Source organism: Rhizobium sp. NLR22b (assembly GCF_019685295.1).
GTDB lineage: Bacteria > Pseudomonadota > Alphaproteobacteria > Rhizobiales > Rhizobiaceae > Rhizobium.
The window spans coordinates 1-113495 of the sequence record NZ_JABDWM010000016.1; the positions used below are offsets into that span (position 1 = coordinate 1).

Here is a 113495-nt window from a genome sequence, read left to right on the forward strand (position 1 = left end):
TCGGATGGCGCGGGTTGATCGTCCACAGCCGCTCGCGCTCGCCCGCCTCGCGCCATTTCAGCGCGCAGGGGGTACCCATCAGCCGCTTGAAGATCTTGGAGAAATGGCCGGAATGCAGCACGAGAAGGCCCATGCCCTCCCAGACGCGCCTGGCGACACGTTCGACGACGACGTCTGAGACCGCACCGTGATCCTTGTGGCCCCACCAGGTCAAGACATCGGTTTCGGCAAGCCGGGCCTCGCTCAGCCCGTGTTCCGGCTCCTGCAGCGTCGCCGTGCTCGCCGAGATGCCGGCATCGGTATTCAGCGCATTGGCGATCGTCGTATGCATGCCTTCAGGGTAGATGCCCCGGACGATCGCATTGGTATTCTCGTGGATGTTTTCACCCCAGACGACGGTGCGTATGGTCATGATGTGCTCCTCTGGAAGCCGGAAGTATCGACAGGCGGGAAATTCAAAGCGCTTTGGAAAAAGGCGCTTGGGTGCGCCTCGATCTCCTCCACGTCCGAGCAACACATATCGCTTTGTCAGGGGTTTGACAAAGGGGAAAATTTCTTCCGTGAGACTCCAGAGGACTTTCTGAAATATAGCAATGAAATCAATGAGAAACGGATTTAGAGAACAGATTGACGACGATGACGCCCGATATGATCAGCCCGAGGCCGACAATGGCCGGCAGGTCGAGGCGCTGCTTGAAGAAGATCAGGCCAACCGAAGAAATCAGCACGATTCCCAAAGCGCTCCAAATTGCATAGGCGATGCCGACGGGAATGCTCTTCAGCGTCAAAGATAGGCAATAGAAGGCCGCGGCATAACACGCGACGACAAGCGCCGTCGGCCCGATGCGCGTAAGCTGTTGCGACAATTGCAGCGCCGTAGTGCCGATGACTTCGAGCACGATGGCTGCAAAGAGCAGCCCGTAGATGGCGGCCTGGCTCATGACGAATTCCTTTTCGCATTACTTTCCCGTGAGCTCGACAAGACGGCTGATGAGATTCAGCCTCAAAGCACTGCTGATGTCATGGCTCTCCAACGTATCGGCGAACCACAGCCCGTCAGCGGCGAAGCGCACGATCTGTGCATCGAGCGAGGAGTCGGTGCCGACATATTCCTCGGCCCGCGCCTGAACCCATTGGCGCCAGCGAAGGCGCAGCCGGGGTTCGGCGAGAAGCGCGATCGTCACCTGCGTCCAACTCCTGGAATCGTCGGGACGGTCCTTGAGACCGGACACCGCATTGAGATAGGCGCGGGTGAAGCGGCCCTGCGGCACGGGATCGCCGCGCATCAGTTCCTCGATATCGGCATCGAACCTTTCGAGCAGGCTCTCGAACAGCGCGTCGAGCAGCGCATTCTTTGTCGGGAAGTGATGCAGCAAGCCGCCCTTGCTGACGCTGGAGGCAGCGGAAACCGCATCGAGCGTCACGGCCGCCATGCCTTCGCTGGCAGCAAGACGCGCGGCGACCTCCAGCAACTGCTGGCGCACGAGAGCGGGTTGCTTCTTGCGATGATGAGCGTTTGCCATGCGAGATAAAGATACCGTCCGGACGGTTTTGTCAAGAAGAATCGGCGTAAGCCCATGCCCCACAGGCACTATGCGCGAAATGCCGCGGCACCTTGATGACAGTTGCGATCGTTTTCCATCGGGTGCATGAAGAGCCGGGGATGAGATAATACCGGGGATGGTTCCGTGACGGAGAAGGTCACCACTCTATATGAAGCGATCGGCGGCGATTCCACCGTGCGGGCGCTGACGCATCGCTTCTACGCGCTGATGGATACGCTGCCGCAGGCAAGCAACGTGCGCGCCGCGCACCCGCCGAGCCTCGAAGGCAGCGAAGAAAAATTCTACGAATACATGAGCGGCTATCTTGGCGGCCCGCCGCTCTATACCGACAAGCGCGGCCATCCGCGCCTGCGCAGCCGCCATTTCGTTGCCGAGATCGGGCCGGTGGAGCGCGACGAATGGCTGCTCTGCTTCCGCCGCGCGCTCGACGAGACGATATCAAGCCAGGCACTGCGCGATCTCATCTGGGCGCCGGTCGAACGCCTCGCCCATCACATGCAAAACAAGGAAGAGTCATGAGCCTCAACGCGCGCCTGGAGCCGGCGCTCTATCTCTTTGCCGGCCTGTTCGGCGCAGCCGGCGTGGCGCTCGCCGCCCTTGCCGCCCATGGCGGGGGCGAGGCAAACCTTGCGGCTTCTGCATCCGCCATGTGCCTTGCGCACGCCCCGGCCCTGCTGGCGTTGGCGCTCGGCATCGCCAGGCTCAAGACCGCCGGGCTGGCCGGTTTTCTGATGATCGTGGGAACACTGTTCTTTGCCGGCGATCTCGTCTCGCTCCGCTTCTCCGGCGCTGGCCTCTTCCCCTATGCCGCGCCGACCGGTGGATGGGCGATGATGCTCGGCTGGCTGGCCGTGGCGGCGGGTGCTGTGTTTCGGGTCAGAGCGTAGAGTCACCCCTTCTCCCCAGCGGGGAGAAGAGGGAGGAGGCGGCACCGGCATTCCGTAAGGGCCAAGCCTTAAATCCCGTCGACCACATTAAAACCCTCAAAAACCGGCGGCCCCTTGTACATCGTCTTGCGGTCCCCGGCATTGCGGTGCGCCGCGCGAAAGTTCTCAGACTTCGTCCAGTTCTGAAAATCGTCTTCGCTCTTCCAGACCGTGTGCGAGGAATAGAGCGTGTAGCCCTCTTCTTCGTTGGCCTTGCCGCGCAGCAGGCGGAATTCGACGAAACCGGGGACCTCGGCGAGGCTGGAATCCCGATTGCGCCAGACCGTCTCGAAATCGCCCTCGGTCCCGGTTACGACCTTGAAGCGGTTCATTGCGATATACATGAAATCTCCTTACGCCTTCTTGGCCGCCTTCGCAGCAGGCGAGGGAAAGGCGAGAACATTATTGCCGTTTGCCGCAGCCGCGCCAAGCGGTCTCGTGGCCGCCTCCCCAGGCATGCGCGCCTCCCAGGTCGGGAACAGTGTCACATTCTGATGGAGCTGCTGGCGTGCGGTGTGCTGCTGGAACAGTTCGTGGAGTTCGGGCACGAGGCCGTCGCCGCTCTGCGCGGCGAGCTTGTGCAGGCCGATCATGGTGAAGCCGTCGAGGCGCTGGTCGTTCATCGGGAAGTGTCTCGTTCGTTCATCGTCTGCAGCGCACGTTCCAGGCTGGACTTGCTGCCGTTTCGAAGCGGGATGAAGGCCTTGCTGAACTTCTTGCAGCCGGTCTTCACGCGCAGGCAGGCATCGTGGCTGATACAGTCGATAGGGCAGAACACGCAGTCGACGGAGGGAAGCAGCGTGTCGATGCGGGAGACCGCCTCGCGCAGGCCGCCATCGTGATGAATGAGCTCGGCGCCGAAATTGCTGGCGATCTGGCGCAGATGCGCCACCTGGCAGTCACGCCCGCCGACATAAAGAAAACTGCGGCCACCCAGTTTGGATCGTCCGTTGGATGCCTGTCCGGCCTCCTCGCCCGCGGTCTCGCGGACCTCCCGGTTCGATCCCTTCTTGCCCTTGCGAGCCATATGCCACCCGTTCGCTGGTTGATCGTCACACGATTCCTGCGTGTGCGGACGGACCTTATTAAACTTGATTTTTGGAGTAAAGTATAAAGTTGATTGTATTTATCATATTTATCGCGGAGTGACCTCAACCGGAAAGGTGTATGTGCGCTGGGATGCCGTCAGGTCATCGGGCATAGCCGGAAGATTGCAGGAAGCTACCCTGGCAAGTGCGGCACGATCCACATCTGGCAAGCTTGACCCGCGGACGATGCCCGACGCTGTGATATCGCCGCCGCGGCTGACGGTGATGCGAACAGTTAAGCTGGCGCGAGCCCTCCGATACCGCGCCTCCATCCGATCGACGCAACGGAACAATCGTGCAACGAGCTTGCCCTTATAGTTGGCTTCCGACGCGGCGCCGGCTCCATTCCCACCGCCCGATGTCCGTGAATTGTTATCGGAATTGGCGTCTGCCTGCCCATCTGCCACACCTCTGCGCGCTTCTTGTTTGGCATCGCCCTCCGAGCCCTGCGCTTTCTTCGGCGGCTGTTTTCTTTCCACCGGCTTCTTTTCCACTGGCTTTTCAAGCTTGGGTCTCGGCGCTGGCGTAACGATTTCTGCCGGCTGTTCCGGCTCGGGAGAGATGGCGGCCGTCTCGACAGGCTTGATCTCTTCCTGCTCGGGCTGCACCGCGGCCGCCACAGGTGGCTCGACAGACATCACCGGAGTGTCCACCGGTTGTTCAGGCACCACCGTTGACATCGGCTGTACGACTGAAGTTTCCGCAGGGGTTTCCGATACAAGAACTTCCGGCTCCGCAGCCGTCACCGTCTCCGCTGACTGACGTGTAATCTCCTGCGCCGGTTGAACAGCTTCGACAGGCTCCGCATCGGTCGGCTGGACGGCCTCCGGCTGCACCTCTGCTGTCTCTACCGGTTTGATCTCATCGGGTTCGACAGCTTCTGGAACGATTTCTTGCTGGATCGTGACATCGGTCTCGCCGGCTGCGCTTTGATCCGCATCAGAACTGCCGAGCATAATGACGCTGATCGCTTCGCCTGCTTCCACCAGTGTCTCGTCAGAAGGCTTGGGCATAACGACAAGCAGCGCCACGGCCAGCGCGACATGGAAGAAGAACGAACCGACACACGTCAGCGCCACCCGCCGCCGCACCGGCTTCTGATCGTCTTCCTGCTTCTCCACCGCCGCATCCATCGGCGGCGCGGAAACGTGAGCGACCGGTTCGGCTTCCGGATGGCCGGGAAAGGAAGAGATCTGTGCTAAATGCGTATAGTGGATCACCGTTTCGCCGGCCGGCTGCCGCTGCGCGTTTCGCAGTTCGGGAAGCTCGTGGCCGGGGTGCATGCCGGGCGTGTTGTCGTTCAGGCTGGTGTCGGCACTCTCCTCCCCGATGAGCACGTGTTCCGATCCGGATTTCGCTGAAATCGCCATTCTTTACGCCTCGGACAGCCGGAAACATGTCCGCCGGGGTTCATCCCCGGCGTCTTCTCATCCTTCGAAAGGAACGGAGATCTGCGAGCGGGTGACGAGACCCTTCATGCATTCGCCGGCGACCGGCCCGTCGCAGACCGGCGTGTCGTTGATGAGGATGCGGGTCACGCTCTCGCATTTGACATTCGGCATGTCGAACTGGCGCACGCGCTTCTTGCCCTGCGGCAGATCGCGGAAGTCGAGAACGGTGATGCGGTCGACGGCATTCTTGTCATTGAAGAAGGCGAGCTCGAAGGAAACCTTGTTGATGGCGGAGGACAGCTTGTTGAGCGCCACGAAGGTCATCATGCAGCCCTTCTGCGAAGGCGCCAGCGCGTTCAGTTCGACATCGAGAGAGGTTGCGGGCGCCGCCTCCTGCGCCTGGACCACGGTTGCAACCACCAAGCCGGCCATTACGGCCGCAACCCCACCCGTCATAATCTTCTCCGCATTGTCGCGAGCCGTCAGCGGACGGCTTCGTATCAGCAATCTCAAAAACTTGACTGCTTTAGTCTCCTATTGCGTCTTTAAAAAACTATGAGTAAGCAAGTCAAGTTAATTGTAAACACAACCGGAGGCCTTCAGATCCCGGTACCACGGAATTGCCTGCCGAAATGATGGTTGAAAAGCCAGACACCTTTAAGCATGTGCCACTGCCCTTAGAGCCTGCGGCGCAGCACCGGATCGTCGAAAGCGCGGATCTTGCCTGCGGCAGCTTGCCGCCGTTGACGGCGTGCTGCCGCAGGCAAGCACCATTTCCTTTCCCTTCACCCTGCGCGAGATCGTCCGCATGGGCCTCACCTTGGGCCTGAACCTGCGCCCCGACAAATCAGATCAGACGGCCGCCGCCGCTCTCGCTTCCGTCGGCCATGTCGGCTTCGAAGGCCGCTTTTACCAAGAGCTTTCGGGCGGCGAACAGCAGCGCGTGCAGCTTGCCCGCGTGCTCTGCCAGATTTCCGAACCGTCGTCGACGGCAAGCCCTGCTGGCTGCTGCTCGACGAGCCGGTCTCCGGTCTGGATATCAGCCACCAGCTGAGCATCGTGACGCTCGCCGGCAATTTCTGCGAACGCGGCGGCGTCATCGCAGTCATGCACGACCTCAACCTGACAGCACTCGTTGCCGACCGGATCGTGCTGATGAAATCCGGCCGGCTCGCCGCCGCCGGCTGATGGCACGCCTTTCGTGCTTGCCCACAGCGCCAGCTCCTGTCCCTGAGCCTGCGCGGGCGGAACTTTTGCCCTGTCAAAACGTTGTCGGCAATGATCTGGGTCAATGCCGGGCGACATCATTCATGCAACGGACGGTGGTGACCCTCGTGCGAAACAGGCGGGCTCGCGCGCGCCCCAGCCAATGGAGACAGCCATGAGCTATTCTATTTTCCAGTCCGGCCGCAGCCGCCGCAACGGCACCTTCCACCATCTCGAATCCGGTATCGAAGAACAGATCGAGGCATTGCGCGACGAGCTCGCTGAATTGACGCGCCTCGTCGGCAAGAACTCGCGCCACCAGAGCGAGAAGATTCGCAGCCAGGCCAACGCTGGCTATGAGGAACTGCTCAGCCGCAGCGAGGATCTGCTGCGCGAACTGCAGCACGGCTATGAGCGCGGAGCCACCGAAATGCGCGAGACGGTGCGCAAACATCCGCTGGCAACTATCGGCGCCGCTGCCGCTTTCGGCTTGGCCATCGCCTTCCTCGCCCGTCGCTGAGGAAGCACGATGCTCTCGATCCTCAGCCTGCTGATGGGCGCAAGCGTGCATCGGACCGTCGCGCGCGTAAAACGCAACAGCATCTTCATCGCGCTTGCCGCGCTCTTCCTCCTCACGGCCTATGCGCTGGCGGTGGCCGCCGGCGCCATTTGGCTCGCCGGCATCTACGGTCCGCTCGCCGCCGTCTTCTTCCTGGCCGTCGGCGCGATGCTGATCGCAATCATCGTGCTGGTGGTGATGTCTATCATCAACGCCCGCGAGGCTCGCCGCGCCCGCGATCGCCGTGCGGCGCTGGAATCTCTGGCGACGGTGGGACTGGGCCTCGTCCGCGCCCAACCGCTGCTCACTGCCGGCGTCCTGGCCGCCATCGTCGCGGCCAATCTTATGGGTTCGAAGCGGGAGGATTAGGGAAGGGCCACAAAGCTTGGCGTGCGATTATCGATGCGGCACCACGCTAACCTCCTTCATTCCTGTCCTCGGGCTTTGACCCGAAGGCAGGAATGAAGGTGGAGAGTTGGTGCCTCGCACAAGCAACCGTTACGCGGATGCGCCGTTTCCCGGCCCCACCGAGGCAAAAGCCGGTGCCCCGAAGAGCAGATCGGCTCCACATGCAACACCTCTCAGAACGCAAAAGCCTTCGAGGTCAGCGGCGCCGAAGTGGCGTCGGGGCCGAAATCGGCCTCGCCTGAAATCTGCAGCAGTTCCTGCAGGCGCTGCCGCGCGCGGTTGACGCGGCTTTTGATAGTGCCGACGGCGCAGCCGCAGATCTCGGCGGCCTCTTCGTACGAAAATCCCGAGGCGCCGACGAGGATGATCGCCTCGCGCTGGTCCGGCGGCAGCTGATCGAGCGCCTTCTTGAAATCCTGCAGATCGAGTGCGCCATACTGGGAGGGATGCATTGCCATCGATTCCGTGAACAGCCCGTCGCTGTCCTGCACCTCGCGGCCGCTCTTGCGCATCTGGCTGTAGAGTTCGTTGCGCAGGATCGTGAAGAGCCAGGCCTTCATATTGGTGCCCATCTCGAAATGGTCCTGCTTGGCCCAGGCCTTCATGATGGTATCCTGGACGAGATCGTCGGCGCGATCGTGCCGTCCGATCAGCGAAATGGCGAAAGCGCGAAGGCTAGGGAGGGCCGCCAGCAATTCCCGCTTGAAGCTGGGTTGCAGTTTCTCTTCCATGCGACGATCCTATTCGGCCATCTTGGCAGAAGCCATCATTTCAGCATGGTCGAGCTTTTCGAGAAGGTCGAGAAAACGATCGGGGATCGCCTCTTCCTGTGCCGCGGCATAGAGCGACCGCAGCTTGACGCCGATCTGGTTGTTCGGGTCCAGAATATCGCTTGCCCGCAGCTCCAGCTTCCGCTGATCCGCCGCCTCTTTATTGCGTGTAGTCATCAACTCGTCTTCTCACCGTTATCTGTTCCAGAGGCGTGCAATCAAGAAATCAACCACCGACACCGACCGTTCCACTATCGATATCGCTGATATTTGCCGCGGCATGGATCAAATGCTACGCCCTTTCTTCGTCGGGTGGGATAATGCGGCGCGACAAAAAAAGTTCCTGCCGTTCCGGAACTTTTTTACCAAGGAAGCGTTAACCGCCCATTGAACCTACGACCGGCCTGCATACGGGAGCCCTTGATGACACTTTCTACTCGAATTGCGCCGCACCTTCCTTATCTGCGTCGCTATTCCCGCGCCCTTACCGGCACTCAGACTTCAGGTGACGCTTACGTCGCCGCCGTTCTCGAAGCCATTATAGCCGACCTGTCGATCTTTCCGGATACCCCAAATGACCGGGTCGCGCTTTACAAACTGTTCACGCAACTGTTTGGTTCCACTGCGGTCCAGATTCCAGAGCCGACCTCCCCTTATGCATGGGAACAGCGCGCCACGCTCAACCTGTCCAAGGTTTCGCCGGGCGCTCGTCAGGCCTTCCTGCTCGCTTCAGTGGAGAATTTCCGCGTTGCAGAAATCGCGGAAATCCTCGAACTCGATGAACAGGATGTCATGCAGTTGCTCGACAAGGCCTCGCAGGAAATCTCCCGTCAGGTCGCAACCGACATCATGATCATCGAGGATGAACCGCTGATCGCCATGGATATAGAGCAAATGGTCGAAAGCCTCGGCCATCGCGTCACCGGCATTGCCCGCACGCATGCCGAAGCCGTAGCGCTCTACAACAAGACGAAGCCGAGCATGGTGCTCGCCGACATCCAGCTTGCCGACGGCAGTTCCGGCATCGACGCAGTCAACGACATCCTCAAGACGTCGAGCGTGCCGGTAATCTTCATCACCGCGTTCCCGGAACGGCTTCTGACGGGTGAGCGCCCCGAACCCACTTTCCTCGTGACCAAACCGTTCAACCCCGACATGGTCAAGGCCCTGATCAGCCAAGCGCTTTTCTTCAATGAATCGACCAAGGTAGCCGCCTGAGACGCAATTTTCCGGTTCTCGGAACCAAACCGCCGAGACAGGCGTTCCGGTGCTACCGGGGTGCCCCGATGACTTTAACGGTTTTTGCAGCGCTTTATTCTAGAGTTGGCAGGCGGTTTCTGGCGGGGCGTTCCGTTCAGCGACGCTCCGAGATGTCACAAGGAAAGGCGGCCGAGTGAATACGACTGAACCATTGTCGGGCACGCCTTTCACCTTCGAAGGCAAAGCCGCAATGATGGAGCGGGCGCTCGGCAGCGCCGGGATTTCGATCCTCTGCCAGGACGCCCGGCTTTCAATCTTCTACGCCGAAAATCTGCCGCCGCATTTCGCAGCGCTTTTGATGCCCGGCGGCAGTGATGCCGCCCTTTTCGGCGATGTCCATGGGCAATATCTGACGGCGCTGAAACGCAAGGTGCTGGAGACCGGCATTCCCAACAATGCCGAGGTCGAAATCGATGTCGACGGCGAAATGCGTACCTATGAATTGAAGATCCAACGCACTGGCGACCGCAGCACGCTTGGACTTCTGTCCGTGATGACGGAGGTCACTGAGAGCCGGCATCGCGAAAAAGTGCTGAAATCGCTGCTGCGTGAGCTATCGCACCGTTCGAAGAACCTTCTCGCCATCATTCAGGGCATTGCGACCCAAACAGCGCGCAACACGCTCTCGCTAGACAGCTTCCTCCTCAAGTTCCGCGGCAGGCTGCAATCGCTTTCCAATTCCCAGGACCTCGTCACGGATTCAAGCTGGCGGGGCGCCTATCTCTTCGAGCTCGCTGAAAAACAGTTCGCTCCCTACTGGCCGGAGACATCAGGCTCCATGCCGATCTACGGCATCAATGCCCATCTGACGCCGAATGCCGCCGTGCATCTCGGCCTCGCCCTCCACGAGCTCATTGTCAACTCCGCTTCCTACGGGGCAATATCAGGCGGCGCCGCCTCAATCACGTTGAACTGCCGCGAGGCGATGATCAACGACAGGAAGGCAATCGAGATCGCCTGGGCCGAAGTGCTGCAGGATCAGTCGGAGGTCCATGAATTCAGCGACAACAGCTTCGGCCGCACCGTGCTGGAGCGTGTCGTGCCCTCGTCTGTCAACGGCAAAGCGGAATTGAGCCTTGTGCCCGGCCGCATCGAATATCGGTTGACCATTCCGGAAACCGAATTCGAGATCTTCAAGCGTGTGTGATAGCCGGAAACGACAGGCCTGTCAGCAACAGAAAAACAGCCGGTGCGAGGGCGGCGCACCGGCTGTCTTCACTCACCGGGAGGGGACCGTGAGTACGTCCGGATAGTGGGTTGGGGGCGCGCATGTTGGGTCGATGCGATCACCATCCGGATATCGCAATAACGGCGAAGCCAGGATTTGGTTCCCTCGCATTCGAAAAAAATCGTCCTTTTTTAATCTTTTTTCTGATGCTCTTCCCTCGCCGCATCTTCAGATAAATCATCGGTCAAAACTGAAGAAATTAAACGTTAAAAAACAGCGATTTACCGGCACTCTCTCCAGGAGGATCCGTCAAAATTTTACCGTTTGATAAATTTTTAAACCTGAGTTACGCTTTCCCTCACAGGCCGTTTACCAATAATGAGGGAACTTCAATGGAACGACTGGAAACCGGGATTCATGCTGGCCGGCTTTCGCCCGCCGAGTATGACGCTAATTTTTCCGATCTGCATCCGCGCCTCGACAATCATGAGGCGCTGGTCGCCGCCGACCGCTGTTATTTCTGTTATGACGCGCCGTGTATGACAGCCTGTCCCACCTCGATCGACATTCCGCTCTTCATTCGCCAGATTTCGACCGGCAATGCGCTCGGCTCGGCAAAGACGATCTTCGACCAGAACATCCTCGGCGGCATGTGCGCCCGCGTCTGTCCCACCGAAGAGTTGTGCGAGCAGGCCTGCGTGCGCAATACGGCCGAGGAACGGCCCGTCGAAATCGGCCGCCTGCAGCGTTATGCGACCGATGCCGCCATGCAGGCCGGGAAACAGTTTTATATCAGGGCAGAGGCGAGCGACAAAAGGATTGCCGTCGTCGGCGCCGGCCCGGCAGGCCTTGCCGCCGCACATCGCCTGGCCGTGAAGGGTCATTCCGTCACGATTTACGACGGCAGGGAAAAATCCGGCGGCCTCAACGAATACGGCATCGCCACCTATAAAACAGTAGACGATTTCGCCCAGCGGGAAGTCGATTACATCATGTCGATCGGCGGCATCGAGGTTAAGCAAGGCGCCCTCCTCGGCCGCGATTTTTCGCTTTCCGATCTGCAGGCGCAATATGACGCCGTCTTCCTCGGCATCGGCCTTGCCGGCGTCAACGCCCTGCGCATTGAGGGCGAAAACCTAGCCGGCGTCGACGACGCCGTCGATTTCATCGCCGCCCTTCGCCAGGCTGACGACAAGAGCGACATTGCCATCGGCCGCCGGGTCGTCGTGCTCGGCGGCGGGATGACGGCGATCGACGCTGCCGTGCAGGCAAAGCTGCTCGGCGCCGAGGAAGTGACGATCTGTTATCGCCGTGGCAAGGAGCACATGAACGCCTCGGAATACGAGCAGGATCTGGCCAGTTCCAAGGGCGTCATCATCCGCCACTGGCTGGCGCCGAAATCGATCCTGTCGCAGGACGGCAAAGTTGCCGCGATCGAAGTGGAATATACCAAAATCCTCGAAGGCCGCCTCGTCGGCACCGGCGAGACCGGCGTGATTGCCGCCGACCAGATCTTCAAGGCGATCGGCCAGACCTTTGATGCCGCGGGCCTCGGTTCGCTGCGCATGGAGTCCGGCCGCATTGCCGTCGACGCCGAAGGCCGCACCTCGCTCGACGGCGTCTGGGCCGGCGGCGACTGCGTCTTTGGCGGCGAGGATCTCACGGTTTCCGCCGTCGCCCACGGCCGCGACGCGGCTGAATCCATCCATCGCGCCCTCTCCGCAACAGCCGTTCCGGCTGTCGCGGTTGCTTGAAGGGGAGAATGAACAATGGCTGATCTCCGCAACAATTTCGTCGGCATCAAATCCCCGAACCCGTTCTGGCTGGCCTCCGCGCCGCCGACCGACAAGGCCTATAACGTCGAGCGCGCCTTCAAGGCCGGTTGGGGCGGCGTGGTCTGGAAGACGCTCGGCGAGGAAGGCCCGCCCGTCGTCAACGTCAACGGCCCCCGCTATGGCGCGATCTTTGGCGCCGACCGCCGCCTGCTGGGACTCAACAATATCGAGCTCATCACCGACCGCGACCTCTACACCAACCTGCGTGAGATGAAGCAGGTGAAGATGAACTGGCCGGATCGGGCGCTGATCGCCTCGATCATGGTGCCCTGCGAGGAACAGGCCTGGAAGGCGATCCTGCCGCTGGTCGAAGAGACCGGCGCCGACGGTATCGAACTCAATTTCGGCTGTCCGCACGGCATGTCGGAGCGCGGCATGGGCTCGGCCGTCGGCCAGGTGCCGGAATATATCGAGATGGTCGTGCGCTGGTGCAAGCAGTACACCCGCATGCCCGTCATCACCAAACTGACGCCCAATATCACCGATATCCGCCGTCCCGCCCGCGCCGCCAAGGCCGGCGGCACCGACGCCGTTTCGCTGATCAATACGATCAACTCGATTGTGTCAGTCGATCTCGACAACTTCGCCCCCAACCCGACGGTCGGTGGCAAGGGCAGCCATGGCGGCTATTGCGGCCCGGCGGTCAAGCCGATCGCCCTCAACATGGTGGCCGAGATCGCCCGTGATCCGGAAACCTATGGCCTGCCCATCTCCGGCATCGGCGGCATCACTACCTGGCGGGACGCAGCCGAATTCCTCGTTCTCGGCGCCGGCAACGTCCAGGTCTGCACCGCGGCGATGACCTATGGCTTCAAGATCGTGCAGGAGATGATAACGGGTCTCTCCGACTGGATGGACGAAAAGGGCCATCGTAGCCTCGACGACATTACCGGCCGCGCCGTGCCCAACGTCACCGATTGGCAATATCTGAACCTCAACTATGTCGCCAAGGCGAAGATCGACCAGGACGCCTGCATCAAATGCGGCCGCTGCCATATCGCCTGCGAGGACACCTCGCACCAGGCAATTACCAATGTCGTCAACGGTCTGCGTCATTTCGAGGTGATCGAAGAGGAATGCGTCGGGTGCAATCTCTGCGTCAACGTCTGCCCGGTCGAGAACTGCATCACCATGGAACCGCTTGCTGCCGGTACCCTCGACAAGCGCACCGGCCGCGTCGTCGATCCGAACTACGCCAATTGGACGACCCACCCGAATAATCCGATGGCCCGCCAAGCGGCGGAGTGACTGCTTCGCGACGCCGCGGACAAGTTCGGTCCGCGGCGTTGCGCTGTATTGCAAATGCGGATTTTGGGCCTGATGGGCGGCCCCGAAAGGTGGCGGAAAGCAATTCCGGGAACATCATGAGGCTGCCGAAGTTAGCGCAGGCGATCTCCACGAGAGAGCCATGCACGACCACTCAAACAGCGAAAAGTCGAAACCGGTGTCCCCCAGTTCGAGCCGACGCCTCCCGATCGGAGCGGAGGTTGATGCTGGCGGCGTTTCGTTCCGACTATGGGCCCCTGCCAGAGAACGCTGTTTCGCCGTCATCGAGGAAAATTCCGAATACGAGATGCCGGCGGAGGACGACGGCTACTTCTGCCTCTATCTGCCCGGCCTGGCTGCAGGGACGCGATACCGGTTTCACTTTGGGGATGCAGGTGATCTTCTTGCCGATCCTGCCTCGCGTTTTCAGCCGAAGGGTCCATCCGGGCCGTCAGTTGTCGTGGATCCGGCGCAGTATCAGTGGAATGACCACGATTGGCAGGGAATCCGCGCCTCCGGAGCTGCTCTCTATGAGATGCACATCGGCACCTTCACAAGGGACGGCACCTTTGCGGCAGCCCGGGAAAAACTGGCAAGACTTCGGTCGATTGGCATCAACTGCCTGGAAGTAATGCCGATCAACGAGTTTGAAGGCGAGTTCGGCTGGGGTTACGACGGCACGTTGCTCTATGCTCCCACCCGGCTCTATGGACCACCGGATGATGTGCGCGCCTTCGTCGACGAAGCCCACCGGATCGGCATGGGGGTGATCCTCGACGTGGTCTACAATCACTTCGGTAAAGGCGAGCGTTTTTGCGAATTCACACCAGACTATTTCACCGAGCGTTACTCGAACGAATGGGGCAAGTCGATCAACTTCGATGGTGCGAACAGCCGTGGCGTTCGCGAATATGTCGCAAAGAACGCGGCCTATTGGATCGACGAATTTCATTTTGATGGATTGCGCATCGATGCAACGCAGGCCTTGTTCGACTCAAGCCGCGAACACATCGTCACGGTCATCGCCAGGGAAGCTCGCGCATCAGCGAGACAGCGTCAAATCTATCTCGTCAGCGAAAATGAGCCGCAACAAACCAATATGGTGCGGCCGGCTGAGGTGGGAGGGCATGGGCTGGACGCCTTGTGGAATGAGGATTTCCACCGCTCCGCGACAGTGGCGCTGACGGGCCGCAATGAAGCCTATTATCATGATCATCGCGGTACGGCTCAGGAACTCGTTTCTGCCGCCAAGTATGGCTGCCTGTTTCAGGGACAAAGATATGATTGGCAGGATCGGCCGCGGGGAGCCGCCGGGCTCGACCTCAAACCGTGGAATTTCGTACATTTTCTCCAAAATCACGATCAAGTCGCCAACTCCGGCATAGGAGCCAGAATCGGCCACATAACGTCTCCGGCACGACTTCGAGCCCTGACGGCGCTCCAGTTGCTGGGGCCGCAGACGCCCATGCTCTTTCAGGGACAGGAGTTTGGTTCCTCTTCTCCGTTCTATTATTTCGCCGATCACGACGGAGAAATTGCCGACATCGTACGGCAGGGACGGCGTAGTTTTATCAGCCAATTCCCGAACCTGAGGGATGAAGAACTCATTAGACACATGGCTGATCCATGTGCTCGCGCGACGTTCGACAAGGTGAAGCTTGATTGGGCCGAATGGGAGAGGAACGCGGCGATCGTTCAGCTTCATCGCGACCTGCTGAATCTGCGTCAGACAGATAAGGCATTTTCTCGCCAGGCGTGCGCCCGTGACGGCCAGTTGGACGGCAGTCTCTTGTCCAGCACCGCCTTCCTCCTGAGGTTCTTCGCGGAAAAACCGTCTGATGAGAGATTATTGCTGATCAACTTCGGCAATGATCTCGTGGTCGACAGTCTGCCGGATCCGCTTTTTGCTTCACCGCAAGGTCATCAATGGTGTCTCTCGTGGTCGAGTGAAGATCCCTCATATGGTGGCAGCGGACGCCGGCCCTATGATTTCCAGAAGCGTTGGGTCTTGAACGGAGATATCGCTTTGGTCCTCGCACCTGTAAAAGTCGGGAACCGGCGAAACGCCTCAGGAGTACCCGTGAAGCGCTGGCAAGCCGGCATTTCGCGAGCAGAAGACGCCGGCCTCTGATCCAATACCTCGCATAACCGTCCCATGAAGCGGGGCTTATCGGCAGCTGCGCTTCATAGGCCAGTTCAGGTGGCGCCGCCGATCCTCTCAGGCCCCCTGCGCGTTTCCAGGTCGTGGGCGTATGGTCCCGCATGTCCACCGGTTCTCATGAAGTGCTTATCAATTTCGGCGATGCTCGCTTCAGCCCTTTCTCCGGCATTTAATCGGATCAGAGCGTCCAGTTTCGCTTCCGCGCGGTCATCATTTTCCTTCGAAGACGGAGATCCGATGTAGAGAAAGTAGGCAAGACCGACGACCTGCCAGAGCAGTTGCAGGAATTCGGACTGCCAATTTTCAAAGGTGTCTCTGCCCATCTCCATGAGATAGGCATCGATATCAGCGGCTTGACCGTGGCTCTGCTGCTCCCCGACAAAAGCAAACCAGCCAAATAACCAATGGCCGGCGAGCGAAAACAGAAAGAAGCCGACGGTGATCCAGGCGTAGGCGTATTTCTTGAAAATGATACCTCCTTTGGACAGGCAACTGGTGCGCAGAGTGCGAGAGCAGCCGCATTTGAGGTCCTCATCAGCTGATCCTGGCCTGTCCTTCACGTTCCCCCGTATTGCGAGATGCAGCAGCCGTCGCCCCGGACCTGAAAGCGGGCAGCACCTCATGTCCGTAGACTTCGATGATTTCGCGCTGATTGCGCCCGACATTGTGGATGTGGATCACCGCGCCCTCATACCAGCTGCTGATTCGGTTCGGCACCGCGACGGTCTCCCGTTAAATCTCTCTTGCACACCTTCTAACGGTCCCCGAAGGAGGGGGTTCCAGGTCCACCGAGGCCGCGGGAAACCGGATGAAGGTCCGGCCCGGTGGAACCCGCGGGCGTCATCGGTGTTCTCCCAAGATCCCAAACAAGTAGGAAAGCCTCCGATGGATCAGTCCACGACATCGCTGGGAGGTCCCGTGCGATCACCTCTCCAACCGAAATGGTGGCATACGGCAACTGTCTACCAAGTCTATCCGCGCAGCTTCTGCGACTCGAACGGAGATGGCATCGGCGATCTTCCCGGCGTCACCGCAAAGCTCGATTACCTGAAGAAGCTCGGGATCGACATCATCTGGCTGTCGCCGATCTACAAGTCGCCGATGGACGACAATGGTTACGACATATCCGACTATCGGGACATCGCCCCCGAGTTTGGCACGCTCGCAGATTTTGACCAGTTGGTGGCTGAGGCGAAAGACCGGGGGATCGGCATCATGCTCGACCTCGTCGTCAACCACACCTCCGACGAGCATCCGTGGTTTCTTCAATCCCGCCAAGACCTCGACAATCCATTCCGCGACTTCTACATCTGGCGCAAGCCCGCCCCGGACGGAGGACCGCCAAACAGATTAAAATCCTCCTTCGGCGGGCCGGCATGGACGCTCGATCCCGCCACCGGCGAATACTACCTGCACATGTTTTCCCGCCGCCAGCCGGACCTCAATTGGGAGAACGAGAGGGTACGGGCGGAAATCTATGACATGATGAACTGGTGGCTCGAGCGCGGCATTGCCGGCTTCCGCATGGATGTCATCGACTATATCGGCAAGCAGGTGGATCAGGAACTCGTCAAGGACGGACCACATCTGCACGATTATCTGCAGGAGATGAATGCCAGGACCTTCGGCAACAGCGATATCCTGACCGTCGGCGAAGCCTGGAGCGCCACGCCCGGCGCGGCCCTTCTCTATTCCGGGCGTGAACGCCGGGAACTGTCGATGATCTTCCAGTTCGAGCACGTCACCCAGCAATGGGACGCGGTTTATGGCAAACGGCGCCCGAGCCGTTCGACCTCGTGAATCTCAAGACCGTGCTCAGCAAGTGGCAGCTTGCTCTATCCGAAGATGGGTGGAATTCGCTCTTCTGGGGCAATCACGATCTGCCGCGCGCCGTTTCGCGCTACGGCAATGTCAGCGGCTATCACGTCGAGTCGGCGAAGATGCTGGCGACCGTGTTGCATCTCCTGAAAGGCACGCCTTTCGTCTATCAGGGCGAGGAGATCGGCATGACGAACGTCCCCTTCACCTCGATCGAACAGTATCGCGATATCGAAACCATCAACATGCACAGGCTGCACGTGGAGGCCGGCCTTTCACCGGAGGAATTCATCCGCGGAGCAAACGAGAACGGCCGCGATAACGCCCGCACACCGATGCAATGGAGTGCTGCCCCCTATGGCGGCTTTTCCACAGGCGCCCCCTGGATCGAGGTCAATCCCAATTACCCGAAGGTCAACGCCGAAGCCGCCATCAAGGACGAAAAGTCGATCTGGAACCATTATCGCAAGCTGATCGCTCTCCCCACCCTGCCATTGTCTATGGGGAGTACCGGTCCTGGCTCGACCAACACCCCGATGTCTTCGTGTATACCCGCACGCTCGACAGGAGCTGGATCATTGTCGTCGCCAATTTCACGCCGCGCGAAATTGCGGTAAGTCTGCCGACAGAGCTGGCGATCCATGGAGAATGCCTGATCTGCAATTATGAACCGGTGCACACGATCGGCGAAACCGTTGAGCTCAAGCCGTACGAAACCTTCGCGATAGAATGTAAGTGAAGCTCTCGGACCAGCCTGTTAAACAACCGACGGGTTGACGGCCGTCGGCGATATCGAACGCGTTGAAAAGTTGGACCCTATGTCGGCATAACGCGCTCAGCCGCCAAATGACTTCCGATAGGCATTCGGGCTCGTGCCCAGCCGCTTGCGGAAGTGGTGCCGCATCGTCGCCAAGGTGCCGAAGCCGCTGGATATCGCGATGTCGTCGAGCGATACGGCAAGCTCTCTTTCAAGAAGGTCGCGCGCATGGCGCAGCCGCTCCTTCAGCAGCCATTCGCCGACGCTGAGACCTGTCGTCGCTTCGAAGCGGCGCTGGAAAGTGCGAACGCTCATGCCAGCCCTTTTGGCGAGCAGACTGATCGGCTGCTCCACGGCAAGGCTTTGACGCATCCATTCGATCAGCGGGCTGAGGCGTATGCCCTCACGTTCCTGCGGAATCGGCGCGCCGATGAACTGTGCCTGCCCACCTTCGCGGTGCGGCGGCACGATGAGGCGGCGGGCGACGCTGTTTGCCGCCTCCGAGCCGAAATCGCCGCGCACGACATGCAGGCAGAGATCGATGCCGGCCGCGCTGCCGGCCGCTGTCAGCAGGCTGCCCTCATCGATGTAGAGTACATCCGCGTCGAGCGTGATGTCAGGATAACGCGCTGCGATCGTGGCGACATAGCGCCAATGCGTTGTCGCCCTGCGGTTGGCAAGCAACCCGGACGCGGCAAGAACCGCAACTCCGGAACAGAGCGACATGATGCGCGCGCCGCGCTGGTGCGCTGCCTTGAGAGCGGCGGAAAGCGGTTCCGGCACCGGCGCATCGATTGACCGCCAGCCGGGCACGACGATCAGGTCCGCCGCATCGAGCACTTCCAGCCCCTTGTCGACCGCGACCGTCAATCCGCCGGCGGCGCGAAGCGGCCCCGGCTCGATACCGCAGACGGAGAAGCGATACCACCCCTCGCCCATCTCGGGACGCGGCAGGCCGAAGACCTCATAGGCTATCCCGAATTCGAAGGTGCAGAGCCCGTCATAGGCAAGTACGGCGACCAGCGGTCCGTTCCGCCGCGGAGATGTGTTTGGCATGATCTTTACGCTGACAGTCATGTTGGCCAATTTCGCAAATCTCTAGCATCGGCGATACCAGGCGGCAATTCCAACTAGAAGGAAAAACAAATGCCGAGTTCCGTCTCCGAAATCCCCGCTGCCGCACCCGATCTTGCTGTCGCCCACTATGCCGCCAAGCTCGCCTTCGAAACCGACTGCTCGGATGTCCGCGCTGCCTTTACCGCCGGCAAGGTCGATTTCGTTCTCCTCGACGTGCGCTCGCCGGCGCTGTTTGCGCAGTCGCATGTGCCTGGCGCGGTTAACCTGCCGCACGGCAAGATGACCGCCCACCGCATGTCGGGATGGGCCAGCGATACGCTCTTCGTCGTCTATTGCGCCGGTCCTCACTGCAACGGCGCCGACAAGGCCGCTTTCCGCCTCGCCAAGCTCGGCCTCCGGGCCAAGCTGATGATCGGCGGCATGACCGGCTGGGCCGACGAGGGCTTCGCCTTCGAAAGCCAAGCCGCCGCTGCCGAATAGGGTATCGCTCCCCTTCGCGATGCGAGGGGAGCGCATCTCTCAAAACTTAATGACGATCTTGCCGAAGGGACCTCGATAGAGATGATCGAGCGCCTGCGGCAGCTCCTCGAAGCCATAATGCCTGTCGATAACAGGCTTCAGCCTGATCTGGTCGACGGCGCGCACCAGATCCTCCAGCGCCCTGCGGTGACCGACCGTAATTCCCTGCATGACGGGCGCCTTGAGAAGCAGCGGCGCCACCGGCGCCGAGATCTCGAAACCCTCGAAGACGCCGATCACCGAAATGCGTCCGTTAACCGCCACAGCCTTCAGCGCCTGGCCGAGATGCGGTCCGCCGACGATTTCGAGCACGTGGTCGGCGCCGTAATCGCCGGTCAGTTGATGGAACTGCTCCACCCAGTCGCGCTCATGCCGGTTGATCAGGTGATCGGCGCCAAGCGCCAGCGCCCGGTCGAGCTTTTCGCTGCTGCCCGATGTGATGAAGACCTCGGCGCCATGTGCCTTGGCAATCTGCAGGCCGAAGAGCGCCACGCCGCCGGTTCCCTGTACCAGCACTTTGTCGCCGGCCTTGAGCTTGCCGCATTCGATCAGCGCGAACCATGCCGTCAACCCGGCGCAGGGCAGCGTGCTCGCTTCGGCGGCATCGAGCGTTTTCGGCGCAAGTGTGAACCACTCTTCGGAAAACACGGTGTGTTCGCTCAGCACGCCGGGATAGAAGCCGCCGCGCGTCTGGTAAGACGGATTGCGCGCAGTGCCCGGCCCGCGTCCGTCGATCCAATCCGGGGAAAAGGTGGAGATAACTCGATCGCCGGGTTTGAAGCGTGTGACATCCGGGCCGACGGCCTCGACCTCGCCTGCCATGTCCGAGGCCGGTACGAAGGGAAACTGCAGCGGCAGTCCCATGCCGCTCTCGAGCACCAGCCTGTCGCGGAAATTGAGGGAGACCGCCTGCGTCCGCACCCGGATCATCGTGCCGGACACGTCGGGAATTCTCGCTTCACCAATCTTCAGATTGGCCTCCGCCCCAATGGCGTCGGTTTGCCACTGCCTTGTCGTCTGCATCTTTCTGCTCCTTCTCGATTGGAGGAGTAGCAGATATATCGTTGAATATTGATCGCCTGTTGCGATATAAAATCGTCAAACTGGTGCCGCAAAGGAAACAACGATGGAGCAGTTGAAGGGGATTTCGATCTTCGTCCAGACGGTCGAAGCCGGCGGATTCTCCGCCGCCGCCGAACGGCTTCACCTCACCCGCTCGGCAGTCAGCAAGACAATCGCAAGGCTCGAACAGCGACTCGGCGTCCGGCTCTTCAACCGCACGACCCGGACCCAGAGTCTCACCGACGAGGGCCGGTTCTTCTATGAGCGGTGCCTGAGAGCCATCGAGGAAATCCGGATCGGTGAGGCCCAGCTTGAGTCGGGCAGGCGCGAGGTCCGCGGCAGGCTGCGGGTATCGATGCCGGCACTGTTCGGGCGCCATTGCGCCGCGCCGATCCTGACCCGCCTGCTCGATGACCACCCCGATCTCGAACTGGACTTATCCTTCAGCGATCGGGTCGTCGATCTCTCGGAGGACGGCTTCGACCTTGCCGTCCGCAACGGTCCTCTGAAGGACAATCCCGACCTGATGGCGCGCACGATCGCCCGGCAAACAATGACGGTCTGCGCCTCGCCCGCTTATCTCGAAACCTATGGCGTGCCGCAAACGCTCGACGATCTCGCCCGTCATCATGGTATCGTCTATCGCAGGGGTGATAATGACAAGGCCTGGACCTTCCCGGCTCCGGCCGGGCCCCCACGCGAAGTTCTGCCGACATCGCGGTTACGGCTCGACGATCTCGCCTCGATCGCAGACGCCGCGGTTGAAGGCCGCGGGCTTGCCTGGCTGACCTGCTGGCTGGTGCGGGACAGGGTCCTCTCAGGTGAACTCGTGCGGGTTCTGACCGATACGCCATCCACCATATTTGAAGCCTATGCCGTCTGGCCGCGATCGCCGGTGATGCTGCCGAAAGTGCGTCTTGCCATCGATACGCTGGCCGCGGAACTGCCGGCGATCATGAGCTGAATCTCACCAAATCGAGCCGGAGGCGAAGCCCATGTTTTTCTATAGGTTTCTCTGGAAATGCCGAGACGCTGCAATATATCGCTAGTTCGTCGCTCTCGCATTCGCAGCATCCTCTGCCACTTCACTCAGAACACGGTCCGTATGTCACTTCGAAGCGTGCTCCGCGCAGAAACAGCAGATTGCCACGCCAAAGTCGATAAGCTCTTCGGCATTTTCGACCTCTCCAGCAGAGAGCAGTACAGGACATTCCTGCGCGCGCACGCCCGCATCATACCGGCAGCCGAACATGCGCTCGAGGAAGCCGGAGTCGTTCGCCTGCTGCCCGATTGGCCGGAAAGAAGGCGCGCGCAGCTGCTGTTTGCCGACATCGGCGAACTCGGCGACCGGTTGCCCAAGCGCCTTCCGCCACCGCCATTGCAGGGCGACGCGGCGCTCTGGGGCGCCCTCTACGTCCTTGAAGGCTCCAAGCTCGGCGGCGCCATGCTCGCCAGGTCCGTGCCCGATCACCTGCCCAGCAGCTATCTCACGCCGCAGGGGTCCAAGGGCGCTACTAGGGTCTTCATGGATCGTCTCGATGCAAGCAGCGTCGACGTTCCCGCCGCCACCATTTCGGCGGCCCGCATGCTCTTCGAACTTTTCCTCAGAGCCGGCCAACTCGAACTGGAAGCCGTCGCATGAGCAGCGTGCGCCAACCCGTCGATCTCACCAATTGCGATCGTGAGCCCATCCATCAGCTCGGCGCCATCCAGCCGTTCGGTTTCCTCCTGGCGATATCGCTCGATTGGATGGTCACGCGGGCCTCGGCGAATCTTGCGGAATTTCTCGGGGTGGAACACACCGACGCGCTCGGTCGTCCCGTCTCGTCGCTGATCTTGCCCGAGGCGGTCCACACGATCCGCAACAAGCTGACCACCATACGCAGCTCCGATGTCGTCGAGCGCATTTTCGACATTACCCTGCTGCCTGAGGAGTCCCGCTTCGACCTCGCCGTCCACCTGCAAGAAAATCTGGTCATCCTTGAAGGCGAGCGCAGCCAGCAAGACAAGCACAACGCCCCGTCGCTCTCCATGCGCAGCATGATCTCCCGCCTCGATCAAACTGAGACGCTGGAAGCCTTCTTCCGCGAGGGCGCGAGGCAGGCACGCGCGCTTACCGGCTTCGACCGGGTCATGGTCTATCGCTTCGATGAAGGCGGCTCGGGCGAGGTCGTGGCGGAAGCCGCCCGCAGCGGCATTGGCTCGTTTCTTGGGTTGCACTATCCGGCCTCCGACATTCCGGTGCAGGCGCGCGCCCTTTATCTGCGCAATCTGTTTCGCATCATCGCCGATGTGGACGCGGTGCCCGTGCCGGTTCTCCCGCAATTGGACGAAGAGGGCCAGCCGCTCGATCTCTCTATGTCGGTGCTGCGCTCGGTCTCGCCGATCCACATCGAATATCTGAAGAACATGGGGGTCGGTGCGTCGCTCTCCATATCGATCGTCGTGGACGGCAAGCTCTGGGGCCTGTTTGCCTGCCATCACTACGGTCCGCGTCTGCCGTCGGCGCAAAGCCGCTCCACCGCCGAACTCTTCGGCCAAATGTTCGCTTCGCGCCTGGAAAGCCGCGAGCGGCGGCTGGCGCTCGACTACGAGACCAAGGCGCGCCGCATCGCCGACCGGCTTCTCACTTCCGTCGCCGACAATGCCAGCCTGCTCGACGATCCGGCCTGGCTGATCGAGGCGCTCGCCGACGCCGTTCCCGCCGACGGGATCGGCGTCTGGATCAACGGCCGGATGGCGCTTGCCGGGATCGGGCCGGATGAGAGAGGCTTTTCGGCCCTCGTCCGCCACCTCAACCGCAACGCCAGCGGGCGCATCTATGCGGTGGACAGGCTTGGCGAAACCTATCCGGATCTTGAGATCGACGATGCGGTGGCAGGCATGCTCGCCATACCGATCTCGCGTTCGCCGCGCGATTACGTCGTGCTGTTCCGTCAGGAATTGGTGCGCACCGTTCGCTGGGGCGGCGACCCGCACAAGCCAGTGGAATACGGCCCCAACGGTCCGCGGCTGACGCCGCGCAAGAGTTTCGAAGCCTGGTCCGAACTGGTGCGCGGCCGCTCCCTGCCCTTTACCGAGGCCGAGCGCCGGGTCGCTGAAACCATCCGCGTCACGTTAATCGAGGTGGTGCTGCGTCTGACCGACGAGGCCAGCATGGCCCGCCAGGTGGCGAACGAGCGGCAGGAACTGCTGATCGCCGAACTCAACCACCGCGTCCGCAACATATTGAGCCTGATCACCGGCATCATCCGGCAGTCGCAGACGACGTCGGTCGGCCTCGGCGATTATGTCCGTCAGCTCGAGGGCCGCATTCAGTCGCTCGCCCGCGCCCATGACCAGATCACGAGGGATCACTGGGCACCCGCTTCGCTGCGGCAATTGTTGTCGGCTGAAACCGCGGCCTACCTCGGAAAGAACGCGCAACGCTTCCGGATAAGCGGCGAAGACGTCCTCCTAGAGCCCCAGGCTTTTACCATCGTCGCCTTGGTCTTCCATGAGCTGATGACCAACAGCGCCAAATACGGCAGCCTCTCCGGCGCCGGCAGCGGCACCGTCGAGCTCGGCTGGCATCGCGATGATGAAGGCAGTCTACGCATCGGCTGGCGCGAAAAGGACGGCCCGCCCGTCGCCGAGCCGGAGCGTCACGGATTCGGCTCGACGATCATCCGGCGCTCCATTCCCTATGACCTCGGCGGCAAGGCCGAAATCCGCTACATCAAGGAAGGGCTGGAGGCGGATTTTTCGATACCGGCCCGCTACGTGAGCGATGTCGACCAGAGTCTATTGCCCCAGGCGACGGCTGCCGGCGTTGCGGAACGCAAGACTGTTCCCGCTGACCGGGAGCCGCTCTCCGGCTTGAAGATCCTGCTGGTGGAAAACAACCTGATCATCGCCATGGATGGCGAGGATATCCTGCGCCGCCTCGGTGCCGAAGTGACGACGGCGCCCAGCGTCGCCGAGGCGATGGAGATCCTGGCCGGCCGGTCCTTCGATTTCGCGCTTCTCGATGTCAATCTGGGAGACGAGACGAGTTTCGGGATTGCCGACCGATTGGCAGCCGCAGGCGTGCCCTTCGTTTTTGCCACGGGTTATGGCGAAGGCATCGCCCAAGCCAACACCCACTCGGGCGCGCCGGTATTGCAGAAGCCCTATACGACCGAAGGCATCACGGATCTTCTTGCCCGGGTGCAGCTTCCGAAGGGAGGGTGAAACGGTCAAGTTCTTGCAGTATCCGGCCGCAGCCCGCCGATGAAAAGCTGTTCCAAAAACCGCGCCGCATCCTCGAAGCGCCCCTCGCCGGCGTGCTCCTGCCCCAGCACGGCGCGCACCTGGACGTCGAAGTCCGCATAATGCTGCGTCGTCGACCAGATCGAAAAGATCAGGTGGTAGGGATCACACTCGACGATCTTGCCTGATTTCGTCCAGGCGCGGATGACCTCCGCCTTCTCGTCGACCAATTCCTTCAGTGGCCCCTTCAGCTCGTCCTCGATATGGGGGGCACCCTGCAGCACTTCGTTGGCGAAAAGCCTGCTCTCGCGCGGAAAATCGCGCGCCATCTCAAGCTTGCGCCGGATGTAGCTGCGGATTTCTTCCTCCGGATTGCCCTCGGCGTCGAAGGCGCGCAGCGGCTCCAGCCAGGTGTAGAGCACCCGATCGATCAGCGCCCGGTGCATGGCTTCCTTGGTGCGGAAATAATAGAGCAGATTGGGCTTCGACATGCCGGCCACTTCGGCGATCTGATCGATCGTCGAGCCGCGAAAGCCGCGGGCCGAGAAGACATCGAGCGCCGCCTCCAGAATCTGCTCTTCCTTCTCCTCCTGGATTCGCGTCCGCCGCAAGGTCTTCGCTGCTCTCGGAATAGCCATAGGCTATCGTTTCCCCTTGCAATTCAACTTCTTCGCTCAAGTCTTGGCTAGGGTCGGTCCTGCCATTTTCTTGAGCAACTGCCCGCATTTTTATCGGCAATTTTCGTGATTTTCGTCTTGAGCCCGGCGGTGGAAGTTGTAATGTTTACCAATCGGTCAAATATCCGCCAGATGAAAAACAAAGGCAACTGGCGATTTTCCGGCGCTCGATAAAACCAATAAGAGGCGCGGGATCAGACCATGGGAACAGGCGGGCATGCCCCTTGCATGACTGCCGCAAACAGGTGAGGGCTTGAAGAATGGTGGCAGCACCAGGCGAGAACATGCGCGTCAATGGCGACCGTCTCTGGGACAGTCTCATGGACATGGCGAAAATCGGCCCAGGAATCGCCGGCGGCAACAACCGCCAGACGCTAACGGATTCGGATGCCGAGGGCCGAAACCTTTTCAAGACATGGTGCGACGAAGCGGGCCTGACCATGGGTGTTGACCGCATGGGCACGATGTTCGCCACCCGCCCCGGCACCGATCCCGATGCCCTGCCGGTCTATGTCGGCTCGCATCTCGATACCCAGCCGACCGGCGGCAAATATGACGGCGTTCTCGGTGTGCTTTCGGCCCTCGAAATCGTGCGGACGATGAACGACCTGGGCATCAAGACCAAGCATCCAATCGTCGTCACCAATTGGACGAACGAGGAAGGCGCGCGCTTCGCCCCTGCCATGCTGGCGTCCGGCGTCTTCGCCGGTGTGCACAGCCTGGACTTCGCCTATAACCGCAGGGATCCCGAAGGCAATCTCTTCGGCGATGAGCTGAAGCGCATCGGCTGGGTCGGCGACGAAGAGGTCGGCGCCCGCAAGATGCACGCCTATTTCGAATATCACATCGAGCAGGGCCCTATCCTCGAAGCCGAAGACAAGCAGATCGGGGTCGTCACCCACTGTCAGGGCCTGTGGTGGCTGGAATTCACGCTCACCGGCAAGGAAGCCCATACCGGCTCGACACCGATGAACATGCGCGTCAATGCCGGCCTCGCCATGTCGCGCATCCTGGAAATGGTCCAGGCTGTCGCGATGGGCGAACAGCCGGGCGCCGTCGGCGGCGTCGGTCAGGTCTTCTTCTCGCCGAACTCCCGCAACGTGCTGCCGGGCAAAGTGGTCTTCACCGTCGACATCCGTTCGCCCGACAAGGCCAAGCTCGATCGCATGCGGGCAAAGATCGAAGCGGAAGCGCCTGGCATCTGCGATGCACTGGGTGTCGGCTGTTCCATCGAGGCGATCGGCCATTTCGCGCCGGTCACCTTCGACGAAAAGCTCGTCGCCTCGGTTCGCTCTGCCGCTGAACACCTGGGTTACAGCCACATGAACATCATCTCCGGCGCCGGCCACGACGCCTGCTGGGCCGCCAAGGTGGCGCCTGCCACCATGGTCATGTGCCCCTGCGTCGGCGGGCTCAGCCACAACGAGGCGGAAGAGATTTCCAAGGAATGGGCGACGGCGGGTGCCGATGTGCTGTTCCATGCTGTTGTGGAGACGGCGGAGATTGTGGTGTGATGGCGTCGAACTTGCCAACGACGTATCTCGACTATGCCGATGCCTTTAAGTTCGGAATTCAGCGAACTGCCGACGACATCGCATGGGCCACCTCCAATGTGGTGCCAGTGACTGAAGGGCCGTGGGGCGACATCCCTAGCGTGCAGATCTATTATGTTGGCGTCAACACCGCAGGCGAGCGGATTAGGCTTCCGCAAATACCCAGCTTTTGGCGGTATGAACCTTCCGGGGTCCAACTGGCCAATTCGGATGACCCCGACCCAAATGGGCCCCATCGAACCTATTATATCTATGGACCTAGGCCTTGTGTCGTTCGAATCGAACTCGGCCCTTCCATGCCCGGCATTTTGGTCGAACGTCCCAACGGCGGCCATCCCGTACAGTCAACTGGGCTGATCGATGGCAAGGATTTCTACTTTCGCGAAAGCGATGGTTTTTGGTCATTGTCCGTCGGCGGCACTGATGTCGTTGACCAGCCCGACTGGTATTACGAGGAAGAGCATGACACGCCAGATGAGCTGAGTGAGGAAGCCGTCTACAGCCTCATCGCCAAGGGTGCAGCGCTCCTGCGAAGTGGTATGCCCACGATGGCAGTTGAGCAGTAACAACAAGAGACCGCAGGGAGAAGGAACAGCAGCCATGACCACAGTCATCAAGAACGGCACCATCGTCACGGCCGACCTCACCTACAAGGCTGACGTCAAGATCGACGGCGGCAAGATCGTCGAGATCGGTCCGAACCTCTCAGGTGAAGAGAGCCTGGATGCCACGGGCTGTTACGTCATGCCCGGCGGCATCGATCCTCATACCCATCTCGAAATGCCCTTCATGGGCACCTATTCCTCCGACGATTTCGAGAGCGGCACGCGTGCGGCGCTTTCCGGCGGCACGACCATGGTCGTCGATTTCGCCCTTCCCGCCCCTGGCCAGTCGCTGCTCGAAGCGCTGACCATGTGGGACAACAAATCGACGCGGGCCAATTGCGACTATTCCTTCCACATGGCCGTCACCTGGTGGAGCGAGCAGGTCTTCAAGGAGATGGAGACCATCGTCCGCGACAAGGGCATCAATACCTTCAAGCACTTCATGGCCTACAAGGGCGCGCTGATGGTCGACGATGACGAGATGTTCGCCTCCTTCCAGCGCTGCGCCGAACTTGGCGCGCTGCCGCTGGTGCATGCCGAAAACGGCGACGTCGTCGCCTCGATGTCGGCAAAGCTGCTCGCCGAAGGCAATAACGGCCCCGAGGCGCATGCCTATTCCCGTCCCGCCGAAGTCGAGGGCGAAGCCACCAACCGCGCCATCATGATCGCCGACATGGCCGGCTGCCCGGTTTATATCGTCCATACCTCCTGCGAACAGGCGCACGAGGCGATCCGCCGGGCGCGTGCCAAGGGCATGCGCGTCTATGGCGAACCGCTGATCCAGCACCTGACGCTCGACGAGAGCGAATATTCCAACCCCGATTGGGACCATGCCGCCCGCCGCGTCATGTCGCCGCCGTTCCGCAGCAAGCAGCATCAGGACTCGCTCTGGGCCGGACTTGCCTCCGGTTCGTTGCAGGTGGTCGCAACCGACCACTGCGCTTTCACCACGGCGCAAAAACGTTTCGGCGTCGGCGACTTCACCAAGATCCCGAACGGCACCGGCGGCCTTGAAGACCGAATGCCTATGCTCTGGACGCACGGCGTCAACACCGGCCGCCTGACGATGAACGAATTCGTCGCCGTCACCTCGACCAACATCGCCAAGATTCTCAATATCTATCCGAAGAAGGGCGCGATACTCGTCGGCGCCGATGCCGATATCGTCGTCTGGGACCCGAACCGTTCGAAGGTTATCTCGTCCAAGAGCCAGCAGTCGGCGATCGACTACAACGTCTTCGAAGGCAAGGAAGTAACCGGCCTGCCGCGCTATACGCTGACGCGCGGCGTCGTCGCGATCGAGGAAAACACGATCAAGACCCGCGAGGGCCACGGCGAGTTCGTCAGACGCGAACCGGTGACAGCCGTCAGCAAAGCGCTGTCCACCTGGAAGGAGATCACCTCCCCGCGCAAGGTGGAACGCAGCGGCATCCCGGCAACCGGCGTGTGACGATGGAGCATAACGATACGGCCATCATCTGGGGAACGACGCCTCCATGCGGATGACCTCACGCCGGCACCAACGCGTCCAGCTCCGGCAGAAGCACGACGCTTTCCTGCTCGTGCGGATCGGTGCGGGCGATGACCGCCGTGCAGGGCGTGCTGCTGAGGTTCGCAGGCATATGCGGCACGCCGGCCGGGATGTAGAAGAGCTCGCCGGCATGGGTGACGACGTGATGCTCCAGTTGGTCACCGTACCAGGTATGAGCCTCGCCGGAGAGCACGTAGATCGCCGTCTCATGCGCCTCGTGCAGGTGCGCCTTGGCACGCACGCCGGGCGGGATCGTCAGGAGGTGCATGCAGATGCCCGTGGCGCCGACGGTCTCGGCCGCTATCCCTTCGAAATAGCTGAGCCCCTGCTTGCCGTCATAGGCGTGCTTGGGACGAACGATGTGGCAGGTGGGTTTTGATGTCGCATCCATCTTCTTACTCCGTAAATTGTGCCGCCGGCAGAGCCTGCGGTGATGGTAACACGCAAACCGCGGTCCCGCGGGGAAAACAAGATCGGTCGCATTGATGCAAGCACCCTCGGTCGTATCCGCCAAGGATCTCTGTCTCACCTATCAAGCGAATGACGGCCCCGTTCGGGCGCTGAGCGATGTCAATCTCGATGTCCGCAAGGGCGATTTCGTCTCTTTCATCGGCCCGTCCGGCTGCGGAAAGACGACCTTCCTGCGGGTCATCGCCGATCTCGAAAAGAGCACATCAGGCGAGATCTCGATCAACGGCATGACGCCCGAGGAGGCGCGCAGGGCCCGTGCCTACGGCTATGTCTTCCAGGCGCCGGCGCTCTATCCCTGGCGCACGATCGAAAACAACATCGCCCTGCCGCTGGAGATCATGGGTTATGGTGGCGCTGATCGCACGCGGCGCATCGCCGAGGCGCTCGACCTCGTCAGCCTTTCCGGCTTCGAAAAGAAATTCCCCTGGCAGCTTTCCGGCGGCATGCAGCAGCGCGCCTCGATCGCCCGCGCGCTCGCCTTCGACGCCGACCTGCTGTTGATGGACGAACCCTTCGGTGCGCTCGACGAGATCGTCCGCGACCATCTGAACGAAGAGCTATTGAAGCTTTGGGCCCGCACCAACAAGACGATCTGCTTCGTCACCCACTCGATCCCCGAGGCGGTCTACCTCTCGACCAAGATCGTGGTGATGTCGCCGCGCCCCGGCCGCGTGACCGACGTGATCGACTCCACCCTGCCGGCCGAACGCCCGCTCGACATCCGCGACACCCCCGAATTCCTGGAAATCGCCCATCGTGTCCGCGAGGGGCTGAGGACGGGGCATAGCCATGAGGTTTAGAGCGTTGATCTCAAGGGCAGAGGGGGGTGGCTCCGCACTCGACGCCAACAGATGGAGGCAGTCGCTGTGAAACCAGACACCTTCAAAAACAAGATCGTTCCTGTCACCACGATCCTGCTCGGCCTGATCGCCATCTGGTATGTCGCCGCCATTCTCATGAATGCGCCGTTCCAGCGTGACATGGACAGCCGCGCCGGCGTCACGCCGACCACGATGGAATTCATCGGCAAGACGCTGGCGCAGCCAAAGCCGATCCTGCCGGCGCCGCATCAGGTGGCGCAGAATGTCTATGAGAACACTTTCCTGCGCAGCCTTTCGAGCAGCCGCAGCCTCGTCTATCACAGCTGGATAACGCTCTCCTCCACCTTGCTCGGCTTCGGTTTCGGCATGCTGCTCGGCATTCTTCTCGCCGTGCTGATCGTGCACAACCGCGCCATGGACCGCTCGCTGATGCCCTGGCTCGTGGCCAGCCAGACGATACCGATCCTCGCCATCGCGCCGATGATCGTCATCATCTCCTACAACGTGCTCACAGGCGATAATGCGCTGGCGCATCTGCTGAACCTCGATTCCGACGCCTCCCGTCTCGTCTCCAAGGCGCTGATCTCCACCTACCTCTCCTTCTTTCCCGTCGCCGTCGGCATGGTGAAGGGGCTGCGGTCACCCGAAATCCTCTATCTTGACCTGATGCGCACCTATAATGCCAGCCCGATGCAGACCTTTTGGAAACTGCGCGTCCCTGCCTCGATCCCGTTTCTTTTCACCTCGATGAAGGTCGCGATCGCAGCAAGCCTCGTCGGCGCCATCGTCGGTGAGCTGCCGACGGGCGCGGTTGCCGGTATTGGTTCGAAGCTGCTCGCCGGCTCCTATTACAGCCAGACAATTGACATCTGGGCGGCGCTGGTCGCCGGCTCGCTGCTTGCCGGCGTTCTGGTCGCGATTGTCGGCCTGGCGGCGAAGATCGTCGACCGCGCCATGGGCGGGAGGCCGGCATGAGGCGCCTGACCTTCTCCTGGCAAGGCACGGCGGCTCTTCTTCTCTGCGTCACGGCGCTGGCGACCTTGCCGCTTCTGTCCAACGGTGCAGCCCGTCCCCTGACCGACGGCACCGCGAGCCTCATCTTCATCGTCATCGCTTCGGCCGCTCTCCTGTCCTTTGCACCGCAGCCACCGGCCTATCGCGCCACCGTGCTTTTCATCGGCGCGCATGGCGCCGCCTGGCTGCTGCTTGCGGCACTTTCCGGCAACGAGGGCACGGCAACGCGGGCTTACTTCCTGCTGCTCTTCTCTGCCTGGCTGCTCGCCTGGCGATGCGTCACGGAGCTTTCGAAAGTGCCGCCTGCCGCCGCCTTCGGTGCATCGGTGCTCGAACTGCTGATTCCGGCGATTTTCGGCGCCTGGATTCTCATCCTCTGGGAAGCGATCACGCGCGGCGCCGGCATTCCATTCATCCTGTTGCCGCCGCCGAGCGCCATCGGCGCCCGCATCATGGCCTCTCTGCCCATCCTCGGCGACGACGTCAGACAGACGATCTTCAAGGCGGTCCTGATCGGTTATATCGTTGGCTGCCTGAGCGGCTTCGTCGTCGCGGTGCTGGCCGACCGCATCGCCTTCCTGCGCCGCGGCCTGCTGCCGATCGGCAACATGGTGTCGGCCCTGCCGATCATCGGCATCGCTCCGGTCATGGTCATGTGGTTCGGCTTCGACTGGCCGTCGAAAGCCGCCGTCGTCATCATCATGACCTTCTTCCCAATGCTGGTGAACACCGTGGCAGGCCTTTCCGCCTCCGGCAGCATGGAGCGCGACCTGATGCGCACCTACGCATCGAGCGACTGGCAGACGTTGCTCAAGCTCAAGCTTCCGGCGGCGATGCCCTTCATTTTCAACGCACTGAAGATCAACTCGACGCTGGCGCTGATTGGTGCCATCGTTGCGGAATTCTTCGGGACGCCGATCGTCGGCATGGGCTTCCGCATCTCGACCGAGATCGGCCGCATGAATGTCGACATGGTCTGGGCGGAAATCGCCGTCGCGGCGCTGGCCGGCTCGATCTTTTATGGCATCATCGCCCTGACCGAACGGGCGGTGACGTTCTGGCATCCGTCTATCCGTGGTGGCTAGGCGCGCGCGGCCTCGCAAATGGGGTCCGGGCATAACTTCAGAGGGTAAGGACAAGAAAATGAAAAAATTGATGGTTGCAATGATGGCGAGCGCCATGTCCCTTGCAGCGGCCCATGCTATGGCCGCCGACAAGGTGGTTCTGCAGCTGAAATGGGTCACACAGAGCCAGTTCGCCGGTTATTACGTCGCCCAGGAGAAGGGTTTCTACAAGGCGGAAGGCCTCGACGTCGACATCAAGCCGGGTGGTCCCGATATCGCGCCTGAGCAGGTGATCGCCGGTGGCGGCGCCGATGTCATCGTCGACTGGATGGGCGGCGCGTTGGTTGCCCGCGAAAAGGGCGTTCCGCTGGTCAACATCGCCCAGCCCTATCAGAAGTCCGGCCTGGAAATGATCTGCCGTAAGGACGGCCCGGTCAAGACCGAGGCCGACTTCAAGGGCCATACGCTCGGCGTCTGGTTCTTCGGCAACGAATACCCCTTCTTCGCCTGGATGAACAAGCTGGGTCTTTCCACCGAAGGCGGCCCGAACGGCGTCACCGTGCTGAAGCAGAGCTTCGACGTGCAGCCGCTCGTCCAGAAGCAGGCCGATTGCATCTCCGTCATGACTTATAATGAATATTGGCAGGCGATCGATGCCGGCTTTAAGCCGGAGGAATTGACGGTCTTCAACTATACGCAAATGGGCAACGACCTTCTCGAGGACGGCCTCTACGCCATGGAAGACAAGCTGAAGGACCCGGCGTTCAAGGAGAAGATGGTCAAGTTCGTCCGCGCCTCGATGAAGGGCTGGAAATATGCGACCGCGAACCCGGACGAGGCGGCAGAGATCGTCGTGGACAATGGCGGCCAGGACGAAAACCATCAGAAGCGCATGATGGGCGAAGTCGCCAAGCTCGTCGGCGACGGCTCCGGCAAGCTGGACGAGGCGCTCTATGCCCGCACCGCCAAAGCGCTGCTCGACCAGAAGATCATCAGCAAGGAACCGTCGGGCGCCTGGACGCACGAGATCACCGACGCCGCATCCAAGTAAGGACGGCCACATTTGAGGCAAACGCGCGGAGAATATTTCCGCGCGTTTGATATTTTTCCCGCTTGTTGAAAAAACACCGTGCATCTGTCGCATTTATCGGGCGTCAAACGTCATTGGATAGAGGCAGGATCAATCATCGTCATGTTCGCATAACCCTTCGGTGATTGATTCAAGTTCTGATGGTAATTAATATCAGCTCATGGGGAATTGTTTTCTGCCGGGCTTGCATATCGAGCAAATCGATACCAATTAGAAGCCGATTTGCCGGCGAGGGATGAAGACGGCAAAAGACGTGTGGATACCCCTGAGAATGCAGGAAAGGCAGTGGCCTGGTCGCGAGCTCAATGGCAGACGCGCGAATTCGGCTAGCCTTCTGACGAGATTGGACGAAAACGCATGGCACGCAAGCCGACCGGAATTTTAGGCGCATCCACCCTTTTTGCAGCGGCGCTGGCTGCATCCACCGCCTTTTCGCAGGAGGCGCCGGTCTCAAAGCCGCAGCAGAACCTGCCGGCGATCGTTGTCACCACGGCTGTGAACCGCACTCTTGTCGACCGTGTCATCGGCACCGGAACGGTCAAGCCCGTCGAGGAAGTCTATATCCAGCCGCAGGTCGAGGGACTGTCGATCCGCACGCTGAAAGCCGATATCGGCGACAAGGTTCAGGCGGATAGCACGCTGGCGACGCTGAACGACGACGCGCTGGTCCTGGAGAAGAGCCAGATGATGGCGACCAAGGCCAAGGGCGAGGCAAGCCTCGCCCAGCTGCGCGCCCAGCTCATCGAAGCGCAGGCCAATGCAGAACAGGCAAGGCAGCAGCAGGCCCGCGCCCAGGAAATGGGCAAGAAGGGCACCGTTTCTACCGCCCAGGTCGAGCAGGCCGATGCAACCGCCGCTGCCGCCAATGCCCGCGTCGTCTCCGCCGAACAGGCGATCGAGGTCGCCGAAGCCGATCTGAAGGTCTTCGACAGCCAGATCGCCGACGCCGATCTGAAGCTCGCCCGCACCGACGTTAAGACGCCGGTTGCCGGCGTGGTTTCTGCGAAGAACGCCAAGGTCGGCGCGATCGCCGCCGGCAACGGGGATCCGCTGTTCACCATCATCCGCGACGGCGATATCGAGCTCGTTGCCGAAGTCGCCGAAAGCGATATCGTCAGGATCATGGCCGGCCAGAAGGCGACGATATCGCTTTCCGGCAGCCGCGAAAAGCTTTCCGGCGCCGTGCGCCTGGTTTCACCCACCGTCGATTCGGTGACCCGCCTCGGCCTCGTCCATATCTCCATCGACGATGACAGCAAGGCGCGTTCCGGCATGTATGGTAGCGCCGAGATCATCGTCCGCCAAACCGAGGGCGTATCGCTTCCCTTGACGGCGGTGCTCACCGGCAACGAAGGTTCCTCCGCCCGCAAGGTCGAAGACGGCGTGGTGAAATTCGCCAAGATCGAGACCGGCATCCAGGACGGCGCCTATGTCGAGATCGTCAATGGATTGAAGAGCGGCGACGAGGTCGTTGCCAAGGCGGGCGCCTATGTCCGCGACGGCGACCACATCACGCCGGTGCGTGAACAGCCCTCCGCTTCCAACTAAAGAGACCATCCGATGAATTTTTCAGCCTGGTCCATTCGAAATCCCATCGCGCCGCTGCTGGCCTTCTGCCTGCTGATCTTCATCGGCATTCAGTCCTTCAACACGCTGCCGATCACGCGCTTCCCGAACATCGACGTACCGCTCGTCTCGATCAGCGTCACGCAAAGCGGCGCTTCGCCGGCCGAACTGGAAATGCAGGTGACGAAGGAGATCGAAGATGCGATCGCCTCGATCACCGGCATCGACGAAATCCAGTCGACGGTGACCGACGGCAGCTCGCAGACAAACGTCATGTTCCGGATGGAAGTGCCGACGGAACAGGCCGTACAGGACGTCAAGGACGCGATCGACCGCATCCGCAGCGATCTGCCGGCGACGGCCGAAGCACCAATCGTTACCAAGGTCGATGTCGAGGGCCAGGCGATCCAGACCTTCGCCGTGTCATCACCCGACATGTCGCTGGAAGAACTCTCCTGGTTCGTCGACGACACGATCAAGCGCGCCCTGCAGGGCCAGGCCGGCATCGGCCGCGTCGACCGCTACGGCGGCGCGGAGCGCGAAGTGCGCATCGAACTCGCGCCTGGTAAGCTCGATGCTTACGGCATCACCGCCGCAAGCGTGAACGATCAGCTGCGCGGCACCAATGTCGATCTCGGCTCCGGTCGCGGCCAGGTGGCGGGCAGCGAACAGGCGATCCGCGTTCTGGGCGATGCCCGTAACGTCGCCGAACTTGCCGACACGACGATTGCGCTGCCGAGCGGACGCTTCGTCAAGCTGTCCGATCTCGGCGTGATCAAGGACACCTATGAGGAGCCGAAATCCTTTTCGCGCTTCAACGATACGCCTGTTGTTACCTTCGGCGTTTTCCGCTCGAAGGGCGCCAGCGAGGTCAGCGTCGCCGAAACGGTCGCGCAGAGCCTCGATAAGGTCCGAAGCGAAAATCCGAACGTGAAGATCGAAATGATCGACGATTCGGTCTATTTCACCTACGGCAACTACGAAGCCGCCATCCACACGCTGCTGGAAGGCGCCCTGCTTGCCGTCATCGTCGTTTTGCTGTTCCTCCGAAACTGGCGGGCGACGCTGATCTCGGCCATCGCGCTGCCGCTCTCTGCAATCCCGACCTTCTGGGTCATGGACATGATGGGTTTCTCGCTGAACCTCGTCAGCTTCCTCGCCCTGACGCTCGCGACAGGTATCCTGGTCGACGACGCGATCGTGGAAATCGAGAACATCGCCCGCCATATAAAAATGGGCAAGACGCCCTATCGGGCGGCGATCGAGGCGGCGGATGAAATCGGCCTCGCCGTCATCGCCACCACCTTCACCATCATCGCGGTTTTCGTGCCGGTTTCCTTCATGCCGGGCATTCCGGGCCAGTACTTCATCCAGTTCGGCCTGACCGTCGCTTTCTCCGTCTTCTTCTCTTTGCTGGTCGCGCGCTTGATCACCCCGATGATGGCCGCCTATCTGATGCGCGCCGAAGACGGGATGGAAGACCATCACGACAATGACAGTCTGCTGATGAAGGGTTATACGCGCCTGATCCGGGGAACGACCGGGCATAAGTATTCGCGATATCTGACTTTGCTTGCGGCGATTGGCTTTCTCGTTGGCTCGGTTTTCCTGCTGATGAAGGTTCCGGGCAGCTTCCTGCCGCCGGAAGACGCCTCGCGCATCGTTCTCTCCGTCGAGCTACCGCCCAATGCGCGGCTCGACGACACCGAGAAGACGACCAATGCGATCTATGACAGGGTCAAGGACATCAACGGCGTCGAGAGCGTCTTCGTTCTCGGCGGCGCATCCCCGAAGGGCGATCTCGAACTGCGCCGTGCGACCATCACGCTGGCACTCCACAAGCTCGACCAGTCGCTGGTCAAGAAGGTGGTCAACGACGTGCTCGGCCGGATTCCGGTCATTGGGCCGATGCTGCCCAAGGTGGAAGTCCACGGCCGTGAGCGCCCGCAATGGGATATTGAGAAGGAAGTCTTCGCCAAGCTGCGCGATATTCCCGATGTCCATATCCTGAAGCTGAACGACCGCGGCGAACGCGACCTCTCCTTCAACTTTCTCTCCAAAAACGAGAAGGACCTGAACGAGGCCGTCGGCATTCTGGAATCGAAACTCCGCGCCGATCCGTTGCTCGCCAATGTCAGCGCCGACGGTGCCCTGCCCCGTCCGGAACTGCAGGTGTATCCGCGCAAGGATGAAGCCGCCCGCCTTGGCATCACGCCGCAGCAGATCTCCGAGACGATCCGCGTCGCCACCATCGGCGATGTCGATGCGGCACTAGCCAAGATCTCGCTCGACGATCGCCAGATCCCGATCCGGGTGCAGGCAGCGCTCGACATGCGCCGCGACCTTGCCGCCATCCGGGCACTGAAGATCCAGACCGCCAGCGGCGGCACCGTTCCGCTCTCCAGCGTCGCCAATATCGACTATTCGGAAGGCGTAAGCTCGATCAAGCGCAATAACCGCTACCGCGTCGTCTCGATCGGTTCCGACCTGCCGCAGGGCGTGGCGCTCGACACGGCCTCGGCCCGCTTCCGTGAGATCGTCAACGCGGCCAAAATCCCGGCGACGGTGCATCTTGCCGAAAGCGGCGACACCAAGGTGCAGACCGAGATGCAGCAGAGCTTCGTCAACGCCATGTTGATGGGCCTTCTGCTGGTGCTGACGGTGCTGATCCTGCTCTTCAAGGACGTGATCCAGCCCTTCACCATCCTCTTCTCGCTGCCGCTCGCGATCGGCGGCGTCGCGGCGGGCCTGATCGTCACCAACAATCCGCTGTCCATGCCAGTCATGATCGGCATTCTCATGCTGATGGGTATCGTCACCAAGAACGCCATCCTGCTCGTCGATTTCGCGATCGAGATGCGCCACCAGGGCATGACGCGGGTCGAAGCCATGGTCGAAGCCGGCCGCAAACGCGCCCGGCCGATCATCATGACCTCGATTGCCATGTCGGCAGGCATGCTGCCGTCCGCGCTCGGCGTCGGCGAAGGCGGCTCGTTCCGCGCGCCGATGGCAATCGCCGTGATCGGCGGCATCATCGTCTCGACGGTGCTTTCGCTCGTCGTCGTGCCTTCCTTCTTCCTGATCATGGACGATCTGTCCCGCCTGCTCGGCTGGATGTTTGGACGCCTGGTCGGCAGGAAGGACGAGGAAGACCTGCCGCTCTCGCGCGAGGATCTTACCCGCGTGACCCGCGAGAACCGCAGCGATATCGATGCGCTGGACGAGCGCCTGACCGCGATCGAAAAGCCGGAAAGCAAGCGCAAGAGCGCCAAAGATACCAATGTGCTTCGCTTGCCGCCATTCGCGGCTGAATGAGCGAAATCCGAAAAACAGAACGGGCCGGGAGCAATTTCCCGGCCCGTTTCAGTTCGACGTTCCGCAACATCGCCTGTCGCGCAGCTTCAAAGCCCGCCCTGCTCCCTCAGGAAGCTGACGATCGAGCTGACGCCGTCGCCGCGCTTCATGTCGGAGAAGACGAAGGGGCGGCTTGCGCGCATGCGGGTAGCGTCCCGGTCCATCACCTCCAGATCCGCGCCAACATAGGGTGCCAGATCCTTCTTGTTGATGACGAGCAGATCCGAGCGGGTGATGCCTGGCCCGCCCTTGCGCGGGATTTCCTCGCCTTGGCAGACGGAGATGACATAGATGGTGATATCGGCGAGATCCGGCGAAAAAGTTGCCGCCAGATTGTCTCCGCCGGATTCGATGAAGACCACGTCGAGATCGGGAATGCGCTCGTTGAGGCTCGCGATCGCCTGAAGATTGATCGTCGCATCCTCGCGAATGGCGGTGTGCGGGCAGCCGCCCGTCTCCACGCCGACGATGCGCTCCGAAGGCAGGGCCTGCATGCGCACCAGCGCCTCGGCGTCTTCGGTCGTATAGATGTCGTTGGTGACAACAGCGACGGAATAATCGTCGCGCATCGCCTTGCAGAGCTTTTCCGTCAGCGCCGTCTTGCCCGAGCCGACCGGCCCGCCGATGCCGACGCGAAGAGGTCCGTTTCGTGATTTCATATGTCGTACTCCAATAGGATTGCGATGATAGCGAGGCCGCCGGTAGGCGCCACCGTCAAATGGCGCAGTTGCGGGATTATTTTGGTAGGTTACGAGCGGAAAAGTCTGGTCGTTTGGGTTTCGTGGCGCAGGCTGGCGATATCGGCCTGCACCGTCGCCGAACCGAGATCGTCGAGGGTTGAGGCTGCCGCCCGCCGCGCGATCCCCGCAATCTGCTCTTCAAGCCCGGCAAGTATGGCAACGCCATCCTTCTGCCCGGCGACGCCAAGTCGGATGCCTGCTGAAATCGCCTGCGAGGCATAGGCATGCAGAAAGACTGCGAGCACCTTCTCCGGTCTGATGCCATGGGCGCCCGCAACCGCTCCGACCGCGATGGGGTAGGCGGTCTTGCCGGGCAGCCTTTCGAAAACTTCATCCGGCCAGGCTCGCGCCGCCAAGAGGAAGGCCTCGCCGAGCAGCATCGTTTCCTGATGACGCTCGCGCGATCCGGCAAGCGCCTCGGCGAGTGCGGCAACCTCCGTAAGGCGCGCGAGGATCGCTTGGCACCTGTGGCTCTCTGCCAGAAGCACCGCATCGTTCCAGACCGAGCCATGGCCGATCAGCGTGACGACCCAGTCCGCAAGCGAGGCGCCACCGGTGACGAGCCCATCGGCCACCGCCCCCTCCAACCCGCCCGAATAAGCAAAACTGCCGATCGGAAAGGCCGGTGAAAGCCATGCCGTCAGGCGCAGCAGTGCCTGTAACTCACGATCTTCGCTCATCGAGCCTCAGTCGTGTTTGTGGCCGTGATGCCCGTGCCCATGATCATGGTCGCAGGTGTGATCATGCTTGTGGTCATGGCCATGCGTGTGATCATGGTCATGGCCATGGTCATGGCCATGGTCATGATTGTGCCCGTGGTCGTGATGAGCGTGCCCGTGGTCATGCGAATGTCCGCCATGGGAATGATAGGCTCCACGTGCCGGCTGGAAGGGCTCTTCGATATCGAGCACGGTGGCGCCGAGCCCCTGCAGCATGGTGCGGATGACATGGTCGCGCAGGATGACGATGCGGTCTTCCTCGATCTGGGCGGCAAGATGGCGGTTGCCGAGATGCCAGGCAAGCTCGACCAGATGCGTGCGGTCGCGTCCGCGAATCTCGAAGAGTTTCTCGTCGGCCGCAAGGATCTCGATCAGTTCGCCGTCTTCGCGCACAAGCAGGTCGCCATTGGCGAAGAGCACCGGATCCTTGAGATCGAGCATGACCATCTCGCCATTTTCCAAATGCAGCAGCTTGCGGCGCAGATGCCGCAAATCATGCGGTAGTTTGACCTGGGCGGTCGGGTGGGAGGACGGGGTTCCGACAGGAAGATAGGAGGTAACGCGCTGCATGACTTGTCCGTTTTGCTGAAAGGGCGACCATGCAAAATAGCTCTTGCCGATGCAAGCACCAATGGCCTTTCGTTAGCAGCTTGGCTTTTATATCCCGTAGGCCTGCATCACGTTGTCGCTGCTTAATCCCCTGCCCTCCGTGTCGGGACCAGCTTCGGCAAGTCCGTGCCAGGCATGATGCAGTCCCTCCCGCTCGTGCACGACGCGATTGCGTCCGAGCGCCTTGGCGAGATAAAGCGCCCGGTCGGCCGAGGCGTAGACCTGCTGCTTGTTGCGCCCAGGAATGAGATCGGCCACGCCGCCGGAAATGGTGATGGCAATATGGTTCCCATCTGCCACGAGCGGCCTGCCGGCGATATCGGACTGCACGGCCTGGATCCGCTCCAACCGTTTCTCCAGCGGTTCGCCGGAGACGATGACGCCGAATTCCTCGCCACCGAGGCGCGCAACGACGGATGATTCGTCGAAGGCGGTGATCAGCACCGCCGAGACCGCCGTGATAGCCGCATCGCCGCAGGCATGGCCGAAGCGATCATTGATCGCCTTGAAACGGTCGACGTCGAAAATGACGAGCGAGGCGTCGTCTTCGATCCGATCCAGCGCCTCTGTGAAGGCGCGCCGGTTCAACAGGCCGGAGAGGGTATCCGTGCGGCTGAGCTTTTCGAACTTCGCCCGCGATAGCGTCAGCTCATGCATGGTGAAGCCTGTGGCCAGCGACAGCATTCCGGAGACCGTGCCGCCGACAAGCCAGGAAAAAATGGCGCCGAAGCCGATCGCGTGCGAAAGGGTCACCGGCAGCAGCCCGAGAAAACCGAGTGGCGGTATCGTCAGCGCAATGATGACGCCGGAGAAAATGACGGCAAGAAAGCTCATCCTCAGCGCAAAGACATAGACGTGCCTGCGATATTGAAAATCGCCAAAATCGGCCTGCAGCGACATCCAGTTTCTCATGAGAATCGACCTTCCTGCCCGGCGTTTCAAAGCATTGATAAGAGCCCAATTGCTGCGGGTGTCTTAATCGACTCGCTAAAATTCGAACGATTTCCGACGATTCGGTGGAGAGATTTTTTCTAGCAGGGGCTGCAAGTCTCCAATCCCTGAATCGAACAACGTGCACGAGCAGCTAATATACTGATATATAATAGCTTTATCACGATCTTGCGCCGGGTTGTTTCAGAATGGACTAGCCGGAGAAAAGCCGGGTTTTCCCAGTGGTTTTTACAACCGAACGGAGAGCTCTGTTCACAATTTCGTTTAAGAGCGGATAGGCCAGCGAGTGCGTCAATTGTAGACACCGACAGACAATCGCAATGATTGTGGAAGCGGGTTCCATAAGCCAGTCCGAAGCCCCGCCGAACGGAGTGCAGCGGCAGTCCAGGTGTTGCAGCCGAAGAGGGCATTGAAGTATCCCTTGGATTCGAAAAACCGATCGATCTCCCCGTAACCCGCATCCGGGATCGGCGCGATCTCGCCCGCGTTGCGGACGAGGCTGTCAGCGATGAATTGGCGCAGCCGCGCCAATTCATCGTCACCAATAACGAATGCGGTAACATCAGGCTGCGGCTCGGCAATATGGCCGGCGAGATCCACATGCAGCACCGAACGATCGATCGTCAGCGCCCGTAGCACCGGCAGCGGCTTTAGCTCACCCCAGGTCGGTGTTTCGAGATAGAAGGCGCGGCCGCCCCAGCCGACCACGAGCCATTCCGCATTCGGGTGACCGAGCGGAAAATCGGGATCATCGAGAAAGGAAAAGGCAGCCCGCGTCTCCGCATCGAGCGGAATGGCAATATCGGTATGGATCGGTCCCGACAGCAGAAGCACCCGGTGGGTCGGCACCGCAGGCGACGCCTTGACCGGGGCAATCAACGGCCGGGGAATGAAGGTCCCGCCCGCTGCCAGAATCAGAAGCAGGAATAGGGCCTGCAACAGCCAGCGGATGCCCGTCCTCATCAGCCGCCCCGCATGCACGGATGCTGGCCTAAAACAGGAAATAGCGCTGCGCCATCGGCAGCACCGTCGCCGGCTCGCAGGTCAGCAATTCGCCGTTTGCCCTGACTTCATAGGTCTCCGGATCGACTTCGATCTCCGGCGTCAGGTCATTGTGGATCATCGACGCCTTGGAAATGCCGCCGCGCGTATTCTTCACCGCCACGAGTTCCTTTGCGACCCCGAGCCTGCCCTTCAGCCCGGCATCGAGCGAGGCCTGGCTGACGAAGGTGACGGAGGAATTGGTGAGGCTGCGACCGTAGGAGGCGAACATTGGCCGATAATGCACCGGCTGCGGCGTCGGGATCGAGGCGTTCGGATCGCCCATCGGAGCCGCCGCAATGGAGCCGCCGAGCAGCACCATGTCGGGCTTCACGCCGAAGAAGGCCGGGTTCCAGAGCACGAGGTCGGCGCGCTTGCCGATCTCGACCGAGCCGATCTCATGGCTGAGACCGTGGGCGATCGCCGGATTGATCGTGTATTTGGCGATATAGCGGCGGACGCGGAAATTGTCGTTATCACCCTTTTCCTCCTTCAGCCGGCCGCGCTGGCGCTTCATCTTGTCGGCCGTCTGCCAGGTGCGGATCGCCACCTCGCCGACGCGGCCCATAGCCTGGCTATCGGACGAGATGATCGAGAAGGCGCCGATATCGTGCAGAATGTCTTCCGCCGCGATCGTCTCCTTACGGATACGGCTTTCGGCAAAGGCGATATCCTCGGGGATCGACGGCGACAGGTGATGGCAGACCATCAGCATGTCGAGATGCTCGGCGATGGTGTTGACGGTATAGGGCCGCGTCGGGTTGGTTGACGACGGGATGACGTTCGGCTGGCCGCAGATTTTGATGATATCGGGCGCATGCCCGCCGCCCGCCCCTTCCGTGTGGAAGGCATGGATGGTGCGGCCCTTGATGGCGCCGATCGTATCCTCGACGAAGCCGCTTTCGTTCAGCGTGTCGGTGTGGATCATCACCTGCACGTCATATTCGTCGGCGACCGACAGACAGCAGTCGATGGCGCCTGGCGTCGTGCCCCAGTCCTCGTGCAGCTTCAGCGAGGTCGCGCCGGCCAGCACCATTTCGGTCAATGCTCCCGGCAGCGAGGCATTGCCCTTACCGGCAAAGGCAAGGTTCATCGGGAAGGCGTCGGCCGCTTCGATCATGCGGGCGAGATGCCAGGGGCCGGGCGTGCAGGTGGTGGCAAGCGTGCCATGCGCCGGCCCCGTGCCGCCGCCGAGCATGCAGGTCATGCCGGACATCAGCGCTTCTTCGATCTGCTGCGGCGCGATGAAGTGGATATGACTGTCCATGCCGCCTGCAGTAACGATCTTGCCTTCGGCGGCGATCGCCTCCGTGCCCGGGCCGACGATGATATTGACGCCCGGCTGCATATCGGGATTGCCGGCCTTGCCGATCGCAACAATGCGCCCGTTCTTAAGGCCGATATCGGCCTTGTAGATGCCCGAATGATCAACGATCACCGCATTGGTGATGACGGTATCGACCGCGCCGTCGGCCCGCGTCACCTGGCTCTGGCCCATACCGTCACGGATCACCTTGCCGCCGCCGAATTTCACCTCCTCGCCATAGCTGGTGAAATCCCTTTCGATCTCGATGAAGAGCTCCGTATCGGCAAGGCGCACCTTGTCGCCGGTCGTCGGTCCGAACATGCCGGCATAGGCGGCGCGGGAGATCTTGTAGGGCATTCATCAGGCTCCGTGGGAGGAAGAGACAAGTGGTTTTTCGCCGAGTCGCGTGAGACGGCTGGCGGCAACATAACTATCGACAAGCTGCCGTTCGGCCGCAAACGGGTGCCATTCCCAGCCGGCGTGACCGAAGCCGGCCAGCATCACCTCGGCGTGGGGATATTTGTTCAGCACCTCGGCGATGACGATCATGCCGCTGCTCGGCACCACATAGGGCGCCGGCGCAAAGGCCGAAAGCGAGGCGTCAACGTCCTCGTGGAGCGCCTTACCGATGACGACATGCGCCTTGCCGGCGTCAGTGCAGAAGGCAGCGAACGCATCCGTATAGTCGTCGCAGAAATCGTCGAGCTCCGGATGAGAGGCAGTAAGCAGCGCCCGCATGGCGGCAAATTTTTCCGGGTCGCGCACGCACCAGATTTCGCGCGCCGCGACGACGCCGGGATGGGCGCGCCACGCCGGCGAGGCGAGCATCGCCTTGGCCGGCCGGCCGGTATTGCAGACTGCAACGGCATCCGTGCGTCTGCCGCCGGCGCCGTAGGAGCGGCAATCGTTGAAGCGGATGACGATATCAGCGGCATCGATGATGCCTGCCTGACCTTCTGCGACCTCTCCATTGCCGACGATTACGATCTTTTTGATCACCCTAATTGCTCATCGTGTCTTCGAGCTGTTTCAGCTCTTTCGTGCGTTTATCCGTCTCCTCGGCCAGGCATCCGGCAACCAGCATCGGCTCCATCGTGCCGCCGCGGGCCTGAAATCCGAAGGCATCGCATTCTGCATCGCGATAGTCGATCCAGGCGCGCTGCGCCTTGACCAGCGCCTTCTCCGCGCCTTTCATGTCGCCATCGAGATCCTTGTCGATCGCGGCCATGGCGGCCCGCGTCTTCTTATACTGTTCGTTCAGCGCCTTGTCGGCAGCCTCATGGCGCTCCTCTTCGCAGGAGGTCATATCCGATTGCGTCTGCGGATTCTTGCAATCGACATCCTGCGCGGACACACGGCCGGCCACAAACAGCATCGCCGCCCCGATGAGGCAAATATTCAGACGCATTCGCCTCTCCCGTTCTTCTAAAGCTTTCCCATCACGAGTTGGCGGAAGCCGTAAACCTCGCGCTTGCCGGACAGCGGGATCAGCGTCACCGAACGCGTCTGCCCCGGCTCGAAGCGCACGGCCGTCCCTGCCGGAATATCGAGACGTTTCCCATGCGCCGCCGCGCGGTCGAAGGAAAGTCCGGCATTGGTCTCCGCGAAATGATAGTGGCTGCCGACCTGCACCGGCCGGTCGCCGGTATTGGAAACTTCCAGCGTCACCGTCGGCGCGCCGGCATTGAGTTCGATATCGCCGCTAGCGGCAATGATTTCGCCCGGAATCATAGAGTTCTCCCTAAGCCGCCCTGGGCGCACAGCCCTCGGCCTTCAGCACACGTTTCGTCGAAGCCGGATTTTTGGCAAGCATGGCGGCCGGCCGGATGGGCCTGGCGACGAGATTGCCGCCGCAATTCGGGCAAGTGCCCTTCAATACGCCGTCCACGCAATCGGCGCAGAAGGTGCATTCATAGGTGCAGATCCGCGCTTCAGCGCTCTCCGGCGGCAGATCCTTGTCGCAGCATTCGCAATTGGGTCTGAGTTCCAGCATTTCTATCTCCTCACCTGATCGGTTCGTGCACAGTGACGAGCTTGGTGCCATCCGGGAAGGTCGCCTCCACCTGCACGTCGTGGATCATCTCTGCAACGCCTTCCATCACCTGGTCGCGGCCGATCACATGGGCGCCGGCCTCCATCAGCTCGGCGACCGGGCGGCCGTCGCGGGCGCCTTCGACGACGAAATCGCTGATCAGCGCGATCGCCTCGGGATAGTTCAGCTTGACGCCGCGCTCCAGCCGCCGCCGCGCCACCATCGCCGCCATCGATATCAGCAGCTTGTCTTTTTCTCTTGGAGTGAGGTTCATTACGTATCCATCTGCTTCGTGCTTAAATTCAGAGATTCCAGACTTTCGGCACAGGCGCACCATTACGCAAGGTGGAAATGACCGGGATCAGGATTTTTCTCAGCGAGAAACCGTCGGCTGCCGCAAGGCGCACGACGAGCTTGTCGTTCCAGGCGCTTGCACCGCCCATCGACCCTTCGAGGAGCGTCCGCACTTTGCCGAGATAGGCCTCCGCAAGCGGCCCGGCATAGAGCAGCGTCGCAAAGGCCACCTGCCCGCAAAGCACGGCCTGACGCGCCGCCAGCGTCGAAATACCTTCGGAAAGCTTCAATTCCTCGGCATGGATCAACTGGCCCGAACGGCGGATACGCCAGCGGTCGCGAAAGAGTCCCGTCTCCACTGCCTCACCCATCGCCTTGCGGCCGAGCAGCACCGCCTCGACGGCCAGGAACTCGGCGCTTTCGTCGAGATCGACATCGAGCCGGCGGAAAAGTGAAGCCCGGTCGAAGAGTATCGTCTCCTGCGGCAGCCAGTCTACGCGCGCTCGCATTCCAACTTCGATGCGGGTCGTCACCTCGGCGGTGCCCGCCGATGCCTTGTAGATCTTCTCGCAAGCCTGGGTGGTAACGTCGATCTTCGTACCGGCGCCGGCAACGACGCTCCAATCCATCCGGTCGCCGCCGGTCAGCCCACCCGCGGTATTGATGATGACGGCTTCCATCGAGGTATCGAACGTATCGGGCAGGCGGATCTTCGCCGCGCCCTCCTGATAGAGCTCGCGGATGCGCGTGCGGCCGTCGAGCAGCCTTGCCGCCAGATGCCCGCGTCCCTCCGCTCTTTGCGGTCTGGTACCAGCCGCCGCAATCGTCATTTCGTCCCTTTCGGTCGCGCCACCGCTTTTCATTTCATCGCGCGGATCACGGAAAGCAAGCAATTCCCATGCCGCCCGGAAGACACCGCGATGCGTGCGGGAGATCGACGAAGCGCCGCTCTCATTGCCGCAAAACGCGGCATCTGCCCGTCAGACGGTCAGATGCCGGCGGGCCTCCGGCGTGTCCAGCGTCTCCGCCAGCCCCTCATGCACGATCTCGCCGCGATCCATGATGTAGACGTAGTCGGCAAGCTCCCGGCAGAAATCCAGATATTGCTCGACGAGCAGGATCGCCATGCCGGTGGAATCGCGGAGATAACGGATCGCCCGGCCGATATCCTTGATGATCGACGGCTGGATACCCTCGGTCGGCTCGTCGAGCACGAGGATCTTCGGCCGCGTCACCATGGCACGCCCGATCGCCAGTTGCTGTTGCTGCCCGCCGGAAAGATCGCCGCCGCGCCGCGACAGCATCGATTTCAGCACCGGGAAGAGACTGAAGATATCGTCGGGAATATTGCGGTCGCGGCGGCCAAGCGGCGCGAAGCCGGTTTCGAGATTTTCCCTCACGGTGAGCAGCGGGAAGATTTCACGGCCCTGCGGCACATAGCCGATGCCCTGCTTGGCGCGGGCAAAGGGCGGCAGGCCGTTCAGCTTCGTATCGTTGAAGGTGACGGCGCCGGCCGACAGTGGATGCTGGCCGGTGACGGCGCGCAACAGCGAGCTCTTGCCGACCCCATTGCGGCCCAGCACGCAGGTGATCTTGCCCATCTCCGCCTTGATGGAGATGCCGCGCAGCGCCTGCGCGGCGCCATAATGCAGATTTGCGTTTTCGACTGTCAGCATCCGTTCACCATTCCCCATCAGTTCATCAGGCTGCGCCTCAGCGTCTGCAGGGCATAGTCCTGTTCTTTCGTTCTCTCGCCGCCGACCGCAGCTACGTCCTCGGCGATACCGATCAGTTGTTGGCGCTCGTGCATGTCGAGCACCTTGATCCAAAGATCCCTGAACCGGCGGATCGGATCTTCGGGACTGGTGACGTTCTTGGACGCCCACTCGCCGAAAACCAGAACCTCTTCCATGTCGGCCGGCCGAATGATGCCTTTCATGCGGCCGCGGATGACATCCCTCGCCGCGTCGACATACATCGGCTTCTCCTTGGCAAGGCAGAAGAAGAAGGCGACCGCCGCAATCGCCGGATCGGCGATCGAAGCGAGCGGCGCCGCCTCCGCCTGTTTGCGGCGCTTTCCGCGCTTATAAGCGCCCCGCATACGCTCGACTGAATCGATAATCTCGTTTCCCGCCTCGCGCACCATTTTAAACCGCCAATACCAGATAACCGCGCCGCTGAGCGCCGCGACCAGAATACCGAGAAAAGCCATGATGAAACCCCACAATGAAACCCACTCGTTTTAGAGCGCCTTCTTTTGTCAGGTTCAAGCCTGGAGGTTGCATTCCTCACCGTCCCAGATAGTTCTCGATCACCTTCGGATCGGAGCTGACGAAATCGATCGATCCTTCGGCCAGCACCGAACCTTCTGCAAGACACGTCACCTTGACGCCGAGGTCGCGGATGAAGCCCATGTCATGTTCGACGACGACAACCGACCGGGTCCTGGCGATATCCTTGAGCAGGATCGCCGTTTCCGCCGTCTCCGCGTCCGTCATACCGGCCACCGGTTCGTCGACGAGCAGCAGCTTCGGCTCCTGCGCGAGCAGCATGCCGATCTCCAGCCACTGCTTCTGCCCATGAGAGAGATTGGCCGCCAGTTCGTCGCGCCGGTGCGTCAGCCGCACGGTTTCCAGGATTTCCTCTATCCGTGCCCTGTCCCCGCCCGAAAGCCGGTAGAACAGCGTCGAAAACACCCCACGGCGGCGGTTCAGCGCCAGTTCCAGATTGTCCCAGACCGTATGGCTTTCGAAGACCGTCGGCTTCTGGAACTTGCGGCCGATGCCGAGCTGAGCAATGTCGGCCTCATCCCTTGTCGTGAGATCGATTGTGCCGTTGAAGAACACCTCGCCCTCATCGGGTCTGGTCTTGCCGGTGATGATATCCATCATCGTCGTCTTGCCGGCGCCGTTCGGGCCGATGATGGCGCGGAGCTCACCGGGCTCAATGACGATCGAGAGCGAATTCAGCGCCTTGAAGCCGTCGAAGGAAACTGAGACGCCGCTGAGATAAAGCACACTATTCGGTTTGACGTCGGGAATCACTGTGTTCACTCCGCTGCCTGGATTTTCGGCTCGATGCCATCTTCCTCTGCCGCCGGCGGGACAGAATCGGAGACGGCTTTCCGTTTGCCGAGATGGTGCGAGATCGTGCCGACGACGCCCTTCGGCAGGAACAGCGTGACGGCGACGAAGAGGCCGCCGAGCGCAAACAGCCAGAACTCCGGAAAGAGGCCCGTGAAGATCGTCTTGCCGCCGTTGACGAGGATCGCGCCGATGATCGGCCCGATCAGCGTTCCCCGCCCGCCGACCGCCGTCCAGATGACGACTTCGATCGAGTTGGCGGGCGCGAATTCGCCAGGATTGATGATGCCGACCTGCGGCACGTAGAGCGCGCCTGCAATACCGGCCATCATCGCCGAGACGACGAAGGTGAAGAGCTTGAAATGCTCGACGCGGTAGCCGAGGAAGCGTGTGCGGCTTTCCGCATCGCGCACGCCGACGAGCACCTTGCCGAATTTCGAACGTACGATTGCCGAGGCGATCGTGAGCGACAGCGCCAGGAAGACCGCGGTCGCGGCAAAGAGGCTGGCGCGTGTGCCGTCAGCCTGGATGTTGAAGCCGAGGATGTCCTTGAAATCGGTCATGCCGTTATTGCCGCCGAACCCCATGTCGTTGCGGAAAAAGGCAAGCAGCAGCGCATAGGTCATCGCCTGGGTGATGATCGAGAGATAGACGCCGTTGACGCGCGAGCGGAAGGCGAACCAGCCGAAGATGAAGGCGAGCAGCCCGGGCACGAGGAGCACCATCAGTGCCGCGAACCAGAACTGGTCGAAGCCGTACCAGAACCAGGGCAGTTCCTTCCAATTCAGGAACACCATGAAATCGGGCAGGATGGGATCGCCGTAGACGCCGCGCGAGCCGATCTGGCGCATCAGATACATGCCCATCGCATAGCCGCCGAGCGCGAAGAAGGCGCCGTGGCCGAGCGAAAGGATGCCGCAGAAGCCCCAGACGAGATCGAGCGCCAGCGCCAGCAGCGCATAGGTCAGATACTTGCCGAACAGCGCCATGATATAGGTCGGCACGTGCAGCGGGTGCGTCGGGCCGGTAGCAAGGTTCAGCACCGGCACGAGAATGGCGACCGCCAGCAACAGGGCGACGGCAATGGAGATCCTGCGATCGAGAGACCGGAGAAGGAAGGCCGTTATCATGCTTCCACCGCCCTTCCTTTGAGTGCGAAGAGCCCGCGCGGACGCTTCTGGATGAAGAGAATGATGAGGACGAGCACCAGGATCTTGCCGAGCACGGCGCCGGCGAAGGGCTCGAGGAACTTGTTGACGACGCCGAGCGACAGCGCGCCGACCAGCGTTCCCCAGAGATTGCCGACACCGCCGAAGACGACGACCATGAAACTGTCGATGATGTAGTTCTGGCCGAGGTTCGGCGAGACATTGTCGATCTGCGAGAGCGCCACGCCGGCCATTCCGGCGATGCCGGAGCCGAGCGCGAAGGTGAAGGCGTCGACCCAGCCGGTGCGGATGCCCATCGACGAGGCCATGCGGCGATTCTGCGTCACCGCCCGCATCTGCAGGCCGAAGGCGGAGCGCTTGAGCAACATCAGGAGTGTCAGGAACACCACCATCGAGAAGACGATGATCCAGAGCCGGTTCCAGGTGACGACGAGCCCGCCGAAATCGAAGGCGCCGGACATCCAACTCGGATTGCGCACCTCGCGGTTGGTCGGGCCGAAATAGCTGCGGATCGCCTGCTGCAGGATCAACGATACGCCCCAGGTGGCGAGCAGCGTTTCCAGCGGCCGGCCGTAGAGATAACGGATGACGACGCGCTCGATGACGAGGCCGACGAAACCGGTAAAGACGAAGGCGGCCGGCACCGCGAAGGCAAGCGAATAATCGGCAAGCGACGGAAAGGCCGAGGTGATATATTCCTGCACAACGTAGGTCGTATAGGCGCCGATCATCACCATCTCGCCATGCGCCATGTTGATGACGCCCATGACGCCGAAGGTGATGGCAAGGCCGATCGCGGCCAAGAGCAGCACCGAGCCGAGCGACAGGCCGTACCAGATGTTCTGGACGACATCCCAGAGCGCCAGGTCGCGGTTGATCGCATTGATCTCCGTCTGGATCGCGGGCTTCAGATCGTCGGGGGCATTCGTCATCGCCGTCGTCAGGATCGTCAGCGCATCGCGGCCGCCGCGGGCGGCGATCATGTCGATGGCGGCCCGCTTCTCCTCGATGCCGGCATCGCTCTTCAGCACCATCACGGCCCGCGCCGCTTCCATCGTGTTTTTGATCTGGCCGTCCTTCTCGGCTGAAAGAGCCGAATTCAGCAGTTCGAGATTGGCGGGATCGGCATCCCTCAACATGCCCTCGGCCGCCGTGAGCCGCGCGGAGCGATTCGGGCTCAAAAGCGTCAGCTGGCTCATCACAGTCGTGATCGTGGTGCGCAGCGAATTGTTGATCTTGACCTTCGACATCATGTCGGGGTCGACATCGGCAACCGCCTCGCCGGTGATCGGGTCCGAATAGGTGGGCTCGTCCTCCGTGCCATCCTGAACGAGAACGGGACCGCCCTCCGAATTGACGTAGAGTTGGCCATCGCTCAGCTGCTGCAGGATCTGGCTCACATGCGAATCCCCGGACGCGGCGAGCGCCCGGATGGCCGCCTCGCGCTCGGGAAAGCCGCCGACGCCGAGCGCATCGACGAGAGCGTGCACGTCGTCCTCGGCGCGAAGGCCAGTCACAGAAAGCGTCAGGCCCGGAAGCATCAGACAAAATGTCAGAAGGAGAATCTTGATGGCGCGAAACATCGGCTCTCTCGCCTTGAGTGTCGTCGGCCTTGCGGCGCAGCGGTAAGGACGGAGCTTCCGCCCGGATCGGCTCCGGACGGAAGTCTTCAGGCTATCAGCGGATGGGTCTCCTCAGGAGCCCTTGCCGCCGCACTTGCCGGTGGCAACGTTGAAATTGCCGCAGGAGAGAGGCTTGCGCCAATCGGAGATCAGGTCCTTGGAGTCGGGCAGGTAATCAGACCATTCGTCACCAACGACGGCGGGCGTCTGCTGGACGATTTCGAATTGGCCGTCAGCCTGGATTTCACCGATCAGCACCGGCTTGGTGATGTGGTGGTTGGGCATGACGGTGGCATAGCCGCCGGAGAGGTTCGGAACGGTGACGCCGATGATGTTGTCGAGAACGGCATCGGTATTGGTGGTGCCGGCGGCCTGTACGGCCTTCACCCAGGCGTTGAAGCCGATATAGGCGGCTTCCATCGGGTCGTTCGTCACGCGCTTGTCGTTCTTGGTGAAGGCATGCCATTCCTTGATAAACTTCTTGTTGGCCGGGCTTTCCACGGACTCGAAGTAGTTCCAGGCGGCGAGATGGCCGACCAGCGGCTTGGTATCGAGACCGGCAAGCTCTTCTTCGCCGACCGAGAAGGCGACGACCGGGATGTCGGTCGCCTTGATGCCCTGGTTGCCGAGTTCCTTGTAAAAGGGAACGTTGGCGTCACCATTGATGGTGGAGACGACGGCGGTCTTCTTGCCGGCCGAGCCGAATTCCTTGATCTTGGCGACCTCGGTCTGCCAGTCGGAGAAGCCGAACGGCGTGTAGTTGACGAGAATGTCTTCCTTCGGAATGCCCTTGGATTCGAGATAGGCCGCGAGGATCTTGTTGGTCGTGCGGGGATAGACGTAGTCGGTGCCTTCGAGCACGAAGCGCTTCACGCCTTCAGTGTTCATCAGGTAGTCGACGGCAGGGATCGCCTGCTGGTTCGGGGCCGCACCCGTATAGAAGATGTTGCGCGAGGATTCTTCGCCTTCATACTGCACGGGATAGAAGAGCAGCGAGTTCAGCTCTTCGAAAACCGGCAGGACGGATTTGCGCGAGGACGAGGTCCAGCAGCCGAAGACGGCGGCGACCTTGTCCTTTTCGATCAGTTCGCGGGCCTTTTCGGCGAAGAGCGGCCAGTCGGAAGCCGGATCGACGACGACGGCTTCAAGCTTCTTGCCGAGAAGACCGCCCTTCTTGTTCTGCTCGTCGATGAGCATCAGCATGGCGTCTTTCAGGGTGGTTTCGGAAATCGCCATCGTGCCCGAGAGCGAATGCAGCACGCCGACCTTGATCGTGTCATCGGCGGCCACCGCGCAGCTGAAGGCAGCCGACGCTGCCATGACGGCGCCGAGCGCGGCACCGGTAATCGTGGATTTGAGATTCATTGGTTGATCCCCTCTCTTGTTCCGCAACAGGCCGGAAACGGAGTTAACTGTTGCCGAGGGGACTATCGGGTGCTGCAGCGCGAAAACACATACGCAAAATGACGTAGGCGCAGGGGTCGAATGAGCACGCCGGGAAAGCACGGGCATCCCCATCAAAGGGGATGCCCTGTCGGTTCGATATTAGCCGTGGATCGTCAGGGTGACCGAGGTCGGGCCGTAGGAGACGGTCGCCCTGTGGCCGGAGATGGTGAACTTGCCGAAGGTGCCGGTGACAGCCGCGGCCTTCAGGATTTCGATCTTCGTTCCCGGCGCCGGGGCAAAGCCATGGGCGAGCGTCACGTCAAGATCGCCGGCGAGCGTCGCCTTGCCTGCAACGACCAGCGTGCCGGCGCCATTCGCGCCGAGCGTCGGCTTCGCCGTCGCACTGGCGAGCTGCTGATAGTCGCCGCCCACGGCCAAGGGCTTGTCGGCCGCCACGATGAGAGAACCGCCATTGACCATCAACCCGCCGGCGCCGAGGGCCGAGGGGGAGCCGGCTACCAGCACGCCCTCTTCCAGCACGGTGCCGCCAGCATAGCTGTTGGCACCGGAAAGACCGAGAATGCCGCTGCCGCGTTTTACCAGCTTGCCCTTGCCGCCGATGTCGTTGCGCCAGGTGTCGATCGCATTGAAGCCACCCTTTGCCGCATCCATCATCACGGTCACATCCTGTTTGAAGGCGCCATAGCCGTCGGCGGCGGCAAAGAGATTGAGGCGACCGTAGCCTTCCGCGTCGTCGAGCAGCGGATAGCCCGAAGCGATTTCCGTTGTGCCAAGCACCTCGCGGCGCTGTTCACCATCGAGATAAGGCAGACGGGTTTCGAGAAGCGTTTCGGCGCCCTCCGGCACGCGAGCCGGCTGATCGGTCGCATGGATCGTCGGCAGGCCATAGCTCAGGCGCTGCAGAACGTAAGCGCGATTGGCATCATGATCGGCGAAACGGTCCGCCGAAAGTGGCGCCGCATGGGCTGCGACTTCGAGCGCACCCGCATCCGCAACACCCGACTTGGCGATCAGCCATGATTGCGCCTGGGCGTAGGCGGCGCTCTTCAGCGCTGAATTGTCGGACTTGTTCAGGTTATAAACGACCGTGGCGGTGCCGAGCATGCGGCCGCCCATAACGTCGAGGGGAGAGTGCATTCCGGCAAGGATGCGGTCTTCACCCATTTCGCTGGCACGCGCGATCATTTCCTGGAATCGCTGCGGCACCAGATAGGCCATGGCGAGCGCATCCCGCCAGGCTTCCGCCGTATGTCCGCTGGGGAAGCCACCGTCCTCGACCGGCTTGCCGCTTTTGGCGGGCTCGAGCGTCGGGACGACCGAAACGTCCGGGCTCCAGCGATAGGGGCGGGCATATTTGAAATAGCGCTTGGCGGGCTCTGTCGAGCCATCGCCGCTCGCGGCGTTGATGAAGTCGATGGCGAGACCCATGTCCGGATTGGCATCGGTCTTGTTTTCCGTGTCCGGTTTGCTGCCGGCGCCGCGATTGTTACCCTTGTCGTCATATTTGACCGTCGTCGCGTCGGCCGCCACCTCAGTGATCGTGGTGATCTGCTTGGAACCGGCCTTCCAGGCATCCGTCAGCGGACCGAGACCATCGACGATGCTGGCATTCTTGCCGCGCCGATCGTCGAGATAGGCGGCAACCGCCTGCTCGGCCGTCCGCGCCTTCGTCGCCTTCACGACATAGGCGATGTTCGCATCGTGGACTGGCTTGTTGACGATCTGGCCGTCGGTCTTGCTGAAAGGGATGCCGTCCCAATCCGTCTTGGCGACTGCAGGGCAATTGTCCTTGGCTGCGGCTTCCACACCGGCATCGACGAAAGGCGTGCGCGGGGTCCAGACCTCGAGAAGGCCGGAGAGAAGATGGACGGCAGCATTGGTGTCCACCGTCGAGAAGCATGCGTCACCGCGCTTATTGGTGTTTCCTGTTTCAGCATAAGGCGCTTTCGCGGCCGTGGTCTGCTCGGCGGCGGCAAGCGATGGCACGATCGAAAGGAGGCAGACAAGAGCGGTGCTCAGGCGGCAAAATTTTGAAACAGACATGGCTGCACCCGAAATGGTTGAACGAACGGCAGGAGGGTTAGAGCGCTTATGTGACAGCGCCGTTTCAAAAATATTACTGTTCTGCGAATCCGCCAGTGCTCAGCCTCTTGCCTTTCCCGTCCATCCCGCCAAAACTGCAGTGGAAACGATGAGCCCAACGAGAGTGCCGGAAAGAGGGCATGACAGCGCGCCAACGCATCATTCCGGTGAGACGCGAATATAATCGCTGGGTCGCCAACCAGACGCTGGAAGATTACGCGCTGCGCTTCACCGCAAAGAGCGCCCGGCATTTTTCCTCCGAGCGCATCTCGCAGACGGCCATCGGTGCAATTTCCTTCCTGGCGCTCGAAGCGATCGGCGCCGCGATCACCCTCTCCTACGGCACCACCAATGCCTTTTATGCGATCATCGTCGCCTCGGTCGCCATGCTGGCGATCGGTCTGCCGATCAGCCGATACGCCATCCGGCACGGCGTCGACATTGATCTTCTGACCCGCGGCGCCGGCTTCGGCTACATCGGCTCGACCATCACCTCGCTGATCTATGCGGGCTTCACCTTCATGCTGTTTGCGATCGAGGCCTCGATCATGTCCGGGGCGCTGGAGCTCACCCTCGGCATCCCGCTCTGGATCGGCTATATCATCAGCGCCGTCATGGTGATCCCGCTGGTGACGCACGGCGTGCGGCTGATCAGCAAGTTCCAGCTGTTGACCCAGCCCTTCTGGATCGTGCTGAATATCCTGCCCTTCATCTTCATCGCCTTCATGGACTGGGAAAAGTTCGATCTCTGGCGCGCCTTCGCCGGCATCCATCATGCTTCGGGTCCGGCTGGCACCGTTGCCGAATTCGATCTGGTCGAATTCGGCGCGGCCTCCGCCGTCATCCTGGCGCTGATGTCGCAGATCGGCGAACAGGCCGACTTCCTGCGCTTCCTGCCGCCGGTCTCGCAGCGCAAGTGGCGCCATCGTCTCGCCGTCTTCCTCGCCGGTCCCGGCTGGGTCATCATCGGCGCACCGAAGCTGCTTGCCGGCTCGTTCCTCGTCGTGCTGACCCTCGCCTCGGGCGTGCCTCTCGACCGTGCCGCCGATCCGGCGCAGATGTATCTGACCGCCTTCGGCTACATGGTTCCCTGGCATAACGCCACACTGCTGCTGATGGCCGCCTTCGTCGTCGTTTCGCAGCTCAAGATCAACGTGATGAACGCCTATGCCGGCTCGCTCGCCTGGTCGAACTTCTTCTCGCGGCTGACCCACAGCCATCCCGGCCGCGTCATCTGGCTTGTCTTCAACGTCGCAATCGCCCTGCTCCTGATGGAACTCGGCATCTACCGGCTGCTGGAAGAGACGCTCGGCATCTTCTCGATCATCGCCATGGCCTGGCTCTGCACGATCTCGGCCGATCTCTTCATCAACAAGCCGCTGGGACTTGCCCCTCCTGGCATCGAGTTCAAGCGCGCCCATCTCTACGACATCAACCCGGTCGGCCTCGGCGCCATGACGCTGTCGGCGACGATATCGCTGGTCGCCCATTTCGGCGCCTTCGGCGAGACAGCCGCTTCACTCGCCCCCTATATCACCCTCGTCATCGCCCTCATCGCCACGCCGGCGCTCGCCTGGGCGACAAAGGGAAAATTCTACCTCGCGCGCAAGCCGCGCCAGAGTTGGAAGAACCAGACCAATATCACCTGTTCCGTCTGCGAGCATCCATTCGAGCCAGAGGATATGGCCTGGTGTCCGGCCTACGTCGCACCGATCTGCTCGCTCTGCTGTTCGCTCGACAGCCGCTGCCACGACATGTGCAAGCCAGCCGCTCGCTTCAATGCCCAGGTCGGCACGGTCGCGAGAACGCTGCTGCCCGAGAGCATTCTGGGCAAGCTGACGACGCGCCTCGGCCGCTACGCCATCGCCGTTGCGCTGGCGCTGACCGCCATCGGCGCGATCCTGGCGATGATCGCCCATCAGGTTGCCTCCGCTTCGCCGGAAACGGCAGACGTGGTCAATCGCACGATCCTCATCGTCTTCTTCGTGTTTTCGGTGATTTCAGGCGTTGTCTGCTGGTTCTATGTGCTCGCCCATGATAGCCGTGTCGTTGCCGAGGAGGAATCCTCCCGTCAGAACACGCTGCTGCTCAAGGAAATCGCCGCCCACAAGAAAACCGATGCCGCGCTGCAGAACGCCAAGGAGACGGCCGAGGCTGCCAACCGCGCCAAGAGCCGCTATGTCGTCGGCCTCAGCCACGAACTGCGCACGCCTTTGAACGCCGTGCTCGGTTATGCGCAGATCCTCGAACGCGACGAAACGATCCCGGCGCCGCGCCAATCCTCGATCAAGGTCATCCGCCGCAGCGCCGAACATCTCTCCGGGCTGATCGACGGCCTGCTCGATATCTCCAAGATCGAGGCCGGCCGCCTGCAGGTCTATTCCAACGAGATCAACATCCAGGATTTCCTCGACCAGATCATCGAGCTGTTTCGGCCGCAGGCGCAGGCAAAGGGGCTCGCCTTCATCCATGATCGCTCGCCCGCCTTGCCGCAATTCGTCCGCACCGACGAAAAGCGCCTGCGCCAGATTCTCGTCAACCTGCTCTCCAATGCCATCAAGTTCACAGACGAAGGCAGCGTCACCTTCGATGTCGCCTATCGCAGCCAGGTCGCGACCTTCACCGTCACCGATACCGGCCGCGGCATCGCCGAGAAGGACCTGATGCGGATCTACGAACCTTTCCAGCGGGGCGAGGCAGACAGCGTGCGGCCGATGCCGGGCCTCGGTCTCGGGCTTACCATCACCCGGCTTCTGACCAACACGCTTGGTGGCGAGATTGCGGTATCGAGCGTCAAGGACGAAGGCTCGACATTCCGTGTGCGGCTGATGCTGTCCGCCGTCATGCGCGCCGCCGCGCCGCCGCAGGAAAAACGCATCGTCGGTTACGACGGTCCGCGCCGCACCATCGTCGTCGTCGACGACAATGAGGATCACCGCGAGATGATGCGCGAAATCCTGGCGCCGCTCGATTTCATCGTGCTGACGGCCGCAGGCGGCGCCGAATGCCTGACGCTGATCGACGGCATCCTGCCCGATCTGTTCCTCGTCGATATCCTGATGCCCGGCATGAGCGGCTGGCAGCTCGTCTCGCGTCTGCGCGAGGCCGGCCAGACAGCACCGGTTGTGATGCTTTCGGCCAATATCGGTGATGCGACGGTTCTAAGTGACAGCGACGACAGCCACAATGATGCGATCGGCAAGCCCGTCGACATCCGCCGGCTGCGCGACAAGCTCGCCTTGCATCTTGGCCTGAACTGGGTCTATGCCGATGACGCCCCCGCCGCTCCTGCAAAGATCGCAGCGCCGATGCTGGGCCCGGGTGCAGCCCATGTGCAGGAATTGCTGCGGCTCGGCGAGATCGGTTACATCAGGGGCATCGAAGCCAAGCTTTCGGACCTTGCCAAGGTGGAGGCAAATCGGCCATTCACCGAGGCTCTTCGACCCTATGTGGCCGCCTTCGATCTGGCCGGCTTCATGACCTTCCTGCACGACTTCGACGAAAAGGTGGAATCCATTGGCTGAGCCGGCCCTCCCTCGCGACATCGTTCTGCTGGTCGACGACTCGCCCGAAGCGCTCGGTTTCCTCACAGACGCGCTCGAACAATCCGGCTTCTCCGTGCTGATCGCCACCTCGGGCACGGCAGCGCTTGGCATCGTCGAGCGGATCACGCCTGATCTCATCCTGCTCGACGCCGTCATGCCCGTAATGGACGGCTTCGAGACCTGCCGAAGGCTGAAAGCGAATGCCACTGTAGCGCAGGTGCCCGTCATCTTCATGACCGGTCTGACGGAGACCGAGCATGTCGTGCACGCGCTGGAATCCGGCGGCGTCGATTACCTCACCAAGCCGATCAACATCGACGAACTGCGCGCCCGCATCCGCGTCCATCTGCGCAATGCCCGCTCGGCCCAGAGCGCCCGCGTTGCACTGGACGCTGCCGGCCGTCACCTGCTGGCGGTCAAGGGCGACGGCGCGATCCACTGGTCGACGCCGCAGGCGACCCGGCTGGTCAATGCCGCCATGGGCAGTGACGATGGCATGGAGATCGTCGTCCGCCATATCGCCGGCTGGATGCGTGACCGCGGGGCAGCAGTGCGCGACGGCATCATCTCAATCACCCATGCCGGCCAGGCGGCGCTGCAGCTCGCCTTCCTAGGCGCAATTGGCCCGGATGAATATCTCTTCCGCCTCACTGCCGCCAGCCAGCGCAGCGACGACGAGATGCTGCGCCAGCGTTTTTCGCTCACCCAACGAGAATCCGAAGTGCTGCTCTGGATCGCCAAGGGCAAGGCCAACCGTGACATTGGCGAAATACTGGGTTTGTCGGCGCGCACCGTGAATAAGCACCTCGAACAGATCTACGTGAAACTCGGCGTCGAAAACCGGGCGTCGGCGGCCGTGAAGGCGACGCATGTTCTGCATGAAATGTGAGGGATATTGAAAACGGAGCGCCACCCGGCGCGATGTCGGTTGCAAGCTTTCGAACGGCTCGATCCGGCACGTCGCTCGCCTCGAAAGGGCGCACCACGATTGAGATGTCCCTAAAAAGAAAGAAGCCCGGCCGAACCGGGCTTCGATCAGATCATGTTATCGACAGGCAAGCGAAGCTTACATGCCCTGCGGGACGTAGGTGTACTTGCCGTCCGCGCCCTTCTTCCATTCGTACATGATGTAGCCAGGAATCTTCGGGTCGCCCTTTTCGTCGAACGAAATGTCGCCGAGAACGGTCGGGAACGGACCCTTTTCCTTCATGGCCGTGGCAACGGCTTCAGGATCCACCGAACCGGCAGCCTTGGCTGCGCCGGCGATCGCCTGCATCGCTGCGTAGGAGTAGAGCGTATAGGCTTCTGGGTTGAAACCGGCGGCCTTGAACTTTTCGACGAGCTCCTTGTTGGCCGGGTTCAGCGTCGGATCGGGGCCGAAGGTGTTCAGAGTACCGGCGACAGCGTCACCAGCGATCGAAGCCAGTTCATTCGAAACGATGCCGTCACCGGAAACCAGCGTTGCCTTCAGGCCCTGGTCTGCGGCCTGACGGATGATGAGACCGGCTTCGGTGTGCAGACCGCCCCAATAGATGATCGAGACGCCGGCTTCCTTCATCTTGGCGATGAGCGCCGAGAAGTCCTTGTCGCCGACGTTGATGCCTTCGTACATGACTTCCGTCAGGCCGGCGGCATTCATCGCCTTCTTGGTTTCGTCTGCAAGGCCCTGACCGTAGGGGGTCTTGTCGTGAACGACGGCGATCTTGGCGTCCTTGAAGTGGTCGGCGAGATACTTGCCGGCGATGGCGCCCTGCTGGTCGTCACGGCCGCAGGTGCGGAACGTGTTCCAGAGGCCCCGTTCCGTGAACTTCGGGTTCGTGGCGGCCGGGGTGATTTCGAGGATGCCGTTTTCGGCATAGACTTCCGAAGCCGGAATCGAAACGCCCGAGTTGAAGTGGCCGATGACGAACTTGACGCCGTCGGCAACGAATTTATTGGCGACCGAAATGCCCTGCTTCGGGTCGGAAACGTCGTCACCGAGTTCGATCTTGATCTGCTCGCCGTTGATGCCGCCAGCAGCGTTGATGTCGGCGGCTGCCTGCTCGGCACCCTTCTGAAGCTGAGCGCCGAAAGCGGCGTTCGGGCCGGTCAGCGGACCAGCGACAGCGATGAGGACGTCGGCCCAAGCGTTGCCGCTGAAGGCGACCATCGCCGTCAGAGCCACTGCCGACAGAAGAGACTTCTTCATATTGTTACTCCCAATTTTTGGGCGGGTTCTGGTCCAAGGCCCGGCGCATTACCCACCATCGACTGCGCCAGGAAAGCTGTTCCACTCTGAAGGCAATTCATGCCTAGTTTCAACGGACTGTCAATGTTTGTCCTTCCACGAAAACGCGGAAGTTTTTTCGTACAGCCAGTAATAGTTGTTGACCATCTGATTGGTACGGCGAAAGCGGTAGCCGGCCGTCGAGAAGACCAGCAAGGTCACGAAGTCGATGCCATAGAAGAGACCGCTGAGCATCGGCCCATTGAACAGGGCGTGGTGCAGAAACTGCATCGCCCAGGCAAGGAGGAAAGTGTAGACGACGGCGAGCGGATAATTGTTCCAGCCGTCAGCCACCGCCTTGCCGGCTCGCCAAGCCGTCCAGAAGCCGATCAGTACGACGAGGGCGCGAATGACAACCCGGACGCCGTCGTCGCTTTCGAAGAAAAGTCCCTGCATGTCAAACTCTCCCTTCGACTAATGTCTTCCGCCTTCGAGATAGGCGGCGCGGACTTCCGGATTGGCGAGCAGTTCCTTGCCGGAGCCGCTCATGGTCACCTTGCCATTCACCATCACGTAAGCGCGGTGCGAGAGTCTCAGCGCCGCGAATGCATTCTGCTCGACAAGGAACACGGTGAGGCCTTCCTGCTCATTGAGCTTCCGGATTGCTTCGAAAATCCCCTTGACGATCAGCGGCGCCAGGCCGAGCGAAGGTTCGTCGAGCAGCAGCAGCTTCGGGCGCGCCATCAGCGCGCGGCCGATCGACAGCATCTGCTGCTCGCCGCCCGAAAGCGTGCCGCCGCGCTGGGCGTGACGTTCCTTGAGACGCGGGAAGAGCGTGAAGATCTTCTCGACGTCTTCGGCGAAATATTTGAGATTGTCGAGACCCGCCCCCATCTGGAGGTTTTCCATGACCGTCATGCGCGGGAAGATGCGACGCCCTTCCGGCGACTGCGCGATGCGCAGGCGTGCGATTTCATGGGTCGGCATACGGGTGATCTCGCGACCCTCGAAGACGACGGAGCCCTTACGGGCCTGGGGGCTGCCGCAGATCGTCATCATCAGCGTCGACTTGCCGGCGCCATTGGCGCCGATCAGACTGACGATCTCGCCCTTGTTGACCTCGACATCGATGCCGGCCAGCGCGCGGATATTGCCGTAGTAGGTTTCGACGCCATTCACCTGAAGAAGCGGTTGACCCGTCATGACTGCATCGCCCATCAGTTTGCGCCTCCTTCGAGCTGCTCGACGGTTGCGATCACCTCTTCCACTTCTTCATCCTCGACGCCGAGATAGGCCGCAATGACCTTCGGGTCGTGCTTCACATGGTCGGGCGTGCCATCGGAAATCTTCTGGCCATATTCAAGCACGACGACGTGATCGGAGATTTCCATAACCACAGACATGTCATGCTCGATAAGGAGAATGGAGGTTCCGGTATCGGCTCGAATGCCCTGCAGAAGCTCGTTGAGCTTAGCAGATTCGCGTGGGTTGAGGCCTGCGGCCGGTTCGTCCAGGCAAAGCAATTCTGGGCCCGTGCACATTGCACGCGCGATCTCGAGACGCCGCTGGGCGCCGTAAGGCAGGTCGCCTGCCGGATCATCGGCACGGTCGATCAGATCGGCCTTCTCGAGCCAATGGCGCGCCAGCTCGATCGATGCGGCCGCTTCTCGCTTGTAGGGACCGATGCCGATGAGGCCGAGAATGGTATAACCCGACGCCTGCATCAGCTTGTTGTGCTGGGCGACGAGCAGATTTTCCAGAACCGTCAGGCCGGAAAACAGCCGGATGTTTTGGAACGTTCGCGCCACCTTGGCTTCCTTGGTGATGCGAAAGTCCGGGAGACGCTCCAGCAGGTACTGCTTGCCGCTTCTCTGATTAAGCGTGATCATCCCCATCGTCGGCTTATAGAAGCCGGTGATGCAGTTGAAGACGGTGGTCTTGCCGGCGCCGTTCGGACCGATCAACGCGGTGATGTCGCCGCGCTTGGCCTCGAAGGAAAAGTCGTTGATGGCCATCAGGCCGCCGAACTTCATCGACAGGTGCTCGACCTTGAGAAGCGTGTCGCTCGACATCGTATTGGTGACGGGGCTCATCAACCGTGGCCCTCCTTGGTGAAGCTTCCAGATACGGCCTTGCGTGTCTTGAGGAAGGCGGTTGGTTCACGCGATCCGACGAAACCGCGCGGTTTGAACAGCATGACGACCACCATGGCGAGACCGAAGAGCAGCATGCGGTAGAGTTCCGGCGTGAAGTCGGGCCCAAAGACTGCTTTCAGGAAATCCATTTCGCGCAGCGCTTCGGTACCGCCCACCATGACGATCGCGGCGATCGCAATGCCGGTCAGCGAGCCCATGCCGCCGAGAACGACGATGGCGAGAACGACGGCCGATTCCAGGAAGATGAAGGATTCCGGCGAGACGAATCCCTGGCGAGCGGCGAAGAACGAGCCCGCGAAGCCACCGAACATGGCTCCCGTCGCGAACGCCGTCAGCTTGGTCGTCACCGTGTTGATGCCGAGCGAACGGCAAGCGATCTCGTCTTCACGCAGCGCTTCCCAGGCACGCCCGATCGGCATGCGCCGCAGGCGGATGGTGACGTAGGCCGTCAGCATGCACAGCGCCAGGATCAGGTAGAAGAGGAAAATCTTGTAGTACGCGGAAGACATCGGCAGGTGAAAGAGCTTGGCAAAGCCGCCGGCCGTCGCATCGAAAGGAATGCCGAAGAGCGTCGCCTTGGGAATGCTCGAGATACCAAAGGTTCCCTTGGTCACGTCGGTCCAGTTGATCAGGACGAGGCGGATGATTTCACCGAAGGCGAGCGTGACGATGGCGAGATAGTCGCCGCGCAGGCGCAGCACCGGGAAGCCGAGAATGACGCCCCAGAGCGCTGCGAGAATGCCGGAAAGCGGCAGCAGCAACCAGAAGGACAGGCCGAAATAGCTCGACAGCAGGGCGTAGGAATAGGCGCCGACCGCATAGAAGGCGACATAGCCGAGATCGAGAAGGCCCGCGAGGCCGACGACGATGTTCAGTCCCCACGCGAGCATCACGTAGATCAGGATCTGGATGCCGAAATTGTCGACCCATTTCAACGAGCCCTGAGCGCCGACGAGCGCCACGATCACCATGGGATAAAGCAGTAGCGCGAGCAGCGCGATCTTCAGGAAATGCCGATGGAAGAAACTCTTCTCGGTCGAAATGTCGAGATCGCCTTCCCGCGCCTTGCGGAGTTTTCGGCGGTCGATATTCGGCTTGATGAAAACGACCATCGCGAAACGGCCGATCGCGGCGATAGCGACAAAAATCGCCAGCAGTCCCCAACGCTGGACGATGATCAGCTCGTTGTTGATGTTCTGATCGGTTTTCAGGCCGACATAGAGAACGAACATGCCGAGGGAGAGAACGGCGGCGAAAAGGGCTTCGATAAGACCTTTGCGGACAAGTCCGGCATCGGGCTTGCCTGCAGAATTCTCGATATTTGCCATGACGTTATACCTTCTCGACTTCCGGCCGTCCGAGGATGCCCGTCGGTTTGAAGATCAGCACGAAAGCGAGGATGGCGAAGGTCGCCACATCCTTATACGCGATGGTGAAATAGGCTGACCACAGCGATTCGATCAGGCCAATCATCAGCCCACCAAGAACGGCGCCCGGCAACGAGCCGATGCCGCCGAGAACGGCTGCGGTAAATGCCTTCACACCCGGCGTGAAACCATCGGCGAACGAAGCGACGCCATAATACATCAGATACATCGTCCCGGCGACGGCAGCCAGCGCCGCCCCCATGACGAAAGTGATCGAGATCGTCTGGTCGACATTGACGCCGAGCAGCGCCGCCATCTTGCGATCCTGCTCGGTGGCGCGCTGGGCGCGGCCGAGGGCCGTGTGATTGACGATATACCAGAAGACGGTCAGCAGCACCGCCGTGATCAGGATGATGATGATCTGCTTCAGCGACACCGAGATGTTGCCGAACTGGTAAACCGAGCTCACCATCGGCGGGATCGGCTTGTTGCGCGGCCCCTGCGTCACCTGGATGAAGTTGGACAGCACAATCGACATGCCGATCGCGGTGATCAACGGTGCAAGGCGGAAGGATCCGCGCAGCGGACGGTAGGCGACACGCTCGATCGTCCAATTCCACAGACTCGTCATCAGCATCGCGACGACAAGCATCGCCAGCAGCAAAATTGCCACCGGGAGACCTGCGAAGATGGATGTGAGGACGAGAAAGACGATAAGAGCGGCGAAACCACCGAGCATGAAGATGTCGCCATGGGCGAAATTGATCATGCCGATAATGCCATAAACCATCGTATAGCCGATAGCCACGAGGCCATAGATGGATCCGAGCGTCAGCCCATTGAAGAGCTGCTGGACGAAATACTCCATATGTCGTTTTCCCCTGGATGCGAGCCGAAGATGCTGCATCTCTTTTTGGTTATTCGGCTCCTCGTTCAAGGAACCTCATAGGCCGCATGCATAGCGGTTTCGGTGAAAATGTGAAGACAAAAAGGATTTGCGCCAGCAGATTCTTATTCGAACAGGCCTAAATGGCGCATTTTGAACCAGAATCCACAGAAAATCGGCAAAGACCGACCCATTTTTAGCCAAAACCTGCTGCCGGCTTAACCATCCGGCAAGCGCGCCGTCGATTTCCTGCGCCGCTTCCCGCGTAAGCTATTCCATAAGGCTGGAAGAAAGCGCAAATTCAACCCTTGAGCCTGCAGTTTTTGCGAATGGTATTTCACAGGTAAATGCCGCCATCCTCGCCTGACAGCTGCGGGAACTTATGGTAGCATCTTCAATCTGCGTTATCGGGGGTGCGGGGCGCGGCGAGAACCACCATATCGATATCTGGTGCGACAGGGATGGTTGAGGACGAGCGACAGCGGGCGCTCGCGGCGCGGCGAACGGCAAAAGGACAATGCTGACGACATTTGAAAAGGCGGCGCTCGAAGCCGGTAAGGCCATCATCGCGATCTTGCGCGAAGGCTTTCCCATCACCATGAAGGCGGACGCGAGCCCGGTTACGGTTGCCGACGAGGAGGCCGAACGCATCATCCTCGCCCATCTGTCCAGGGATTATCCCGATATACCCGTCGTGGCGGAAGAGTCGGTTGCCGCTGGAAGCGTGCCCGACATCAGCGGCCGCGGCTTCTTCCTGGTCGACCCGCTCGACGGCACCCGTGAATTCGTCGACGGACGGCAGGAATTCACCGTCAACATCGCTTATATCGAGAACGGCGCCCCGGTCGCCGGGATCGTCTACGCGCCGGCGCTCGGGCTCGCCTTCTTAGGAGAGCGCGGCCGTGCCGAAAGGCTTGATGTCACCGAGGACTTCACCATCGGGGCGCGCACCGCAATTGCCGTGCGCGAGCAGCCGGACGACCGGCTTGCACTTGCAAGCCTTCGTCACAACAGCCCGGAGACGGGAACCTTCCTCGCCGATCACGCGATCTCCAAATGCACCAATATCGGCTCCTCGCTGAAATTCTGCCTGCTGGCGGAAGGCAAGGCCGACGTCTATCCACGCTTCACCCGCACGATGGAGTGGGACACCGCGGCCGGCGATGCGGTGCTGCGCGCTGCCGGGGGATCGACGGTGACGCTCGACGGAGCGCTGCTGACCTATGGCAAGACGGGGACAGCGGCCGATTTCGACTTCGCCAACCCGAACTTCATTTCCTGGGGCGGCAGGAAACGCGTCCTCGAACCGGCGTGACCGTCCGCGGGCATTCGCAAATGCCATGATACGCGGTCCCGCTCATGATATGTTCTGCGCCTGCCGCCCGCTCCACGAACGCCTTGGCGCGTGGCGACCACTGCGGCCCCTGCTCTTAATCGTTCAAATATCGTCCTGCCGCGTTCGAGCCGCACCGCAGACACTCGTAGAAATCGGAAAGTGATTTGGCCGATGCGGCGCGCGTGATTTCCGGTGGGCTTAACGTCCATCTTCACCGGTTCGAACCCCTGCCGATTCGGCCTTGATTTTGTCATATTTTGACACAGATTGAGAACGGCCGAACATATCCGGCAAAAAAATTCACGTCGGAATTCGTTAAAAATGCCGTCGGCGAACCGTCGGTCGCGTGTCGAAACAACACGAGGACAGACCTGTGGAAGCCCTCGCCAAGAGCCTAGAAACCTTGACGAAATTCCAATTATTAACGAAATATCATGAGGTTGCCTCAACTTAACGCAAGTGCGAAAGATTTGTTGCGATGCGATATTTCTCTGGACACCATTACACAATTGTCGCATTTTTCCGTTTTAGTAGGGTTACCAACACCTGAGTGCAGCCCTGGTCACAGGGCAAACCATTGATCGCCTATTGCCGCCGCGCCCCTCGAAGACAACAGAGTACGATCCTTGAGCATCACGGAATTAAACAACACCATTTCGACTGATTCCTTCCGGCCGAGCCGCCGCCAGCAGCCGAGCCTGAAGATTCAAACCCCTGTCATCCATAGCGATGCCTCCCAGGCGCCGTGGGTGGATCTCGCCCTGAAGCGGGCGTTCGACATAGTTTCGTCGTTGAGCGCCCTCCTCGTCCTCGCCCCTTTCCTTCTCCTCGTCGCCCTGCTGATCAAGCTCGACAGCCCGGGACCGGTGCTGTTCAAGCAGACCCGCTGGGGTAAGAACTGCAAGGCCATCAAGGTCTACAAGTTCCGTTCCATGCGTACCGATCTCTGCGATGTCTCAGGCGTCGCCCAGACGGTGAAGAACGACCCCCGTATCACCCGCATCGGCGCCATTCTGCGCCGCACGAATATCGACGAGTTGCCACAGCTGTTGAACGTGCTGTTGGGCGATATGTCGGTCGTCGGTCCTCGCTGCCATGCAATCGGCATGCGCGCCGGCGGCATGCTCTATGAAGAGCTCGTGCCGGAATATCATCAGCGCCACGCCATGCGCCCCGGCATGACCGGTCTTGCCCAGATGCGTGGCCTGCGCGGTCCGACCGATCGTCCCGCCAAGGCGCGCGCCCGCATCGCTTGTGATCTTTATTATGTCGGGAATTTCTCGATCTTGATGGACATGCGCATCATCGTCGGGACCGTTGTGTCAGAAGTGACCGGCGGAAAAGGCTTTTAACAGCGGTTCAGCTTTCCACGGAAGCGCAGAACCGCTCTAACCTTTTGTATTGTGCAATTCCCGGCAAAAGCACTTTACGCTTTGCCTGGAATTGCTCTCGCCTTTTTGTGAGAAAGGACAGGGCGGCCGGTGCCGTTCTGGCGACCGCCTGCGTGCGGTTGACCCTGTATGGCTTTTACATCGCGCTCTTCAGATAACCGTCGACAGCGTGCGATGAGAGATCGAGAATGATCGCGATCTCATCGCTGCTCTTGCGATTCGCCGACAGCGCAGCTCTCCGATCTGGGGCCGGCTAGACGTTGCCGGCGAGCCATCTTCAGGATTGCTGTTGCCTGAGAGCTGCTCCAGAAGCTCACGCAGCTAAAGCGCACTGCCATAGAATGCATGGCTGCCCGAGTAGCGAAAATGTATTGTTTCAGGTCAATGCTGGCAATGCGAAGGCGAAGCCGTTTTTCAGGCCGGGCACCTGGAAGAGCATGCAGCGGCGGCAATTTTCCTGATCGGCCGCACTTCCCGCAATCGATCCCTCCTCACGGAAGATCGGCGGAACCGTCCGCTTCATCGGCGTCACCGGTCCGATGCCGTAGAAGAGATCGACGTGCTCGTGAGAGCCGGCGGGATTTTGCTTCGCTCGTTCACCGGCCACTCCGGGCATCTAAATTTGTTATCAAAGTCTTACGTTGGGCTTAGGCAATTTTTAAATGTGGCAGGCTAGAGTGGCGCTCGTGGTCTTGCGTTGTGTAGAGAGTCCAATGACCGAAATGATACGTCCCCGAGTGAAATATGTCATCGGCCCCGATGGCAGCCCCCTGACCATCGCGGACCTTCCGCCGCCCAATACGCGGCGCTGGGTGATCCGCCGCAAGGCAGAGGTTGTCGCGGCTGTTCGCGGTGGCCTGTTGAGCTTGGAAGAGGCCTGCGAGCGTTACACGCTCACGGTCGAAGAGTTCCTTTCCTGGCAGTCGTCGATCAACAGCCATGGCCTCGCCGGCCTGCGCACCACGCGCATCCAGCAATATCGCCACTGATCGCGCGCCATCGCCGACATTTATTTCGGGCCGGACGCATCTCCCATCAGGGAATGAAGAAGGCCCGAAATTATTGACGAGGCGGCGTAGCACCAGAGGCCGGGCTGCGTGAAGGCATCCGCCAACCCCGTTGTCTTCGCCGCAGCAATGACGATCGCGACCAGCAGCACGTCCATCATTGACCACTTGGACAGATGCGGCACGACGCGCCGATAGAACTGCCTCCCGGCCCCGCTGCCGGCAGCCGTCGCTTCCGCCGCAATCCCGATCATCTTCAGAAACGGAAGCACGATCGAGACCAGCGCGACGACCGCCGCCAGCAGCCCATCGCCGCCTTGCCAGAGCGAGACGACGATTTCGATGAGCGAAGGGGTCTGATCGAAGAAATACAGCGTCTCGAAACGGACCAGCGGTAAGATCAGGCCGAGCGCCAGGAGGAACGGCGCGGCCACGAGAAGAGCGGGGCGGATGATCGAAAGCGCGCTCATTGCCCCAGAGCCTCGCGTCGATCCGACATTTTTCATGAACACTGCGTCTCCCTGAGGAACTGTTCTACCGCCTTGGCACGACCGCGCCGCCGTGTCACCGTCGGCTGCGATTAATATCTGTGCACGAGGAAAGACGATGGATATCCGAAATGAGGAAGGCGTATCCGGTGGCCGTTATGCCGTGGACGTCGAGGGGCACGAGGCGGAGATGACCTATTCGCGAACCTCGCCGAAGCTCGTCATCATCGATCACACGGCGGTTCCCGATGCCCTGCGCGGCAAGGGTGTCGGCCAGGCATTGTCTCTGCACGCGGTGGAAGCGGCCCGCGCTGGCGGTTGGAAGATCATCCCGCTCTGCCCGTTCTTCAAGGGGCAGGCGCAACGTCATCCGGAATGGCAGGATGTCGTGAATTGATTCGCGACGCCTGAAGCGGTCGCCGCGGGGAGCGGCGGCGTGCGGACGCAAAAGGCGGGAAACACCAAAAGCCATGTATGACGGACAGCGCGCCCATCATACATGGCCTCTCTCAGGCGATCGTCAGGCGCCGACGCCGGCGCCCGCATTTTCTCTCAGGCCCTGGCGGCGCGGACGCCGCTGTCACGTTCTTCCAGCGCCGTCGCCCTTGCATATTCCGCCTGCATTTCCTCAAGCGCCAGTTCCAGCGCCTCTTCCTGCATCTTCAGTTCCTTGATCGAAACCTGCAGGTTGTCGGCCCGCTGACGCGCGGCCTTGGCGAAGGTCGGATAAGCAAAGTGATTCGGGTCGGATATACCGGACTTCTTTTCCTCGACGACGATCTGGCTCTCCAGATCCTTCGTCATCCGTTCGAATTCGGACATCATCATCTGCAATTGCTGCAATTGACGTCGTTTTTCGTTCACCTGAAACTCTTTCAGGCGAACGAGACTTTCTCGCGACTTCATACGCATTACTCCCGTGATGCGAGACCCCGGCTCAACTTGAAACCGCCCTGCGCGCCGCTTTGACACGGTTTGCTAAAAAATTTCCTGCGATATTAACAAAAACCTACCGCTGGTAACCTTTCGTTTACGGGCATCGTTAATGATAGGCCCGATGATTTAAGGGTCGGTAAATGCCACGGCACGAAGTTCGAACCTTTTCATTGGCGAGTCGGATGAATCAGTTAGCGCTGTTTCCTAATGTTAACGTTGAGGAACGCCTTTTTGAGATTCCTATTGGAAAACAGAGAAATGGAAAAATTATTTAATAAATTCGATACTCCTTGCCAGAGTGAATTAGAATTTGTTAACCATTTCGTGGCAGCTTCCAAATCACGTAGCTTGTTCGGGTAGCGTGTAGGGGGCCAGACCACCTTTCGGCGGCGGTAAAGGGGATAATTATGCGGGTACTTCTCATCGAGGACGACAGCGCTACGGCGCAGAGCATCGAATTGATGCTCAAATCAGAGAGTTTTAATGTTTACACCACCGATCTCGGTGAAGAAGGCGTCGATCTGGGCAAGCTGTATGATTACGACATCATCCTTCTCGATCTGAACCTGCCCGACATGTCCGGATATGAAGTGCTCCGCACTCTCCGGCTGTCCAAGGTCAAGACACCGATCCTCATTCTGTCGGGCATGGCAGGCATCGAGGACAAGGTTCGCGGCCTCGGCTTCGGCGCCGACGACTACATGACCAAGCCCTTCCACAAGGACGAGCTCGTCGCCCGCATCCACGCTATCGTTCGCCGCTCCAAGGGTCACGCCCAGTCGGTCATCATGACCGGCGAGTTGATCGTCAATCTCGACGCCAAGACCGTCGAAGTCGGCGGCCAGCGCGTCCATCTGACGGGCAAGGAATATCAGATGCTGGAGCTGCTTTCGCTCCGCAAGGGCACCACTCTCACCAAGGAAATGTTCCTGAACCACCTTTACGGCGGCATGGACGAACCGGAGCTGAAGATCATCGACGTCTTCATCTGCAAGCTGCGCAAGAAGCTCGCCAACGCCGCCGGCGGCGCCAATTACATCGAAACCGTCTGGGGCCGTGGTTACGTTCTTCGCGAGCCGGATGGCACCGAATATGCGGAAACCGCTTGATCTTCCGATCCCCCTTATCGGATGACGAAATCCCGCCCTTTCGGCGGGATTTTTCGTTTGCACCGCCGGCGCTGCCGCCCCGTTAGAGGGATTCCGCCTGATCTGGCCGAACAGGTTAACATTCCGGTCAAGGAAAAGCGCAGCGTCAGCCGGAGCCCGGCGGCGCTTGCGGCACTATGCTCAGGGACGGCCGATGCGGCCGGGAAGAAAGCTGATGTCAGGCAGCAATCGCGCGGTTTCCGAAAACGGCGGTTAGGATCTTACGATCGAACGGCTTCAGCAGGAAATCGGTGGCGCCGGCTCGTTTACCCGCCATCAGCTTCTTCAGATCCGCCTCGATGACGCAGTAATAGATCTTGACCTCTTTGCCGCCGTCCATGGCGCGGATCGCCGCGATGAGGTCGAGCGCACCTTCCATGCCGGAATCGACGATGAGGTATTCCGGCAACTCTGCCTGGCAGCGCTGCAGCGCCTCGGCGGCATCGGAGGCCTCGCTGACGAGAAAGTCGAGTTCGGAGAGAATGCGCTTGCCGACCTTACGGACAATGTCCGAATTATCGGTGATCATGAACCTTTGCATGACTACTCCTTTCCCCGCATTCGTCGCAACGAGGGGTCTTCCACAACCTAAGAGAATAGGTCCATCAGGCTAAGGAATCGTTACCGGACGGGCGAGAGCATGCTGCTGCACGCCGAAAAATCAGACCGCAGCAACCGTCGCCGTGAACACCAGTTCGTCCGGACTTGCGCTGTGGTCGAGCGTCATTCCGCACTCCTCGGCCAGAAGCACGGCGTAGTACGGCTGGATCGAATGGGCGTCGATCGCTTCCTCGATCGTCCCCGTCGATATCTCGACGAATTTCGGCGGCAGACGCATCAGCTTGCCTTTCACCGAGAGGGTGAACTTGGCCTCGAATTCAGGATTTTCGAGCGTGACCTCGAGCACGCCGCCGCGCGGAATCGCCGAATAGGCGACGAGGAAGAGGTTGAGCAACAGCTTGACGCGGTTCTTGGCCACGATGGCACGCGGTCCGTTCCAGATCACCTCGGTCTTCTTCTCGGCGAGGGCAAAATCCTTGGCGGCCCGCTCGGCCTCGCCGGTATCGATCGAGGCGCCGACTGAACCCGATGCGCCGAAGGCGAGGCGCGCGAATTTCAGGCGGACGGAAGCGTTGAGCGCACTGGTGCGGATCAGATCCATTGCATCGGAATCAGCGCCGCCTTCATCCAGAAGCTCCAGGCCGTTGTTGATCGCGCCGACGGGCGAGATGACATCGTGGCAAACGCGGCTGCAGAGAAGCGCGGCCAGATCCGGGCCGGACAGGGTGAGGTTCGGGTTCTTGGACATCATCGTCTCCTGAAGGGCGGCAATCTCATCGCGCCCGCAAATATGCTTCATCAAAATTGCGCGAAGTTTGCGATCGTATTCAGTGCCATAATGACACCATATTTGGTAAACCGATTGTTAAGATCATCGGCGCAAAATGCAGCAATCGACGCGAGCGGGTGCCCGCTCCAGCCAAACGACGAACGGATGACATCATGCGCCCTCGATTTCCGCACCGATTCATTGGCTTCTGCAGGTTGCTTTCGGCCCTCGTCTTCTCCTCGCTGATGATTGCCGGGCCGGCCGCGGCCCAGAACAACGGTCAGTATACGATGCAGGAAATCATCGATGCCGGCCACTCCTTCTTCGGCTCCGCCAGCGGCGGCCTTGCCAAGGTGGTCGAGAGCGCCTTCCAGAAATACGGCCTGCCGAACGGTTATATTCTTGGGCAGGAAGGCGGCGGCGCCTTCATCGCCGGTCTCACCTACGGCGAAGGCCAACTCAACACCAAGAACGCCGGCGAGCATCCGCTCTACTGGCAGGGCCCGTCTCTCGGCATCGATTACGGCGGCCAGGGTTCGCGCGTCATGATGCTGGTCTACGACCTGCCCTCCATCGACGGCATCTATGCCCGCTTCGGCGGCGTCAGTGGCTCGGCCTATGTGATCGCCGGCTTCGGCATGACGGTGCTGAAAAACAATGACGTGCTGGTTGTGCCGATCCGCACTGGCGTCGGCGCCCGCCTCGGGGTCAATGTCGGTTATCTCAAGATCACCCAGGCGCCGACCTGGAACCCCTTCTGAGGTGGTAAAGCGGCAGGAATCGGCTGCCGCCGGCATCGGCGGCCTTGCCATGCGTGCCATGCCTGCTTAATCATCGCGGCTGACCCCGTATTAACTGTCGAATCGATGGCCGCGCCGTGATCGAATACGCTCTCTTGTTCGGATTGGGCTTCCTGACCGCGGCCTTCCTCGTCTTTCTGGTCTCGCCGGCCGTTCACCGCCGCATTGTCTGGTATACCGAAAACCGTCTCAAGGCGACGATGCCGCTGAGCCCGCAGGAGGTTCGCGCCCAGAAGGATATGGTGCGCGCGCTTCATGCCGCCGAGAATGCCCGCACCACCCAGGACCTTCTGCGTGAGCGCGAGAAATCCCTGTCGCTCCAGCTGCGCCACGATGCGCTCGCCGTCGATGCCGGCAGGCTCGCCGCCGAGATCGGCGAATTGCAGGCCCAGATCGGCGAGATGCATGTCGAGGCGGCCGAGCAGCGCTCGCACCTGCGCAAGGATGAGAACTACATCAGCCAGTTGAAAACCAATCTGCATATTGCCGAACAATCCGCCGCCGACAAGGAGAGCGAACTGGCGGCAATGCGAACGCGGCTGAGCAAACTCATCGAACAGGCCGACGGGCTGAGAATCGATCTCGCCGCGCGTGAGACCGAAGCGGAAAGCCTGAAATTCCGCGCCAACGCGCTGCGCGACGAACGCGACACATTGCGCCAGGACGTCAACCTGCTCCAGAAGCGGGCTAGGGATGCCGAACAGAAACTGACGCAGCAGCAGCATATGGTGATCCGCCTGGAGGACAAGGCTGCACGCGAAAGCGCTTCCGCCGCCGAGAAGGAAACGCAGCTCGCCCGCCGTCAGCAGGAGATCGCCAAGTTGAAGGAGCAGTTGAAAGCCGCCAATGCCGAGATCCGCAAGATCAACCGGGTGCTGCGCGATGCCGGCCTGGCCAAGATAGCGGCGGAACTACCGGCGGAACTGACGGCTGAAGACACGACCGCATCCGTGCTCGACACGGCCGCTGTGACGGCTGAGATGGGCGAGGATGTCCGCAAGCGCAGCGCCGCCCTTGCCGAGCGCCTGCTGAAGGCAAAGTCCGTCACCGGACGCGATGGCGCGATCCGCGAGGAGATCGCCTCGATCGCCGCCAATATGGTCGCGCTGACCGCACTCAACGAGGGCCCTTCCTCAGCGATCCACGCGCTGCTGCCGGATGCCGGCAACAAGAACCCGAACGATCGCCTCAGCCTTGCCGACAGGGCGGCGGCCGTCATCGCCAATCCGGTGCGTTAGCCCATCGATCCGACGCGCGTCGTTCCAAACGTCAGATCCGCCCCATGGCGGAGGCCATGGAAAACAATGCGATCCCCGTCGCAGTCGCCGCGTTGAGACTGTCGAGCTCCTCCGATTGCGGGATACGGGCGCTCTGAAAGTGCGCCAGCAGTGCCTCCGGCAAGCCCTCCCCCTCCGTGCCGATGACGAGCGCCATGCGTGCCCCGGCCGGAATGGCGCGGATGTCGGTCTTCCCATGCGGCGACAGCGTCCAGATCGCAAACCCACGTTGGGCAAGCGCCAGAAGCAGGTCCAGCGCCTTGCCGCCGCGCCGGTGCGGAACGCTCAACACCGAGCCGACCGACACGCGCAATGCCTTGCGATAGAGCGGATCGCAGCAGGTTTCGTCGAGCAGCACGGCATCCGCCCGGAAGGCGGCGGCATTGCGAAACATCGAGCCGGCATTGTCGTGGTTGGAAATGCCGCAGCCGACCAGCACCAGCGCCCGTTCCGGCAATGCGTCGAGAAGTGCTGCCTCGCCGCGGTCCTCTCGCTTGCCGAGGGCGAGAACGCCGCGATGCAGATGAAAGCCGACGACACCATCGAGCACTTCAGCCTCGGCGACATAAACCGGCACGCTAGCCGGAAACCGTTCGAGGATGGATTGCAGACCGTCGACGCGATTGCGCAGCAGCAGGATTTTCTCGGCCGAGAAGCCGCGACGTGCCGCATGCGCCTCGGCGAGCATGCGCAGCACGACAGTGCCTTCGGCGATAAAGCGGTTTTCCCGGCCCGTCAGGTCACGCTCTCTTATATCGCGAAACTCGGCAATGCGTGGGTCGTCGGCGCTGTCGATGACGATCGGGGCCATCTCGCCTCAATTCCCGGCGACGATGACGTCGGCGACGGTGCGGCCGGTCCTCAGATCGAATACCAGCGCCTTCCTCGTGCCTTCAACCGTTTCTCCATAGAACAGGATCTGTCCCGCCGAAAACGAGGTTGACTGCACCTTGAACCCGAGCGGCAGGGAAAGGGTCGCAGCAAGCGGTGCATCCGAAGGCACACCGGAAGCTGCGGCAGTGGACGCGGTCTCCTTGGGCTCGCGCATCGTCTTGTAGACAACAGCGCCGAAGACCGCCATAAGGCTGACGAACATGATGGCGCCGGATACAATCTGCAGGCGGACCATCTTGCGCCGGACACTTTCCATCGCCGGATCAAGGGGCTTCTCTTCCTGGTCGTCTGGCTCGATTGCTGTCATCTTTGCGTTCCGTTCTAAAAATACGTCGGAGAAGAAGCGTCTTGAGCGACCCCTTTAAACAAGCAGCCGGCGTTAGAAAAGTCCTGACCGCCGATGAAACCGCCGAAGGCCGGCTCGACGCATGGCTGACCGCGCAGGTCGGTAAGGATTTTTCCCGCAGCCGCATCAAGGCGCTGATCAAGGAGGGGCTGGTTTCTTTGCGAGGCGAGCAGGTTACCGATCCGCAGCGCAAGGTGCGCGTCGGCGACAGCTTCGAAATCACCCTGCCCGAACCTGAAGACCCGACCCCAAAGGGCGAAGATATCCCGCTCGACATCCTTTATGAGGACGATGACCTTATCGTCATATCGAAACCGGCAGGTCTGGTCGTCCATCCCGGCTCCGGTAACTGGACAGGAACTCTGGTCAACGCGCTGATCCATCATTGCGGCGATACGCTCTCCGGCATCGGCGGCGTGCGCCGTCCTGGCATTGTCCATCGTCTCGACAAGGACACGACAGGCGTCATGGTCGTCGCCAAGAACGACGTCGCCCATCGCCACCTCTCGCTTCAATTTGCCGACCACGGCCGCACCATGCCGCTGGAGCGGGCTTACCGGGCAGTCGTCTGGGGCCGTCCCCGCACTCTGTCGGGAACAATCGATGCGCCTCTCGGCCGCGCCACCGGCGACCGCACCCGCCGGGCCGTCAAGCGCACCGACAGCCAGGATGCCGACGCGGCGATCACCCACTACGAAGTGATCGAGCGCTTCCAGGAGAACCCTGACGCGACCGCGCTCGCGTCGCTGGTCGAGTGCCACTTGGAAACCGGCCGCACCCATCAGATTCGCGTGCACATGGCCCATATCGGTCATCCGCTCGTTGGCGACATCGTTTACGGCGCCGGCTTCAGGACCAAGGCCAATCTTCTGCCCGAAGAGATCCGCAAGGTTGTCAATGGTTTCGGCCGTCAGGCACTGCATGCCTTCATGCTGCAATTCGAGCATCCCCGCACCGGCGAACTCAAGCATTTCGAAATACCGCTGCCGGACGATATGGTGAAACTGGTCGAGGCATTGCGACGATAAAGCGGCTTCGGGACACCGCTCTCGCCGCCTCACACCTGCGTGAGCGGCACCTTGAACCGCCGTTTCGCCATACTTATCTGTATATGGACTTAGTGCGGGCTTGGAACAAAAGCCGCACGTCCCGGTTCGCCTTTTAACGCGGGGGCGCGTTTCCATCGGGAGCCGGAATTCACTTTAGGAGGGTGCACTATGGCCCGAAATACCTTGCCGTCCATTACCGCCGGCGAAGCCGGTCTCAACCGTTATCTCGACGAAATCCGCAAATTCCCGATGCTGGAGCCGCAGCAGGAATATATGTTGGCCAAGCGTTATGCCGAGCATGGCGACCGCGACGCTGCCCATAAACTCGTCACCAGCCATCTTCGCCTCGTCGCGAAGATCGCGATGGGTTATCGCGGCTACGGCCTGCCGATCGGCGAAGTCGTCTCTGAAGGCAATGTCGGTCTGATGCAGGCCGTCAAGAAATTCGATCCCGAACGCGGCTTCCGCCTCGCCACCTACGCCATGTGGTGGATCAAGGCCTCGATCCAGGAATATATCCTACGGTCGTGGTCGCTGGTGAAAATGGGCACGACCGCCAACCAGAAGCGCCTGTTCTTTAATCTGCGCCGGCTGAAGGGCCGCATCCAGGCGATCGACGACGGCGACCTGAAGCCGGAGCACGTCTCGGAAATCGCCACCAAGCTGAACGTCTCGGAGGAGGAGGTCATCTCGATGAACCGCCGTCTCTCCGGCGACGCCTCGCTGAACGCGCCGATCAAGGCGGCCGAAGGCGACAGCGGTCAATGGCAGGATTGGCTTGTGGACGACCATGAGAGCCAGGAAGACGTGCTGATCGAACAGGATGAGCTCGAAACCCGCCGGCGCATGCTGGCCAAAGCAATGAGTGTTCTGAACGAACGCGAGCGTCGCATCTTCGAGGCCCGCCGCCTTGCCGAGGATCCGGTGACGCTGGAAGATCTCTCGGCCGAGTTCGACATCAGCCGCGAACGCGTCCGTCAGATCGAAGTCCGCGCCTTTGAAAAGGTGCAGGATGCTGTTCGCAAGGAAGCCCTGGAACGCGCCAAGGCCATTCGCGTCGTCGAAGCCACGGCCTGATCGGCTGAGCTCGAGAATTGCAAACGCCACCTCCTAGACGGGAGGTGGCGTTTTTGTTTTGTAGCGGGCGACGCCTGCGGGAAGGACGTCAAAGGGGTGCCGTGCAGCCCCCCTCATCCGACCCTTCGGGCCACCGTCTGCTGGGGAGAAGAGGAGGAGCAAGCTGCTCGCCCTCATTTCCAAAAAGAATGCTTTATGAAAGACAGGAGCTTGCCACGATTCTCTTCTCCCCAGCGGGGGTCCGAAGGACGGGTCGAGACCTGTGGCTCGACGCCAGCGGGAGCCAGCCGGCGAATGAGGAGGCCGGTGGCACAAGGCATCGAGAACCCACTCACTGGCTCGTGGAGACATCCCCGAGTGCAGTCCACTCCTTGATGGCTGTATTGAAGGCGTTCGTTCCCGTGCCCCCCTTCTCCATTGTCAGCAGCGCACGGCGGCCGTTGCGGTAGGTGATCGGAATATCGATCCAGTTGCGGGTCGACAACAGATCGAGATTGGCCTTGCGCGCATCGGGATAGTCGTTGAGCGCAATCATGTGGAAATCATCGGTGATCTTGGCCGGAACCGCGATCAGCGCGTCGCCGCGATCCTGTTCCGTGCGCTTCATCGAAATGCGCTGGACGCTCTCGATGCTGCCGCCTTCGAAATTCGGCGGCACCGAGAAGACGATCTCGACGAGATGACTTGCCGGCAGGGACGGATCGGAGTTGCGCTTGAAGGTAACGAGAGCGGAGAGGTTGCGCTCGGGAACGCTGACGTTGCCCTGCACCGTCGCCTCCTGCCGGCCGTCCTGGCCGGCCTCGTGCTGGACGCTCCAGACGACCGTTCCCTCGATGGCCGTCGGCGAGCTCTGGCCGATACGCTCCTCATAGAGGAACATTTTTTCCGACGAACCGACCGGCGCAGCCTGCTGCGGCGATGCCGTGGGACCGTTCGGCGTCAGCGTTTCGGGCGGGGCCGCATCGCCTTGCGCGCTGGCGGGCGGCGTATCCGCTGCCGCAACATTCTGTTCGGCCACCGATTTTCCTTCGGCAGTCGGCGTTCCCGGCACCGTCGCCGGACCGCTATCGACTTCAGTTCCGTCGGAAAGCAGTCGTTGCGTAAATTTGGAATTGGCCGCCGCGCCGTCATTGTTCAATGACGCCACTTGCTGGTTCGGCTGTGCCGCGGCCGGCGGCGGATTCTGCGCTTCCGGCGCAACTGGCTGGGCTGGAGTCGGCGTGGCCTGAGTCGACGTCTCGGACCCCGCCGGCGTCATTGCCGCCTCGTTTCTCGTAGCCTGCGATGGCGCCGAGCTGACAAGCCCATCGACCATCGCCACCAGCGCTTCTCTGTTCATCCAGCCGGCATAGGCGCCGCCACCGATCAGGATAAGCGCGAAGAGGAGAGTGATTATCGTGCCGATGCCGAAGCGGCGGCGCTTCGGTTCCATGCGGAAATTCTTGCCCTGCAGCTTCGAGGCGACGATCTGATCGATATCCATCGCCGGATTGGCGTCGTCATCGTCGGCGGCGATCGGACCGCGGCGGTCATAGCCACGCAGGGCCTTCGCTTCGCGCCACTCCTCGCTCGGCGCGCCGGCGGGGGGTGTAGGCTTGCCGTCGTGCACCTCCGCGAAGATATCAACGTCGTCGAAATGCGATGAAACGGGCGTCTTCTTGTCGGTGCCTGCCTCGATCGGCGGCAGGTCGTCAAAGGCAGCCTTCTCCCAGGAGAAAGCTTCCTTAGCGGCCGGCATGACAGCGGCGGGCGCCATTTTCTCGAGACTCGATATCACGTCTTCGAAGGCACGCGCCGAAGCGTCGCCGGTGACCGGCGCCGTTTCCGAATATTGCCGGAGCTCCTCTTCGGCCCATTCGGTCTCAGCATCCTTGGGCGCCGGAGCCGGCGTCTCGACGGCAGGCTCGGCCCAGACAGGATCGAAATGTCCCGCAGCATCCGCCTGCAGCGGCTCCTCGCGGCTATGTTCGACGAATTCCGCCCGATCGAAATCGGCGACCGGCTCCACGAGCCGGTTGGATGCATGCTCCATGCCGCGTGTGATCGGCTGAAACGACTCGATGGGCTCGTAAGCTGCCTCGGCCTTCGGCTCATGGCTTTCCGCCATCGCCGGTTCGGCCGCGATCTCCTGGGGATGCTGCTCATCGGCACGATGCTCGTCGGCTTCCTCGTAGGAATGATCGGCAGATGGCGTTTCGAAGCCGTGATGTTCCGGCTGCATTTCTTCGGCGGCGACGTCACGCGCCTCGCCGGCATGCCATTCCTCGGCCGGCGCCTCCTCCTCATGCGAGGGATGCCAATAGGCCTCGACGGGTGCAGCTGTCTCAGCGGAAACAGGTGCTTGTTCGGGCTCAGGTTCCGCGGAAAGGGGCTCCTCAGCCGCGACCTCTTCCTCAGTTTCCTGCCGTGCGTCGGCTTCCAGGTGATCCGGCTCGTGGGCTGCGTCGGTTGTCGGCGATCCCGCATCGGCTTCACCGGCCGGCTCGTCGACAGCCGTCTGGGGCGCAGGCGGCGACGTGCTTTCGTCAGGAACCGCTTGTTCTTCCAAGATTTCCGGCGCGGCGCCGGCGCCAGCCGCCTCATCGAGGGGCAGCGCTTCGGAGTGTTCAGCCTCCACTTCGCGGATGGCGGCCTCGAGCTTTTCGAGCTGGCGTTGCAGCATGGCTTCCGGCGGACGCGGCTTCATATTCTCGAGCTGCCGCTGCACTGCGCCGCGAGCACGCTCGTAGACTTTCACCCGCATCTCGGGGGTATTTTCAGCCAGGCCATCGACGGCCCGCCGAATAACTGCAATAAAATCCGCCATTCTTACTTTCTCAAGAAGTCCGGCCTTCTGCCGAACTGTCCTCCACAGTGGGCCGTGACCTTAATCCTCAAACGGATCGGTCACAAGTATCGTGTCGTCCCGTTCCGGACTGGTGGAAAGGAGCGCGACCGGCGCTCCGATCAGTTCTTCGACCTGGCGAACATACTTGATCGCCTGCGCCGGAAGATCCGCCCAACTGCGGGCGCCGACGGTCGATTCTTTCCATCCCTCCAGCGTGACATAGATCGGTTCGACCCGAGCTTGCGCTCCCTGGCTTGCGGGAAGATGATCAATCTGTTCGCCGTCGAGCATATAACCGACGCAGATCTTCAATTCCTCGAGACCGTCGAGCACGTCGAGCTTGGTGAGCGCGATGCCGGTGATGCCGTTGGTGGCGACCGACTGGCGCACCAATGCTGCGTCGAACCAGCCGCAGCGACGCTTGCGCCCCGTCACGGTACCGAACTCATGCCCCTTCTCACCCAGGAACTGGCCGATTTCGTCGGTTAGCTCCGTCGGGAACGGACCTTCGCCGACGCGTGTCGTATAGGCCTTGGTGATGCCGAGGATATAGCCGAGTGAGCCAGGTCCCATGCCGGAACCGGCCGCCGCCTGGCCGGCCACGGTGTTGGAGGAGGTTACGAAAGGATAGGTGCCGTGATCGATGTCGAGCAAACTGCCCTGCGCGCCTTCGAACAGGATGCGGGCGCCCTTGCGACGCTCCTTATCAAGCAACAGCCAGACCGTGTCGCGGAACGGCAGCACCCGATCGGCGATCGAGGTCAGTTCGTCCATGATCGCCTGGTGGCTGACCTCGGCGACGCCGAGGCCGCGGCGAAGCGCATTGTGATGCGTCAGGATGCGGTCGACCTTGCCGGAAAGGCTGTCGAGATCGGCAAGATCCATGACCCGGATGGCGCGGCGGCCGACCTTGTCCTCATAGGCCGGGCCGATGCCGCGGCGCGTCGTGCCGATCTTCGTGCCGCTGTTGGACGCCGCATCCTCGCGCATCGCGTCGAGCTCGCGGTGCAGCGACAGGATGAGCGTCGCATTGTCGGCGATCCGCAGATTATCAGGCGTCACCTTAACGCCCTGCGCCTCCAGCCGGCCGATCTCGGCGATCAGGGCATGCGGATCGACGACGACGCCGTTGCCGATCACAGCCATCTTGCCGGGACGCACGACGCCGGAAGGCAACAGCGAGAGCTTATAGCTCGTGCCGTCGATGACGAGCGTATGGCCGGCATTGTGGCCGCCCTGATAGCGCACGACAATATCCGCACGTTCCGAAAGCCAATCGACAATTTTGCCTTTGCCTTCGTCACCCCATTGCGAACCGACCACGACTACGTTCGTCATCCAACTCTTCCTGTTACCGGCGGAGAACCGCGCACCTGCTCAAACCCGCGCATCTATAAAGCTTTGTTTTTGGGAAAGCGACCCTGTTGTCACAGCCGATTGGGCTTTTTACGTGACAAATCAGCAGCCGGCAGTCTATTTCCCCTGGGAAAAAGCCGATTATCTCTAGCAAAGTGACGAGGAAGCACGCTCTTGCAAGCCACAGCCTATATCTGCCTCGTCATCGCCACCCTCTGCTGGGGCGGCAACTCCGTCGCCGGCAAACTTGCGGTCGGTCATATCAGCCCGATGATGCTGACCTTTCTGCGTTGGTTCCTCGCCGTCGCGCTCATCGCCTTGATATCCGTGCCGCAACTGAAGAAGGATTGGCCCGTGGCGAGGAAAAACCTGCCACTGCTCCTTTGCTACGGCGCCATCGGCTATACACTCTTCAACGCCATGCTCTACTCGGCGGTAAAATATACGACGGCGATCAACGTCGCCATCGAGCAAGCCGGCATTCCGATGCTGATCTTCCTGTTGAATTTCTTCTTTTTCCGCACTGGTATCTCGCTGGCGCAATGTTTCGGCTTCGGCATGACGCTGCTGGGCGTGGCGCTGACGGCTTCCCATGGCGACCTCGCCACGCTGCTGCAATTGCAGCTCAACCGGGGCGACGGGCTGATGCTGATCGCGATTGCCGCCTATGCGCTCTACACCATCTTCCTGCGCTGGAAACCGGCGGTGGATTGGCGCACGCTGATGGCCTTCCCCGCCCTCGCCGCCATGCTGACCTCGCTGCCGCTGCTTCTTTGGGAGATCGCCCGCGGCGTTGCGCAGTGGCCGGACCAGGCCGGTTGGAGCATCACCTTCTATACGGCGATCTTCCCCTCATTGCTGGCGCAGATCCTATATATCAAGGGTGTCGAGGCTATCGGCGCCAACCGCGCCGGTCTCTTCATCAATCTCGTGCCGGTGTTCGGAACACTGCTCTCAGTCGTTCTGATTGGAGAACGGCTTCAGTCCTTCCATATGATAGCGCTGATGCTGACGCTCGGCGGCATCGCGATCGCCGAAAAGGGCCGACCGAAAGCGTCCGCTCCCACCGTGCCCGCCTCGCCCGTGGACTAGCTAACCAAGCTCCAGCGTCGTCACTCCGAAAACATGCTTCAACGGGATGGCTGGCGCTGGTCCCCGATACATCCGCATGGTCTCGAACACCGGCTGGAGGCCTATGCTTTCGGCAAGCGCGATAGCCTCGCGGTTTTCGACGGGGATGTCGATGAAGATCTGAGCGCCCTTTGCTTCGGGGATTAATTCGACAAGCAGCGCCGCGGCGCTGTCTGCATCGTTGGCGAAAAGCGGGCCGATCTTGTAGCCTTCATAGCAGCGGCGGATCGTGCCGTAGCCGCGGATCTTGTGGCTTTTGCGGACCACAGCCGTACGCCGCCCCTTACGGCTGCTGCACCACGTGGCGAGGAAGGCATCCCGCGGCTGCGGAAAGATCGCCGCATCATAACGCTGCAGCCCTTCCAGGCGTGAATCCAGCGCCGGCTGCGCGACAAGCGTCGAGCCCGGCAAAGAGGAGGCAACGCCGCCGTAACGAATGGTGGAATAGGCGGGCTCAAAGCCAGCCTTGCGATAATTCCCCTGCTGCGCGGCAACGGCGTCGAGACCGATCGTCCGACCTTCCGCCGTGGCGATCCCCGCTTCCCAGATCGCCTTGCCATAGCCCTTGCCGCGGAAATCCGGGTGAACGATGTAGAGGCCGAGAAAGGCGAAGCTGTCGCCATATTTGACGACTGAGAGCGAGCCGACGGGGACTTCACCGACGGAGCCGACGAAAAATCCCGACGGATCGGCTTCGAGGAATGCAAACGAATCGTCGAGACCCGGGTTCCACCCCTCCTGACGCGCCCATTCGAGCACGAGTTCCAATTCGCCGGGCCGCATCGAACGAACGGCAAATTCCGAATTCATGCGCCCTTCCCAGATTGAATGTCCCGCAAGTCCATCCCGCCAACGGCAAAGCAATTGTCAGGTCACCGCCACCGCACCTGCGAATGATGGAGAAGCAGCGCCGATGGTCTTGACCACGCCTATAGTCGTTTTCAGTAAGCTTCGTTTCCGCATTACCATGAAACAATGCCGTTGCAAGCTCAAGAAAATTACTTGGCGCCCAATAATCGTCCTGCCGGCGCGAATAAATGTCGCGCCGAAACCTCTCGCTTACTCAACCCCGAAGACCAAGAAGCATTTCAGCGGAAATCAGCCACCTATCGCTGCCCTTTGCTTTTCCACTCCGCCCGCGAGCGAAGGGAACAGCCGGTCTGTCTGGGCTGCCGGCGCGGGATAGCCGAACGCATAACCCTGCAGACCGTCGCAACCCAACTGCGCCAGCACCGCGGCGTGTGCCTCGGTCTCTATGCCCTCGGCGATCACCTCGACATCGAGCGCCTTGGCGATCTCGACGATTGATCCTACGACGCGCCGCTGCTCGTCCGAGCTGACGACCTCAGCAACGAGTTGCCGGTCGATCTTCAGCCGCTTCGGCCGCAGCTTGACGAGACCGATGAGCGAGGCATGGCCCGATCCGAAATCGTCGATTTCGATGTCGATGCCCAGCTGTTTGATGTCATCGATATGATCGAGCAGCTTTTCGTCGCTGTCGTCCAGGAAAATCGTCTCGACCAGCTCGAACACGACTGCGCCCGGCGGAATATCGAGCTTCTTCAATTTGCCGAGCAGCGCCGGATCGGCAAGGCGCGACGCCGAAATGTTGACGGCGATGCGCGGAACCGCAACGCCCCGCAACTGCCAGGACAACCGGTCTTCGAGAACGCTCTTCAGAATCGCGGCGTCGATCTCGGCCGCAAGCCCGTGCTCGTCGGCGACCTTGAGGAACACCCCCGGCGCAAGCACGCCCTTCTCGGGATGTTTCCAGCGGGCCAGCGCCTCGAAGCCGATCACCTCGCGCGTTTGGGCGTCGAGCTGCACCTGATAATAGGGAACAATCTCGCCGCGATCCAGACCGAGCTTGAGCTCTTCAGCCAGGCGGCGTTTCGATCGCAGATCTTCCTGCAGTTGCCTCGTAAAGAATTCGATGCGGTTGCGCCCAAGCTTCTTGGCTTGATAGAGCGCCAGGTCGGATTCGGCCAGGAGGTTGCGTGCCCGCCGATCGCCGCTCCATGAAACGCCGATCGATGCACCGGATTGCAGCATCTCTTGACCGAAACGGATCTTCTTCCGCAGCCGCCGCTGAACATCCTCTGTGATCAATCTCAATTCCGCGAGATCGGCGAAATTGACGAGCACGATAACGAACTCGTCGCCGCCAACGCGGGCAACCATACCGTTCGCGGGAATGGCAGCGGTGATGCGAAGGGCCGCGGCCCGCAGCACCGCATCGCCGGCCGCATGGCCGTGGCTGTCGTTGATCTGCTTGAACTGGTCGAGATCGAGATGCAGGACGCCAAGCGTCGTGACGCTCCGGTCCGCCGGCAGCTCTGCGAGCCGTTTGTCGAGCAGGCGGCGGTTCGGCAGACCGGTAAGGTAATCATGATCGGCAACATGCTCGATGCGCGCATTGCTTTCCTCAAGCGCCAGCGCTCTCGCCTCGGCCACCATCTTCTGTCGCTCGAGTTCCGCGTTGAGCTGCACGTCGGCCGTCACATCCCATTCGGCGCCGATGAAGGAGGGCGCCCCCTCCGCATCCACATAGAAATGCGCCCGCGAGCGAAGGTGGCGGATCTCGCCGCTCGGCAGCACGATCCGGAATTGCGAGTCGTATGCGCCTCGCGCCGTGATCGCCTGTTCGAAATCGCTTTCGGCCCGCTCGCGGTCATCAGGGTGGATCGCATTCGACCAGAACCATGCCGGCACATGTCGGCATGTCTCGCCGGTTTCGTAGAGCCGGTGCATCTGCGCATCCCACAAGATCCCGCCCTTGGCGATGCTGTACTCCCAGACTCCGATCCGGGATGCATCGAGGGCGAGTTCGAGCCGGCGCAGAAGATCCTGGAACTCTTGTTCGGATCGTGTGGCTTTGTTTTCTGACAACGCGGTCTCAGCCTTGGAAGCTTCCTTAATTGCAATATGGTCTCAAGCCGGCATTAAAGAAGCCTTGTGCGGACGCCCGAACTGGTCACTAGGTGAACTGTTCGTTACGACGTTCCTTTTTGGATCATGAGATTGCAATCTGCGTTCAAACCACATCAATGGTTGTGCCGTGGCGTGTTTTTCGCGATCTGGCGGAACTCCGAAGCCCCCTCTAAAACCGCGCCGTCAGACAGTTGCGTGACCGAGCGGCGGTAGATCCGCTGCCACGGCGTCGCATCCGCCGGCACCGCCGGAATGCCGTCGGCCTTGCGCCGCTCGATCTCGGCGTCATCCACCAGCATGTCGCAGCGCCCCACATTGAAATCGATGCGGATGACATCGCCGGTCCGAAGCCAGGCGAGGCCGCCACCGGCTGCACTTTCCGGCGAGGCGTTGAGAATCGATGGACTGTCGGCGGTGCCCGACTGACGGCCGTCGCCGATCGTCGGCAGACTCCGGATGCCGCGTTTCAGGAGATGATCCGGCGGCTGCATGTTGACGACCTCAGCCGATCCAGGCCAGCCGAGCGGCCCCGCTCCGCGGATGACGAGGATGGTATCCTCGTCGACGCCGAGTTCAGGGTCGTTGATGCGCCTGTGATAATCCTCGGAACCATCGAAAACCACCGCCCTGCCCTCGAAAACACCTTCCCGCCCGGGCTCCAGAAGATAGCGCTGGCGGAAATCTTCCGAGACTACGCTCATCTTCATGATCGCGAAATCGAAGAGATTGCCCTTGAGGACGAGGAAGCCCGCCCGCTCCTTCAGCGGTTCGTCGAAAGGCCGGATGACCTCGCGGTCGCTGGCCTGGCGGCCTTTCAGGTTCTCGGCCATCGTCCTCCCCGTCACCGTGCGACAGTCGCCGTCGAGCTTTCCGGCCTGCAGCAGCTCCCACATGATCGCCGGCGTGCCGCCCGCGCGGTGATAGCGCTCGCCGAGATAGGCGCCCGCCGGCTGGACATTGGCCAGAAGCGGGATATCGAAGCCGTGCACCTGCCAGTCATCGGGATAAAGTTCGACGCCGGCGTGCTTGGCCATGGCAGCCAGATGCGGCTGCGCATTGGTCGAGCCGCCGATCGCCGAATTGGTGCGGATCGCATTGAGGAACGCGGCCCGCGTCAGGATATCCGATGGCTTCAGATCCTCGAACACGATCTCGACGGCGCGCCGTCCGGTGCGGTAGGCCATCTGCCCCCGCTCCCGGTAGGCGGCCGGAATGGCGCCGCAGCCGGTGAGCGATAGGCCGAGTGCTTCCGCCAGCGCATTCATCGTCGAGGCGGTGCCCATCGTATTGCAGTGACCGACGGATGGAGCCGAATCGAGCGCCGCCTGCAGAAACTCCTCCCGATCGATTTCACCGGCCGCATATTTCCGCCGCATCCGCCAGATGACGGTGCCGGAGCCGGCCAGTTCCCCCTCGTGCCAGCCATCGAGCATCGGCCCGCCGGAGAGCACGATGGCCGGAATATCGACTGTCGAAGCAGCCATGATTGCCGAAGGCGTGGTCTTGTCGCAGCCGGTGGTCAACACGACACCGTCGAGCGGATAGCCGTAGAGGATCTCGACAAGGCCGAGATAGGCTAGATTGCGGTCGAGGGCGGCGGTCGGGCGCTTGCAGTTCTCGAAGATCGGATGCGTCGGAAATTCGATGGGGATGCCGCCCGCGTCGCGAATACCGTCACGCACGCGCTTGGCGAGCTCGACATGCACCCTGTTGCAGGGCGTCAGATCGCTACCGCTCTGGGCAATTCCGATGATCGGCCTGCCGGACCGCAGTTCTTCCGGCGTGATGCCGTAATTCATGAAACGCTCGAGATAGAGCGCCGCCATGTCGATATGATCGGGATTGTCGAACCAATCCTGCGAACGCAGGCGGCGCTTCTTCGGTTGGCTGTCCGTCATTATCATCCTCCCGATCGGCTATTCTTCTCTTTGAAGTCGAGAAGCGAAGCACTGCATTCCGTCACCATTTCCGCAACCGCGCCGGCTTGCCGGCATCGACTACCCGGATGGTGGAGATGGAGCCGCGCCGATCCTCCCATCTGCTATCCGTCTTTGATAGTCCCCTCGTCCACGGTTGCAACCGTTTTGATGAACGTAACGCATTTTCGTCGGGTGTCGGAAATCGATACGGGCGAGAACCGAAGTTCCCGCCCGATTTACTCGACAAAGGAAGATTGAATTCCGTTTATTCCGCTGCGAGCCGGATGACCTCGGCCTCTTCCTCCTTGTGCTCGTCCGGCTTGTGCTGGATGAGCGGACGGTTGCCCGTCAGCCGTCGCAGCAGCACGTAGAACACCGGGGTCATGAAGATGCCGAAGAAGGTCACGCCGATCATGCCGGAAAACACCGCGACACCCATGGCGGCGCGCATTTCCGCGCCGGCGCCCGTGGAGGCGACCAGCGGCACGACGCCCATGATGAAGGCCATGGAGGTCATGAGGATCGGGCGAAGGCGAAGGCGGCTGGCCTCGACCGCCGCCTCCCGCGGCGTCCTGCCCTCGAACTCCAGTTCGCGGGCGAATTCCACGATCAGGATCGCGTTCTTCGCCGAGAGGCCGACTAGCACCACGAGACCGATCTGGGTGAAGATATTATTGTCTCCACCGGTGAGCCAGACACCCGTCAGCGCGGCCAGCACGCCCATCGGCACGATCATGATGATCGCCAGCGGCAGGGTCAGGCTCTCGTACTGGGCAGCCAGCACCAGGAAGACCAGCAGCAGCGCCAGCGGGAAGACGACGACGCTCGAATTACCGGCCAGGATCTGCTGATAGGTCAGATCCGTCCATTCGAAGTCGATGCCGGCAGGCAGTGTCTCGCGAAGGATCTTCTCGATTGCCGCCTGCGCCTGGCCGGACGAAAAGCCCGGTGCCGGACCGCCGTTGATATCGGCGGCGAGGAAGCCGTTGTAACGGTTGGCGCGTTCGGGACCGGTGCTCGGCTCCACCTTCAGCAGCGCCGAAAGCGGGATCATCTCGCCCGATGCCGAACGGACCTTCAGCTGCCCGATATCTTCCGGCTGGGCGCGGAATTTCGCATCGGCCTGCACCCGGACGCTGTAGGTGCGGCCAAACGCATTGAAATCGTTCACATAGAGCGAGCCGAGATAGATCTGCAGCGTCTGGAAGACGTCGGTGACGGAAACCCCGAGCTGCTCGGCCTTGGCGCGATCGAGATCGGCATAGAGCTGCGGCACGTTGATCTGGAAGCTGGAGAACAGCCCGGCAAGTTCAGGCGTCTGGTAGGCCCTGGCAAGCACTGCCTTGGTCGCCTCATCGAGCGCCTGGTTGCCCAAGCCTGCGCGATCCTCGATCTGCAGCTTGAAACCGCCGGTCGTGCCGAGACCGTTGACCGGCGGCGGCGGGAACATGGCGATGAAGGCATCCTGGATGGCGCCGAATTTCTGGTTCAGCGCCATGGCGATGGCGCCGCCAGAAAGATCCGGCGTCTTACGCTCCTCGAAATCCTTCAGCGTCACGAAGACGATGCCGGCATTCGAAGAGTTGGTGAAGCCGTTGATCGACAGGCCGGGGAAGGCGATTGCATTGGCGACGCCGGGCTGCGCGAGCGCGATATCGGTCATGCGCTTGATGACGTCTTCCGTGCGGTCGAGGCTTGCGGCATCCGGCAGCTGAGCGAAGCCGATCAGATACTGCTTGTCCTGCGACGGCACGAAGCCACCGGGAACCGTGGTGAACATGCTGTAGGTCGCGCCGACCAGCGCCAGGTAGACCACCATGACGATGCTCTTGCGCGACACCAGGCCGCCAACACCTTTGCCATAGGCATTCGAGCCTGCGCCGAAGAGGCGGTTGAAGCCACGGAAGAACCAACCGAAGATCGCGTCCATGAACCGCGTCAGCCAGTCCTTGGGCGCGTCGTGGCCCTTCAGCAGAAGGGCGGCGAGGGCCGGCGACAGGGTCAGTGAGTTGAAGGCCGAGATGACGGTCGAGATCGCGATCGTCAGCGCGAACTGACGATAGAACTGACCCGACAGGCCGGAGATGAAGGCGAGCGGCACGAATACCGCGACGAGCACCAGCGCGATCGCGATGATCGGACCGGACACTTCCTTCATCGCCTTATAGGTGGCCGCGCGCGGCGACAGGCCATGCTCGATATTGCGCTCGACGTTTTCGACGACGACGATCGCGTCGTCCACCACGATACCGATGGCAAGCACCAATCCGAACAGACTGAGCGCGTTGATCGAGAAGCCGAAGACATACATGACCGCGAAAGTGCCGATGATGGAGACCGGAACCGCGATCAGCGGAATGATCGAAGCGCGCCACGTCTGCAGGAAGACGATGACGACGAGGACGACGAGCGCGATGGCTTCAAGCAGCGTGTCGATGACCTTCTCGATCGAGGAGCGGACGAATTTCGTCGTATCGTAGACGATCTCGTATTTGACGCCCTCAGGCATGGCCAATTGCAGCTGATCCATGGTTGCGCGCACGTTGTCGGCGATTTCGATCGCATTCGACCCGGGCGCCTGAAGGGCGGCCACGGCGACGGCCGGCTTGCCGTCGAGCAGCGACCGCAACGTATAGTCGGCGGCGCCAAGCTCGATGCGGGCGACGTCGCGAAGGCGGGTGATCTCGCCATTGGCGCCCGTCTTGACGATGATGTTGCCGAACTCCTCGGGCGTACGCAGGCGGCCCTGGGCATTCACGTTGAGCTGCAGGTCGACGCCCGGCTGGCTCGGCGAGGCGCCGATAATGCCGGCGGCCGCCTGGACGTTCTGCGAGCTGATCGCGTTGCTGATGTCGCTGGCGGCGAGTTCATGCTCGGCGGCCTTCTGCGGGTCGATCCATACACGCATCGAATAATCGCCGGCGCCGAACACCTGCACCTGGCCGACGCCGGGGATGCGGGCAAGCCGATCCTTGATGTTCAAGGTCGCGTAGTTGCGAAGATAGGTGATGTCGTGGCTGTTCCCGTCGGAGACGAGGTTGACGACCATGATGAAGTCGGGCGAGCTCTTGACTGTCGTGATCCCGAGGGCGCGCACCTCCGCCGGCAGGCGCGGTTCGGCCTGCGAAACGCGGTTCTGCACGAGCTGCTGTGCCTTGTCAGGGTCGGTGCCGAGCTTGAAGGTGACGGTGACATTGAGCACGCCATCCGACGTCGCCTGGCTCGACATGTAGAGCATGTCCTCGACGCCGTTGATCTGCTCTTCGAGCGGTGTCGCCACGGTTTCGGCAATGACGCTCGGATTTGCGCCGGGATAGGTGGCGCGCACGACGACCGACGGCGGCACGACGTTGGGATACTCGGAAATCGGCAGCGCCCGCAGGCCGATCAGGCCGGCAACGACGATGAGGACCGAAAGAACGCCGGCAAAGACCGGCCGGTCGACAAAGAATCTGGAGATGTTCATTTCAAAGCCCTCTCCGGGGTGAACATGGATGCAAACTCCCTCTCCGGCGGGTGAGGCGCCGCCGGCGGGTCATATTATTTCGGGTATCGGCCTTCCCCCGCAGGAGAAGGCGGGATCTTACTGAGCGGTCGCGACCTTCTCTTCCATCTGCGGAACGACGACGGCACCGGGACGGATGCGCTGCAGGCCGTTGACGACGATCTTCTCGCCGGCCTTCAGGCCACTTTCGACCACCCGCTGCCCCTCAGTCAAAGCGCCGAGCTGCACCTGCCGGTAGGCGACCCTGTTCTCACCGTCGACGACGAAGACGAATTTCTTGTCCTGGTCGGTGCCGACGGCGCGGTCGCTGATGACGATCTTGTTCTCGGCCTTCGGCTGGCCCATGCGCACGCGCACGAACTGGCCGGGGATGAGGCGTCCGCCCGGATTATCGAAGACGGCGCGCACACCGATGGTGCCGCTCGATGCGTCGACCTCGTTGTCGATCAACTGCAGCTTGCCCTTGATCGGCGTGCCTTCGTCGGCGAGCGTGCCGACCTCGACCGGAATCTCTTCGACGGGCGGCAGGGCGCCGTCCGTCTGCGGCAGCTGGGCGAGAGCGCGGGTCACCATCTCTTCGCTGGCGTTGAAGCTCGCATAGATCGGATCGACCGAAACGAGCGTCGTCAGCGCAGGCGAGGCCGATCCGGCCGCAACCAGGTTGCCTGTCGTCACCTCGATCTTGCCGATGCGGCCGGCAACCGGCGCCCGTACCTGAGTATAATCGAGATTGAGCTGGGCAGACTGCAACGCGGCTTGTGCCGAACGCAAGCCTGCCTGCGCCTCGGCCAGCGCGCTCTGGCGCTGATCGAGATCGCTCTGGGAGATGGTGCGGTTATCGGAAAGCCTGCGGCCGCGGTCAAGCTCGGTCTGCGCCAGACTGACCTTGGCTTCGGCCGAAGCCACCTGGCCTTGGGCCTGCGCCACGCTCGCCTGGTAGGGAGCCGGATCGATGGTGAAGAGCAGGTCGCCCTGCTTCACCAGCGCGCCCTCACGGAAAGCCACCGAAAGGATCGCGCCTTCGACACGGGGACGGACCTGGACACGATCGACCGCTTCGAGACGGCCGGAGAAGGTCTCCCAGGCCGTCACGTCGCGGGCTTCGACCACGGCCACCGTCACCGGTACGGCGGGAGGCTGCGCGGGAGCGGAAGCTGCCGTAGCCGTCGTGCTCATCGGCAGCTCGAAAAACAATGCAGCGCCTGAAACGGACGCAATAAGTCCTATGCCGGCGCCCACGAGGGCCCAGCGCTTGCTTCTGGACGTCATCAGTACTCTCCTTGCGGCCCCAGGCCGCCAAAATATCAGATCTTCTTCAATGCAATTGCGGTTGGACGCTTACGTCCTGTAGGAAACGTCCGAAATGGCGGCTGACGTGTTCCTGCCAGTCGGGTGCCTCCCCAGATTTCCCACCATAAATCGAGGGCCAGCCCGTCCCGGCGGGAAGGACATGCTGGCGCACACCGACGCCGGCCTTTTTCAGGCGGGCACCGTAACCGAGTGTTTCGTCGTGCAGAGGATCGTCCTCTGCGGTGAATATCAGCGCTGGCGCGACGCCTGAAAGACGCGAACAGAGGCAGGGGGCCGCGTAGGGGTGGCAGCCGCCACCGCTCAGATAATGGCTCCAGCCGTCCGCCCAGCGCTGTCGCATGCCGATCGCTTCGGCCTTGCGGATCGACGACGTGCCCATGAAGGGATCGAGCAGCGGTGAAATCAGTACCTGGCCGTCGAGCGCATCCGGCATCTGATCGCGCGCCTTGAGCGCCACTCCGGCAGCGACGTTGCCGCCCGCCTCCTCGCCGGCGACGAATAGCAGCGACTTGCGGTCGCCGAGACCAGCGGCGCGCTTGTTGGCGAGATAGGTGAAAACGGAGAAGGAGACTTCCAACGCCTTCGGAAAGAGGTTGCCGGACAGTGTGCTGTAATCGACGGCGGCGACGATGGCGCCGGCTTTGGCGAGACTGACGGCAACCGGCCGGTCGACATTCGTTTCGCTGTCGAGAAATGCCCCCCCATGCAGGTAAAGCACGATCGGCGGACCCTTGCCGTAATCGGCGCCTTGGTAGACACGCGCGGAAACGGGGCCGATGGCCACCTTATCCAGCATCATGTCCTTCCATTCTACCGTCATCGATCCTGTCTCTTTTGCACGCAACCGCCGGGCACACAGCACCTGCCGCTTGCATTTCGTATAAAAAAGATATTGTTATTCAGAACAGGGAATAAGAAGCAATATCGCGATAACACTGTTCCGATTCTCGAATAATGGTGCAACGCAAACTGCGGACTTGAAACCGATGGATCAACTTTCGGCAATGCGCGTCTTCATCCGCGTCGTGGAGACGGGCAATTTCACCCGCGCCGCCGACATGCTCGCAATGCCCAAGGCGACGGTGACCAATCTCATCCAGGGCCTGGAAGCGCATCTGCGCACCAAGCTTCTGAACCGCACCACGCGACGGGTCATGGTGACCACGGACGGCGCGCTTTATTACGAACGCGCCGCCCAGATCATCTCCGAGCTGGAGGAACTCGACGGCAGCCTCTCCAACTCGCAAAGCTTGCCGAGCGGGCGGCTGCGCATCGAGATGAGCGGCGCCTTTGCTGACGCCATCGTCGTTCCGGCACTTTGCGATTTCTACCAACGCTATCCCGACATCCGTCTGGATCTGGGGGTCAGCGACCGCACGGTGGATTACCTGGTCGAAAACGTCGATTGCGCGCTGCGGGCGGGCACGCCCACCGACCAGTCGCTGATAGCCCGGCGCGTTTCGGAGATGGAGCTCGTCACCTGCGCTTCGCCGAGCTACATTCAGAAATTCGGCATGCCCGAACGGCCGGAGGATTTGGAGGCCACGCACTACTCCGTCAGTTATTTCCGCGCCCAGAACAACCGGACCCTGCCCTTCGAATTTCGCAGGGGCAACGAAATGGTCGAGACTACCCCGCGCTGCATCGCCTCGGTCAATGACAGCCGCACCTATCTGACCGCGGCCCTGACGGGCCTCGGCGTCGCGCAGGTGCCGACCTTCATGGCGCGTGAACCGATGCGGCGGGGCGAACTCGTCCGCGTGCTGCCGGACTGGCGCCGCGATCCGGTGCCGCTTTATGTGGTTTATCCACCGAACCGCCACCTCAGCAACAAGGTCCGCGTCTTCGTCGATTGGCTGGTCAAGCTCCTGGTCGAGGCCAAGCTGAACGATTTCTAGAGCATGTCGCGCGGCGGCAAAACAGAGACGGCCCGGAAGGCAAGAGAAACCTTCGACGGGCCGCAAATTTTGAACATCGGACCTGTCGCGCCGCAGACTGGGCGCGGCAGGCTCTGGAGGTTCGGGAGAGAGCGTCAGGGAACTCCACTCTCTCGCGATAAAGTAACTATAGCCACTCCCGACAAGATTGTAAGGGGGAAGACCTACAATCTTCGTTCACATGATTGCGATGACGGCGCCTTCGTCAGATCACGCCGCCATTGGCGCGCAGCGTCTGGCCATTGATCCAGCCGCCGTCCGGGCCGGCGAGAAAGGCGACCACGCAGGCAATGTCCTCAGGCGAGCCGAGCCGCTCCAGCGGGTTCATCTTCGCCATGCGGGCAATGAGTTCCTCCGTCTTGCCGTTGAGGAAAAGATCAGTAGCCACCGGCCCGGGCGCGATGGCATTGACCGTGATGTTACGGCCGCGCATCTCCTTGGCCATGATCGCCGTCAGCGTTTCGACGGCGGCCTTGGTGGCGGCGTAAACCCCGTAGGTTTCGAGCTTCAGCCCGACGACCGAAGTCGAAAAGTTGATGACCCTGCCGCCATCGCGCAGGCGCCGGGCCGCTTCCCTGAGCGTATTGAAAGTGCCCTTGAGATTGACGCCGATCTGGCGATCGAAGTTTTCGTCGTCAGCCTCGGCAAGCGACGACAGCATCATGATGCCGGCATTGTTGACGAGCACATCGACGCCGCCAAAGGCGTCTTCCGCAGCGTCGAACATCCGCCGGACGGCTTCAGCATCGCTGACATCCGCCTTGGCCGCCAGCGCCCTGCCGCCAGCCTGCTCGATCTCTCGGGCGAGGTCTTCGGCCGCGGCCGCACTGCCGGAATAGTTGACGACGACGGTGAAACCGTCTCTGGCGAGGCGTCTGGCAACGGCCGCGCCGATACCACGGGAAGCGCCGGTGACCAGTGCGATCTTGCTGTCTTTGTTGGAAGCCATTGTTCTTCTCCTTCTGCGCCGCAGCGCGTTTTCGATGAGAAGAAGATGAGCCTTTTCCTGCGGCGGATAATCGTGCATTCTCCGCCATCACTATCCGGGAAATACGAACAAAGAAGATGGACAGGTTCGATGCCATGCGTGTGTTCTGCCGCGTTGTAGAGCGCCGCAGCTTCACCCTCGCTGCGGGAGACACCGGCCTGCCGCGCTCGACCGTTACTGACGCTGTCAAGCAGCTCGAGGCCCGCCTCGGCGTGCGCCTGCTCCAGCGCACGACGCGCCATGTCAGCCCGACGCTCGACGGCGAGGCCTATTATCAGAGCTGCCTGTCGATCCTCGCCGACATCGAGAACGCGGAAGGGGCCTTTGCCGGCGCCAGACCGAAAGGCCTGCTGCGCGTCGATGTGCACGGCACGCTCGCGCGCTATTTCGTGCTGCCGAGCCTGCCGTCTTTTCTGGAGAGCTATCCCGAGATCGAGTTCTATATGAGCGAAGCCGATCGGCTGGTCGATCTGGTGCACGAAGGCATCGATTGCGTGCTGCGCGTCGGTACGCCTGCGGACAGCGACATGATCATCAGGCGTGTCGCCATGCTTGATGAGGTCACGCTCGCCTCTCCCGCCTATGTCGCCGCGCGCGGCCTGCCGCAGCATCCGGACCGGCTTGCCGGCCATCGCATGGTCGGCTTCCGCTCCAGCAGCGCGGACGGTCTGCTGCCGCTCGAATTCATCGTCGATGGCACGGTACACAAGCTAAGTATTCCCGCGACCGTCACCGTCAACGCCGCCGAAAGCTATGTTGCTGCAGCGAGGATGGGCCTCGGCCTGATCCAGATCCCGCGCTACCACGCCGAAAAAGACCTGTCCGACGGCACGCTGGTCCACGTGCTCCCGGATTTTCCGCTGACCCCGACGCCGGTCTCCCTGCTCTATCCCCGCAACCGCCAGCTTTCGCCGCGCGTGCGCGTCTTCGTCGATTGGCTGGTGAAGGTCTTCGCTCGACAAAATTCCAAAAACACGCTTTGCTAATATGAGCGCTTGCGGGGAAGGGCCATGGCACTCAGCGATATCACCGTCTATCAGACGGAAGACGGTTTCGTCGTCGAATTCGGCGGTGAAGGCGAAGACAGCATTGCCGTAACGCTGCGAAGCGCAGCCCAACTGACTTCGGAAAATGCGGTCGCGCGCGCCAGGGCCCTGCTTGCGGCAGCAACCGAACCAGCCCATGGCGACGGCGCACGCAGCAAGGATCCGGCCTTGCTCGAAGAGGAGCTGGAGGAAGGTCTGGAAGATTCCTTCCCTGCCAGTGATCCGGTCTCGGTTACATCATCCTCGATCCCGATGCGTGATCCGAATGCCGGCCGCTGACGCGGCCGGCCTCATCAAATGGTTTTGGGATGACGGCGGCGGCAGCGAATGTTATCTGCCTCGGTTATGACCGATGGTGGAATGACAAAGAGCTCGATCGGCGCCGGCGCGCTTGCCGGCGAAGGCCTCAGGGCGTTTTTCGAGCGCGACGCGATCACTGTGGCCCGCGACCTGCTCGGCTGCCATCTCACAGTTCATGGCGCCGGCGGCCGCATCACCGAGACCGAAGCCTATTTCCCCGATGACGAAGCCTCGCACAGTTTTCGCGGCCCGACCAGGCGCAACGGCGCCATGTTCGGCCGGCCCGGGAATGTCTACATCTACCGCATCTACGGCATGTACTGGTGCCTGAACTTCGTCTGTCATCCGGGCTCGGCCGTGCTGATCCGGGCGCTCGAGCCGGAAACGGGAATTGCCGCCATGACGGAGCGGCGCGGCACCGATATGCTGACGGCGCTCTGCAGCGGCCCGGGCAAGCTCTGCCAGGCGCTCGGCATCGATATCGAAATCAACGACAGGCCGCTCGACCGCCCGCCCTATGCGCTGACACCGTCTGCGCCGGTGCCTGTCGTCTCGGGAAAACGCATCGGCATCACTAGAAATGCCGAAGCACCGTGGCGCTTCGGCATTCAGGGATCGCGATATCTCAGCAAACCGTTTCGCTAAGCAATTCCAGCAAAAGTGTGAAGCGGTTTTGCCCGGAAGCCGGCTTTCCCAGGGATTGCGTAAACGCTTGAAGTCTATTCCATGACCGCGCTGTGGTCGACGGCGGGCGCCGCCTTCGGCTTGCGCAGCAGCAGCGCCAGCGGGATGACCGCGAGCGACATCAGCATCAAGAGCTTGAAATCGTCCATATAGGCGATGATCGTCGATTGCAGGGTGATGATCTCGTTGAGCGAAGCACGGCCAGTGGCCGTCAGGGGGCTCAACCCTTGCGCCGCCATGGCGTTGAAGGCGTGGTTGAAAGGCGTCACATAGGCCGCGATCGACTCGTGATTTCTCTGCGTGTTCTCGACGATCAGTGCCGAGACGATCGAGATGCCGACCGCCGAACCGATGTTTCGCGACAGATTGTAGAGGCCGGTGCCGTCGCCACGCATTTGGGCGGGCAGCGTCGCGAAGGCAATCGTCGTCAGCGGCACGAAGAGAAAGCCGAGGCCGGCGCCCTGGATGAAGCCGACCGAGACGATCGTCCATTGCGAAACATCGGGCGTCCAGCCCGTCATGTCGTACATCGCCCAGGCGGTCAAGCCGAGGCCGAGCACCAGCAGCAAGCGCGTATCGACCTTGCCGATCAGCCGTCCGACAATGAACATGCAGAGCATGGTGCCGAGCCCGCGCGGCCCCATGACGATGCCGGCGGTGATGACGGGATAGCCCATAAGCGTCTGCAGATAGGGGGTCATCAGCGCCAACGAGGCGAGATAGGTGACGCCAACAACGAAGATGAAGATCATGCTGACCGTGAAGTTCTGGTCGAGAAACAGCTTCGGATTAACGAAGGATTTCTCTGCCGTCAGCGTGTGCACCAGAAGCAGATAGAATGCCGCGGCGCAGACAATCGCTTCGACCATGATCTCGCCCGAGGAAAACCAGTCGAGCTGTTCGCCGCGGTCGAGGAAGAGCTGCAGCGCGGCGATGAACAGGCTCATCATTCCGAAACCGAACCAGTCCAGCTTGGCAAGCAGATCCCGCTTGGTCTCGGTGACGAAGACGACGATGCCCATGAAGGCGAGCGCGCCGATCGGCACGTTGATGTAGAACACCCAACGCCAGCTGATATTGTCGGTCAGCCAGCCGCCGATGACCGGGCCGAGCACCGGCCCGACCATGACCGAGACGCCGAAAAGCGCCATGGCCGAACCGCGTTCCTCGACAGAATAGATGTCGAGAAGGATGCCCTGGGAAAGCGGCACCAGCGATGCGCCGAACAGGCCCTGCAACAGGCGGAAGGCGACGATCTGGTTCAGCGATTGCGCAAGGCCGCAGAGAACGGAGGCGGCCACGAAGCCGGCGATGGCGACGAGCAGCACGCGCTTGCGGCCGAATTTCGCGGCGAGGAAACCGGAGGGCGGCGTCATGATCGCCGCCGCGACGATATAGGAAGTGAGCACCCAATTGATCTGGTCGGCGGAGGCAGACACGCTGCCCTGGATATAGGGCAGCGCCACGTTGGCGATCGTCGTGTCCAGCGCCTGCATGATGACGGCGAGGATGACGCAGGCCGTGATCGCGCCGCGATTGGCGACCGAGGTCGCCGGAGATGCCAGAGCGTCACTCATGGTCCTCGCCCTGAGGCCGGCCCAGAAGCGTGTTGACGAAGTCGGGCAGGCCTCTGATATGGCCGGTATCGATGTCGACGACCGTGCTCATGCCGACGCGCAGCGGCGGCTTGCCTGCGGCATCCTCGATGCTGACGCGCATCGGAATGCGCTGCACGACCTTCACCCAGTTGCCGGTGGTGTTCTGCGCCGGCAGCAGCGAGAAGCTGGAGCCGGAGGCCGGGCTGATGCTCTCGACCTTACCCTTCCACGTCACGCCGGGATAGGTGTCGACGTAGATCTCGGCGGTCTGACCTGCTTTGACATAGGTCAGCTCGGTTTCCTTCGGGCTGGCGGCGATCCACAGATGATCGGTGGCGACAAGCGAGAAGGCCTGCTGCGAGGCCTGCAGGTAGGAGCCGACCTGAAGCGCGTTGACATTGGTGACGATGCCGTCGAACGGCGCCTTGACAACACTGTGGTCGAGTTCGCGCTGGGCGTTGTCGACCTGCGATTTGGCCTGCAGATAGAGCGGGTTTTCCTCGACCGGCTGGTCGGCGCTGCCGCCGAGCTGGGCGAGCGTCGTTGCTGCTTCCGCCTTGGCGACGGCAACCTTCTGCTGAGCGGCCTCCAGATTGTGCTTGGCCTCGTCGTAGGCCGACTGCGTCGCGCTGCCGTTGTTGACGAGGGCCTGCTGCCGGTCGAACTGATCCTGGTAATAGGGGAGATCGGCCTGCGCCTGGGTGATCTCGGCGAGAGACTGCTGATAGCTCGCCTTGAGGTTCATGATCTGGTTGCGCTGCGCGCCGAGCTGCGCCTTGGCGCCGTCGAGCGCGATTTTGAAGGAATCGGCCCTCAGGCTGAACAGCACCTGCCCCGCCTTGACCGCCTCGTTCTCATGCACGTCGATCTGATCGACGATGCCGGAGACATCGGTGGTGACCCCGACCATGTCGGCCTGGATGTAGGCGTTGTCGGTCGACATCACCTGGCCGCCATTGACGTAATAATAGCCGCCGACGACGAGCGCCACCGGCAGGAGCGCGAACAGGATCGGCCGCGTGAGACTGCGCCGGCGGCGGACCTTGCTACCGCCAGGCGCAGCCACGGCAGCAGCCGGCGCTGAATTGGATGAAGGCGCTTCGGCTACCGTTTCCTGCTGTTTCGCTTCATTTTCTTCAACAGGTGACTTGGCATTGGCGTCGGCAACGACGCGGAGGGGAGATTGATCAGCCATCGTTCATCTCATTCTCGTCAACCGGGGTCCTGCATGCCTGGACCAGGTTGGTCTTCATTACGGACAGGATGTGGAAAAGCTGCTCGCGCTGCTCAGCTGAGACCCCGTCCAGTGCCTCTGCGCGGGTGACATCGCCAAGTTCGCGCATTTCGGCGAGCAGGGGATGCGCCTCGTCGCGCATGTAGAGCAGCCAGATCCGCCGGTCGGTCGGATGCTGGCGGCGTTCGATGAGCCCACGTTCGGCGAGCTTGTCGAGAATGCGCACCAGCGTGATCGGCTCGACTTCGAGAATCTCGGCAAGGCCGCTCTGGTGGATGCCCTCGTTGTTCGAGAGATAGGCGAGCGTCTGCCATTGCGACCGCGTCAGGCCGAGGCATTTCGCGCGTTGCTCGAACCGCTTGCGCAGCAGCCGTGCGACGTCGTGCAGAAGGAAACCGAGTGTGGGCGTGGCGTTCATGGAAACCTATGCCGGATATTTATAAGCATACTTATGATATGGCCACATATATTGAGCACAGATGCCTGCACAAGAGCGCAAGCCGGCGATTCCGCAACCCCGGCCAAAATGCCGCAGGCCGCGGCCGGGCGCTTGCCGTCCCTCACAGCTTTAGGCTCGAACGGTAGCCGTGGCATCGCCCGGCCCTAGTTTCAGGCAAAGAACCACCCGCTGAAATGGCCTGGAGGGCCCATGGCGTTCTTCGAAAGCATGCTGACGCTGCTCTTGGTGGCGATCATCTTCCTGCAATTCTCCAGGAAGTTCCGTGTTCCTTATCCGACCATGCTGGCGATCGCCGGCATCATTGTCGCTGCCTTCCCATGGGCTCCGGAGGTGGCGATCGATCCCAGGCTGGCGCTGGCGCTTTTCATCGCACCCGTACTTTTCGATGCCGCGTACGATTTGCCGCCGAGGACGTTGAGGCGCAACTGGCTGCCACTCTTTTCGCTCGCCGCAATCGCCGTCATTTTGACGGCCGCGGCCGTCACAGCCGTCGGCGTCGCAATGGCCGGCCTGCCGCTTGCCGTGGCCGTCGCACTCGGCGCTATCGTCGCCCCACCGGACGCGGTTGCGGCGACCGTCATGCTCGACCGTTTCAATCTGCCGCGCCAGACCTATGTAATCCTCAAGGGCGAGAGCCTGCTCAATGACGCAGTCGCCCTCCTCATCTTCAGCGCCGCAGTGGCGGCCGCCACCAATCCCGCCTTCTTCACCGGCATTCTGGCAGAATTGACGCTGGCAGCGCCGGGCGGTCTCATCCTCGGCTATCTTCTCGGCCGTCTCTACATGATCGTTGGTCTGAAGCTCGCCGGCACGCTCGGCGGCACGCTGCTCGAGTTCGTCGCCACCTTCGGCACGTGGATCATTGCCGAGCGACTGCACCTTTCGGCGATCCTGGCGATCGTCGCATATGCCATGGTGATCGCCCGCTACATGCCGGAGCGGCAGACGGCCCGGCATCGCATTCATTCCTATTCGGTTTGGGAAGCCGCGGTTTTCCTGCTTAACGTGCTCGCCTTCCTGCTGATGGGCTTGCAGGTCCGCCAGATCGTCCTCGATCTCGATCCCGGCCGCCTGAATTTTGCCATGACCTTGGCAGCCGCGGTCTTCGTCACTGTCATTGTCGTGCGCCTGGCCTGGGTGCTCGTCTATAACCGCGCCATCACCTTTCTTGCCGAGCGCGGTCTCACGACACAAGCCGCTCCCACGTTTGCCGCGAGCCTACTTGCCGGCTGGTGCGGCATGCGCGGTCTCGTAACATTGGCAACTGCGCTCGCCCTGCCGATCGACTTCCATGATCGCGATATCATCCTGCTCAGCGCGCTGGCCGTCGTTCTCGGCACGCTCATCGTCCAGGGATTGACGCTCGGGCCGCTGATCCGCTTCCTGAAATTCGATCCGGACACATCCCTGAACCGCGACATCACCAAAGCCCGCGTGGCATTGATCGACGCGGCGCTTGCCGAGCTTGAAGGTCAAGACAAATCGACCCGCATTCTGCGTGACGTCTATACCTCCGAGCGCGAGATCGCCGCCGACGGCAAACACCCGCGCGAGGTCAGCAGGCTCGACAAACAGCGCCGCAATGTCATCGGTGCGAAACGCCGCAAACTGGCCGCGATGCGCCGCGCCGGCGAGATCGACGACGACGTCTTTCATATGCTGGAACAGGAGCTTGATTGGGCTGAGCTTGCCGTTCTGCCGCCCGGTCGAGATGAGATCGTCGAAAGCTGATGCCGTTCCATGAAGTTCACGGATTCCGGAAAAGCGAATAATTGGCATTTGCTATTTTTTGTCGCTGCCGCTTATATCCCGTTCCATAGCGTTTCGATTTTCCATTGTGCATCGCATACCGGCTTTCCCTTCCAACGATTGAACGCCGGGGAAATCACGGGAGCCCGAGGCTTTCGTTCAAAGCAACAAGACATGAATAGCATCACTTCATCTTAAGTTCGGTGGCAGTCGATCGGCCGCCGCGATTGGAGGGACCGATATGACTTTCGCGCTTCGACGGAAATTGTTGCTCGCCTGCATCGCCACGTTCATGCCTATGGTCGCGATGGCGCAGGGCGCACCGTCCGCCCCTCCCCCTGTCACGGTCGCGAAGCCGGTGGTGCGCGATGTCATCGACAATGACGAATTCATCGGCCGTTTCCAGCCGGTCGACGAAGTCTCCGTGCGTTCGCGCGTCGGCGGCTACCTGCAGGAAGTTCATTTCGAAGATGGCGCCCTGGTCAAGCAGGGCGACCTGCTCTTCGTCATCGACCAGCGGCCGTTCGTCACCGCGCTCAGCCAAGCGAAGGCCGCGCTCGAAGCGTCGCAGTCCACCCTTGTTTTCGCCGACGCTCAGTACAAGCGCGCCCAGTCGCTCGCTTCGAGTGGCAGCCAATCCGCACAGACGCTGGACGATCGCCGCCGTGAATTCGATTCCGCCCAGGCCAATGTCCGCGGCGCTCAGGCCGCCGCCGACCGCGCGGCGCTCGACCTCGAATATACCGAGATCAGGGCGCCACTGAGCGGCCGCATCGACCGCCGCCTGCTCTCGACCGGCAATCTCGTGCAGGCCGACCAGACGGTGCTCACCACGATCGTCTCGCTCGACCCGATCGACTTCTATTTCGACGTCGACGAGCGCCGCCTGCTGAATTTCGCCGACACCGCACGCAAGCAGGGCAAGGATCTGCAGCTCGGCGGCGGCGGCGTCGATGTATCCGTCACGATCTCCGACCCCACCGCCAAACCTTTCATGGGAAAGCTCGATTTCGCCGAGAACCGGGTCGACAATGAGAGCGGCACCATCCGCATCCGCGCCCGCCTTGCAAATCCCGACCTCGTCCTGCAGCCGGGCCTGTTCGGCCGTGTGCAGGTCGCAGCCTCCAATACCTACAAGGCCATTCTCGTTCCCGATGAGGCGATCGGCTCGGACCAGAACGAACGCGTCGTCTATGTCGTCGACGCGCAAGGCAAGGTTTCGACCAAGCCGGTGCGGCCCGGACCTCGGCTCTACGGCTATCGCGTCATCCGCGAAGGTCTCGACGGCACCGAGACGATCATCGTCAACGGCCTGATGCGGGCGCGGCCGGGTTCGACCATCACGCCGCAGATGAGCGAACTGCCGCAGGAGCGGCAGGACACGCCCCCCGAATCCGCAAACGCGGAGAGCGGACAATGAGATTCGCCCATTTCTTCGTGGACCGGCCGATTTTTGCGGCCGTCATCTCGATCCTCTTTCTCGTCGTCGGCGGCATCGCCTATACGCAGCTGCCGGTCTCTCAATATCCGGAGATCGCGCCGCCGACCATCGTCGTGCGCACCTCCTATCCGGGCGCCGACCCGCAGACCATCGCCGATACCGTTTCGACCCCGCTCGAACAGCAGATCAACGGCGTCGAAGACATGCTGTACATGTCGTCCTATTCCAGCGCCGACGGCGCCATGTCGCTGACGATCACCTTCAAGCTCGGCACCGATCTCGACAAGGTGCAGGTGCTGGTCCAGAACCGCGTTTCCATCGCGCTGCCCCGTCTTCCCGAGGAGGTTCAGCGGCTCGGCGTGACCACCGACAAGAGCTCGCCCGACCTGATGATGGTGGTGCACCTCCTGTCGCCGTCGCATCGTTATGACCAGCTTTACGTCTCGAACTATGCCCGCAACCGCATCCGTGACGTGCTCGTGCGCCTCGACGGCGTCGGCGATGTGCAGATCTTCGGCGAACGGCAGTATTCGATGCGCATCTGGCTGGATCCGGAAAAACTCTCCGCCTATGGCATGACCTCGGATGACGTCGTCTCCGCCCTGAGGGACCAGAACGTACAGGTCTCCGGCGGCAAGATCGGCGCGCCGCCGGTGACCGGCAGGAACGCCTTCGAATATACGGTGCGAACGGATGGGCGTTTCTCCGATGTGCGCGAGTTCCGCTATGTCATCGTCAAATCGACGGGGGCGGGCCGGCTCGTACAGTTGCAGGATGTCGCCCGCATCGAACTCGGCGCGCAGGACTACGTCACCAACAGCTACCTCAACAACGACCCTGCGGTCGCTCTCGGCATTTTCGCCCGGCCGGGAACCAACGCTCTCGATACGGCCCACCAGGTCCAGACGCTGATGAAGGATATCTCCCAGAGTTTCCCGGAGGGCCTGGAATATCGCATCGTCTACGACACGACCGAATTCATCTCGGATTCGATCGATGAGGTCTACAGAACCATCGCCGAAGCGGCCATCCTGGTGGCGATCGTCGTTCTCGTCTTCCTGCAATCCTGGCGGACCGCGATCATCCCGATCGTCGCCATCCCAGTGTCGCTGATCGGCACCTTCGCTATCCTGCTCGCCTTCGGTTTCTCGCTCAATATGCTGACGCTGTTCGGCCTGGTGCTCGCCATCGGCATCGTCGTCGACGACGCGATCGTGGTGGTGGAAAACGTCGAGCGCAATCTGGCGCGCGGCATGACGCCGAAGCAGGCGTCACACGTGACGATGGACGAAGTCGGCACCGCTGTGGTGGCGATCTCGCTGGTGCTGATCGCGGTCTTCGTGCCGACGGCCTTCATTCCGGGCATATCAGGTCAGTTCTACAGGCAGTTCGCCGTGACGATCTCGGTCACCACTGCGATATCGGCCTTGAACTCCCTGACGCTTTCGCCCGCCCTTGCCGGCATATTGCTGAAAGCCCACGATCACGAGACGAAGCGCAAAAGCATTGCCTCACGCCTGGGCACCGGTCTTGCAAACGGCTTCAATCGCGGCTTCGACCGGATGAGCTCCGGCTATTCGTGGACCGTCCGGCACCTGGTCGGCAGCTGGATAGGCTTGACCTGCTCGATGCTCGCCTTCGCCGGCCTGCTCGGCGCGACCTGGTACATGACCACCCGGGTGCCCTCGGGTTTCATCCCGACCATGGACCAGGGTTACGCGATCGTTGTGGTGCAGCTTCCGGACGGCGCCTCACTGGCGCGGACTGATGCCGTCGTCAAACAGGTGGGCGACATCGCCCGAACCGTGCCCGGCGTCGGCAATGCCGTGCAGTTTGCCGGTTTCAGCGGAGCGACCTTCACCAATGCCTCGAATGCGGGGGTCGTCTTCGTTCCGTTCAAATCCTTCGCCGAACGCGAGGAAGGCGGAGAAAACGCCAACAAGATCATCGGCGAGCTCTTCGGCAAGCTGCAGAGCATCCAGGAAGCCTTCATCATCGCAATCCCGCCGCCATCCGTGCGCGGCGTCGGAAACTCCGGCGGCTTCAAGATGCAGATTTCCGATCTCGAAAATCCCGACATGACGCGCGTGCTGGGCCTTGCCCGCCAGATGATGGGGGCGGCGGCAACGACCGAAGGGCTGACCGGCGTCTTTACGACCTTCTCCGATGCCAGCCCGCAATATTTCCTGTCGATCGACCGCGACAAGGCGCGCTTCCTGAACGTGCCGATCCCCAATATCTTCAACGCGCTTTCGATCAACCTCGGCGTCGCCTACGTGAACGATTTCAACGCGTTCGGCCGCGTCTACCAGGTTCGCGCCCAGGCCGACCGGCAATACCGCATGGACAGGGAGGATATTCTCGCCCTGAAAGTACGCTCGGCGACTGGCGCACTGGTTCCTCTCGGAACCCTGATGGACATTCAGGATTCCAGCGGCCCGGCGCTCGTCCAGCGCTACAACATGTATGTCTCGGTGCCGCTTCAGGGCAATCCGACGCCCGGCACCTCGACGGGCGACGCGCTGAAGAAGATGGAGGAGCTGGCGGCCAAGATCCTTCCGCCGGGGACGACCTTCGAATGGACGGAACTCGCCTATCAGGAAACACATACCGGCAACACCGCCGTCTACATCTTCGCCCTCTCCGTCATTTTCGTCTTCCTGGCGCTGGCGGCCCAATATGAAAGCTGGGTTCTGCCACTCGCGATCATTCTCATCGTCCCGCTTGCCGTGCTCGCCGCACTGATCGGGGTCTCGCTGAGAGGAATGGACAACAACGTCCTGACGCAGATCGGCCTGATCGTCCTGATCGGCCTTGCGGCCAAGAACGCCATTCTGATCGTCGAGTTCGCCAGGCAGGCGGAAGAGGAAGGAAAAACGCCAGTGGAGGCCGCCATCGAGGCGAGCCACCTTCGCCTGCGCCCAATCCTGATGACGGCATTCGCCTTCATCTTCGGCGTTCTGCCGCTCGCCATCGCCACCGGCCCCGGCGCCGAGATGCGCCAGTCGCTCGGCACCGCCGTCTTTTCGGGCATGCTCGGGGTGACGCTCTTCGGCCTGTTCCTGACGCCGGTCTTCTATGTCGTTCTGCGCGGCTGGCGCCGCAGCCGGCCGGCTGAAAGGCCGGTCGAAGCCGCCCCGGCCCAAAGCGAGACGGTCTGATCACGGTGTCATACAGCCTCCCGGTGGGATGATGTCAGGTGGAAAACAGATGCACCCGGCCCTGCCAGAACCGGGCAACGGTCAGCCTACCGCTGCGAAAGGCGCGCGTATCGAGATTGAGCCGCCTCGGGCGAATGTCGGGCTCGTCGCTGGGCGTGTGGCCGTGGACGACGAGTTTCGGCAAGGGAACCCTGCTTTCAAGAAAGCGGTGGCGGATGAGGACCAGGTCCTCATCCGTCTGTGCGGAGAGCGGCAGCATCGGGTCGATGCCGGCGTGCACGAACACCACGCTCGGTGTGTCCAGCATGATGGGCAGCGCTCGCATGAAATCGAGATGCGTATGCGGCAGAGACTGCCGCAGAAAGGCGTCGAGCTGCACGCCGGAGGGAAAGACGAGCGGCAGATGCTCCGGATCGAGGCCATAGGATTTCAGCGATTCCGCTGACCCCATCCGCATCCAGTCGTCATAAGGGAGCCAGCCGTCGACATAGTCGAGCATGGCGATCTCGTGATTGCCGGCAAGGCAGATGCGGTCGAAACCATCAGGCGGCGGCTCCATGAGGTGAGCGATGACCTGCGCCGATTCCAGACCCCGGTCGATATAGTCACCCAGTGTCACGATCAGCTTTTGCCCGGGCAATCGCGCGCCATCTTGCAGGATCGCCTCCTCAGCTTTTAAAAGCAGATCGTAGCGGCCGTGAATGTCGCCGATCGCATAAGTTGGAATCTCGGCGATATCCAGCGTCAGACGCGGTCTCGGCTGGCGCCCCATTTTCCAAACCTCGCTATGGCGAGCAAGTGCTTCACCCATCATGTTCCTCAATTGGATAGCCCCGGTTAACCATAAGTAGAGTGGAGGGCGAGGCGATCAAGTTGGTGAGAAAATTCGAAGCGTCCGGTTTTTCTGGAAAAACCGTTCTTATCATTCGAAGGAAAATCCCTCAATCCTGTCATCCTTCGAGGAAAGAGTGAGCGATGGGAACGTTATCGCAGTTTCAAGACCGTCTGAGGCCGCCGGCCCGCCGCATCGAAAACGAAGAGGAGGCCGTATCCACGGCTCGCAACCTCGCCGACACATTCCGTCATCAGGCAAACGAGCGCGATATCAACCGCATCCTGCCTTTTGCCGAGCTCGACGCGCTGTCGATATCGGGACTGACGGCAATCTCTGTTCCGCCCGAACATGAAGGGCTCGACGTGTCGAACGCCCTGCTTGCCGAAATCATCGCGATCATTGCCGAGGCCGACGCCTCGATTGGCGAGACACTGGAAAATCACTTTTCCGTACTGGAAACCCTCCGTACCCAGGCGGCCGAGGATCTGAAAGCATCGCTGTTTGCCCGTGTGCTGCTCGGCGACCGCTTCGCCGGCGCAACCGTCGCCGACGGCAGCGAGCTGTCGATCGACGGACCGGGGTACCGTTTGAGCGGGCGGATGCGGCCGGCGCCCGGTATTCTCTATGCCGATTGGATTGCCGCTGCCCTCACACTTCCGCCCGACCGCCCTGTGACGCTCTACCTCAGCCGCAACAGCGGGGACGTGCAAGTGGTCGATGATTGGGACGGTTTCGGCCAGCGCACCAATGGATCGGCAACGACGCTCGCCGGCGCAGTGCATGTCGATGCCGGCACGATCGCGCCGGCCCCGTCGTCCGGTTCGACGGGCGTTTCGCTCGGCCTGCTGCTCAAGGCTGGAGTGGCCCTCGGCATCGCGCGGGCCGCCTGGGCCGACCTGATGACAGCCATTGGCGATCATACCGTCTCCCGCTCCCGGCTCGGCGAACACGCCGTCGGCATCGAAATCACGGCGGCAGCTCTGGAGCGAGCGGGCCGCAAACTCGATATCGCCCAGGTCAATCCTGTAGAGGCTGCGATGGCGGATGCCTATTTTTCCGCCTCGGCGGCCGCGATCACTGCCGGAGAAACCGCCCTCAACGCCGCAAACGCACTGTTCGAGCTCGCGGGCGAAGCGTCAACCGGCATAGGCCTTAATCTCGACCGCCATTGGCGCAATGCACGCATCCACGCGCTGTCGCTGCCTCGCGATCGATTGCTGGACCGCGCCGGCGACCATATGTCGAGATGAGCCCTGAACGACACAGCATGGCGCTTTAGACCGTATGAAATCGAAACGTCTCAGCTGGCGGCGGAGATCGGCAATTCGTCCCCGGTGTCTTCAATGCGGCCGCCGGCTGCGACGAATTGGTCGAGGGTCATATTGTCCAGAATGGCGGCGATCGCATCCCGAACATCGGTCATCGAACGCCGCACCTGACAGGTTTCCGGGTCGGCGCAGTCGTCGCAGGCCTCGTAAGCCGTCCGGCTGGCGCAGCGGATCGGCGCCAGCGGCCCATCGAGCGTGCGGATGACATGGCCGATGCGGATCTCGGAAGCCGGCCGCGAGAGAGAATACCCGCCGCCAGGCCCCTTTTTTGAACGCAGGATACCGACATTGCGCAGCTCGAGCAGGATCGTGTCGAGAAACTTCTTCGGAATATTGTTGCGCGCCGCGACGTCATTGATGAAGGCAGTCTCGCCCGGCGCCAGGCGCGCCAGATCGACCAGTGCCTTCAGGCCGTATTTTCCCTTCTTCGTCAGCATTGTCGTCGCCTTTTGAAAACCGCAATATTTGCCCGTCAATAGCAGGCAAATAACGTCGAAAGCGTGAAGATACAACAAAATAGCTAATTTTTATAGCTTGTATCGGCAACGTCCACGGCCGGCTGGCAGTCATGCGAAGAACAGGCTTGCCGTGCTGCTCATTGCGCCAGCTTCGATCAAATCGTCTTCAGCATGCCGCCATCGACGAAATAGGTCGATCCGATGCAGTAACTCGCCCTCTCCGAACTCAGAAAGACGAAGACGTTCGCCAGTTCCTCCGGCGTGCCGAAGCGTTTGGAGGCAGCATGCTCATTGGCAACGCTTTGCAGGTACCCTTCCCAGTTTCCGCCGCTTTCGGCCGTCAGCTGCTTGGCGGTCTTGATCCAGTCGGGCGTCAGGATCAGGCCGGCATTGATGCAGTTGACGCGGATATTGTCCTGGATGAGCTCGGTCGAGAGCGTCTTTGAAAACATCATCAGCGCCGATTTGCTGACATTGTAGATCGGTTCGTACCAGAGCGGCTGGACGGCGCAGATCGAGGCATTGTGCAGGATCACCCCGCCGCCTCGCTTCTTCATCTGCGGTGCGATGCCGCGCGCAAGCCTCACGGCGGCCATCACGTGCAGGTCCCAATAGGCCTGCCATTTCTCATCAGGCGCCTCCATGACGGTCTCGTTCGATCCGGTGCCGGCATTATTGATGAGGATATCGGCGCCACCCTTTTCGGCAGCCGCGGCAATGATCGCCTCCGTTCCCGCAGCCGTCGCGACGTCGGCGGCGACGGCGGTGGCGCTGACGCCGAATTTCTCGGCAATGCGGGCGCCCTCCGCCTCCAGCCGTTCGCCGCCACGCGCAGCCAGCACGAGGTCCACGCCCTCAGCCGCCAGCCCTTCGGCGATCGCCAGTCCGATGCCGACCGACGCACCCGTTATGACGGCGATCTTACCCTTCAATCCCAGATCCATGTCTTCCTCCGAAGCGCCGGCGATCCCGGCTCGTGGAAGCAAGTGTTCCGCCAATGAATCCGGGCGTCAAGCACCCAAACGCCTCTTGCGGCGGTCTCCGTTCTGTCGCAGCCTGCATCCGCACCGGGAGGAGTTTTCATGCGACGTTATTCAGCCTGTATAGAGTGGCTGTTTGCCGAGGACGGCGACAGCTTTCCCGACCGCATCCGTCGCGCCCATGCTGGCGGCCTGACGGCGGTCGAATTCTGGCGCTGGACCGACAAGGATCTGGACGCGATCGAGGCGGCGTTGAAGGAAACCGGCCTTGCCGTCACCAGCCTCGTCGCCGAGCCGATGATCGCGCTGACCGATGCCGCCAACCGGAAGGCCTGGCTGAAAGGCCTTGCCGATTCCGTCACAGTCGCCAAACGCCTCGGCGCGCCGGTGCTGATCGCCCAGGCAGGCGACGATCTCGCCGGCTTCAGCCGTGAAGAACAGCGCCGGGCCCTCAGCGAAACCTTGAAACCAGGTGCCGATATCCTGAAAGGCAGCGGCGTGCGGCTCGGCGTAGAACCTCTCAACATCCGTATCGATCATATCGGCTACTTCCTCGATTCAACCCGCGAAGGCCTCGACGTCGTCGATGACGTCGCCCGCCCCGAGATCGGCATCGTCTACGACATCTACCATTCCGCCGTGATGGGCGAACGCACCGAAGACGTGCTGGACGGCCGCCTCGACCGTGTTTTCCACGTCCATGTCGCCGATCATCCCGGCCGCAACGAACCGGGTTCCGGCGGGATAGACCTCGCTCGTCGCCTCGACTGGATCTTCGCCAACGGCTATGCCGGCGCCGTCGGTCTGGAATACCGGCCGACCAAGCCCGGCGCGGACGCAGTCAAGGCTGCCATTGCTGCGCTCGGTGGTTAAACCCCGGGGACATCGACGCTCGCCGCCGCCTTGCAAGGTCCGGCCGAGCGGCGCTCGATAATGCGCGAGGCGATCATGATGCGCCTCGCCGGCATGCCCGGCAGGCGTGGATTCTCGATCCGCTCAAGCAATAGCCGCAGCCCCACGGCCCCGCATTCCTGCCCCTCCATCCTCACCGTCGTCAGCGCCGGCGAGATCAGTGACGCCGGCGAGTAGTCGCCGAAACCGACAACCGAAATATCGTCCGGAATGCGGTACCCCTGCCCAAGCAGTTCGGAGACCACGGTCAGCGCTAACCCGTCATGGGCGCAGAAAAAAGCCGTCGGGCGAATGCCTT

The 113495-nt window shown here is 61.4% G+C and carries 110 protein-coding genes and 2 pseudogenes (1 of these 112 running past the window's edge); 48 read left to right on the plus strand and 64 right to left on the minus strand.

The window, feature by feature from the left end; genetic code table 11:
- The 3 genes from HJC00_RS23630 to HJC00_RS23640 all read right to left on the minus strand — a co-directional run.
- On the minus strand, nt 1-412 hold a 412-nt coding region (locus tag HJC00_RS23630), incomplete at its 3' end, for a ThuA domain-containing protein (protein ID WP_221164689.1).
- A gap of 187 nt (nt 413-599) precedes the next feature.
- Nucleotides 600-941 carry a multidrug efflux SMR transporter gene (locus tag HJC00_RS23635; RefSeq protein ID WP_221164690.1) on the minus strand — a complete coding sequence of 114 codons (342 nt, stop codon included), beginning with the start codon at nt 939-941 and terminating at the stop codon, nt 600-602.
- A gap of 18 nt (nt 942-959) precedes the next feature.
- Nucleotides 960-1523, minus strand: coding sequence for a TetR/AcrR family transcriptional regulator (locus tag HJC00_RS23640; protein WP_221164691.1), 564 nt, complete (start codon nt 1521-1523; stop codon nt 960-962).
- A gap of 165 nt (nt 1524-1688) precedes the next feature.
- Between HJC00_RS23640 and HJC00_RS23645 the strand changes: the two genes are divergently transcribed.
- Both HJC00_RS23645 and HJC00_RS23650 read left to right on the plus strand, forming a co-directional pair.
- The gene (locus tag HJC00_RS23645) at nt 1689-2084 is read left to right on the plus strand and encodes a group II truncated hemoglobin (RefSeq protein ID WP_221164692.1); all 396 of its coding nucleotides are present in this window, start codon (nt 1689-1691) and stop codon (nt 2082-2084) included.
- A complete protein-coding gene (locus HJC00_RS23650) occupies nt 2081-2452 on the plus strand; it encodes a DUF423 domain-containing protein (RefSeq protein WP_221123482.1) in 372 nt (123 codons plus the stop codon). Before HJC00_RS23645 ends, HJC00_RS23650 begins: the two co-directional genes overlap by 4 nt.
- A gap of 68 nt (nt 2453-2520) precedes the next feature.
- On the opposite strand, the gene HJC00_RS23655 is transcribed toward HJC00_RS23650, so the two are convergent.
- The 5 genes from HJC00_RS23655 to HJC00_RS23675 all read right to left on the minus strand — a co-directional run bounded on the left by HJC00_RS23655 (nt 2521) and on the right by HJC00_RS23675 (nt 5426).
- On the minus strand, nt 2521-2835 hold the full coding sequence (locus HJC00_RS23655; RefSeq protein WP_210630176.1) for an antibiotic biosynthesis monooxygenase: 315 nt from the start codon (nt 2833-2835) through the stop codon (nt 2521-2523).
- Between the two features lie 9 nt (nt 2836-2844).
- Nucleotides 2845-3114: a hypothetical protein gene (locus HJC00_RS23660; protein WP_210630174.1), complete on the minus strand. Its 270-nt coding sequence runs from the start codon at nt 3112-3114 to the stop codon at nt 2845-2847.
- Nucleotides 3111-3518, minus strand: coding sequence for a DUF2325 domain-containing protein (locus HJC00_RS23665; RefSeq protein ID WP_210630173.1), 408 nt, complete (start codon nt 3516-3518; stop codon nt 3111-3113). Before HJC00_RS23665 ends, HJC00_RS23660 begins: the two co-directional genes overlap by 4 nt.
- Before the next feature lie 108 nt (nt 3519-3626).
- Nucleotides 3627-4949, minus strand: coding sequence for an energy transducer TonB (locus HJC00_RS23670; RefSeq protein WP_221164693.1), 1323 nt, complete (start codon nt 4947-4949; stop codon nt 3627-3629).
- 57 nt (nt 4950-5006) lie between these two features.
- The gene (locus HJC00_RS23675; RefSeq protein ID WP_221144723.1) at nt 5007-5426 is read right to left on the minus strand and encodes a hypothetical protein; all 420 of its coding nucleotides are present in this window, start codon (nt 5424-5426) and stop codon (nt 5007-5009) included.
- A 176-nt stretch (nt 5427-5602) separates the two neighbouring features.
- On the opposite strand from HJC00_RS23675, the pseudogene HJC00_RS23680 reads away from it, so the two are divergent.
- From HJC00_RS23680 to HJC00_RS23695, 4 genes and pseudogenes are all read left to right on the plus strand, one after another.
- Nucleotides 5603-5701, plus strand: a pseudogene (locus tag HJC00_RS23680) (hemin uptake protein HemP); the annotation flags it as partial.
- Nucleotides 5701-6204 (plus strand): annotated as a pseudogene (locus tag HJC00_RS23685) (ATP-binding cassette domain-containing protein); the annotation flags it as partial. The pseudogenes HJC00_RS23680 and HJC00_RS23685, both read left to right, overlap by 1 nt.
- Nucleotides 6205-6351: 147 nt before the next feature.
- Nucleotides 6352-6696, plus strand: coding sequence for a DUF883 family protein (locus HJC00_RS23690; RefSeq protein ID WP_210630167.1), 345 nt, complete (start codon nt 6352-6354; stop codon nt 6694-6696).
- A gap of 9 nt (nt 6697-6705) precedes the next feature.
- Nucleotides 6706-7104, plus strand: a complete 399-nt coding sequence (locus HJC00_RS23695; protein WP_221123487.1) for a hypothetical protein — start codon at nt 6706-6708, stop codon at nt 7102-7104.
- 212 nt (nt 7105-7316) lie between these two features.
- Here HJC00_RS23695 and HJC00_RS23700 read toward each other — a convergent pair whose 3' ends face one another.
- Together HJC00_RS23700 and HJC00_RS23705 are read right to left on the minus strand one after the other, a co-directional pair.
- Complete coding sequence (locus HJC00_RS23700) at nt 7317-7874, minus strand: RNA polymerase sigma factor (RefSeq protein WP_011426507.1); 558 nt, start codon at nt 7872-7874, stop codon at nt 7317-7319.
- A gap of 9 nt (nt 7875-7883) precedes the next feature.
- Nucleotides 7884-8090 (minus strand): NepR family anti-sigma factor, encoded by a 207-nt coding sequence (locus HJC00_RS23705; protein WP_011426508.1) that lies wholly within the window; start codon nt 8088-8090, stop codon nt 7884-7886.
- 246 nt (nt 8091-8336) lie between these two features.
- On the opposite strand from HJC00_RS23705, the gene HJC00_RS23710 reads away from it, so the two are divergent.
- The 5 genes from HJC00_RS23710 (at nt 8337) to treZ (ending at nt 15573) form a co-directional block, all read left to right on the plus strand.
- The gene (locus HJC00_RS23710; RefSeq protein WP_210630163.1) at nt 8337-9131 is read left to right on the plus strand and encodes a response regulator; all 795 of its coding nucleotides are present in this window, start codon (nt 8337-8339) and stop codon (nt 9129-9131) included.
- A 193-nt stretch (nt 9132-9324) separates the two neighbouring features.
- Nucleotides 9325-10320 (plus strand): sensor histidine kinase, encoded by a 996-nt coding sequence (locus HJC00_RS23715; protein ID WP_210631574.1) that lies wholly within the window; start codon nt 9325-9327, stop codon nt 10318-10320.
- Between the two features lie 413 nt (nt 10321-10733).
- Entirely contained in the window at nt 10734-12095 is a 1362-nt protein-coding gene (locus HJC00_RS23720; RefSeq protein ID WP_221164694.1) for an NAD(P)-dependent oxidoreductase, read from the plus strand.
- A 15-nt stretch (nt 12096-12110) separates the two neighbouring features.
- Nucleotides 12111-13424 carry an NAD-dependent dihydropyrimidine dehydrogenase subunit PreA gene (gene preA / locus HJC00_RS23725; protein WP_210630160.1) on the plus strand — a complete coding sequence of 438 codons (1314 nt, stop codon included), beginning with the start codon at nt 12111-12113 and terminating at the stop codon, nt 13422-13424.
- 160 nt (nt 13425-13584) lie between these two features.
- Nucleotides 13585-15573: a malto-oligosyltrehalose trehalohydrolase gene (treZ, locus tag HJC00_RS23730; RefSeq protein ID WP_221164695.1), complete on the plus strand. Its 1989-nt coding sequence runs from the start codon at nt 13585-13587 to the stop codon at nt 15571-15573.
- A 65-nt stretch (nt 15574-15638) separates the two neighbouring features.
- Here the strand turns inward: treZ and HJC00_RS23735 are convergent, their stop codons facing one another.
- Together HJC00_RS23735 and HJC00_RS23740 are read right to left on the minus strand one after the other, a co-directional pair.
- Nucleotides 15639-16163 (minus strand): DUF6766 family protein, encoded by a 525-nt coding sequence (locus tag HJC00_RS23735; protein ID WP_311044187.1) that lies wholly within the window; start codon nt 16161-16163, stop codon nt 15639-15641.
- On the minus strand, nt 16138-16320 hold the full coding sequence (locus tag HJC00_RS23740) for a hypothetical protein (RefSeq protein ID WP_221144719.1): 183 nt from the start codon (nt 16318-16320) through the stop codon (nt 16138-16140). The genes HJC00_RS23735 and HJC00_RS23740 overlap by 26 nt, the downstream gene beginning before the upstream one ends.
- A gap of 168 nt (nt 16321-16488) precedes the next feature.
- Between HJC00_RS23740 and HJC00_RS33165 the strand changes: the two genes are divergently transcribed.
- From HJC00_RS33165 to HJC00_RS33175, 3 genes are read left to right on the plus strand one after another with little or no spacing between them, the layout of a single operon-like run.
- A complete protein-coding gene (locus tag HJC00_RS33165) occupies nt 16489-17403 on the plus strand; it encodes an alpha-amylase family glycosyl hydrolase (RefSeq protein WP_405048796.1) in 915 nt (304 codons plus the stop codon).
- On the plus strand, nt 17400-18038 hold the full coding sequence (locus tag HJC00_RS33170) for an alpha-amylase family glycosyl hydrolase (protein WP_405048797.1): 639 nt from the start codon (nt 17400-17402) through the stop codon (nt 18036-18038). Before HJC00_RS33165 ends, HJC00_RS33170 begins: the two co-directional genes overlap by 4 nt.
- Nucleotides 17966-18160: a hypothetical protein gene (locus tag HJC00_RS33175; protein WP_405048798.1), complete on the plus strand. Its 195-nt coding sequence runs from the start codon at nt 17966-17968 to the stop codon at nt 18158-18160. The genes HJC00_RS33170 and HJC00_RS33175 overlap by 73 nt, the downstream gene beginning before the upstream one ends.
- Nucleotides 18161-18256: 96 nt before the next feature.
- Here HJC00_RS33175 and ftrA read toward each other — a convergent pair whose 3' ends face one another.
- Nucleotides 18257-19255: a transcriptional regulator FtrA gene (gene ftrA / locus HJC00_RS23750; protein ID WP_210630155.1), complete on the minus strand. Its 999-nt coding sequence runs from the start codon at nt 19253-19255 to the stop codon at nt 18257-18259.
- 69 nt (nt 19256-19324) lie between these two features.
- Here ftrA and HJC00_RS23755 point away from each other — a divergent pair, with 69 nt between their 5' ends.
- Nucleotides 19325-19735 (plus strand): rhodanese-like domain-containing protein, encoded by a 411-nt coding sequence (locus tag HJC00_RS23755; RefSeq protein ID WP_210630153.1) that lies wholly within the window; start codon nt 19325-19327, stop codon nt 19733-19735.
- Nucleotides 19736-19774: 39 nt separating this feature from the next.
- Here HJC00_RS23755 and HJC00_RS23760 read toward each other — a convergent pair whose 3' ends face one another.
- Nucleotides 19775-20797 (minus strand): NAD(P)-dependent alcohol dehydrogenase, encoded by a 1023-nt coding sequence (locus HJC00_RS23760; protein ID WP_221164696.1) that lies wholly within the window; start codon nt 20795-20797, stop codon nt 19775-19777.
- A 103-nt stretch (nt 20798-20900) separates the two neighbouring features.
- Between HJC00_RS23760 and HJC00_RS23765 the strand changes: the two genes are divergently transcribed.
- The 3 genes from HJC00_RS23765 (at nt 20901) to HJC00_RS23775 (ending at nt 25048) form a co-directional block, all read left to right on the plus strand.
- Nucleotides 20901-21800 (plus strand): LysR family transcriptional regulator, encoded by a 900-nt coding sequence (locus HJC00_RS23765; RefSeq protein ID WP_210630149.1) that lies wholly within the window; start codon nt 20901-20903, stop codon nt 21798-21800.
- A gap of 141 nt (nt 21801-21941) precedes the next feature.
- Nucleotides 21942-22478, plus strand: a complete 537-nt coding sequence (locus HJC00_RS23770; RefSeq protein ID WP_210630148.1) for a biliverdin-producing heme oxygenase — start codon at nt 21942-21944, stop codon at nt 22476-22478.
- On the plus strand, nt 22475-25048 hold the full coding sequence (locus tag HJC00_RS23775; RefSeq protein ID WP_221164697.1) for an HWE histidine kinase domain-containing protein: 2574 nt from the start codon (nt 22475-22477) through the stop codon (nt 25046-25048). Before HJC00_RS23770 ends, HJC00_RS23775 begins: the two co-directional genes overlap by 4 nt.
- Nucleotides 25049-25053: 5 nt before the next feature.
- Here HJC00_RS23775 and HJC00_RS23780 read toward each other — a convergent pair whose 3' ends face one another.
- Entirely contained in the window at nt 25054-25704 is a 651-nt protein-coding gene (locus tag HJC00_RS23780) for a TetR family transcriptional regulator C-terminal domain-containing protein (RefSeq protein WP_210630145.1), read from the minus strand.
- A gap of 299 nt (nt 25705-26003) precedes the next feature.
- Between HJC00_RS23780 and HJC00_RS23785 the strand changes: the two genes are divergently transcribed.
- From HJC00_RS23785 to hydA, 3 genes are read left to right on the plus strand one after another with little or no spacing between them, the layout of a single operon-like run.
- Nucleotides 26004-27257 (plus strand): Zn-dependent hydrolase, encoded by a 1254-nt coding sequence (locus HJC00_RS23785; RefSeq protein WP_210630143.1) that lies wholly within the window; start codon nt 26004-26006, stop codon nt 27255-27257.
- Nucleotides 27257-27862: a hypothetical protein gene (locus HJC00_RS23790; protein WP_221164698.1), complete on the plus strand. Its 606-nt coding sequence runs from the start codon at nt 27257-27259 to the stop codon at nt 27860-27862. Before HJC00_RS23785 ends, HJC00_RS23790 begins: the two co-directional genes overlap by 1 nt.
- Before the next feature lie 34 nt (nt 27863-27896).
- Complete coding sequence (gene hydA, locus HJC00_RS23795) at nt 27897-29351, plus strand: dihydropyrimidinase (RefSeq protein WP_221164699.1); 1455 nt, start codon at nt 27897-27899, stop codon at nt 29349-29351.
- A 58-nt stretch (nt 29352-29409) separates the two neighbouring features.
- On the opposite strand, the gene HJC00_RS23800 is transcribed toward hydA, so the two are convergent.
- Complete coding sequence (locus HJC00_RS23800; protein ID WP_210630139.1) at nt 29410-29823, minus strand: cupin domain-containing protein; 414 nt, start codon at nt 29821-29823, stop codon at nt 29410-29412.
- Nucleotides 29824-29917: 94 nt separating this feature from the next.
- On the opposite strand from HJC00_RS23800, the gene HJC00_RS23805 reads away from it, so the two are divergent.
- From HJC00_RS23805 to HJC00_RS23830, 6 genes are all read left to right on the plus strand, one after another.
- Nucleotides 29918-30703: an ABC transporter ATP-binding protein gene (locus tag HJC00_RS23805; protein ID WP_221164700.1), complete on the plus strand. Its 786-nt coding sequence runs from the start codon at nt 29918-29920 to the stop codon at nt 30701-30703.
- A gap of 66 nt (nt 30704-30769) precedes the next feature.
- Nucleotides 30770-31699 (plus strand): ABC transporter permease, encoded by a 930-nt coding sequence (locus tag HJC00_RS23810; protein WP_210630136.1) that lies wholly within the window; start codon nt 30770-30772, stop codon nt 31697-31699.
- Nucleotides 31696-32823 (plus strand): ABC transporter permease, encoded by a 1128-nt coding sequence (locus HJC00_RS23815; protein ID WP_210630134.1) that lies wholly within the window; start codon nt 31696-31698, stop codon nt 32821-32823. Before HJC00_RS23810 ends, HJC00_RS23815 begins: the two co-directional genes overlap by 4 nt.
- 58 nt (nt 32824-32881) lie before the next feature.
- On the plus strand, nt 32882-33853 hold the full coding sequence (locus tag HJC00_RS23820) for an ABC transporter substrate-binding protein (RefSeq protein ID WP_221164701.1): 972 nt from the start codon (nt 32882-32884) through the stop codon (nt 33851-33853).
- 396 nt (nt 33854-34249) lie between these two features.
- Nucleotides 34250-35440, plus strand: coding sequence for an efflux RND transporter periplasmic adaptor subunit (locus HJC00_RS23825; RefSeq protein WP_221156050.1), 1191 nt, complete (start codon nt 34250-34252; stop codon nt 35438-35440).
- Between the two features lie 12 nt (nt 35441-35452).
- Entirely contained in the window at nt 35453-38773 is a 3321-nt protein-coding gene (locus tag HJC00_RS23830; protein WP_210630130.1) for an efflux RND transporter permease subunit, read from the plus strand.
- Nucleotides 38774-38859: 86 nt separating this feature from the next.
- On the opposite strand, the gene ureG is transcribed toward HJC00_RS23830, so the two are convergent.
- The 19 genes from ureG to HJC00_RS23925 form a co-directional block, all read right to left on the minus strand.
- The gene (gene ureG, locus HJC00_RS23835; RefSeq protein WP_210630128.1) at nt 38860-39471 is read right to left on the minus strand and encodes an urease accessory protein UreG; all 612 of its coding nucleotides are present in this window, start codon (nt 39469-39471) and stop codon (nt 38860-38862) included.
- An 89-nt stretch (nt 39472-39560) separates the two neighbouring features.
- Nucleotides 39561-40232 (minus strand): urease accessory protein UreF, encoded by a 672-nt coding sequence (locus HJC00_RS23840; RefSeq protein ID WP_221164702.1) that lies wholly within the window; start codon nt 40230-40232, stop codon nt 39561-39563.
- Nucleotides 40233-40238: 6 nt separating this feature from the next.
- Nucleotides 40239-40841, minus strand: coding sequence for an urease accessory protein UreE (gene ureE, locus HJC00_RS23845; protein ID WP_221164703.1), 603 nt, complete (start codon nt 40839-40841; stop codon nt 40239-40241).
- Nucleotides 40842-40928: 87 nt separating this feature from the next.
- Entirely contained in the window at nt 40929-41792 is an 864-nt protein-coding gene (locus tag HJC00_RS23850; RefSeq protein ID WP_221164704.1) for a GGDEF domain-containing protein, read from the minus strand.
- Between the two features lie 330 nt (nt 41793-42122).
- Nucleotides 42123-42794, minus strand: coding sequence for a TIGR02117 family protein (locus HJC00_RS23855; RefSeq protein WP_221164705.1), 672 nt, complete (start codon nt 42792-42794; stop codon nt 42123-42125).
- Nucleotides 42795-42822: 28 nt separating this feature from the next.
- Nucleotides 42823-44535 (minus strand): urease subunit alpha, encoded by a 1713-nt coding sequence (gene ureC / locus HJC00_RS23860; RefSeq protein ID WP_210630119.1) that lies wholly within the window; start codon nt 44533-44535, stop codon nt 42823-42825.
- Between the two features lie 3 nt (nt 44536-44538).
- Complete coding sequence (locus HJC00_RS23865; RefSeq protein ID WP_221164706.1) at nt 44539-45177, minus strand: Urease operon accessory protein; 639 nt, start codon at nt 45175-45177, stop codon at nt 44539-44541.
- Between the two features lies 1 nt (nt 45178).
- Nucleotides 45179-45586, minus strand: a complete 408-nt coding sequence (locus HJC00_RS23870; protein ID WP_210630115.1) for a lysozyme inhibitor LprI family protein — start codon at nt 45584-45586, stop codon at nt 45179-45181.
- A 17-nt stretch (nt 45587-45603) separates the two neighbouring features.
- On the minus strand, nt 45604-45909 hold the full coding sequence (locus HJC00_RS23875; RefSeq protein WP_003542314.1) for an urease subunit beta: 306 nt from the start codon (nt 45907-45909) through the stop codon (nt 45604-45606).
- A gap of 10 nt (nt 45910-45919) precedes the next feature.
- Entirely contained in the window at nt 45920-46171 is a 252-nt protein-coding gene (locus tag HJC00_RS23880; RefSeq protein WP_210630113.1) for a DUF1272 domain-containing protein, read from the minus strand.
- A 10-nt stretch (nt 46172-46181) separates the two neighbouring features.
- On the minus strand, nt 46182-46484 hold the full coding sequence (locus HJC00_RS23885) for an urease subunit gamma (RefSeq protein WP_064695492.1): 303 nt from the start codon (nt 46482-46484) through the stop codon (nt 46182-46184).
- A gap of 28 nt (nt 46485-46512) precedes the next feature.
- Nucleotides 46513-47334, minus strand: coding sequence for an urease accessory protein UreD (locus tag HJC00_RS23890; protein WP_221164707.1), 822 nt, complete (start codon nt 47332-47334; stop codon nt 46513-46515).
- Between the two features lie 150 nt (nt 47335-47484).
- Nucleotides 47485-48180 carry an urea ABC transporter ATP-binding subunit UrtE gene (gene urtE / locus HJC00_RS23895; protein WP_210630109.1) on the minus strand — a complete coding sequence of 232 codons (696 nt, stop codon included), beginning with the start codon at nt 48178-48180 and terminating at the stop codon, nt 47485-47487.
- Nucleotides 48181-48197: 17 nt separating this feature from the next.
- Nucleotides 48198-48716, minus strand: a complete 519-nt coding sequence (locus HJC00_RS23900; protein WP_221164708.1) for a hypothetical protein — start codon at nt 48714-48716, stop codon at nt 48198-48200.
- 76 nt (nt 48717-48792) lie between these two features.
- Nucleotides 48793-49548 (minus strand): urea ABC transporter ATP-binding protein UrtD, encoded by a 756-nt coding sequence (gene urtD / locus HJC00_RS23905; RefSeq protein WP_210631573.1) that lies wholly within the window; start codon nt 49546-49548, stop codon nt 48793-48795.
- 5 nt (nt 49549-49553) lie between these two features.
- On the minus strand, nt 49554-50717 hold the full coding sequence (gene urtC, locus HJC00_RS23910; protein WP_210630105.1) for an urea ABC transporter permease subunit UrtC: 1164 nt from the start codon (nt 50715-50717) through the stop codon (nt 49554-49556).
- The gene (gene urtB / locus HJC00_RS23915) at nt 50714-52339 is read right to left on the minus strand and encodes an urea ABC transporter permease subunit UrtB (protein WP_221156053.1); all 1626 of its coding nucleotides are present in this window, start codon (nt 52337-52339) and stop codon (nt 50714-50716) included. Before urtB ends, urtC begins: the two co-directional genes overlap by 4 nt.
- A gap of 111 nt (nt 52340-52450) precedes the next feature.
- On the minus strand, nt 52451-53743 hold the full coding sequence (gene urtA / locus HJC00_RS23920; RefSeq protein ID WP_210630102.1) for an urea ABC transporter substrate-binding protein: 1293 nt from the start codon (nt 53741-53743) through the stop codon (nt 52451-52453).
- A gap of 180 nt (nt 53744-53923) precedes the next feature.
- Nucleotides 53924-55828: a phosphatase PAP2 family protein gene (locus HJC00_RS23925; RefSeq protein WP_221164709.1), complete on the minus strand. Its 1905-nt coding sequence runs from the start codon at nt 55826-55828 to the stop codon at nt 53924-53926.
- A gap of 179 nt (nt 55829-56007) precedes the next feature.
- Here HJC00_RS23925 and HJC00_RS23930 point away from each other — a divergent pair, with 179 nt between their 5' ends.
- Together HJC00_RS23930 and HJC00_RS23935 are read left to right on the plus strand one after the other, a co-directional pair.
- Nucleotides 56008-59391: an ATP-binding protein gene (locus tag HJC00_RS23930; protein ID WP_221164710.1), complete on the plus strand. Its 3384-nt coding sequence runs from the start codon at nt 56008-56010 to the stop codon at nt 59389-59391.
- On the plus strand, nt 59384-60301 hold the full coding sequence (locus HJC00_RS23935; RefSeq protein ID WP_210630097.1) for a response regulator transcription factor: 918 nt from the start codon (nt 59384-59386) through the stop codon (nt 60299-60301). Before HJC00_RS23930 ends, HJC00_RS23935 begins: the two co-directional genes overlap by 8 nt.
- Nucleotides 60302-60478: 177 nt before the next feature.
- Here HJC00_RS23935 and HJC00_RS23940 read toward each other — a convergent pair whose 3' ends face one another.
- From HJC00_RS23940 to HJC00_RS23965, 6 genes are all read right to left on the minus strand, one after another.
- Nucleotides 60479-61600, minus strand: a complete 1122-nt coding sequence (locus HJC00_RS23940) for a branched-chain amino acid ABC transporter substrate-binding protein (protein WP_020922104.1) — start codon at nt 61598-61600, stop codon at nt 60479-60481.
- A gap of 120 nt (nt 61601-61720) precedes the next feature.
- Nucleotides 61721-62074 (minus strand): DUF6867 family protein, encoded by a 354-nt coding sequence (locus HJC00_RS23945; protein ID WP_184453684.1) that lies wholly within the window; start codon nt 62072-62074, stop codon nt 61721-61723.
- Nucleotides 62075-62092: 18 nt separating this feature from the next.
- Nucleotides 62093-62836 (minus strand): ABC transporter ATP-binding protein, encoded by a 744-nt coding sequence (locus tag HJC00_RS23950; RefSeq protein WP_176536353.1) that lies wholly within the window; start codon nt 62834-62836, stop codon nt 62093-62095.
- Nucleotides 62836-63711 carry an ABC transporter ATP-binding protein gene (locus HJC00_RS23955; protein WP_210630096.1) on the minus strand — a complete coding sequence of 292 codons (876 nt, stop codon included), beginning with the start codon at nt 63709-63711 and terminating at the stop codon, nt 62836-62838. The genes HJC00_RS23950 and HJC00_RS23955 overlap by 1 nt, the downstream gene beginning before the upstream one ends.
- On the minus strand, nt 63711-65102 hold the full coding sequence (gene livM / locus HJC00_RS23960) for a high-affinity branched-chain amino acid ABC transporter permease LivM (protein ID WP_210630095.1): 1392 nt from the start codon (nt 65100-65102) through the stop codon (nt 63711-63713). The genes HJC00_RS23955 and livM overlap by 1 nt, the downstream gene beginning before the upstream one ends.
- Before the next feature lie 4 nt (nt 65103-65106).
- On the minus strand, nt 65107-66009 hold the full coding sequence (locus HJC00_RS23965; protein WP_064811172.1) for a branched-chain amino acid ABC transporter permease: 903 nt from the start codon (nt 66007-66009) through the stop codon (nt 65107-65109).
- A 535-nt stretch (nt 66010-66544) separates the two neighbouring features.
- Here HJC00_RS23965 and cysQ point away from each other — a divergent pair.
- Nucleotides 66545-67342: a 3'(2'),5'-bisphosphate nucleotidase CysQ gene (gene cysQ / locus HJC00_RS23970; protein ID WP_221144674.1), complete on the plus strand. Its 798-nt coding sequence runs from the start codon at nt 66545-66547 to the stop codon at nt 67340-67342.
- Between the two features lie 647 nt (nt 67343-67989).
- Nucleotides 67990-68715, plus strand: coding sequence for a sugar transferase (locus HJC00_RS23975; RefSeq protein ID WP_210630091.1), 726 nt, complete (start codon nt 67990-67992; stop codon nt 68713-68715).
- A 415-nt stretch (nt 68716-69130) separates the two neighbouring features.
- On the opposite strand, the gene HJC00_RS23980 is transcribed toward HJC00_RS23975, so the two are convergent.
- On the minus strand, nt 69131-69361 hold the full coding sequence (locus tag HJC00_RS23980; protein ID WP_221164711.1) for a hypothetical protein: 231 nt from the start codon (nt 69359-69361) through the stop codon (nt 69131-69133).
- A 106-nt stretch (nt 69362-69467) separates the two neighbouring features.
- On the opposite strand from HJC00_RS23980, the gene HJC00_RS23985 reads away from it, so the two are divergent.
- The gene (locus HJC00_RS23985) at nt 69468-69743 is read left to right on the plus strand and encodes a DUF1153 domain-containing protein (RefSeq protein WP_007533628.1); all 276 of its coding nucleotides are present in this window, start codon (nt 69468-69470) and stop codon (nt 69741-69743) included.
- 20 nt (nt 69744-69763) lie between these two features.
- Here the strand turns inward: HJC00_RS23985 and HJC00_RS23990 are convergent, their stop codons facing one another.
- A complete protein-coding gene (locus tag HJC00_RS23990) occupies nt 69764-70231 on the minus strand; it encodes a paraquat-inducible protein A (protein ID WP_210630088.1) in 468 nt (155 codons plus the stop codon).
- Between the two features lie 136 nt (nt 70232-70367).
- Here HJC00_RS23990 and HJC00_RS23995 point away from each other — a divergent pair, with 136 nt between their 5' ends.
- Nucleotides 70368-70646, plus strand: coding sequence for a GNAT family N-acetyltransferase (locus HJC00_RS23995; RefSeq protein WP_221164712.1), 279 nt, complete (start codon nt 70368-70370; stop codon nt 70644-70646).
- A gap of 155 nt (nt 70647-70801) precedes the next feature.
- Here the strand turns inward: HJC00_RS23995 and HJC00_RS24000 are convergent, their stop codons facing one another.
- Entirely contained in the window at nt 70802-71155 is a 354-nt protein-coding gene (locus tag HJC00_RS24000; RefSeq protein WP_210630084.1) for a flagellar export protein FliJ, read from the minus strand.
- A gap of 437 nt (nt 71156-71592) precedes the next feature.
- Here HJC00_RS24000 and ctrA point away from each other — a divergent pair, with 437 nt between their 5' ends.
- On the plus strand, nt 71593-72294 hold the full coding sequence (gene ctrA / locus HJC00_RS24005) for a response regulator transcription factor CtrA (protein ID WP_007533606.1): 702 nt from the start codon (nt 71593-71595) through the stop codon (nt 72292-72294).
- Nucleotides 72295-72511: 217 nt separating this feature from the next.
- On the opposite strand, the gene HJC00_RS24010 is transcribed toward ctrA, so the two are convergent.
- Together HJC00_RS24010 and chpT are read right to left on the minus strand one after the other, a co-directional pair.
- Nucleotides 72512-72874 carry a response regulator gene (locus HJC00_RS24010; RefSeq protein WP_210630083.1) on the minus strand — a complete coding sequence of 121 codons (363 nt, stop codon included), beginning with the start codon at nt 72872-72874 and terminating at the stop codon, nt 72512-72514.
- Nucleotides 72875-72994: 120 nt separating this feature from the next.
- Nucleotides 72995-73642 (minus strand): histidine phosphotransferase ChpT, encoded by a 648-nt coding sequence (gene chpT / locus HJC00_RS24015; protein ID WP_210630081.1) that lies wholly within the window; start codon nt 73640-73642, stop codon nt 72995-72997.
- 194 nt (nt 73643-73836) lie between these two features.
- Here chpT and HJC00_RS24020 point away from each other — a divergent pair, with 194 nt between their 5' ends.
- Together HJC00_RS24020 and HJC00_RS24025 are read left to right on the plus strand one after the other, a co-directional pair.
- On the plus strand, nt 73837-74424 hold the full coding sequence (locus HJC00_RS24020; protein WP_210630079.1) for a DUF1134 domain-containing protein: 588 nt from the start codon (nt 73837-73839) through the stop codon (nt 74422-74424).
- Nucleotides 74425-74540: 116 nt separating this feature from the next.
- A complete protein-coding gene (locus HJC00_RS24025) occupies nt 74541-75701 on the plus strand; it encodes a hypothetical protein (RefSeq protein WP_221156057.1) in 1161 nt (386 codons plus the stop codon).
- Between the two features lie 31 nt (nt 75702-75732).
- Here HJC00_RS24025 and HJC00_RS24030 read toward each other — a convergent pair whose 3' ends face one another.
- A complete protein-coding gene (locus tag HJC00_RS24030; RefSeq protein WP_210630076.1) occupies nt 75733-76551 on the minus strand; it encodes an RNA methyltransferase in 819 nt (272 codons plus the stop codon).
- Nucleotides 76552-76557: 6 nt separating this feature from the next.
- Nucleotides 76558-76941, minus strand: a complete 384-nt coding sequence (locus tag HJC00_RS24035) for a hypothetical protein (protein ID WP_221164713.1) — start codon at nt 76939-76941, stop codon at nt 76558-76560.
- Between the two features lie 41 nt (nt 76942-76982).
- Here HJC00_RS24035 and HJC00_RS24040 point away from each other — a divergent pair, with 41 nt between their 5' ends.
- Together HJC00_RS24040 and rpoH are read left to right on the plus strand one after the other, a co-directional pair.
- Nucleotides 76983-78008: an RluA family pseudouridine synthase gene (locus HJC00_RS24040; protein WP_221156058.1), complete on the plus strand. Its 1026-nt coding sequence runs from the start codon at nt 76983-76985 to the stop codon at nt 78006-78008.
- Between the two features lie 189 nt (nt 78009-78197).
- The gene (gene rpoH, locus HJC00_RS24045; protein WP_020922112.1) at nt 78198-79106 is read left to right on the plus strand and encodes an RNA polymerase sigma factor RpoH; all 909 of its coding nucleotides are present in this window, start codon (nt 78198-78200) and stop codon (nt 79104-79106) included.
- A 331-nt stretch (nt 79107-79437) separates the two neighbouring features.
- Here the strand turns inward: rpoH and HJC00_RS24050 are convergent, their stop codons facing one another.
- Together HJC00_RS24050 and HJC00_RS24055 are read right to left on the minus strand one after the other, a co-directional pair.
- Nucleotides 79438-81912 carry a hypothetical protein gene (locus tag HJC00_RS24050; protein ID WP_210630073.1) on the minus strand — a complete coding sequence of 825 codons (2475 nt, stop codon included), beginning with the start codon at nt 81910-81912 and terminating at the stop codon, nt 79438-79440.
- A gap of 60 nt (nt 81913-81972) precedes the next feature.
- Complete coding sequence (locus HJC00_RS24055; RefSeq protein ID WP_210630071.1) at nt 81973-83271, minus strand: adenylosuccinate synthase; 1299 nt, start codon at nt 83269-83271, stop codon at nt 81973-81975.
- 192 nt (nt 83272-83463) lie between these two features.
- On the opposite strand from HJC00_RS24055, the gene HJC00_RS24060 reads away from it, so the two are divergent.
- Nucleotides 83464-84381: a DMT family transporter gene (locus HJC00_RS24060; RefSeq protein WP_221144657.1), complete on the plus strand. Its 918-nt coding sequence runs from the start codon at nt 83464-83466 to the stop codon at nt 84379-84381.
- Here HJC00_RS24060 and HJC00_RS24065 read toward each other — a convergent pair whose 3' ends face one another.
- The 6 genes from HJC00_RS24065 to HJC00_RS24090 form a co-directional block, all read right to left on the minus strand.
- Nucleotides 84382-85230: a GNAT family N-acetyltransferase gene (locus tag HJC00_RS24065; protein WP_221144655.1), complete on the minus strand. Its 849-nt coding sequence runs from the start codon at nt 85228-85230 to the stop codon at nt 84382-84384.
- 288 nt (nt 85231-85518) lie between these two features.
- Nucleotides 85519-87309: a bifunctional diguanylate cyclase/phosphodiesterase gene (locus HJC00_RS24070; protein WP_221164714.1), complete on the minus strand. Its 1791-nt coding sequence runs from the start codon at nt 87307-87309 to the stop codon at nt 85519-85521.
- A 155-nt stretch (nt 87310-87464) separates the two neighbouring features.
- The gene (locus HJC00_RS24075; protein WP_221144653.1) at nt 87465-89249 is read right to left on the minus strand and encodes an IlvD/Edd family dehydratase; all 1785 of its coding nucleotides are present in this window, start codon (nt 89247-89249) and stop codon (nt 87465-87467) included.
- Nucleotides 89250-89535: 286 nt separating this feature from the next.
- Nucleotides 89536-92736, minus strand: a complete 3201-nt coding sequence (locus tag HJC00_RS24080; protein WP_221164715.1) for an efflux RND transporter permease subunit — start codon at nt 92734-92736, stop codon at nt 89536-89538.
- 117 nt (nt 92737-92853) lie between these two features.
- Nucleotides 92854-94044: an efflux RND transporter periplasmic adaptor subunit gene (locus tag HJC00_RS24085; RefSeq protein ID WP_183699070.1), complete on the minus strand. Its 1191-nt coding sequence runs from the start codon at nt 94042-94044 to the stop codon at nt 92854-92856.
- Nucleotides 94045-94090: 46 nt separating this feature from the next.
- A complete protein-coding gene (locus tag HJC00_RS24090; RefSeq protein ID WP_221164716.1) occupies nt 94091-94906 on the minus strand; it encodes an alpha/beta hydrolase fold domain-containing protein in 816 nt (271 codons plus the stop codon).
- Between the two features lie 166 nt (nt 94907-95072).
- Here HJC00_RS24090 and HJC00_RS24095 point away from each other — a divergent pair, with 166 nt between their 5' ends.
- A complete protein-coding gene (locus HJC00_RS24095) occupies nt 95073-95984 on the plus strand; it encodes a LysR family transcriptional regulator (protein ID WP_183699066.1) in 912 nt (303 codons plus the stop codon).
- Between the two features lie 244 nt (nt 95985-96228).
- Here the strand turns inward: HJC00_RS24095 and HJC00_RS24100 are convergent, their stop codons facing one another.
- Nucleotides 96229-96972, minus strand: a complete 744-nt coding sequence (locus HJC00_RS24100) for an SDR family oxidoreductase (RefSeq protein WP_210630062.1) — start codon at nt 96970-96972, stop codon at nt 96229-96231.
- A gap of 116 nt (nt 96973-97088) precedes the next feature.
- Here HJC00_RS24100 and HJC00_RS24105 point away from each other — a divergent pair, with 116 nt between their 5' ends.
- Genes HJC00_RS24105 through HJC00_RS24115 form a run of 3 tightly spaced genes read left to right on the plus strand, consistent with a single transcriptional unit; the run spans nt 97089 to nt 99002 of the window.
- Entirely contained in the window at nt 97089-97997 is a 909-nt protein-coding gene (locus tag HJC00_RS24105) for a LysR family transcriptional regulator (RefSeq protein ID WP_221164717.1), read from the plus strand.
- A 24-nt stretch (nt 97998-98021) separates the two neighbouring features.
- On the plus strand, nt 98022-98336 hold the full coding sequence (locus HJC00_RS24110; RefSeq protein ID WP_210630058.1) for a hypothetical protein: 315 nt from the start codon (nt 98022-98024) through the stop codon (nt 98334-98336).
- A 48-nt stretch (nt 98337-98384) separates the two neighbouring features.
- A complete protein-coding gene (locus HJC00_RS24115) occupies nt 98385-99002 on the plus strand; it encodes a DNA-3-methyladenine glycosylase (protein WP_210630056.1) in 618 nt (205 codons plus the stop codon).
- 74 nt (nt 99003-99076) lie between these two features.
- Here the strand turns inward: HJC00_RS24115 and HJC00_RS24120 are convergent, their stop codons facing one another.
- The 3 genes from HJC00_RS24120 to HJC00_RS24130 are packed head-to-tail and all read right to left on the minus strand — an operon-like array spanning nt 99077 to nt 102291.
- On the minus strand, nt 99077-100618 hold the full coding sequence (locus tag HJC00_RS24120; RefSeq protein WP_221144647.1) for a DHA2 family efflux MFS transporter permease subunit: 1542 nt from the start codon (nt 100616-100618) through the stop codon (nt 99077-99079).
- Nucleotides 100611-101834: an HlyD family secretion protein gene (locus HJC00_RS24125; RefSeq protein WP_210630053.1), complete on the minus strand. Its 1224-nt coding sequence runs from the start codon at nt 101832-101834 to the stop codon at nt 100611-100613. The genes HJC00_RS24120 and HJC00_RS24125 overlap by 8 nt, the downstream gene beginning before the upstream one ends.
- On the minus strand, nt 101827-102291 hold the full coding sequence (locus tag HJC00_RS24130) for a MarR family winged helix-turn-helix transcriptional regulator (protein WP_210630051.1): 465 nt from the start codon (nt 102289-102291) through the stop codon (nt 101827-101829). The genes HJC00_RS24125 and HJC00_RS24130 overlap by 8 nt, the downstream gene beginning before the upstream one ends.
- A gap of 231 nt (nt 102292-102522) precedes the next feature.
- On the opposite strand from HJC00_RS24130, the gene HJC00_RS24135 reads away from it, so the two are divergent.
- The 3 genes from HJC00_RS24135 to HJC00_RS24145 all read left to right on the plus strand — a co-directional run bounded on the left by HJC00_RS24135 (nt 102523) and on the right by HJC00_RS24145 (nt 108684).
- Nucleotides 102523-104064 carry a sodium:proton antiporter gene (locus HJC00_RS24135; RefSeq protein WP_210630049.1) on the plus strand — a complete coding sequence of 514 codons (1542 nt, stop codon included), beginning with the start codon at nt 102523-102525 and terminating at the stop codon, nt 104062-104064.
- 259 nt (nt 104065-104323) lie between these two features.
- Nucleotides 104324-105502: an efflux RND transporter periplasmic adaptor subunit gene (locus HJC00_RS24140; RefSeq protein WP_210630048.1), complete on the plus strand. Its 1179-nt coding sequence runs from the start codon at nt 104324-104326 to the stop codon at nt 105500-105502.
- A complete protein-coding gene (locus HJC00_RS24145; protein ID WP_210630046.1) occupies nt 105499-108684 on the plus strand; it encodes an efflux RND transporter permease subunit in 3186 nt (1061 codons plus the stop codon). Before HJC00_RS24140 ends, HJC00_RS24145 begins: the two co-directional genes overlap by 4 nt.
- A 34-nt stretch (nt 108685-108718) precedes the next feature.
- Here the strand turns inward: HJC00_RS24145 and HJC00_RS24150 are convergent, their stop codons facing one another.
- Nucleotides 108719-109456 carry a metallophosphoesterase gene (locus HJC00_RS24150; protein ID WP_405047682.1) on the minus strand — a complete coding sequence of 246 codons (738 nt, stop codon included), beginning with the start codon at nt 109454-109456 and terminating at the stop codon, nt 108719-108721.
- A 203-nt stretch (nt 109457-109659) separates the two neighbouring features.
- Here HJC00_RS24150 and HJC00_RS24155 point away from each other — a divergent pair, with 203 nt between their 5' ends.
- Complete coding sequence (locus HJC00_RS24155; RefSeq protein ID WP_221144598.1) at nt 109660-110769, plus strand: acyl-CoA dehydrogenase family protein; 1110 nt, start codon at nt 109660-109662, stop codon at nt 110767-110769.
- 50 nt (nt 110770-110819) lie between these two features.
- Here HJC00_RS24155 and HJC00_RS24160 read toward each other — a convergent pair whose 3' ends face one another.
- Together HJC00_RS24160 and HJC00_RS24165 are read right to left on the minus strand one after the other, a co-directional pair.
- Nucleotides 110820-111284, minus strand: coding sequence for an Rrf2 family transcriptional regulator (locus HJC00_RS24160; RefSeq protein WP_085780172.1), 465 nt, complete (start codon nt 111282-111284; stop codon nt 110820-110822).
- Nucleotides 111285-111460: 176 nt separating this feature from the next.
- The gene (locus HJC00_RS24165; RefSeq protein WP_210630041.1) at nt 111461-112249 is read right to left on the minus strand and encodes an SDR family NAD(P)-dependent oxidoreductase; all 789 of its coding nucleotides are present in this window, start codon (nt 112247-112249) and stop codon (nt 111461-111463) included.
- 138 nt (nt 112250-112387) lie between these two features.
- Between HJC00_RS24165 and HJC00_RS24170 the strand changes: the two genes are divergently transcribed.
- Nucleotides 112388-113158, plus strand: a complete 771-nt coding sequence (locus tag HJC00_RS24170; protein WP_221164718.1) for a TIM barrel protein — start codon at nt 112388-112390, stop codon at nt 113156-113158.
- Here HJC00_RS24170 and HJC00_RS24175 read toward each other — a convergent pair.
- A protein-coding gene (locus HJC00_RS24175; RefSeq protein WP_168297274.1) for a LacI family DNA-binding transcriptional regulator crosses the window boundary here: on the minus strand, nt 113155-113495 show its 3' portion. 679 nt of this gene lie beyond the right edge of the window; only the last 341 of its 1020 coding nucleotides appear in the window; its start codon lies off the right edge, out of view; it ends in the stop codon at nt 113155-113157. The genes HJC00_RS24170 and HJC00_RS24175 overlap by 4 nt on opposite strands.

Excerpts from the sequence above, each read along its gene's own strand:
- HJC00_RS23815 (WP_210630134.1), top strand. The coding sequence starts at position 31,696 with ATGAGGCGCCTGACCTTCTCCTGGCAAGGCACGGCGGCTCTTCTTCTC.
- HJC00_RS23690 (WP_210630167.1), top strand. The coding sequence starts at position 6,352 with ATGAGCTATTCTATTTTCCAGTCCGGCCGCAGCCGCCGCAACGGCACC.
- HJC00_RS23800 (WP_210630139.1), bottom strand. The coding sequence starts at position 29,823 with ATGGATGCGACATCAAAACCCACCTGCCACATCGTTCGTCCCAAGCAC.
- HJC00_RS23635 (WP_221164690.1), bottom strand. The coding sequence starts at position 941 with ATGAGCCAGGCCGCCATCTACGGGCTGCTCTTTGCAGCCATCGTGCTC.
- HJC00_RS24145 (WP_210630046.1), top strand. The coding sequence starts at position 105,499 with ATGAGATTCGCCCATTTCTTCGTGGACCGGCCGATTTTTGCGGCCGTC.
- ureE (WP_221164703.1), bottom strand. The coding sequence starts at position 40,841 with ATGCAGCGCGTTACCTCCTATCTTCCTGTCGGAACCCCGTCCTCCCAC.
- ftrA (WP_210630155.1), bottom strand. The coding sequence starts at position 19,255 with ATGACTGTCAGCGTAAAGATCATGCCAAACACATCTCCGCGGCGGAAC.
- HJC00_RS23705 (WP_011426508.1), bottom strand. The coding sequence starts at position 8,090 with ATGACTACACGCAATAAAGAGGCGGCGGATCAGCGGAAGCTGGAGCTG.
- HJC00_RS24055 (WP_210630071.1), bottom strand. The coding sequence starts at position 83,271 with ATGACGAACGTAGTCGTGGTCGGTTCGCAATGGGGTGACGAAGGCAAA.
- ureG (WP_210630128.1), bottom strand. The coding sequence starts at position 39,471 with ATGAAATCACGAAACGGACCTCTTCGCGTCGGCATCGGCGGGCCGGTC.
- HJC00_RS24090 (WP_221164716.1), bottom strand. The coding sequence starts at position 94,906 with ATGACGGTAGAATGGAAGGACATGATGCTGGATAAGGTGGCCATCGGC.
- HJC00_RS23720 (WP_221164694.1), top strand. The coding sequence starts at position 10,734 with ATGGAACGACTGGAAACCGGGATTCATGCTGGCCGGCTTTCGCCCGCC.
- HJC00_RS24100 (WP_210630062.1), bottom strand. The coding sequence starts at position 96,972 with ATGGCTTCCAACAAAGACAGCAAGATCGCACTGGTCACCGGCGCTTCC.
- hydA (WP_221164699.1), top strand. The coding sequence starts at position 27,897 with ATGACCACAGTCATCAAGAACGGCACCATCGTCACGGCCGACCTCACC.
- HJC00_RS23990 (WP_210630088.1), bottom strand. The coding sequence starts at position 70,231 with ATGAGCGCGCTTTCGATCATCCGCCCCGCTCTTCTCGTGGCCGCGCCG.
- HJC00_RS24160 (WP_085780172.1), bottom strand. The coding sequence starts at position 111,284 with ATGCTGACGAAGAAGGGAAAATACGGCCTGAAGGCACTGGTCGATCTG.
- urtE (WP_210630109.1), bottom strand. The coding sequence starts at position 48,180 with ATGCTGACAGTCGAAAACGCAAATCTGCATTATGGCGCCGCGCAGGCG.
- livM (WP_210630095.1), bottom strand. The coding sequence starts at position 65,102 with ATGGCAAATATCGAGAATTCTGCAGGCAAGCCCGATGCCGGACTTGTC.
- HJC00_RS23770 (WP_210630148.1), top strand. The coding sequence starts at position 21,942 with ATGTCACTTCGAAGCGTGCTCCGCGCAGAAACAGCAGATTGCCACGCC.
- HJC00_RS23965 (WP_064811172.1), bottom strand. The coding sequence starts at position 66,009 with ATGGAGTATTTCGTCCAGCAGCTCTTCAATGGGCTGACGCTCGGATCC.
- HJC00_RS23775 (WP_221164697.1), top strand. The coding sequence starts at position 22,475 with ATGAGCAGCGTGCGCCAACCCGTCGATCTCACCAATTGCGATCGTGAG.
- rpoH (WP_020922112.1), top strand. The coding sequence starts at position 78,198 with ATGGCCCGAAATACCTTGCCGTCCATTACCGCCGGCGAAGCCGGTCTC.
- HJC00_RS24035 (WP_221164713.1), bottom strand. The coding sequence starts at position 76,941 with ATGACAGCAATCGAGCCAGACGACCAGGAAGAGAAGCCCCTTGATCCG.
- HJC00_RS23885 (WP_064695492.1), bottom strand. The coding sequence starts at position 46,484 with ATGAACCTCACTCCAAGAGAAAAAGACAAGCTGCTGATATCGATGGCG.
- HJC00_RS23670 (WP_221164693.1), bottom strand. The coding sequence starts at position 4,949 with ATGGCGATTTCAGCGAAATCCGGATCGGAACACGTGCTCATCGGGGAG.
- HJC00_RS23825 (WP_221156050.1), top strand. The coding sequence starts at position 34,250 with ATGGCACGCAAGCCGACCGGAATTTTAGGCGCATCCACCCTTTTTGCA.
- HJC00_RS23890 (WP_221164707.1), bottom strand. The coding sequence starts at position 47,334 with ATGACGATTGCGGCGGCTGGTACCAGACCGCAAAGAGCGGAGGGACGC.
- treZ (WP_221164695.1), top strand. The coding sequence starts at position 13,585 with ATGCACGACCACTCAAACAGCGAAAAGTCGAAACCGGTGTCCCCCAGT.
- preA (WP_210630160.1), top strand. The coding sequence starts at position 12,111 with ATGGCTGATCTCCGCAACAATTTCGTCGGCATCAAATCCCCGAACCCG.
- HJC00_RS24050 (WP_210630073.1), bottom strand. The coding sequence starts at position 81,912 with ATGGCGGATTTTATTGCAGTTATTCGGCGGGCCGTCGATGGCCTGGCT.
- HJC00_RS24155 (WP_221144598.1), top strand. The coding sequence starts at position 109,660 with ATGGGAACGTTATCGCAGTTTCAAGACCGTCTGAGGCCGCCGGCCCGC.
- HJC00_RS23650 (WP_221123482.1), top strand. The coding sequence starts at position 2,081 with ATGAGCCTCAACGCGCGCCTGGAGCCGGCGCTCTATCTCTTTGCCGGC.
- HJC00_RS24140 (WP_210630048.1), top strand. The coding sequence starts at position 104,324 with ATGACTTTCGCGCTTCGACGGAAATTGTTGCTCGCCTGCATCGCCACG.
- HJC00_RS24020 (WP_210630079.1), top strand. The coding sequence starts at position 73,837 with ATGCGCCCTCGATTTCCGCACCGATTCATTGGCTTCTGCAGGTTGCTT.
- HJC00_RS24010 (WP_210630083.1), bottom strand. The coding sequence starts at position 72,874 with ATGCAAAGGTTCATGATCACCGATAATTCGGACATTGTCCGTAAGGTC.
- HJC00_RS24170 (WP_221164718.1), top strand. The coding sequence starts at position 112,388 with ATGCGACGTTATTCAGCCTGTATAGAGTGGCTGTTTGCCGAGGACGGC.
- HJC00_RS23820 (WP_221164701.1), top strand. The coding sequence starts at position 32,882 with ATGAAAAAATTGATGGTTGCAATGATGGCGAGCGCCATGTCCCTTGCA.
- HJC00_RS23755 (WP_210630153.1), top strand. The coding sequence starts at position 19,325 with ATGCCGAGTTCCGTCTCCGAAATCCCCGCTGCCGCACCCGATCTTGCT.
- HJC00_RS24110 (WP_210630058.1), top strand. The coding sequence starts at position 98,022 with ATGGCACTCAGCGATATCACCGTCTATCAGACGGAAGACGGTTTCGTC.
- HJC00_RS23655 (WP_210630176.1), bottom strand. The coding sequence starts at position 2,835 with ATGTATATCGCAATGAACCGCTTCAAGGTCGTAACCGGGACCGAGGGC.
- HJC00_RS23940 (WP_020922104.1), bottom strand. The coding sequence starts at position 61,600 with ATGAAGAAGTCTCTTCTGTCGGCAGTGGCTCTGACGGCGATGGTCGCC.
- HJC00_RS23780 (WP_210630145.1), bottom strand. The coding sequence starts at position 25,704 with ATGGCTATTCCGAGAGCAGCGAAGACCTTGCGGCGGACGCGAATCCAG.
- HJC00_RS23855 (WP_221164705.1), bottom strand. The coding sequence starts at position 42,794 with ATGAGGACGGGCATCCGCTGGCTGTTGCAGGCCCTATTCCTGCTTCTG.
- HJC00_RS24120 (WP_221144647.1), bottom strand. The coding sequence starts at position 100,618 with ATGAGTGACGCTCTGGCATCTCCGGCGACCTCGGTCGCCAATCGCGGC.
- HJC00_RS23840 (WP_221164702.1), bottom strand. The coding sequence starts at position 40,232 with ATGAGCGAAGATCGTGAGTTACAGGCACTGCTGCGCCTGACGGCATGG.
- HJC00_RS23830 (WP_210630130.1), top strand. The coding sequence starts at position 35,453 with ATGAATTTTTCAGCCTGGTCCATTCGAAATCCCATCGCGCCGCTGCTG.
- HJC00_RS24030 (WP_210630076.1), bottom strand. The coding sequence starts at position 76,551 with ATGGCCCCGATCGTCATCGACAGCGCCGACGACCCACGCATTGCCGAG.
- HJC00_RS24130 (WP_210630051.1), bottom strand. The coding sequence starts at position 102,291 with ATGAACGCCACGCCCACACTCGGTTTCCTTCTGCACGACGTCGCACGG.
- HJC00_RS23700 (WP_011426507.1), bottom strand. The coding sequence starts at position 7,874 with ATGGAAGAGAAACTGCAACCCAGCTTCAAGCGGGAATTGCTGGCGGCC.
- HJC00_RS23995 (WP_221164712.1), top strand. The coding sequence starts at position 70,368 with ATGGATATCCGAAATGAGGAAGGCGTATCCGGTGGCCGTTATGCCGTG.
- HJC00_RS23785 (WP_210630143.1), top strand. The coding sequence starts at position 26,004 with ATGGTGGCAGCACCAGGCGAGAACATGCGCGTCAATGGCGACCGTCTC.
- HJC00_RS23660 (WP_210630174.1), bottom strand. The coding sequence starts at position 3,114 with ATGAACGACCAGCGCCTCGACGGCTTCACCATGATCGGCCTGCACAAG.
- HJC00_RS24115 (WP_210630056.1), top strand. The coding sequence starts at position 98,385 with ATGTTATCTGCCTCGGTTATGACCGATGGTGGAATGACAAAGAGCTCG.
- HJC00_RS23875 (WP_003542314.1), bottom strand. The coding sequence starts at position 45,909 with ATGATTCCGGGCGAAATCATTGCCGCTAGCGGCGATATCGAACTCAAT.
- ureC (WP_210630119.1), bottom strand. The coding sequence starts at position 44,535 with ATGCCCTACAAGATCTCCCGCGCCGCCTATGCCGGCATGTTCGGACCG.
- ctrA (WP_007533606.1), top strand. The coding sequence starts at position 71,593 with ATGCGGGTACTTCTCATCGAGGACGACAGCGCTACGGCGCAGAGCATC.
- urtA (WP_210630102.1), bottom strand. The coding sequence starts at position 53,743 with ATGAATCTCAAATCCACGATTACCGGTGCCGCGCTCGGCGCCGTCATG.
- HJC00_RS23805 (WP_221164700.1), top strand. The coding sequence starts at position 29,918 with ATGCAAGCACCCTCGGTCGTATCCGCCAAGGATCTCTGTCTCACCTAT.
- HJC00_RS23950 (WP_176536353.1), bottom strand. The coding sequence starts at position 62,836 with ATGGGCGATGCAGTCATGACGGGTCAACCGCTTCTTCAGGTGAATGGC.
- HJC00_RS24095 (WP_183699066.1), top strand. The coding sequence starts at position 95,073 with ATGGATCAACTTTCGGCAATGCGCGTCTTCATCCGCGTCGTGGAGACG.
- HJC00_RS24165 (WP_210630041.1), bottom strand. The coding sequence starts at position 112,249 with ATGGATCTGGGATTGAAGGGTAAGATCGCCGTCATAACGGGTGCGTCG.
- HJC00_RS23675 (WP_221144723.1), bottom strand. The coding sequence starts at position 5,426 with ATGACGGGTGGGGTTGCGGCCGTAATGGCCGGCTTGGTGGTTGCAACC.
- HJC00_RS23930 (WP_221164710.1), top strand. The coding sequence starts at position 56,008 with ATGACAGCGCGCCAACGCATCATTCCGGTGAGACGCGAATATAATCGC.
- HJC00_RS24125 (WP_210630053.1), bottom strand. The coding sequence starts at position 101,834 with ATGGCTGATCAATCTCCCCTCCGCGTCGTTGCCGACGCCAATGCCAAG.
- HJC00_RS24150 (WP_405047682.1), bottom strand. The coding sequence starts at position 109,456 with ATGGGGCGCCAGCCGAGACCGCGTCTGACGCTGGATATCGCCGAGATT.
- HJC00_RS23955 (WP_210630096.1), bottom strand. The coding sequence starts at position 63,711 with ATGAGCCCCGTCACCAATACGATGTCGAGCGACACGCTTCTCAAGGTC.
- cysQ (WP_221144674.1), top strand. The coding sequence starts at position 66,545 with ATGCTGACGACATTTGAAAAGGCGGCGCTCGAAGCCGGTAAGGCCATC.
- urtC (WP_210630105.1), bottom strand. The coding sequence starts at position 50,717 with ATGATAACGGCCTTCCTTCTCCGGTCTCTCGATCGCAGGATCTCCATT.
- HJC00_RS24000 (WP_210630084.1), bottom strand. The coding sequence starts at position 71,155 with ATGAAGTCGCGAGAAAGTCTCGTTCGCCTGAAAGAGTTTCAGGTGAAC.
- HJC00_RS23665 (WP_210630173.1), bottom strand. The coding sequence starts at position 3,518 with ATGGCTCGCAAGGGCAAGAAGGGATCGAACCGGGAGGTCCGCGAGACC.
- HJC00_RS24105 (WP_221164717.1), top strand. The coding sequence starts at position 97,089 with ATGGACAGGTTCGATGCCATGCGTGTGTTCTGCCGCGTTGTAGAGCGC.
- HJC00_RS23710 (WP_210630163.1), top strand. The coding sequence starts at position 8,337 with ATGACACTTTCTACTCGAATTGCGCCGCACCTTCCTTATCTGCGTCGC.
- HJC00_RS23695 (WP_221123487.1), top strand. The coding sequence starts at position 6,706 with ATGCTCTCGATCCTCAGCCTGCTGATGGGCGCAAGCGTGCATCGGACC.
- HJC00_RS24080 (WP_221164715.1), bottom strand. The coding sequence starts at position 92,736 with ATGAACATCTCCAGATTCTTTGTCGACCGGCCGGTCTTTGCCGGCGTT.
- HJC00_RS23870 (WP_210630115.1), bottom strand. The coding sequence starts at position 45,586 with ATGCGTCTGAATATTTGCCTCATCGGGGCGGCGATGCTGTTTGTGGCC.
- HJC00_RS24075 (WP_221144653.1), bottom strand. The coding sequence starts at position 89,249 with ATGACGGACAGCCAACCGAAGAAGCGCCGCCTGCGTTCGCAGGATTGG.
- HJC00_RS23760 (WP_221164696.1), bottom strand. The coding sequence starts at position 20,797 with ATGCAGACGACAAGGCAGTGGCAAACCGACGCCATTGGGGCGGAGGCC.
- HJC00_RS23925 (WP_221164709.1), bottom strand. The coding sequence starts at position 55,828 with ATGTCTGTTTCAAAATTTTGCCGCCTGAGCACCGCTCTTGTCTGCCTC.
- HJC00_RS24065 (WP_221144655.1), bottom strand. The coding sequence starts at position 85,230 with ATGAATTCGGAATTTGCCGTTCGTTCGATGCGGCCCGGCGAATTGGAA.
- HJC00_RS23850 (WP_221164704.1), bottom strand. The coding sequence starts at position 41,792 with ATGAGAAACTGGATGTCGCTGCAGGCCGATTTTGGCGATTTTCAATAT.
- urtB (WP_221156053.1), bottom strand. The coding sequence starts at position 52,339 with ATGTTTCGCGCCATCAAGATTCTCCTTCTGACATTTTGTCTGATGCTT.
- HJC00_RS23945 (WP_184453684.1), bottom strand. The coding sequence starts at position 62,074 with ATGCAGGGACTTTTCTTCGAAAGCGACGACGGCGTCCGGGTTGTCATT.
- HJC00_RS23765 (WP_210630149.1), top strand. The coding sequence starts at position 20,901 with ATGGAGCAGTTGAAGGGGATTTCGATCTTCGTCCAGACGGTCGAAGCC.
- HJC00_RS24085 (WP_183699070.1), bottom strand. The coding sequence starts at position 94,044 with ATGACGTCCAGAAGCAAGCGCTGGGCCCTCGTGGGCGCCGGCATAGGA.
- HJC00_RS23880 (WP_210630113.1), bottom strand. The coding sequence starts at position 46,171 with ATGCTGGAACTCAGACCCAATTGCGAATGCTGCGACAAGGATCTGCCG.
- HJC00_RS23640 (WP_221164691.1), bottom strand. The coding sequence starts at position 1,523 with ATGGCAAACGCTCATCATCGCAAGAAGCAACCCGCTCTCGTGCGCCAG.
- chpT (WP_210630081.1), bottom strand. The coding sequence starts at position 73,642 with ATGTCCAAGAACCCGAACCTCACCCTGTCCGGCCCGGATCTGGCCGCG.
- HJC00_RS24135 (WP_210630049.1), top strand. The coding sequence starts at position 102,523 with ATGGCGTTCTTCGAAAGCATGCTGACGCTGCTCTTGGTGGCGATCATC.
- HJC00_RS33165 (WP_405048796.1), top strand. The coding sequence starts at position 16,489 with ATGGATCAGTCCACGACATCGCTGGGAGGTCCCGTGCGATCACCTCTC.
- HJC00_RS23900 (WP_221164708.1), bottom strand. The coding sequence starts at position 48,716 with ATGGCTTTTCTCGGTATTCTGGTCGCGGCGCTCAGCGGCGCGGTTATC.
- HJC00_RS23790 (WP_221164698.1), top strand. The coding sequence starts at position 27,257 with ATGGCGTCGAACTTGCCAACGACGTATCTCGACTATGCCGATGCCTTT.
- HJC00_RS23985 (WP_007533628.1), top strand. The coding sequence starts at position 69,468 with ATGACCGAAATGATACGTCCCCGAGTGAAATATGTCATCGGCCCCGAT.